101 protein-coding genes and 5 tRNA genes (2 of these 106 only partly in view) are annotated in these 113,305 nt (G+C 71.4%); 75 read left to right on the top strand and 31 right to left on the bottom strand.

Translation table 11 applies throughout. The annotated features are described in order from the left end of the window. Together ACFYMM_RS22975 and ACFYMM_RS22970 are read right to left on the bottom strand one after the other, a co-directional pair. On the bottom strand, positions 1-964 hold the 5' portion of the coding sequence (locus ACFYMM_RS22975; RefSeq protein WP_388389422.1) for a PQQ-dependent sugar dehydrogenase. It extends 131 nt beyond the left edge of the window; the window shows 964 of its 1,095 coding nt (coding positions 1-964); the start codon lies at positions 962-964; its stop codon lies beyond the left edge, outside the window. A 78-nt stretch (positions 965-1,042) separates the two neighbouring features. Then, the gene (locus ACFYMM_RS22970; protein ID WP_388389421.1) at positions 1,043-2,041 is read right to left on the bottom strand and encodes an aldo/keto reductase; all 999 of its coding nucleotides are present in this window, start codon (positions 2,039-2,041) and stop codon (positions 1,043-1,045) included. A 76-nt stretch (positions 2,042-2,117) separates the two neighbouring features. Between ACFYMM_RS22970 and ACFYMM_RS22965 the strand changes: the two genes are divergently transcribed. The 6 genes from ACFYMM_RS22965 (at position 2,118) to serA (ending at position 12,130) form a co-directional block, all read left to right on the top strand. Next, positions 2,118-3,083 carry a 2-hydroxyacid dehydrogenase gene (locus ACFYMM_RS22965; RefSeq protein ID WP_388389420.1) on the top strand — a complete coding sequence of 322 codons (966 nt, stop codon included), beginning with the start codon at positions 2,118-2,120 and terminating at the stop codon, positions 3,081-3,083. Between the two features lie 401 nt (positions 3,084-3,484). After that, on the top strand, positions 3,485-6,505 hold the full coding sequence (locus ACFYMM_RS22960; RefSeq protein WP_388389419.1) for a putative bifunctional diguanylate cyclase/phosphodiesterase: 3,021 nt from the start codon (positions 3,485-3,487) through the stop codon (positions 6,503-6,505). 254 nt (positions 6,506-6,759) lie between these two features. Continuing rightward, positions 6,760-8,610 carry an acetolactate synthase large subunit gene (locus ACFYMM_RS22955; RefSeq protein ID WP_388389418.1) on the top strand — a complete coding sequence of 617 codons (1,851 nt, stop codon included), beginning with the start codon at positions 6,760-6,762 and terminating at the stop codon, positions 8,608-8,610. A gap of 22 nt (positions 8,611-8,632) precedes the next feature. Next, positions 8,633-9,157: an acetolactate synthase small subunit gene (gene ilvN, locus ACFYMM_RS22950; protein ID WP_388389417.1), complete on the top strand. Its 525-nt coding sequence runs from the start codon at positions 8,633-8,635 to the stop codon at positions 9,155-9,157. A 111-nt stretch (positions 9,158-9,268) separates the two neighbouring features. After that, entirely contained in the window at positions 9,269-10,267 is a 999-nt protein-coding gene (gene ilvC / locus ACFYMM_RS22945) for a ketol-acid reductoisomerase (protein WP_388389416.1), read from the top strand. 273 nt (positions 10,268-10,540) lie between these two features. Continuing rightward, on the top strand, positions 10,541-12,130 hold the full coding sequence (gene serA, locus ACFYMM_RS22940; protein ID WP_388389414.1) for a phosphoglycerate dehydrogenase: 1,590 nt from the start codon (positions 10,541-10,543) through the stop codon (positions 12,128-12,130). 66 nt (positions 12,131-12,196) lie between these two features. On the opposite strand, the gene ACFYMM_RS22935 is transcribed toward serA, so the two are convergent. After that, positions 12,197-13,729 (bottom strand): MFS transporter, encoded by a 1,533-nt coding sequence (locus ACFYMM_RS22935; RefSeq protein WP_388389412.1) that lies wholly within the window; start codon positions 13,727-13,729, stop codon positions 12,197-12,199. A gap of 96 nt (positions 13,730-13,825) precedes the next feature. Between ACFYMM_RS22935 and ACFYMM_RS22930 the strand changes: the two genes are divergently transcribed. Continuing rightward, positions 13,826-14,404 (top strand): TetR/AcrR family transcriptional regulator, encoded by a 579-nt coding sequence (locus ACFYMM_RS22930; protein WP_388389409.1) that lies wholly within the window; start codon positions 13,826-13,828, stop codon positions 14,402-14,404. 23 nt (positions 14,405-14,427) lie between these two features. Here the strand turns inward: ACFYMM_RS22930 and ACFYMM_RS22925 are convergent, their stop codons facing one another. After that, entirely contained in the window at positions 14,428-15,624 is a 1,197-nt protein-coding gene (locus tag ACFYMM_RS22925) for a PucR family transcriptional regulator (protein WP_388389407.1), read from the bottom strand. A 128-nt stretch (positions 15,625-15,752) separates the two neighbouring features. Between ACFYMM_RS22925 and ACFYMM_RS22920 the strand changes: the two genes are divergently transcribed. Together ACFYMM_RS22920 and pruA are read left to right on the top strand one after the other, a co-directional pair. Then, on the top strand, positions 15,753-16,679 hold the full coding sequence (locus tag ACFYMM_RS22920) for a proline dehydrogenase family protein (RefSeq protein ID WP_388389406.1): 927 nt from the start codon (positions 15,753-15,755) through the stop codon (positions 16,677-16,679). 37 nt (positions 16,680-16,716) lie between these two features. Further along, positions 16,717-18,348, top strand: coding sequence for an L-glutamate gamma-semialdehyde dehydrogenase (pruA, locus tag ACFYMM_RS22915; RefSeq protein ID WP_388389404.1), 1,632 nt, complete (start codon positions 16,717-16,719; stop codon positions 18,346-18,348). A 99-nt stretch (positions 18,349-18,447) separates the two neighbouring features. On the opposite strand, the gene ACFYMM_RS22910 is transcribed toward pruA, so the two are convergent. Next, positions 18,448-20,403 (bottom strand): RICIN domain-containing protein, encoded by a 1,956-nt coding sequence (locus ACFYMM_RS22910; RefSeq protein ID WP_388389402.1) that lies wholly within the window; start codon positions 20,401-20,403, stop codon positions 18,448-18,450. Positions 20,404-20,806: 403 nt separating this feature from the next. Between ACFYMM_RS22910 and ACFYMM_RS22905 the strand changes: the two genes are divergently transcribed. The 8 genes from ACFYMM_RS22905 to cimA all read left to right on the top strand — a co-directional run bounded on the left by ACFYMM_RS22905 (position 20,807) and on the right by cimA (position 29,624). Beyond that, a complete protein-coding gene (locus ACFYMM_RS22905) occupies positions 20,807-20,935 on the top strand; it encodes a hypothetical protein (RefSeq protein ID WP_097286358.1) in 129 nt (42 codons plus the stop codon). A 110-nt stretch (positions 20,936-21,045) separates the two neighbouring features. Then, the gene (locus ACFYMM_RS22900) at positions 21,046-22,089 is read left to right on the top strand and encodes a 3-isopropylmalate dehydrogenase (RefSeq protein WP_388389400.1); all 1,044 of its coding nucleotides are present in this window, start codon (positions 21,046-21,048) and stop codon (positions 22,087-22,089) included. A 261-nt stretch (positions 22,090-22,350) separates the two neighbouring features. Then, a complete protein-coding gene (locus tag ACFYMM_RS22895) occupies positions 22,351-23,439 on the top strand; it encodes a branched-chain amino acid aminotransferase (protein ID WP_388389397.1) in 1,089 nt (362 codons plus the stop codon). 160 nt (positions 23,440-23,599) lie between these two features. Further along, positions 23,600-24,280 carry an urease subunit gamma gene (gene ureA, locus ACFYMM_RS22890; RefSeq protein ID WP_388389395.1) on the top strand — a complete coding sequence of 227 codons (681 nt, stop codon included), beginning with the start codon at positions 23,600-23,602 and terminating at the stop codon, positions 24,278-24,280. Continuing rightward, the gene (locus ACFYMM_RS22885) at positions 24,277-25,953 is read left to right on the top strand and encodes an urease subunit alpha (protein WP_388389392.1); all 1,677 of its coding nucleotides are present in this window, start codon (positions 24,277-24,279) and stop codon (positions 25,951-25,953) included. The genes ureA and ACFYMM_RS22885 overlap by 4 nt, the downstream gene beginning before the upstream one ends. Positions 25,954-25,961: 8 nt before the next feature. Next, on the top strand, positions 25,962-27,029 hold the full coding sequence (locus tag ACFYMM_RS22880) for an agmatine/peptidylarginine deiminase (protein ID WP_388389390.1): 1,068 nt from the start codon (positions 25,962-25,964) through the stop codon (positions 27,027-27,029). Between the two features lie 9 nt (positions 27,030-27,038). Continuing rightward, a complete protein-coding gene (locus ACFYMM_RS22875) occupies positions 27,039-27,638 on the top strand; it encodes a TetR/AcrR family transcriptional regulator (protein WP_388389388.1) in 600 nt (199 codons plus the stop codon). A gap of 381 nt (positions 27,639-28,019) precedes the next feature. After that, a complete protein-coding gene (cimA, locus tag ACFYMM_RS22870) occupies positions 28,020-29,624 on the top strand; it encodes a citramalate synthase (protein WP_388389386.1) in 1,605 nt (534 codons plus the stop codon). Between the two features lie 17 nt (positions 29,625-29,641). Here the strand turns inward: cimA and ACFYMM_RS22865 are convergent, their stop codons facing one another. Beyond that, positions 29,642-30,250 (bottom strand): GPP34 family phosphoprotein, encoded by a 609-nt coding sequence (locus ACFYMM_RS22865; RefSeq protein WP_388389384.1) that lies wholly within the window; start codon positions 30,248-30,250, stop codon positions 29,642-29,644. A 128-nt stretch (positions 30,251-30,378) separates the two neighbouring features. On the opposite strand from ACFYMM_RS22865, the gene ACFYMM_RS22860 reads away from it, so the two are divergent. Next, on the top strand, positions 30,379-31,827 hold the full coding sequence (locus ACFYMM_RS22860) for a hypothetical protein (RefSeq protein ID WP_388389382.1): 1,449 nt from the start codon (positions 30,379-30,381) through the stop codon (positions 31,825-31,827). A gap of 46 nt (positions 31,828-31,873) precedes the next feature. Here the strand turns inward: ACFYMM_RS22860 and ACFYMM_RS22855 are convergent, their stop codons facing one another. Both ACFYMM_RS22855 and ACFYMM_RS22850 read right to left on the bottom strand, forming a co-directional pair. Next, positions 31,874-32,503 carry a class I SAM-dependent methyltransferase gene (locus ACFYMM_RS22855; RefSeq protein WP_388389381.1) on the bottom strand — a complete coding sequence of 210 codons (630 nt, stop codon included), beginning with the start codon at positions 32,501-32,503 and terminating at the stop codon, positions 31,874-31,876. Further along, complete coding sequence (locus ACFYMM_RS22850) at positions 32,500-33,111, bottom strand: YceI family protein (RefSeq protein ID WP_388389379.1); 612 nt, start codon at positions 33,109-33,111, stop codon at positions 32,500-32,502. Before ACFYMM_RS22850 ends, ACFYMM_RS22855 begins: the two co-directional genes overlap by 4 nt. A gap of 191 nt (positions 33,112-33,302) precedes the next feature. Between ACFYMM_RS22850 and ACFYMM_RS22845 the strand changes: the two genes are divergently transcribed. From ACFYMM_RS22845 to ACFYMM_RS22835, 3 genes are all read left to right on the top strand, one after another. After that, complete coding sequence (locus ACFYMM_RS22845) at positions 33,303-35,630, top strand: polysaccharide lyase 8 family protein (protein WP_388389377.1); 2,328 nt, start codon at positions 33,303-33,305, stop codon at positions 35,628-35,630. A 154-nt stretch (positions 35,631-35,784) separates the two neighbouring features. Then, complete coding sequence (locus ACFYMM_RS22840) at positions 35,785-37,380, top strand: acyl-CoA carboxylase subunit beta (protein ID WP_388389375.1); 1,596 nt, start codon at positions 35,785-35,787, stop codon at positions 37,378-37,380. Between the two features lie 35 nt (positions 37,381-37,415). Beyond that, a complete protein-coding gene (locus tag ACFYMM_RS22835; protein WP_388389373.1) occupies positions 37,416-37,604 on the top strand; it encodes an acyl-CoA carboxylase subunit epsilon in 189 nt (62 codons plus the stop codon). A 143-nt stretch (positions 37,605-37,747) separates the two neighbouring features. On the opposite strand, the gene ACFYMM_RS22830 is transcribed toward ACFYMM_RS22835, so the two are convergent. From ACFYMM_RS22830 to ACFYMM_RS22795, 8 genes are all read right to left on the bottom strand, one after another. Then, positions 37,748-38,329, bottom strand: a complete 582-nt coding sequence (locus ACFYMM_RS22830; RefSeq protein ID WP_026248371.1) for an ATP/GTP-binding protein — start codon at positions 38,327-38,329, stop codon at positions 37,748-37,750. Beyond that, positions 38,310-38,879 (bottom strand): DUF742 domain-containing protein, encoded by a 570-nt coding sequence (locus ACFYMM_RS22825; RefSeq protein WP_388389371.1) that lies wholly within the window; start codon positions 38,877-38,879, stop codon positions 38,310-38,312. The genes ACFYMM_RS22830 and ACFYMM_RS22825 overlap by 20 nt, the downstream gene beginning before the upstream one ends. A gap of 96 nt (positions 38,880-38,975) precedes the next feature. After that, entirely contained in the window at positions 38,976-39,389 is a 414-nt protein-coding gene (locus ACFYMM_RS22820; RefSeq protein WP_054219305.1) for a roadblock/LC7 domain-containing protein, read from the bottom strand. Positions 39,390-39,399: 10 nt separating this feature from the next. Further along, positions 39,400-42,657 (bottom strand): nitrate- and nitrite sensing domain-containing protein, encoded by a 3,258-nt coding sequence (locus tag ACFYMM_RS22815; RefSeq protein ID WP_388389369.1) that lies wholly within the window; start codon positions 42,655-42,657, stop codon positions 39,400-39,402. Between the two features lie 393 nt (positions 42,658-43,050). Continuing rightward, complete coding sequence (locus ACFYMM_RS22810; RefSeq protein ID WP_388389365.1) at positions 43,051-43,626, bottom strand: ATP/GTP-binding protein; 576 nt, start codon at positions 43,624-43,626, stop codon at positions 43,051-43,053. Then, the gene (locus tag ACFYMM_RS22805; RefSeq protein ID WP_009190816.1) at positions 43,607-44,005 is read right to left on the bottom strand and encodes a DUF742 domain-containing protein; all 399 of its coding nucleotides are present in this window, start codon (positions 44,003-44,005) and stop codon (positions 43,607-43,609) included. The genes ACFYMM_RS22810 and ACFYMM_RS22805 overlap by 20 nt, the downstream gene beginning before the upstream one ends. Before the next feature lie 111 nt (positions 44,006-44,116). Continuing rightward, positions 44,117-44,530 carry a roadblock/LC7 domain-containing protein gene (locus tag ACFYMM_RS22800; protein WP_005479910.1) on the bottom strand — a complete coding sequence of 138 codons (414 nt, stop codon included), beginning with the start codon at positions 44,528-44,530 and terminating at the stop codon, positions 44,117-44,119. A gap of 9 nt (positions 44,531-44,539) precedes the next feature. Next, the gene (locus ACFYMM_RS22795; RefSeq protein ID WP_388389363.1) at positions 44,540-48,382 is read right to left on the bottom strand and encodes a nitrate- and nitrite sensing domain-containing protein; all 3,843 of its coding nucleotides are present in this window, start codon (positions 48,380-48,382) and stop codon (positions 44,540-44,542) included. A gap of 548 nt (positions 48,383-48,930) precedes the next feature. On the opposite strand from ACFYMM_RS22795, the gene ACFYMM_RS22790 reads away from it, so the two are divergent. The 3 genes from ACFYMM_RS22790 to gltX all read left to right on the top strand — a co-directional run bounded on the left by ACFYMM_RS22790 (position 48,931) and on the right by gltX (position 51,562). Next, entirely contained in the window at positions 48,931-49,104 is a 174-nt protein-coding gene (locus ACFYMM_RS22790; protein ID WP_388389361.1) for a hypothetical protein, read from the top strand. Between the two features lie 195 nt (positions 49,105-49,299). Further along, complete coding sequence (locus tag ACFYMM_RS22785; protein WP_388389359.1) at positions 49,300-50,085, top strand: fumarylacetoacetate hydrolase family protein; 786 nt, start codon at positions 49,300-49,302, stop codon at positions 50,083-50,085. After that, complete coding sequence (gltX, locus tag ACFYMM_RS22780; protein ID WP_388389357.1) at positions 50,078-51,562, top strand: glutamate--tRNA ligase; 1,485 nt, start codon at positions 50,078-50,080, stop codon at positions 51,560-51,562. The genes ACFYMM_RS22785 and gltX overlap by 8 nt, the downstream gene beginning before the upstream one ends. A 62-nt stretch (positions 51,563-51,624) precedes the next feature. Here gltX and ACFYMM_RS22775 read toward each other — a convergent pair whose 3' ends face one another. Further along, positions 51,625-51,909, bottom strand: a complete 285-nt coding sequence (locus tag ACFYMM_RS22775; RefSeq protein ID WP_388389355.1) for a type II toxin-antitoxin system RelE/ParE family toxin — start codon at positions 51,907-51,909, stop codon at positions 51,625-51,627. Between the two features lie 41 nt (positions 51,910-51,950). Here ACFYMM_RS22775 and ACFYMM_RS22770 point away from each other — a divergent pair, with 41 nt between their 5' ends. The 6 genes from ACFYMM_RS22770 (at position 51,951) to ACFYMM_RS22745 (ending at position 53,272) form a co-directional block, all read left to right on the top strand. Then, positions 51,951-52,682: an HAD family hydrolase gene (locus tag ACFYMM_RS22770; RefSeq protein ID WP_388389353.1), complete on the top strand. Its 732-nt coding sequence runs from the start codon at positions 51,951-51,953 to the stop codon at positions 52,680-52,682. A 90-nt stretch (positions 52,683-52,772) separates the two neighbouring features. After that, a tRNA-Gln gene (locus ACFYMM_RS22765) sits at positions 52,773-52,844 on the top strand. A gap of 41 nt (positions 52,845-52,885) precedes the next feature. Next, a tRNA-Glu gene (locus tag ACFYMM_RS22760) sits at positions 52,886-52,958 on the top strand. Between the two features lie 29 nt (positions 52,959-52,987). Continuing rightward, positions 52,988-53,060, top strand: a tRNA-Glu gene (locus ACFYMM_RS22755). A 20-nt stretch (positions 53,061-53,080) separates the two neighbouring features. Beyond that, positions 53,081-53,152, top strand: a tRNA-Gln gene (locus ACFYMM_RS22750). A 44-nt stretch (positions 53,153-53,196) separates the two neighbouring features. Beyond that, positions 53,197-53,272, top strand: a tRNA-Glu gene (locus ACFYMM_RS22745). A 47-nt stretch (positions 53,273-53,319) separates the two neighbouring features. Here ACFYMM_RS22745 and ACFYMM_RS22740 read toward each other — a convergent pair. Further along, positions 53,320-53,964, bottom strand: coding sequence for a MerR family transcriptional regulator (locus tag ACFYMM_RS22740; RefSeq protein ID WP_388389351.1), 645 nt, complete (start codon positions 53,962-53,964; stop codon positions 53,320-53,322). An 83-nt stretch (positions 53,965-54,047) separates the two neighbouring features. Here ACFYMM_RS22740 and ACFYMM_RS22735 point away from each other — a divergent pair, with 83 nt between their 5' ends. Then, positions 54,048-54,557 (top strand): DUF4188 domain-containing protein, encoded by a 510-nt coding sequence (locus ACFYMM_RS22735; RefSeq protein WP_388389349.1) that lies wholly within the window; start codon positions 54,048-54,050, stop codon positions 54,555-54,557. A gap of 103 nt (positions 54,558-54,660) precedes the next feature. Here ACFYMM_RS22735 and ndgR read toward each other — a convergent pair whose 3' ends face one another. Next, the gene (gene ndgR / locus ACFYMM_RS22730) at positions 54,661-55,377 is read right to left on the bottom strand and encodes an IclR family transcriptional regulator NdgR (RefSeq protein ID WP_046590279.1); all 717 of its coding nucleotides are present in this window, start codon (positions 55,375-55,377) and stop codon (positions 54,661-54,663) included. A gap of 187 nt (positions 55,378-55,564) precedes the next feature. On the opposite strand from ndgR, the gene leuC reads away from it, so the two are divergent. The 4 genes from leuC (at position 55,565) to ACFYMM_RS22710 (ending at position 58,872) form a co-directional block, all read left to right on the top strand. Beyond that, positions 55,565-56,995 carry a 3-isopropylmalate dehydratase large subunit gene (gene leuC, locus ACFYMM_RS22725; RefSeq protein ID WP_388389347.1) on the top strand — a complete coding sequence of 477 codons (1,431 nt, stop codon included), beginning with the start codon at positions 55,565-55,567 and terminating at the stop codon, positions 56,993-56,995. 5 nt (positions 56,996-57,000) lie between these two features. Then, entirely contained in the window at positions 57,001-57,594 is a 594-nt protein-coding gene (leuD, locus tag ACFYMM_RS22720; protein WP_388389345.1) for a 3-isopropylmalate dehydratase small subunit, read from the top strand. Positions 57,595-57,855: 261 nt separating this feature from the next. After that, positions 57,856-58,086, top strand: a complete 231-nt coding sequence (locus ACFYMM_RS22715; RefSeq protein WP_388389343.1) for a hypothetical protein — start codon at positions 57,856-57,858, stop codon at positions 58,084-58,086. 138 nt (positions 58,087-58,224) lie between these two features. Then, positions 58,225-58,872: an HU family DNA-binding protein gene (locus ACFYMM_RS22710; protein ID WP_388389340.1), complete on the top strand. Its 648-nt coding sequence runs from the start codon at positions 58,225-58,227 to the stop codon at positions 58,870-58,872. A gap of 117 nt (positions 58,873-58,989) precedes the next feature. Here ACFYMM_RS22710 and ACFYMM_RS22705 read toward each other — a convergent pair whose 3' ends face one another. Together ACFYMM_RS22705 and cofC are read right to left on the bottom strand one after the other, a co-directional pair. Beyond that, positions 58,990-59,223: a hypothetical protein gene (locus ACFYMM_RS22705; protein WP_388389338.1), complete on the bottom strand. Its 234-nt coding sequence runs from the start codon at positions 59,221-59,223 to the stop codon at positions 58,990-58,992. Positions 59,224-59,232: 9 nt separating this feature from the next. Next, positions 59,233-59,871, bottom strand: coding sequence for a 2-phospho-L-lactate guanylyltransferase (cofC, locus tag ACFYMM_RS22700; protein ID WP_388389336.1), 639 nt, complete (start codon positions 59,869-59,871; stop codon positions 59,233-59,235). A gap of 146 nt (positions 59,872-60,017) precedes the next feature. Here cofC and ACFYMM_RS22695 point away from each other — a divergent pair, with 146 nt between their 5' ends. From ACFYMM_RS22695 to ACFYMM_RS22685, 3 genes are read left to right on the top strand one after another with little or no spacing between them, the layout of a single operon-like run. Then, positions 60,018-60,782 (top strand): lysophospholipid acyltransferase family protein, encoded by a 765-nt coding sequence (locus ACFYMM_RS22695; RefSeq protein ID WP_388389334.1) that lies wholly within the window; start codon positions 60,018-60,020, stop codon positions 60,780-60,782. Further along, entirely contained in the window at positions 60,779-61,789 is a 1,011-nt protein-coding gene (locus tag ACFYMM_RS22690; RefSeq protein WP_388389331.1) for an NAD(P)H-dependent glycerol-3-phosphate dehydrogenase, read from the top strand. Before ACFYMM_RS22695 ends, ACFYMM_RS22690 begins: the two co-directional genes overlap by 4 nt. Positions 61,790-61,848: 59 nt before the next feature. Beyond that, positions 61,849-63,006, top strand: a complete 1,158-nt coding sequence (locus tag ACFYMM_RS22685; RefSeq protein ID WP_388389329.1) for a D-alanine--D-alanine ligase family protein — start codon at positions 61,849-61,851, stop codon at positions 63,004-63,006. 31 nt (positions 63,007-63,037) lie between these two features. On the opposite strand, the gene ACFYMM_RS22680 is transcribed toward ACFYMM_RS22685, so the two are convergent. After that, positions 63,038-63,556 (bottom strand): DUF3515 domain-containing protein, encoded by a 519-nt coding sequence (locus ACFYMM_RS22680; RefSeq protein ID WP_388389327.1) that lies wholly within the window; start codon positions 63,554-63,556, stop codon positions 63,038-63,040. 20 nt (positions 63,557-63,576) lie between these two features. Continuing rightward, complete coding sequence (locus ACFYMM_RS22675) at positions 63,577-63,810, bottom strand: Lrp/AsnC family transcriptional regulator (protein ID WP_003997603.1); 234 nt, start codon at positions 63,808-63,810, stop codon at positions 63,577-63,579. A gap of 206 nt (positions 63,811-64,016) precedes the next feature. Here ACFYMM_RS22675 and ACFYMM_RS22670 point away from each other — a divergent pair, with 206 nt between their 5' ends. Next, positions 64,017-64,982: a thiamine-phosphate kinase gene (locus ACFYMM_RS22670; RefSeq protein ID WP_388389323.1), complete on the top strand. Its 966-nt coding sequence runs from the start codon at positions 64,017-64,019 to the stop codon at positions 64,980-64,982. Beyond that, positions 64,979-65,773 carry a bifunctional hydroxymethylpyrimidine kinase/phosphomethylpyrimidine kinase gene (thiD, locus tag ACFYMM_RS22665; RefSeq protein WP_388389321.1) on the top strand — a complete coding sequence of 265 codons (795 nt, stop codon included), beginning with the start codon at positions 64,979-64,981 and terminating at the stop codon, positions 65,771-65,773. Before ACFYMM_RS22670 ends, thiD begins: the two co-directional genes overlap by 4 nt. Before the next feature lie 125 nt (positions 65,774-65,898). Here thiD and rpmB read toward each other — a convergent pair whose 3' ends face one another. Next, the gene (rpmB, locus tag ACFYMM_RS22660; RefSeq protein WP_003993230.1) at positions 65,899-66,084 is read right to left on the bottom strand and encodes a 50S ribosomal protein L28; all 186 of its coding nucleotides are present in this window, start codon (positions 66,082-66,084) and stop codon (positions 65,899-65,901) included. Positions 66,085-66,344: 260 nt separating this feature from the next. Here rpmB and ACFYMM_RS22655 point away from each other — a divergent pair, with 260 nt between their 5' ends. Then, positions 66,345-68,078: a DAK2 domain-containing protein gene (locus ACFYMM_RS22655; RefSeq protein ID WP_388389318.1), complete on the top strand. Its 1,734-nt coding sequence runs from the start codon at positions 66,345-66,347 to the stop codon at positions 68,076-68,078. Positions 68,079-68,124: 46 nt separating this feature from the next. Here ACFYMM_RS22655 and ACFYMM_RS22650 read toward each other — a convergent pair whose 3' ends face one another. Both ACFYMM_RS22650 and ACFYMM_RS22645 read right to left on the bottom strand, forming a co-directional pair. Then, positions 68,125-71,118 (bottom strand): tetratricopeptide repeat protein, encoded by a 2,994-nt coding sequence (locus ACFYMM_RS22650; RefSeq protein ID WP_388389316.1) that lies wholly within the window; start codon positions 71,116-71,118, stop codon positions 68,125-68,127. After that, the gene (locus ACFYMM_RS22645) at positions 71,118-72,944 is read right to left on the bottom strand and encodes an HSP90 family protein (protein WP_388389314.1); all 1,827 of its coding nucleotides are present in this window, start codon (positions 72,942-72,944) and stop codon (positions 71,118-71,120) included. Before ACFYMM_RS22645 ends, ACFYMM_RS22650 begins: the two co-directional genes overlap by 1 nt. A 197-nt stretch (positions 72,945-73,141) precedes the next feature. Between ACFYMM_RS22645 and recG the strand changes: the two genes are divergently transcribed. The 8 genes from recG to mutM all read left to right on the top strand — a co-directional run bounded on the left by recG (position 73,142) and on the right by mutM (position 80,439). Beyond that, positions 73,142-75,361, top strand: a complete 2,220-nt coding sequence (gene recG, locus ACFYMM_RS22640; protein WP_388389312.1) for an ATP-dependent DNA helicase RecG — start codon at positions 73,142-73,144, stop codon at positions 75,359-75,361. 105 nt (positions 75,362-75,466) lie between these two features. Beyond that, entirely contained in the window at positions 75,467-76,051 is a 585-nt protein-coding gene (gene rsmD, locus ACFYMM_RS22635; RefSeq protein ID WP_388389309.1) for a 16S rRNA (guanine(966)-N(2))-methyltransferase RsmD, read from the top strand. Between the two features lie 26 nt (positions 76,052-76,077). Beyond that, a complete protein-coding gene (coaD, locus tag ACFYMM_RS22630; protein ID WP_388389566.1) occupies positions 76,078-76,557 on the top strand; it encodes a pantetheine-phosphate adenylyltransferase in 480 nt (159 codons plus the stop codon). Between the two features lie 73 nt (positions 76,558-76,630). Then, positions 76,631-77,701 carry an ATP synthase F0 subunit B gene (locus tag ACFYMM_RS22625; RefSeq protein ID WP_388389307.1) on the top strand — a complete coding sequence of 357 codons (1,071 nt, stop codon included), beginning with the start codon at positions 76,631-76,633 and terminating at the stop codon, positions 77,699-77,701. Between the two features lie 131 nt (positions 77,702-77,832). Beyond that, the gene (locus tag ACFYMM_RS22620) at positions 77,833-78,486 is read left to right on the top strand and encodes a YceD family protein (RefSeq protein WP_388389304.1); all 654 of its coding nucleotides are present in this window, start codon (positions 77,833-77,835) and stop codon (positions 78,484-78,486) included. A gap of 2 nt (positions 78,487-78,488) precedes the next feature. Then, positions 78,489-78,662 (top strand): 50S ribosomal protein L32, encoded by a 174-nt coding sequence (gene rpmF / locus ACFYMM_RS22615; RefSeq protein ID WP_003951102.1) that lies wholly within the window; start codon positions 78,489-78,491, stop codon positions 78,660-78,662. Positions 78,663-78,669: 7 nt separating this feature from the next. Beyond that, a complete protein-coding gene (rnc, locus tag ACFYMM_RS22610) occupies positions 78,670-79,479 on the top strand; it encodes a ribonuclease III (RefSeq protein WP_388389301.1) in 810 nt (269 codons plus the stop codon). Positions 79,480-79,554: 75 nt separating this feature from the next. Beyond that, positions 79,555-80,439 carry a bifunctional DNA-formamidopyrimidine glycosylase/DNA-(apurinic or apyrimidinic site) lyase gene (mutM, locus tag ACFYMM_RS22605; RefSeq protein ID WP_388389299.1) on the top strand — a complete coding sequence of 295 codons (885 nt, stop codon included), beginning with the start codon at positions 79,555-79,557 and terminating at the stop codon, positions 80,437-80,439. Here mutM and ACFYMM_RS22600 read toward each other — a convergent pair. Then, positions 80,412-80,813: a winged helix-turn-helix transcriptional regulator gene (locus tag ACFYMM_RS22600; RefSeq protein ID WP_388389297.1), complete on the bottom strand. Its 402-nt coding sequence runs from the start codon at positions 80,811-80,813 to the stop codon at positions 80,412-80,414. The two genes, mutM and ACFYMM_RS22600, sit on opposite strands and share 28 nt — an antisense overlap. Positions 80,814-80,894: 81 nt before the next feature. After that, positions 80,895-82,079: a CAP domain-containing protein gene (locus ACFYMM_RS22595; protein ID WP_388389294.1), complete on the bottom strand. Its 1,185-nt coding sequence runs from the start codon at positions 82,077-82,079 to the stop codon at positions 80,895-80,897. 187 nt (positions 82,080-82,266) lie between these two features. On the opposite strand from ACFYMM_RS22595, the gene ACFYMM_RS22590 reads away from it, so the two are divergent. The 4 genes from ACFYMM_RS22590 (at position 82,267) to ACFYMM_RS22575 (ending at position 88,626) form a co-directional block, all read left to right on the top strand. After that, positions 82,267-82,548 (top strand): acylphosphatase, encoded by a 282-nt coding sequence (locus ACFYMM_RS22590; protein ID WP_388389292.1) that lies wholly within the window; start codon positions 82,267-82,269, stop codon positions 82,546-82,548. A gap of 383 nt (positions 82,549-82,931) precedes the next feature. Next, complete coding sequence (locus ACFYMM_RS22585; RefSeq protein WP_055623302.1) at positions 82,932-83,135, top strand: hypothetical protein; 204 nt, start codon at positions 82,932-82,934, stop codon at positions 83,133-83,135. A gap of 221 nt (positions 83,136-83,356) precedes the next feature. Next, positions 83,357-87,007 (top strand): AAA family ATPase, encoded by a 3,651-nt coding sequence (locus ACFYMM_RS22580; RefSeq protein ID WP_388389290.1) that lies wholly within the window; start codon positions 83,357-83,359, stop codon positions 87,005-87,007. Between the two features lie 200 nt (positions 87,008-87,207). After that, on the top strand, positions 87,208-88,626 hold the full coding sequence (locus tag ACFYMM_RS22575; RefSeq protein ID WP_388389288.1) for a sugar porter family MFS transporter: 1,419 nt from the start codon (positions 87,208-87,210) through the stop codon (positions 88,624-88,626). Positions 88,627-88,777: 151 nt separating this feature from the next. On the opposite strand, the gene ACFYMM_RS22570 is transcribed toward ACFYMM_RS22575, so the two are convergent. Beyond that, on the bottom strand, positions 88,778-89,749 hold the full coding sequence (locus ACFYMM_RS22570; protein ID WP_388389286.1) for an LLM class flavin-dependent oxidoreductase: 972 nt from the start codon (positions 89,747-89,749) through the stop codon (positions 88,778-88,780). A gap of 179 nt (positions 89,750-89,928) precedes the next feature. Between ACFYMM_RS22570 and ftsY the strand changes: the two genes are divergently transcribed. Beyond that, on the top strand, positions 89,929-91,137 hold the full coding sequence (gene ftsY / locus ACFYMM_RS22565) for a signal recognition particle-docking protein FtsY (RefSeq protein ID WP_388389284.1): 1,209 nt from the start codon (positions 89,929-89,931) through the stop codon (positions 91,135-91,137). A 319-nt stretch (positions 91,138-91,456) separates the two neighbouring features. Here the strand turns inward: ftsY and ACFYMM_RS22560 are convergent, their stop codons facing one another. After that, on the bottom strand, positions 91,457-92,119 hold the full coding sequence (locus ACFYMM_RS22560; protein ID WP_388389282.1) for a bifunctional DNA primase/polymerase: 663 nt from the start codon (positions 92,117-92,119) through the stop codon (positions 91,457-91,459). Positions 92,120-92,574: 455 nt separating this feature from the next. On the opposite strand from ACFYMM_RS22560, the gene ACFYMM_RS22555 reads away from it, so the two are divergent. From ACFYMM_RS22555 to ffh, 5 genes are all read left to right on the top strand, one after another. After that, on the top strand, positions 92,575-94,053 hold the full coding sequence (locus tag ACFYMM_RS22555) for a hypothetical protein (RefSeq protein WP_388389280.1): 1,479 nt from the start codon (positions 92,575-92,577) through the stop codon (positions 94,051-94,053). A 324-nt stretch (positions 94,054-94,377) separates the two neighbouring features. Next, positions 94,378-95,721, top strand: coding sequence for an ammonium transporter (locus ACFYMM_RS22550; protein ID WP_388389278.1), 1,344 nt, complete (start codon positions 94,378-94,380; stop codon positions 95,719-95,721). Next, a complete protein-coding gene (locus tag ACFYMM_RS22545) occupies positions 95,718-96,056 on the top strand; it encodes a P-II family nitrogen regulator (RefSeq protein WP_030750857.1) in 339 nt (112 codons plus the stop codon). The genes ACFYMM_RS22550 and ACFYMM_RS22545 overlap by 4 nt, the downstream gene beginning before the upstream one ends. 35 nt (positions 96,057-96,091) lie before the next feature. Then, positions 96,092-98,539, top strand: a complete 2,448-nt coding sequence (locus ACFYMM_RS22540) for a [protein-PII] uridylyltransferase (protein ID WP_388389276.1) — start codon at positions 96,092-96,094, stop codon at positions 98,537-98,539. 78 nt (positions 98,540-98,617) lie between these two features. Then, positions 98,618-100,168 carry a signal recognition particle protein gene (gene ffh / locus ACFYMM_RS22535; RefSeq protein WP_388389274.1) on the top strand — a complete coding sequence of 517 codons (1,551 nt, stop codon included), beginning with the start codon at positions 98,618-98,620 and terminating at the stop codon, positions 100,166-100,168. 57 nt (positions 100,169-100,225) lie between these two features. Here the strand turns inward: ffh and ACFYMM_RS22530 are convergent, their stop codons facing one another. Continuing rightward, complete coding sequence (locus ACFYMM_RS22530; protein WP_388389272.1) at positions 100,226-101,134, bottom strand: class I SAM-dependent methyltransferase; 909 nt, start codon at positions 101,132-101,134, stop codon at positions 100,226-100,228. 196 nt (positions 101,135-101,330) lie between these two features. On the opposite strand from ACFYMM_RS22530, the gene proS reads away from it, so the two are divergent. From proS to dprA, 16 genes are all read left to right on the top strand, one after another. Further along, positions 101,331-102,746, top strand: coding sequence for a proline--tRNA ligase (proS, locus tag ACFYMM_RS22525; protein ID WP_388389269.1), 1,416 nt, complete (start codon positions 101,331-101,333; stop codon positions 102,744-102,746). Positions 102,747-103,006: 260 nt separating this feature from the next. Further along, on the top strand, positions 103,007-103,627 hold the full coding sequence (locus ACFYMM_RS22520) for a hypothetical protein (RefSeq protein WP_388389267.1): 621 nt from the start codon (positions 103,007-103,009) through the stop codon (positions 103,625-103,627). A 286-nt stretch (positions 103,628-103,913) separates the two neighbouring features. Next, positions 103,914-104,333, top strand: coding sequence for a 30S ribosomal protein S16 (gene rpsP / locus ACFYMM_RS22515; protein ID WP_388389265.1), 420 nt, complete (start codon positions 103,914-103,916; stop codon positions 104,331-104,333). Positions 104,334-104,338: 5 nt separating this feature from the next. Next, on the top strand, positions 104,339-104,578 hold the full coding sequence (locus ACFYMM_RS22510; protein ID WP_003973401.1) for an RNA-binding protein: 240 nt from the start codon (positions 104,339-104,341) through the stop codon (positions 104,576-104,578). An 81-nt stretch (positions 104,579-104,659) separates the two neighbouring features. Next, the gene (rimM, locus tag ACFYMM_RS22505; protein WP_388389263.1) at positions 104,660-105,202 is read left to right on the top strand and encodes a ribosome maturation factor RimM; all 543 of its coding nucleotides are present in this window, start codon (positions 104,660-104,662) and stop codon (positions 105,200-105,202) included. Continuing rightward, positions 105,202-106,035 carry a tRNA (guanosine(37)-N1)-methyltransferase TrmD gene (trmD, locus tag ACFYMM_RS22500; protein ID WP_388389261.1) on the top strand — a complete coding sequence of 278 codons (834 nt, stop codon included), beginning with the start codon at positions 105,202-105,204 and terminating at the stop codon, positions 106,033-106,035. The genes rimM and trmD overlap by 1 nt, the downstream gene beginning before the upstream one ends. Positions 106,036-106,172: 137 nt before the next feature. Then, a complete protein-coding gene (gene rplS, locus ACFYMM_RS22495) occupies positions 106,173-106,523 on the top strand; it encodes a 50S ribosomal protein L19 (RefSeq protein WP_046590185.1) in 351 nt (116 codons plus the stop codon). Between the two features lie 45 nt (positions 106,524-106,568). After that, a complete protein-coding gene (lepB, locus tag ACFYMM_RS22490) occupies positions 106,569-107,267 on the top strand; it encodes a signal peptidase I (protein WP_388389258.1) in 699 nt (232 codons plus the stop codon). Further along, the gene (gene lepB / locus ACFYMM_RS22485) at positions 107,260-108,351 is read left to right on the top strand and encodes a signal peptidase I (RefSeq protein ID WP_388389257.1); all 1,092 of its coding nucleotides are present in this window, start codon (positions 107,260-107,262) and stop codon (positions 108,349-108,351) included. Before lepB (ACFYMM_RS22490) ends, lepB (ACFYMM_RS22485) begins: the two co-directional genes overlap by 8 nt. Further along, positions 108,239-109,249, top strand: a complete 1,011-nt coding sequence (gene lepB, locus ACFYMM_RS22480; RefSeq protein WP_388389255.1) for a signal peptidase I — start codon at positions 108,239-108,241, stop codon at positions 109,247-109,249. The genes lepB (ACFYMM_RS22485) and lepB (ACFYMM_RS22480) overlap by 113 nt, the downstream gene beginning before the upstream one ends. An 80-nt stretch (positions 109,250-109,329) precedes the next feature. After that, the gene (lepB, locus tag ACFYMM_RS22475) at positions 109,330-110,112 is read left to right on the top strand and encodes a signal peptidase I (RefSeq protein ID WP_388389253.1); all 783 of its coding nucleotides are present in this window, start codon (positions 109,330-109,332) and stop codon (positions 110,110-110,112) included. Beyond that, complete coding sequence (locus tag ACFYMM_RS22470) at positions 110,102-110,695, top strand: NUDIX hydrolase (protein ID WP_388389251.1); 594 nt, start codon at positions 110,102-110,104, stop codon at positions 110,693-110,695. The genes lepB (ACFYMM_RS22475) and ACFYMM_RS22470 overlap by 11 nt, the downstream gene beginning before the upstream one ends. Positions 110,696-110,788: 93 nt before the next feature. Further along, positions 110,789-111,097 (top strand): DUF2469 domain-containing protein, encoded by a 309-nt coding sequence (locus ACFYMM_RS22465; RefSeq protein ID WP_003965949.1) that lies wholly within the window; start codon positions 110,789-110,791, stop codon positions 111,095-111,097. A 107-nt stretch (positions 111,098-111,204) separates the two neighbouring features. Further along, positions 111,205-111,579, top strand: coding sequence for a YraN family protein (locus ACFYMM_RS22460; RefSeq protein WP_388389249.1), 375 nt, complete (start codon positions 111,205-111,207; stop codon positions 111,577-111,579). Continuing rightward, positions 111,579-113,204, top strand: coding sequence for a YifB family Mg chelatase-like AAA ATPase (locus tag ACFYMM_RS22455; protein ID WP_388389247.1), 1,626 nt, complete (start codon positions 111,579-111,581; stop codon positions 113,202-113,204). Before ACFYMM_RS22460 ends, ACFYMM_RS22455 begins: the two co-directional genes overlap by 1 nt. Then, a protein-coding gene (gene dprA / locus ACFYMM_RS22450) for a DNA-processing protein DprA (RefSeq protein ID WP_388389246.1) crosses the window boundary here: on the top strand, positions 113,201-113,305 show its 5' portion. Its footprint extends 1,116 nt past the window's final position; 105 of the gene's 1,221 nt are visible here — the first part of the coding sequence; it begins with the start codon at positions 113,201-113,203; its stop codon lies off the right edge, out of view. Before ACFYMM_RS22455 ends, dprA begins: the two co-directional genes overlap by 4 nt.

Raw genomic sequence — 113,305 nt, 5'->3', positions numbered from 1 at the left:
CGGTGAGGAAGGACTGGGGGGCCGCCGAGGCCCTGGTGCCGGCGAGGGGGACGCGCCACAGGCGCTCGCCCTTCAGGGCCGCCATCCAGATCACGCCGTGGACGTAGGCGATGCCGCTCGGGGAGGCCTCGTCGGTGGGCCACTGGGCGACCGGGTTGTGGAAGCGGGAGTCGGAGGAGGCGCCCTCGGCGACCGGCCACCCGTAGTTGTCGCCGGGCTCGATCGCGTTCAGCTCGTCCCAGGTGTCCTGGCCGAACTCCGAGGCGAACAGGCGCTGTTCGTCGTCCCAGGCCAGCCCCTGCACATTGCGGTGGCCGTAGGTGTAGACGGGGGAGCCGGGGAAGGGGTTGCCGGGAACCGGTGCGCCCTGCGGGGTCAGCCGCAGGATCTTGCCGCCCAGGGATCTCCTGTCCTGGGCGAGTCCCCGCCGGCCGCTCTCGCCCGTACCGGCGTAGAGCATGCCGTCCGGGCCGAACGCGATCCGGCCGCCGTTGTGGACGAACCCCTTGGGGATGCCCCTGAACACCGTGTGCGGGGCGCCCAGTTGCTCACCGGGCGGCTTCTTCGCGTCGTACCGCACGCGGACGACGCGGTTGTCCGAGGCGGAGGTGAGGTAGGCGTAGATCATGCGGTCCGAGGCGTAGCCGGGGGAGAGCGCGATGCCCAGCAGGCCGCCCTCGCCCGCCGGGGAGACCCCGGCGACGGCGCCCAGCTCGGTCTCGCGGCCCGTCTTCTCGTCGACCCGGGTGATCGTCGCGTCGTCCCGGGAGGAGACGAGCAGGCCGCCGCCCGGCAGCGGGGCCAGGCCCCACGGGGTCCGCAGGCCCTCGGCCACCGTGCGCAGCACCGTCACCGAACCCCTCGGGGGCGGCACGGACGCGGACGACCCGGCCGAGGAGGAGCAGCCGGCCGTCAGCAGAAGCGCGGCGGCGGCCAGCACGGCCGTCACAGCCCGACGTCGCACGAGTCGCTCCCTTCGAGGCGGCGATCCACCGGCGGGGCTCCTGTCGGCCCCGGGATCACCCTCGGTCCCCGGGCCCCCTCAGTCCCAGGATCCCCGCCCGCCCGGCAGCTCCGCCACCTCCGTCAGGTCCCGGGCGGTCAACCGCAGCGCGGCCGCCCCGGCGTTCTCCGCCGCCCAGCGCTCCCGCTTGGTGCCCGGCACCGGGACCACATGGCGCCCCTGGGCCAGCAGCCAGGCCAGGGCCACCTGCCCCGGGGTCACCTCCTCGCCGTGCCGCCGGGCCACCCGGCGCAGACCGGCGACGATCGGCTGGTTCGCGGCCATCATCTCGGCGGTGAAACGGGGATGGCGGGCGCGCACGTCGTCCGGTTCGAAGCCCTCGCCGGGGGTCAGGGTCCCGGTGAGGAAACCGTTCCCCAGAGGCATCGCCGCGAGCAGGCCCACGCCCCGCGCCTCGCACCACGGCAGCAGCGCGTCCAGGGCCTCCGGCGACCACACGGACAGCTCCGCCTCCACCGCGCTCACCGGGAACACCTGCTGCACCCTCTGGAGCTGCCGCAGCGTCGCGTCGTGCGGCCGCGAGCCCGAGCGGCGCCCGCCCCGCGCACCCACCGCGCACAGACCCAGCGCCCGCACCTTCCCGGCCCGGACCAGGTCCGCCATCGCGCCCCACGTCTCCTCGACGGGGACCTCCGGGTCGGCCCGGTGCAGCTGGTAGAGGTCGATCACGTCCGTCTGCAGACGGCGCAGGGAGGCGTCGCAGGCCCGCTTCACATACCCCGGCCTGCCGTTCGCCACGATGTGCTGCTCGCCCACCAGCAGCCCCACCTTCGTCGACACGAAGGCGTCCGCCCGGCGCTCCTTCAGCACCCGCCCGAGCAACAGCTCATTGGTGAACGGGCCGTACATGTCCGCCGTGTCCAGGAGCGTCGAGCCCAGATCCAGCGCCCGGTGCACCGCCCTGACCGACTCCTCCCCCCGCTGCCGCGAGGTGCTGTACCCCCAGCTCATCGGCATGCACCCGAGTCCGACGGCCCCCACCGCGAGCGCCCCCGCGCCGATCGTCCTGCGCTCCACCTGCCCGTGAACCTCCCTCTGCCCGACCCCCAACCTAACCTGGGCGCCCGTCCGGCCCTGAACTAGCCTCCTGACCATGACTGCAGACGTTTGGCTTCCCATCCCGCCGGAGGAGATCGAGGGACTCCCCGAGGGGCTCGGTTACCTGTTCTGGGACGGGGGCGAGGACGGTGAGCAGGAGTTCCCCGGGGATCCCGCGAACTGCGCCGTGTACGTCGTCCCCTACATGAAGCGCTGGCCGGTCAAGGTGCGGCCCCTCGAGCACCTGCGGAACCTCGAGGTGGTCCAGACGCTCACGGCGGGCGTCGACGACGTCACCGCGCGGCTGTCGGACATCGTCCCGGGGGTGCGGTTGTGCAACGCGCGGGGTGTGCACGAGGCGAGCACCGCGGAACTCGCGCTCACCCTGACCCTCGCCTCCCTGCGCGGCATCCCCGGTTTCGTCCGGGCCCAGCAGCAGGAGCGCTGGCAGGGCGGCTTCTTCCCGGCCCTCGCCGACAAGTCCGTCCTCATCGTCGGCTACGGCGCCATCGGCGCCGCCATCGAGGACCGGCTCGCGCCCTTCGAGCTCGCGCGGGTGGCGCGCGTTGCGCGCTCCGGGCGGACCACGGCGCGCGGTCCCGTGCATCCGCTCACCGAACTTCCCTCGCTGCTCCCGGAAGCGGACGTCGTCATCCTCTCCACCCCCCTCACGGACACCAGCCGAGGGCTGGTCGACCAGAACTTCCTCACCCGGATGAAGGACGGAGCGCTGTTGGTGAACGTCGCCCGCGGCCCCGTCGTCGACACCAAGGCGCTGCTCGCGGAGCTGGAAAGCGGCCGGATCACCGCGGCCCTCGACGTGACCGACCCGGAGCCGCTGCCCCCGGGGCATCCCCTGTGGCAGGCGCCAGGCGTGCTGATCAGCCCGCATGTCGGCGGCCCCACCTCGGCCTTCCTGCCGCGCGCCAAGCGGCTCCTGACGGACCAGCTGACCCGGTTCGTGAACCACGAGCCGCTGCGCAACGTGATCCTGACGACGGGCGGCGACGCGGGCGCCTGACGGCGGGCGCAACGCGCCCGTCATCCGCTTCCGGTACGCTCCGCGATCCCTCGGACGCGAGGCGTACCCGCATCGCCGCTGGTCGTCACTGAGCGTAGAGAAGCTATGTCCCTGAGTGACGAGACTGGTGTATCGTCCCGACAGGGGCTGCGCCGCTGACATTCGGCGCCGGGGATGGACATTTCAGATCTGTGAGGGGGGCGACGGGCGATGCACGGCCTATGGACGAACGATCCGACGCGGCGGAGCCGCCGACGGCGACCCTGGCGGACGGTGGCGCGCAGACGCGGCCACCACACCGGCCATCTTCACCACCGCAGGCACAGTGCCCGCAGGAGGCACACGCAACCGGCACACCGGGACCCGCGGGACCCGGGAGTCAAGCGCATCGGGAGGCCCCGGTGAGTGCGCCGCCCACGGTCACGACCCGCATCGGCGGGGCGCTGCGGGTGCAGCCCTCGCCGGGGGCGCCGCTGCCCCGTCCGCCGGCCGCAGGCGGCCGGCCCGTCCTCATCCGCCAACTCGTCCTCGCCCTGGTCTGCGCGGGATACGTCGTCGGTTCCGCATTCGACTGGGGGTCGAACGAAGTCGCTTTGATCATGGGGGACTTCGGCCTGAGCGCCGCGGCCGGCACCGCCGCCGTCTCCTGCTTCCTCTACGCCCGTAGCCCGCGGGTCCGCTTTCGACCGGCCTGGCTGCTGTTCGCCCTCTCCTCGGCGATGGCGGCCCTCGGCAACGCGGTCTGGGGGTGGTACGAGGTCGTCCTGCAGCGGCCCGTGCCCAGCCCCAGCTGCGCCGACCTGTTCTTCCTGTGCTTCGCGCCGCCCGCCATCGTCGGCCTGCTGGTCCTCGCCAAGCGGCCGGTGTCGAAGGCGGGCTGGATCTGCCTGATGCTGGACGCCTGGCTGATCGGCGGCTCGCTGCTCACCCTGTCGTGGAGCCTCGCGCTCGCCCAGGCGGCCAGGTTCGACGGGCCGAGCGTGGCGCACACCGCGCTGTCACTGGCGTATCCGCTGCTGGACATCGCGCTGGTCAGCATGGTGCTCGCGCTGCACTTCCGGCGCTCGCCGGGCAACCGCACCGCGGTGAACACCGCCATCGGGGCGCTCGCACTGACCGTGATGTGCGACGCGCTGTTCACCTCGCCGCTGCTGCACAGCAGTTACCGCTCCGGGCAGCTGCTGGACGCGGGCTGGTTCGCCGGCTCCCTGCTGCTGGCCTACGCCCCCTGGGCCGCTCCCCGGCGCCAGGGCGCGCAGGACGGCGAGCGGCACGTGCCGGACGGGCACACGCGCGTGGTCCACGAGCACGTACCCGGACAGCCCGGCCAGCGTGCCGCCGGCCACCCACCCGCGCCCGCCCCGGGAGGCGATCACAGCCGGTACCCGGCCGGCCGGCCGATCACCGGCTCCCTGGCCGCACTCACCCCGTACCTGGCCGCGGCCGTGTGCACGCTGGGCGTCCTGTACAACGTCCTCAACGGCCGCAGGCCCGACCACGTGGTACTGATCACCGCGGGCGGCGTCGTACTGGCGCTCGTCAGCCGCCAGGGCATCATGCTCCTCGACAACATCACCCTCACCCAGGAACTGGCCCAGAAGGAGAGCCACTTCCGCTCCCTGGTGCAGGGCTCCAGCGACGTCATCATGATCGCCGCGCCCAACGGCATCCTCCGCTACGTCTCCCCGGCCGCCGCCGGGGTCTACGGACGGCCCGCCGAGGACCTGGTGGGCAGCGAGCTGGCCAGTCTCATCCACCCGGAGGACCTGGGCTGCGTGGTGCACGAGGTGCGCCGCTTCCTGGCCGCGAGCCCCCTGGAGGAAGCCACCACCCGCATCGAGTGCCGCTTCCGGTCCGGCGACGGCGGCTGGCTCAACGTGGAGTCCACCGTCAACCGTCACCACGGCGGCCTCATCTTCAACAGCCGGGACGTGACCGAAAGAGTGCGCCTGCAGGCCCAGCTGCAGCACAACGCCGAGCACGACCCGCTCACCGACCTGCCCAACCGCGCCCTGTTCACCCGGCGCGTGCAGCAGGCCCTGTCCGGCCGGCGGGCCTCCGACCGGGGCGCCCACCTGCGGGGCACGGCCGTGCTCTTCATCGACCTGGACGGCTTCAAGGCCGTCAACGACACCATCGGCCACCAGGCCGGGGACGAACTGCTCGTCCAGGCCGCCCGCAGACTCCAGGACGCCGTCCGGCACGGGGACACCGCCTCCCGCCTCGGCGGCGACGAGTTCGCGGCCCTGATCATCGGCGACGGCACCCGCGACCGCGCCGCCCGGGAACGCAACATCGTGGAGCTGGCCGACCGCCTCAGGCTCACCCTCTCCCAGCCGTACCTCATCGACGGCAACGATGTCCGGGTCAACGCCTCCATCGGCGTGGCCTTCGCCGAACAGGGCCTGGGCGCGGGCGAGTTGCTGCGCAACGCCGACCTCGCCATGTACCGCGCGAAGTCGGCCGGCAAGGGCCGGGTCGAGCTGTACAAGCCACAGATGCAGCAGGACGTCGTACGCAAGGCGGAGCTGGCCACGCGGCTGCGCGCCGCCCTGCACGACGGCGAGTTCGCGCTGCTGCACCAGCCGGTGGTGTGCCTGGCGGACGGCCGGATCACCTCGGTCTCCGCGCAGGCGCGATGGCGCTCCTCCCAGGGCGTGCTGTTCACCCCCGCCGAGTTCCTGCGGGTGGCCGAGGACAACGACAAGACCTCCGAGCTGGACCGCTGGGTCCTCCAGGAGGCCGTGGAGCAGGCGGCCGAGCGCGCCGCGACCGGGCTCGTCGTACCGGTGGCGGTACGGATGAGCGCCCGGCGGCTGCTGGACCGCTCCATGCCGCTCGGCTCCGTGGAGGCGCTGCTGACCCGGCACGGGCTGCCGCCCGGCGCGCTGGTCGTCGAGCTGTCCGACACCGACCCGAGGGTCTCCCTGGACGAGCTGGAGCGGCGCCTGACCGCGCTCAGCCGGCTCGGCGTCAGGATCGCCCTCGACGGCTTCGGCAGCGGGTACGCGGCGATCACCGCCCTGCGAAAGCTGCCCGTGGACGTGCTGAAGCTCGATCGAAGCCTGGTCGAGGGCGTGGTGGAGTCCCCGCGGCTGCACAAGATCACCAGTGGGCTGCTGCGCATCGCCGGCGACCTCGGGCTGCAGTCCGTGGCCGAGGGCGTGGACCTCCCGGAGCAGGTCGTCGCGCTGCGCGCGATGGGCTGCACGCATGGACAGGGCATGGCCTTCGCCGGGGCGCTGGAGGAGTACCGGCTGCGCCGGGTGCTCGGATCCGGCCATTTTCCGGTCCCGCACGGACCGGCCGAACCGGCGTTCGCGGGCGGTGGCGCGGGGGTGTACACAGGTGGGGTAGCCGCTGTCCTCGGAGGCGGAAGTGCCCTTCGTTCACATAATGAGACTCCCGTCCCACCCACTTGACACGTGGTGCGTGCCGGGGGGAGGGTCAGTCCCATGCGCACCCGAATTCTCGTACTTGGACAGCGCGTCGGCTGAGCTGGGACCCACCGGAGGACGATCCGGAATCCCCAGCGACCTCACCGGCGCGCTCCCCTCGCTTGCCTTTTGGCACGAGGGGTTTTTTGTTGCACAGGCGCCTACCGAACAGCTGCCGAACACCCGCTGTACACCGCACAAACCTCGCAAAAACCCTCAGCATCGAGAAGAGAATGCCGATGACCGAGCAGGCCACCGGGGCCCACCATCCGCAGCCGCGGCCCCGATCCGGAGGACACAACTCCGCCCCCGTCGAGCACGTGACGGGCGCGCAGTCCCTCATCCGCTCCCTTGAGGAGGTCGGCGCTGACACGGTATTCGGCATCCCCGGCGGCACGATCCTCCCGGCGTACGACCCGCTGATGGACTCCACCAAGGTCCGCCATGTGCTGGTCCGGCACGAGCAGGGCGCCGGCCACGCGGCCACCGGCTACGCGCAGGCCACCGGCAAGGTGGGCGTCTGCATGGCCACCTCGGGCCCGGGTGCCACCAACCTGGTCACGCCGATCGCCGACGCCAACATGGACTCGGTGCCGCTGGTCGCGATCACCGGTCAGGTGAACTCCTCCGCGATCGGCACGGACGCCTTCCAGGAGGCGGACATCGTCGGCATCACCATGCCGATCACCAAGCACAGCTTCCTGGTCACCAAGGGCGAGGACATCCCGCGGGTGATCGCGCAGGCGTTCCACATCGCCTCGACCGGCCGCCCCGGACCGGTCCTGGTCGACATCCCCAAGGACATCCTGCAGAAGAAGACCGTCTTCTCCTGGCCGCCCGCCATGGACCTGCCCGGCTACCGTCCGGTGACCAAGCCGCACGCCAAGCAGATCCGCGAGGCCGCCAAGCTCATCGCCTCCGCCCGCAGGCCCGTCCTCTACGTCGGCGGCGGCGTGCTCAAGGCCGGCGCCACCGCCGAGCTGAAGGTCCTCGCCGAACTCACCGGAGCGCCCGTCACCACCACCCTGATGGCGCTCGGCGCGTTCCCCGACAGCCACCCGCTGCACGTGGGAATGCCGGGCATGCACGGTGCGGTCACCGCCGTCACCGCGCTGCAGAAGGCCGACCTGATCGTCGCCCTCGGAGCCCGCTTCGACGACCGCGTCACCGGCAAGCTGGACAGCTTCGCCCCGCACGCCAAGATCGTCCACGCCGACATCGACCCGGCGGAGATCGGCAAGAACCGCGCCGCCGACGTGCCGATCGTCGGCGACGCCCGCGAGGTCATCGCCGACCTGGTGCAGGCCGTGCAGAAGGAGCACAGCGAGGGCCACAGGGGCGACTACACCGCCTGGTGGAAGGACCTCGACCGCTGGCGCGAGACCTACCCGCTCGGCTACGACCAGCCCGAGGACGGCTCCCTGTCCCCGCAGCAGGTCATCGAGCGCATCGGCCAACTCGCCCCGGAGGACACGATCTTCGCGGCGGGCGTCGGCCAGCACCAGATGTGGGCCGCGCACTTCATCCAGTACGACAAGCCCGCCACCTGGCTCAACTCCGGCGGCGCGGGCACCATGGGCTACGCGGTCCCCGCCGCCATGGGCGCCAAGGCCGGAGCGCCGGGCCGGACCGTGTGGGCGATCGACGGCGACGGCTGCTTCCAGATGACCAATCAGGAGCTGACCACCTGCGCCCTGAACAACATCCCGATCAAGGTCGCCATCATCAACAACGGCGCTCTCGGGATGGTCCGCCAGTGGCAGACCCTGTTCTACAACCAGCGCTACTCCAACACCGTGCTGCACTCCGGCCCCGAGGACATCAACCCCGAGGCCAGGGGCACGCGCGTGCCGGACTTCGTGAAGCTGTCCGAGGCCATGGGCTGTGTGGGGCTGCGCTGCGAGTCCCCGGACGACCTCGACAAGGTCATCGCGGAGGCGAACTCCATCAACGACCGGCCGGTCGTCGTCGACTTCATCGTCCACGAGGACGCGATGGTCTGGCCGATGGTCGCCGCCGGCACCTCCAACGACGAGATCATGGCCGCCCGGGACGTCCGCCCCGACTTCGGCGACAACGAAGACGACTGAGCGAGAGAGACGTAAACCGATCATGTCCAAGCACACGCTCTCCGTCCTGGTGGAGAACACGCCGGGCATCCTGGCCCGGATCGCCGCCCTGTTCTCCCGCCGCGGCTTCAACATCGACTCGCTCGCGGTCGGTGTCACCGAGCACTCCGACATCTCCCGCATCACCATCGTGGTGAGCGTCGACGACCTGCCGCTGGAGCAGGTGACCAAGCAGCTCAACAAGCTGGTCAACGTCCTGAAGATCGTCGAGCTGGAGCCGGGTTCGGCCGTTCAGCGGGAACTCGTTCTGGTGAAGGTGCGCGCCGACAACGAGACGCGCTCCCAGATCGTCGAGATCGTCCAGCTGTTCCGCGCCAAGACCGTCGACGTCTCCCCGGAGGCCGTGACGATCGAGGCCACCGGCAGCAGCGACAAGCTGACCGCCATGCTCAAGATGCTGGAGCCGTTCGGCATCAAGGAGCTGGTCCAGTCCGGCACCATCGCGATCGGCCGCGGCGCCCGTTCCATCACGGACCGCTCGCTGCGCGCCCTCGACCGCTCGGCATAAGGCTGAATACGGGCGGCGCCGGCCGCCCGTATGCCGAGACCCCGCGACTTTCCGTCCGCCCCCCGTCATACGGTGGGACGCATCATCTGCACACCAAGGAGAGAACCCAAAGTGGCCGAGCTGTTCTACGACGCTGACGCCGACCTGTCCATCATCCAGGGCCGCAAGGTCGCGGTCATCGGTTACGGCAGCCAGGGCCACGCCCACGCCCTGTCCCTGCGTGACTCGGGTGTCGACGTCCGGGTCGGTCTGCACGAGGGCTCGAAGTCCAAGGCGAAGGCCGAGGAGCAGGGCCTGCGCGTGGTGAGCCCGTCCGAGGCCGCCGCCGAGGCCGACGTCATCATGATCCTGGTGCCGGACCCGATCCAGGCCCAGGTCTACGAGGAGCACATCGCCCCGAACCTGAACGACGGCGACGCGCTGTTCTTCGGTCACGGCCTGAACATCCGCTACGGCTTCATCAAGCCCCCGGCGGGCATCGACGTCTGCATGGTCGCCCCCAAGGGCCCGGGCCACCTGGTGCGCCGCCAGTACGAGGAGGGCCGCGGCGTTCCCTGCATCGCCGCCGTCGAGCAGGACGCGACCGGAGGCGCCTTCGCGCTCGCCCTGTCGTACGCCAAGGGCATCGGCGGCACCCGGGCCGGCGTCATCAAGACGACGTTCACCGAGGAGACCGAGACCGACCTGTTCGGTGAGCAGGCCGTCCTGTGCGGTGGTACGGCCGCGCTGGTCAAGGCGGGCTTCGAGACGCTGACCGAGGCCGGCTACCAGCCGGAGATCGCGTACTTCGAGTGCCTGCACGAGCTGAAGCTGATCGTGGACCTCATGTACGAGGGCGGCCTGGAGAAGATGCGCTGGTCCGTCTCCGAGACCGCCGAGTGGGGCGACTACGTCACCGGCCCGCGGATCATCACGGACGCCACCAAGGCCGAGATGAAGAAGGTCCTCGCCGAGATCCAGGACGGCACGTTCGCCCAGCAGTGGATGGACGAGTACCACGGCGGTCTGAAGAAGTACAACGAGTACAAGCAGCAGGACTCCGAGCACCTGCTGGAGACCACCGGCAAGCAGCTGCGCAAGCTGATGAGCTGGGTGAACGAGGAGGCGTAAGCCTCACGTCAGGGGGCCGGAGCATGCTGCTTCGGCCCCCTCCGCCCATCCGGGGCCGCCTCGTGTCAAGGAGGACTCAAGGCGTTGTCCACCCCGTCCAGCCCCGGACGGGTGATACTTCCGCAGCGGCGTAAAACGACAACCGCGGCGCCACTAGACTGCTGCACACAAACGCGTCAGGCCCACAGCGTCGTGCGTCTTCCACGCGGCTAGCACCCTCCACCGCCAGCGGCCGTCGGGACGGCCGTCCGCATTGGACTTGTGAGGACTCACGTGAGCTCGAAACCTGTCGTACTCATCGCTGAAGAGCTTTCGCCCGCGACCGTCGACGCCCTCGGCCCGGACTTCGAGATCCGGCAGTGCAACGGAGCAGACCGAGCCGAACTGCTCCCGGCCATCGCCGACGTCGACGCCATCCTGATCCGTTCCGCCACCAAGGTCGACGCCGAGGCCGTCGCCGCGGCGAAGAAGCTGAAGGTCGTCGCGCGCGCCGGCGTCGGCCTGGACAACGTGGACGTCTCCGCCGCCACCAAGGCCGGCGTGATGGTCGTCAACGCCCCCACCTCCAACATCGTGACCGCCGCCGAGCTGGCCTGCGGTCTGCTCCTGGCCACCGCGCGCCACATCCCGCAGGCCAACACCGCGCTGAAGAACGGCGAGTGGAAGCGCAGCAAGTACACGGGCGTGGAGCTGGCCGAGAAGACCCTCGGCGTGGTCGGCCTCGGCCGCATCGGCGCCCTGGTCGCCCAGCGCATGTCCGCCTTCGGCATGAAGGTCGTCGCCTACGACCCCTACGTGCAGCCCGCGCGGGCCGCGCAGATGGGCGTCAAGGTGCTGTCGCTGGACGAGCTGCTGGAGGTCTCCGACTTCATCACCGTCCACCTGCCCAAGACCCCCGAGACCCTCGGCCTGATCGGTGACGAGGCGCTGCGCAAGGTCAAGCCCGGCGTGCGCATCGTCAACGCCGCGCGCGGCGGCATCGTCGACGAGGAGGCGCTGTACTCGGCGCTGAAGGAGGGCCGGGTCGCCGGCGCCGGCCTCGACGTGTACGCGAAGGAGCCCTGCACGGACTCCCCGCTGTTCGAGCTGGACCAGGTCGTGTGCACCCCGCACCTCGGCGCGTCCACCGACGAGGCCCAGGAGAAGGCCGGTATCGCCGTCGCCAGGTCGGTGCGTCTCGCGCTCGCCGGTGAGCTGGTCCCGGACGCGGTGAACGTCCAGGGCGGCGTCATCGCCGAGGACGTCAAGCCGGGCCTGCCCCTCGCCGAGCGTCTCGGCCGCATCTTCACCGCCCTCGCGGGCGAGGTCGCGGTCCGCCTGGACGTCGAGGTGTACGGCGAGATCACCCAGCACGATGTGAAGGTGCTGGAGCTGTCCGCCCTCAAGGGCGTCTTCGAGGACGTCGTGGACGAGACGGTGTCGTATGTCAACGCCCCGCTGTTCGCGCAGGAGCGCGGTGTCGAGGTGCGCCTGACGACCAGCTCGGAGTCCGCCGACCACCGCAACGTCGTCACCGTGCGCGGCACGCTCGGCAGCGGCGAGGAGGTGTCGGTCTCCGGCACGCTGGCCGGTCCGAAGAACCTGCAGAAGATCGTCGCCGTCGGTGACTACGACGTCGACCTCGCCCTCGCCGACCACATGGTCGTCCTGCGCTACGAGGACCGTCCCGGTGTCGTCGGCACCGTCGGCCGTATCTTCGGCGAGGCGGGCATCAACATCGCCGGCATGCAGGTCGCCCGCGCGGCGGCGGGCGGTGAGGCGCTGGCCGTCCTCACGGTCGACGACACGGTGGGTACCGCCGTGCTCGCCGAGGTGAGCGAGGAGATCGGGGCCACCTCGGCCCGGTCCGTCAACCTGGCCTGAAGGCTTCCCGAGAAGCGCCGGGCGGGCTGAGGTTTCTCAGCCCGCCCGGCGCTTCTCGCATGCGCCCTACTTGTCGCCGGCGCGGATCCCGCGCAGGGTCACCGCCGACGCCACCGCCGCCCCCGCCAGCAGGACCGCCCCCGCGACGGCCGCCCCCTGCATCCCGCTGGTGAACGCCTCCCGGGCCGCGGTGACCAGGGTGTCGCCGGTGTGACCGGGAAGGCGACGGGCGACGGCGAGGGCCCCGCCCAGGGTCTCGTGGGCCGCGGCGGGCGCCGAGGAGGGCATGTCATGGCGGTAGACGGCGGTGCCGACGGAGCCGAGGACCGCCATCCCGAGGGCGCCCCCGAACTCCGTGCCGGTCTCCAGCAGCGAGGACGCCGTGCCCGCCCGCTCCACCGGGGCGGTGCTCATGGCGAGGTCGGTCAGCTGGGACATCACCATGACGACTCCGGAGGCGAGGACACCGGCGGCGGCGAGCACCAGCCACAGGGAGTCGGTGCCGGCGAGGGCGAGCATGGCGTAGCCGGCCGCGGTGACGGCGAATCCGGCGGACACCACGGACCCCCGGTCGGCGCCGCGCTGGACGAGCCGCGCGGTGACCGGTCCCGCGACGCCGATGAGCACCGACGGGAGCAGGCTCCACAGCGCGGCCGACAGCGGGCTCTTGCCGAGGACCGACTGCAGGTACTGGGTGGTGAAGATCGCCGAGCCCATCATCCCGAACGCCGAGACGAGGTTCAGGACCAGTGACGGGGTGAAGCCGTGCCCCCGCAGCAGGGTCAGGGGGACGAGCGGGGAGGCCGTGGTGCGCTGCCGGTGGACGAACAGGGCGGCGAAGAGCAGGCCGACGGTGACCGAGACGACGTACTGCGGGTGCCAGCCCTCGGAGGGGATCTCCTTGAGGCCGTAGATCACGGGGAGTACGGCGGCCATCGACAGGGGCACGCTCGGCCAGTCGAAGCGGCCGGGCTCGGGGTTGCGGGACTCGGGCAGCAGGAACGGGCCGAGGATCAGCAGCAGGGCCATCGCGGGCAGGTTGACCAGGAACACCGAGCCCCACCAGAAGTGCTCGACGAGGATGCCGCTCATCACCGAGCCGAGGGCGATGCCGCCGGTCATCACGCCGGACCACAGACCGATCGCCTTCGCCCGCTGCCCCGGGTCGGTGAACATCGTGCGCAGCAGGGCCATGGTGGAGGGCATCAGGGTCGCGCCGCCGACGCCGAGCACCGCGCGGGCCGCGATCAGGGTTCCGGCGCTGTCGGCGTAGGCCGCGAGGACCGAGGCGGCGGAGAAGGCGGCGGCGCCCATGAGGAGGAGCCTGCGGCGGCCGATGCGGTCGCCGAGCGAGCCCATCGTCATCAGCAGGCCGGCCAGGACGAAGCCGTAGACGTCGAAGATCCACAGCTGCTGGGTGCCGCTGGGCCTGAGGTCGGCGGTGATCGCGGGGACCGCGAAGTAGAGGACCGAGACGTCCATGGAGACCAGCAGCAGCGGGAGCATCAGCACGCCGAGAGCGGTCCACTCGCGGCGTCCGGCGCGGGGACCCTCCGGGTTCGGTGGTGCGGTCGGGGTGGTGCTCGTCGGGTTCGTCATGCCGAGGAATGTACGCACGTTTTAAACGCTTGTCTAGAACGCTTGTATAGTTCATGCGTCTAGGACGTCCGTATGGATCGCGGGTAGGGTGGCCGCATGGGACACCGTGAGGATCTGCTCGAAGGCGCCAAGCGCTGCCTGCTGGAGAAGGGCTTCGCGCGGACCACCGCGCGCGACATCGTGAAGGAGTCCGGGACCAACCTGGCCTCGATCGGCTACCACTACGGCTCGAAGGACGCCCTGCTGGCACAGGCGTACGTCGCGCTGGTGGAGACCATGTCCGACGGCTTCGACGGTGCCGCGGACCTGGCGACCGAGGGCGCGCCCGGCTCCCTGGAGCGGTTTCGCCGGGTGTGGTCGGACATCGTCGCCACCATGCGGGAGCCCGGCTCGATCTGGCGGCTGAGCATGGAGGTCATGACCAGCGACCTCCCCGAGGTCCGCGACCATCTGTCCCGCGCCCAGCGGGAGGGCGGGCGCGGGCTGGTCTCGCTGCTCATGGGCGTGCCGGAGGAGGAGGTCTCGGACGAGACGGCGGACACGCTCGGCCGGTTCTATCTGACGCTGATGACCGGGCTCATCGCCCAGTGGACGTTCGACGCGAAGACCGCGCCGGACGGGGACGCGCTGGCCGAGGGGCTCCGGCAGGTCATCGAGGCGGCCGGACGCGCCTGATCCGGCCGGACCGGCCGGGAGGCCTACAGTCGCGCCCCCTTCAACGCCATGTGCAGCAGCAGCCGGTCCTCCCCGTCGTCCAGGTCGAGGCCGGTCAGCTGCTCGACCCGGGACAGCCGGTAGTACAGGGTCTGACGGTGGATGCCCAGCTCCGCCGCGGTGCGGCCCGCCTGGCCCGCGCGGTCGAGGTACACCTCGGCGGTGCGGGCGAGTTCGCGGTGCGCGGGCAGGAGGAGGGCGTGCACGGCGGGGTCGTCGGCCGCCCCCCGGGACAGCGAGGTCAGCAGGCGGTACGGACCGATCCGCGCCCACTCGGCGACCGGAGCGAACCGCGGTTCCGCGAGCGCCGCCCGGGCGGCGGCGGACGCCTCCCCCCACGCCGTGCCCAGTTCGGCGAGACCGGTCCGTGCCGTGGCGATCCCCGCGGCGGCGGCCCGGCCCGACGGCCCGGCCCGCTCCAGCAGCCGCCCCGCCGCCGAGGCCGCCGGAGCCAGGACGTCCGCCGAACGCAGCCGCACCAGCAGGGCGAGGCACTGGTCCGTCGTCCCCCACGCCACCGTGCACAGCGCCGTCGCCCCCGGCACCGTACGCACCGAAGGCGCGTCCTCCGGATCGGCCGAGGGCCAGGGCGCCACGCACACCACCGTGTGCGGGCCCCGCGCGCGGGAGCCGAGGGCCGTGCGCAGCTCGGCCACCGCCATGTCCCGCTGCCAGTCCCGCTCGGCGACCAGCACCGCCCGCAGTTCCCGGCTCAGATCCGCCCCGTGCTGGGCCTCGTCCGCGAGCAGCGCGCCGATACGGACCGTCACCTCCATGGCCGCCGCCAGCTGCCGCTCGGTGGGCCCCGGTTCCGAGTCCAGCAGCCAGACGTAGCCCAGGACGACACCCCGGTGGCGTACGGGCAGACAGATCCGTCCCCGGTACACGCCCGCCTCCGGAGTGGGCGGGATGCGGACCGGGCCCGTCGCCCTGGTGATGCCGAAGCCCTCGAACCACGTCCGGACGGCCGCCGTGGACCGCCGGGTCAGGATCGAGCGGGTGCGCACCGGGTCCAGCGCCGAGGCGTCGAGGTCGCCCTCGCTGTCGTAGGCACCGAAGGCGATCAGCTCGAAGTCACGGTTCTCCAGCGTCGCCGGCAACCCGAGCAGCTCCGAGATCTCGTCGACCAGCTCCTGGTAGTCACCTCTGTTGTCGGGTGTCACCCGGGCATTCTCCCGCATGACCGCAGGCGCTTCATACATCTGTCTGAGATCTGCGGCACGGATGCGTGACAGCTGTCGATGGCTGAGGATCGGAGGGATCCTTAGGTTTCACGGTGGTTCTGTCTGCTGGTTTGTGGAGGTGCCCCGTGCTGGGTCCCGTGATTCTCGCCGCGTCGCGCAGCGACCGGATGCGACGCCTGATCTCGGCGGCCCCGGTGACCAAACAGGTCGTGGACCGGTTCATAGCCGGCGAGAGCGTCGACGACGTCGTGCCGATCGTCGAGGAGCTGACCGGCCGGGGCCTGGAGCTGACGATGGACGTCGTCGGCGAGGACATCACCAGCCCCGAGCAGGCCACCGCCGCCCAGGACGCCTACCTCGCGCTGGTCGACCGGCTGCGCGGCCTCGGCCTCGGCACGAAGGTCGAGATGTCCGTCAAGCTGTCCATGTTCGGACAGGCGCTGGACGGCGGTCACGAACTCGCGCTGCGCAACGTCCGCCCGGTCGTCGAGGCCGCCGCCGCCATCGGCACGACGGTCACCCTCGACGCCGAGGACCACACCACCCTCGACTCGATGTTCGCCATCCACGAGGAACTGCGGAAGGACTTCCCGCAGACCGGCTGTGTCATCCAGGCCTACCTCTTCCGCACCGAGTCCGACGCCCGCCGTCTCGCCGCGAGCGGCAGCCGGGTGCGGCTGGTCAAGGGCGCGTACGACGAGCCCGCCGAGGTCGCCCACCAGAACAGGCACGAGACGGACAAGGCGTACGTGCGCGTCCTGAGGACCCTGATGGAGGGCGAGGGGTATCCGATGATCGGGTCCCACGACCCGCGCCTCATCTCCATCGGCCAGGAACTGGCCCGCAAGGCGGGCCGCAAGCTCGACGAGTACGAGTTCCAGATGCTGTACGGCATCCGCAGCGAGGAGCACCTGCGACTCGCCGCCGAGGGCCACCGCATGCGCGTCTACACCGCCTACGGCACCGACTGGTACGGCTACTTCATGCGCCGCCTCGCGGAGAAGCCGGCCAACCTGCGGTTCTTCGTCCGCAGCATGATCAGCAAGGGCTGAGCCCAACCCACCCGCTCAGTAAGGAGTTACGGAACCCATGGACGCTGTGACCCAGGTCCCCACCCCCGTCAACGAGCCGGTGCACGGCTACGCCCCCGGTTCGCCCGAGCGCGCCCGGCTGGAGGCCAAGCTGAAGGAGCTGGCCGAGAATCCGATCGACCTGCCGATGACCATCGGCGGCGAGAAGCGGATGGGCGGCGGTGAGCCCTTCCAGGTCGTGCAGCCGCACAACCACAAGGCCGTCATCGGCACCCTGCGCAACGCCACCCGGCAGGACGCCCGGGACGCCATCGACGCGGCCCTCGCCGCCGCGCCCGCCTGGCGCGCGATGGCCTTCGACGACCGCGCCGCGATCATCCTGCGCGCGGCCGAGCTGCTGGCCGGACCGTGGCGCGAGACCATCGCCGCCTCCACCATGCTCGGCCAGTCCAAGACCGCCCAGCAGGCCGAGATCGACACACCCTGCGAGCTGGTCGACTTCTGGCGTTTCAACGTCCACTACGCCCGCCAGATCCTGGCCGAGCAGCCCCCGGCCAACTCCCCGGGCGTCTGGAACCGGCTCGACCACCGCCCGCTCGAGGGCTTCGTCTACGCGATCACGCCCTTCAACTTCAGCGCGATCGCGGGCAACCTGCCCACCGCGCCCGCGCTCATGGGCAACGTCGTCGTCTGGAAGCCTTCGCCGACCCAGACCCATGCGGCCGTACTGCTCATGCGGCTGCTGGAGGAGGCGGGCCTGCCCAAGGGCGTCATCAACCTCGTCACCGGCGACGGCATCGAGGTCTCCGAGGTCGCCCTGGTCCACCGCGACCTGGCCGGCATCCACTTCACCGGATCGACCAAGACCTTCCAGTACCTGTGGAAGACGGTCGGCAACAACATCGAGAAGTACCGCTCCTACCCGCGCCTGGTCGGCGAGACCGGCGGCAAGGACTTCCTGGTCGCCCACCCGAGCGCGGACCGCGCGATCCTGAAGACCGCCCTGACCCGTGGTGCCTTCGAGTACCAGGGCCAGAAGTGCAGCGCGACCTCCCGCGCCTACATCCCGGCGTCGATCTGGAACTCCGGCTTCAAGGAGGAGTTCGCCGCCGAGGTCGACTACCTGACCATGGGCGACGTGACCGACCTGTCCAACTTCGTCGGCGCCGTCATCGACGACCGCTCCTTCGCCAAGAACAAGGCCGCGATCGACCGCGCCAAGCAGGACCCGGCCTGCACGATCGTCGCGGGCGGCAGCTACGACGACTCGGTCGGCTACTTCGTCCGCCCGACCGTCGTCGAGTGCTCCGACCCGGACAACGAGGTCTTCCGCACCGAGTACTTCGGCCCGTTCCTCGCCGTGCACGTCTACGAGGACGACACGTACGACGAGATGCTGACGCAGATGGAGTCGGTGTCCGACTACGCGCTGACCGGTTCGGTCATCGCGGGCGACCGCGCGGCGGCGGCCCGCACGATGGAGAAGCTGCGCTACGCGGCCGGCAACTTCTACATCAACGACAAGTCGACCGGCGCGGTCGTCGGCCAGCAGCCCTTCGGCGGCGGCCGGGCCTCCGGCACCAACGACAAGGCCGGCGCCCCGCAGAACCTGCTGCGCTGGACCCTGACCCGCGCCATCAAGGAGACGCTGGTCCCGCCGACCGACTACACCTACCCGCACATGGGCTGACCGTCCGGGTACCGGCGACGACGCCCGCGGCCGCGACGAGCCGGTCGCGGGCGTCGTCGCCGGGCGACGCCGTATCCGGCCCGCTCCCTACCCGGTCGGCTACAGGGCGACGATCTGCCACTGCTGCCGCGTGTCCCGGGTGCAGGTGTACTGGTTGACGGCGGCTCCGTCGGCGGTGGAGGCTCCGTCGACGTTGAGGGCCAGGCCGCTGAGCCGGTCGGTGAGGTAGAAGTAGCCGTCGCCGGTGGGCGTCACGGCCCACTGCTGCTGCGGCACGTCGCTGTCGGACCAGATGCCCACGGTGCCGCCGTCCACCCGGGAGAGGGCGGCCACCTGCAGGAGGGTGCCGCTGTGGACGTTGCGGATCTTGTAGTAGCCGTCGCCGGTGGAGGCGAAGGTCCACTGCTGGTTGGTGTGGTTCTGCCAAGGCCACTGAATGACGGCGGTTCCGTTGGCGGTGGCGGCTCCCTCGACGTCGGCGACCTTGCCGCTGTTGCGGTTGACGAGCCGGTAGACGGTGCCGTCACCGGGCAGGACGCTTGACACCAGAGCGGGTCTGGCGGTGCGGCCGCCCATGTGCAGCCCGCCGACGTTGGCGTAGTCGCCGGTGGCGGCGTTGACCTGCAGTCGTACGTAGCCCACGTCACGGGCGGTCCACTCGGCCACCTTGGTGGCCCGGGTGCCGGCCCAGGTACCGGTGGCGACCTGGGTGAAGTGGGTGCCGTCGACGCTGGTGAAGATCGTGTACGAGGTGATGTCGCCGTCGGTGGATTCGTTGCGGTTCCACTGCTTGGGCAGGTACTCCAGCGTGGAGACGTCGCTCCACACCCCACCGAGGTCGACGGTGATCGACTGGGGGAGTGCCAGGCTGCCGGTGCCCGGTGTGCTGCTCCAGGTCGACCAGCACGTCTCGAAGCCCTTGTCGCTGAGGCCGTCGATCGCGTTCATCGGGCCCTCGCCGGGGTTGAACCCGGTGGCATACGCGCTGACCGGCGTCACCGGGTGCTCGGCCCGCGGCATCTGTGCCGGCAGCGGCGCCCGCGAGGTGTCCGGTCTCCACGCGGCACCGACCTCGCCCAGTCGCGTCACGATGTTGGTGTCGAGGACGCCGTTCCGGTTGGGCGGGCAGTTCAGGATGAACGAGGTGTACTTCGGTTCGAGATCGGCCAGGTGACCGAGGATCGACGCCTTGCTCATCGGGTCCGTCGTCGGTGTCGCCGGGTGCCAGAACCAGCCGTTGCTGATCGTCTGCCCCTGCAGGCTCGCGTAGGTGTTGCCAGCCGGGGAGGTGACCCCGAGCGGCTCCTCGAAGTAGATGGCGTCACCCAGGAACGGCACCGACAGGCCGCCGTGGTCGATCATGACGATGTCGGGCTGGAGCGACTTCACGTGCTCGCGGACGCGCTGGTAGGAAACGGCCTGCTGGCCCATCTGCCAGGCGTATCCGTCGGTGACGAACATGTCGATGGTGCCGTAGTTCGTCAGCAGTTCGGTGATCTGGCCGAGGACGAAGGTGATGTCCCCGGGCACGATCTCCTGGTCCGCGGGCACATGGTGACGAGCGTCGTAGGCCTGCACGTTGTAGGTGCGGTCCCAGATCGAGAAGTAGAGACCCACCTTCAGGCCCTCGGCGCGGAACGCGTCCACGTACTGCCGCACGACGTCGTGCTTGTAGGAGCTGTTCGCGACGTTCTGGGTGCCGTGGGCGCTGGGCCACAGGGCGAAGCCGTCGTGGTGCTTGGTGGTGAGCACGCCATAGCTCATCCCCGCCGACTTGGCCGCGGCCGCCCACTGCGCGCAGTCGACCGCGGTGGGTGCGAACAGCGTCGGGCTCTGGTTCGGGGCCGCCCACTCCTGGTTGGTGAACGTCCCCAGGTTGAAGTGGTTGAACATGCCGAACCGCAGTTCCGCGAGTCTGGCGAGATTGGTCTGGAGGTCCGCGGCGGCGGCCTGGGCGAGCACGCGGGGGGCGGGAAGCACGGGCAGTGCGCCGGCGGCCGCGGCGCCACCGGCGGCGCCCAGCAGGGTACGACGGGACAGTCTTCCTGACGGCATGGGTGTACTCCCGGTCTCGGGTGGCTGTCGGAGTCCACGCATGAAATTCGATGACGTGAGTGCCGTGCGTCAAGGGGTATGCGGGATGAAAGTGCCCAGTCATGGAGGGGAAATATCGGTTCTGTCCCTCTGTCTGACTGTTTGTGAAGCCGCAGACATACCATGTTTCCCGGACCCGCCCGTCCTCCCGTCTCAGATAGTAGGAAGTCCGAGTAATTGTGGAGACAGAAGCGCGCTCCTCCCTTAGTTTTGTAGGAGCCGAACGTCTCGCTCGATCAAGCGAATGACGGTCGTGAGCCGGGCCCCGTGCAGGCGACCCCTGCGGCACCGCTCCCCGTCCCATCCGGCGTCTCGTAACCCCCCTGTCTCTCCGCACCCCCGTGTGTCGAAGGAGTCGATTTCCATGGCCGAGACGACCGTCCGCCGAGTCCGCCACGTGTCCCGCACGAGCGAGTCCGACCGCAAGAACGCCGCCGCCGCCCTCCAGCGCGCCCTCGACCGCCGCGACAACGGCGGCGAGACCGGCCACTGAGTCGCACCAGACCACCCCGCCACGCGGTCGTACTGTCGCACCGTCAGCCCTCCTCGTCCGTATCGCGGACAGCGCATGTCATCCCATGGGACGAGGAGTAGGGTGCCGACATGTCTCGCAGCATCAATCTCGCAGTGATCCCCGGTGACGGCATCGGCCAGGAGGTCGTGGCCGAGGGTCTGAAGGTCCTCTCCGCCGTCCTGCCGCAGGATGTGAAGCTGGAGACCAGGGACTACGACTTCGGCGCCAAGCGCTACCGGGCCACCGGAGAGACCCTCACCGACGCCGACCTCGCCGCGCTCAGGCAGCACGACGCGATCCTGCTCGGCGCCATCGGCGACCCGAGCGTCCCCTCCGGCGTCCTGGAGCGCGGCTTCCTGCTCAAGCTCCGCTTCGCCTTCGACCACCACGTCAACCTGCGCCCCTCCAAGCTCCTGCCCGGCGTCGCCACCCCGCTCGCCGGTGAGCCGCAGATCGACTTCATCGTGGTCCGCGAGGGCACCGAGGGCCCCTACACGGGCAACGGCGGCACCATCCGCAAGGGCACCGAGCACGAGGTCGCCACCGAGGTCTCCGTCAACACGGCCTACGGTGTCGAGCGCGTGGTCCGCGACGCCTTCGCCCGCGCCCAGGCCCGCCCGCGCAAGAAGCTCACCCTGGTCCACAAGAACAACGTGCTGACCTTCGCCGGTCACCTGTGGACGAACGTCTTCGACCGGGTGGCCAAGGAGTTCCCCGAGGTCGCCACCGACTACATCCACGTCGACGCGGCCACCATCTACCTGGTCACCGACCCGGCCCGGTTCGACGTGATCGTCACCGACAACCTCTTCGGCGACATCATCACCGACCTCGCCGCGGCCGTCTCCGGCGGCATCGGCGTCGCCGCGAGCGGGAACATCAACCCGTCCGGCGAGTTCCCGTCCATGTTCGAGCCGGTCCACGGCTCGGCCCCGGACATCGCCGGCCAGGGCAAGGCCGACCCCACCGCCACGGTCCTGTCCGTCGCCCTGCTGCTGCGCCACCTCGGCTACGACGCCGAGGCCGCCCGGATCGAGGACGCGGTCTCCGCCGACCTCACCGAGCGCGGTGCGCTGCCCGCGCGCTCCACCTCCGGGATCGGCGACGCGCTCGCCGCCCGAGTAGCCGGCTGACCCGCCGGCACGAAGAGCACTCGAAGCACCACTCGAAGCCGCCGGGTCACCCTCGCACCCGGCGGCTTCCGCATGTCCCCGCCGGGTGCCACCATCATCCCCTGGGCCGCATTCCCCCCGATTCCTTCCGCCGCAGCCCCCGCGCGATAATCGAACGCGGAGCCGCGGTATGAGGCAATGCTCGGACGTCCTAGCACTGGCCGGAAGGCCGTACGGGCGTGAGCGCGGCCCGTCACTACAACCGGTGAAGGACAACCACTCATGACGACGCCCACGATCGAGCTCAAGCCCTCCGCCAACCCGCTGTCCGCCGCGGAGCGCGAGGCGATCCTGGCCAACCCCGGATTCGGCCGCCACTTCACCGACCACATGGTGACGATCAAGTGGACGGAGGGCCGCGGCTGGCACGACGCCCAGCTCGTTCCCTACGGGCCGATCTCCCTCGACCCCTCCACCCACGTCCTCCACTACGGCCAGGAGATCTTCGAAGGGCTCAAGGCGTACCGCCAGCCCGACGGCTCGGTCGCGTTGTTCCGCCCGGAGGCCAACGCCCGCCGCTTCCGCAACTCCGCCCGCCGCATGGCCATGGCCGAACTGCCCGAGGAACTGTTCATCGCCGCGCTGGACGCGCTGCTCGGCCAGGACACCGACTGGGTTCCGCCGCACGGCGGCGAGTCCTCCCTCTACCTGCGGCCGTTCATGTTCGCCACCGAGGCCGCGCTCGGCGTGCACCCGGCCAACGAGTACCTGTTCATGCTGATCGCCTCCCCCTCCGGCGCCTACTTCGCCGGCGGTGTCAAGCCGGTCACCATCTGGGTCTCCGAGGACCACGTCCGCGCCGTCCCCGGCGGTACCGGCGACGCCAAGACCGGCGGCAACTACGCGGCCTCCCTGCTGCCCCAGGCCGAGGCCGCCGCGCACGGCTGCGACCAGGTCGTCTACCTCGACGCGGTCACCCGCACCAAGGTCGAGGAGAGCGGCAGCATGAACGTCGCCTTCGTCTACGGCGACCGGATCGTCACCCCGGAGCTGACCGGCTCGATCCTGGAGGGCATCACCCGCGACTCCCTCCTCCAGGTCGCCCGCGACCTGGGCCTCGCCGCCGAGGAGGGCGTGATCACTCTGGAGCGGTGGCGTGAGGACGCCGCGTCCGGCGCCCTCACCGAGGTCTTCGCCTGCGGCACCGCCGCCGTGGTCACGCCGATCGGCCACGTCAAGACCAGGACCGACGCCTGGACCCACGGTGACGGCACGCCGGGCCCGGTGACCCTGCGCCTGCGCGAGGCCCTGCTGGGCATCCAGCGCGGCCTGACCGAGGACAAGCACGGCTGGATGCACCGCCTGGGCTGAGACCTCGGCGGGAGGGCGGCCGAGACGTTCCCCGCGACCACCTCGCCGGCGAACCCCAGGGCCGCCCCGGACTTCGTGTCCGGGGCGGCCCGCCGTGTTTTAGAGTGGTGCTCTAAACTTTGAACGCCGCTCTAAAGTCAGCGGCGAGGAGGTGCCCGGCATGCGACTGACCCCGACCGAACGCGACCGCCTGCTGCTGTTCTCGGCCGCCGAACTGGCCCGCGCCCGCAGGGCGCGCGGCCTGCGGCTCAACGTGCCGGAGGCCACCGCCCTGATCGCGGACACCGTCTGCGAGGCGGCCCGGGACGGCAGACGGCTCGCCGAGGCCGTCGAGGCCGCCAGGTCGGTGCTGGGACCCGCCGACGTGCTGCCGGGCGTCGCCGACATCGTGACCGAGGTGCACGTCGAGGCCGTCTTCGACGACGGCTCCCGGCTGGCGGTGGTCTCCGACCCGATCGGCACGGGCCTCGGGGAGCGGGCACCGGGCGCACTCCTGCCGGGGCCGGAGCACGCCGACCCCGAGCCGGTGATCCGGCTCACGGTCACCAACACCGCTAGCGTGCCGGTCTCCGTCACCTCCCACTTCCACTTCTTCGAGGCCAACCCGCGGCTGGACTTCGTACGCGAGCGGGCCTACGGGATGCGCCTGGCCGTACCGGCCGGGTCGTCGGTCCGCTTCGGGCCGGGCGAGAGCGTGGAGGTCGGGCTGCTCCCGATCGGCGGCGAGCGGATCGCGATCGGCTTCGCCGGGCTGGTCGACGGGGCGCTGGACGCGCCGGGAGCACGTGAGGAGGCCCTGCGCAGGGCCGCCGCCTGCGGATATCTGGGAGTGGAACGATGACCGTCGACCCCTACGCGTACGCCGCCACCCACGGCCCCCGCGCCGGTGACCGTATCCGGCTGGGCGACTCCGGTCTGGTCGTCCGCGTCGAGTCCGACGCGCAGCGCTACGGCGACGAGTTCCTGGCCGGCTTCGGCAAGACCGCCCGCGACGGCCTGCACCTCAAGGCCGCCGCCGTCCGCGAGACCTGTGACGTGGTCATCAGCAACGTCGTCGTGATCGACGCGGTCCAGGGCATCCGCAAGGTGTCCATCGGGATCCGCGAGGGCCGGATCCACGCGATCGGCCGCGCCGGGAACCCCGACACCCTCGACGGGGTGGACGTCGTCGTCGGCACGGGCACGTCCATCGTCTCCGGCGAGGGACTGATCGCCACCGCCGGTGCCGTGGACACCCATGTCCACCTGCTGTCCCCACGCATCATGGAGGCCTCGCTGGCCTCCGGCGTGACCACGATCATCGGACAGGAGTTCGGGCCCGTCTGGGGAGTCGGCGTCAACTCGCCCTGGGCGCTGCGGCACGCCTTCAACGCCTTCGACGCCTGGCCGGTCAACATCGGCTTCCTGGGCCGGGGTTCCTCCTCGCACGGCGCGCCCCTGATCGAGGCCCTGGCCGAGGGCGGCGCGTCCGGCTTCAAGGTGCACGAGGACATGGGCGCCCACACCCGCGCCCTGGACACCGCCCTGCGCGTCGCCGAGGAGTACGACGTCCAGGTCGCCCTGCACAGCGACGGCCTGAACGAGTGCCTGTCGGTCGAGGACACCCTGCGCGTCCTGGAGGGCCGGACCATCCACGCCTTCCACATCGAGGGCTGCGGCGGCGGACACGTCCCCAACGTGCTGAAGATGGCCGGCGTCCCGAACGTCATCGGCTCCTCCACCAACCCGACCCTGCCCTTCGGCCGGGACGCGGTCGCCGAGCACTACGGCATGATCGTCTCCGTCCACGACCTGAAGACCGACCTGCCCGGCGACGCGGCCATGGCCCGCGACCGCATCCGGGCGGGCACGATGGGCGCCGAGGACGTGCTGCACGACCTGGGCGCGATCGGCATCACCTCGTCCGACGCACAGGGCATGGGCCGGGCGGGGGAGACCGTCCGCCGCACCCTCGCCATGGCCGGCAAGATGAAGGCCGAGTTCGGCGCCCCGGACGAGCACGACAACGAGCGCGTCCTGCGCTACCTGGCCAAGCTCACCATCAACCCGGCCATCGCCCACGGCCTCTCCCACGAGGTGGGCTCCCTGGAGGCCGGCAAGCTCGCCGACATCGTGCTGTGGCGCCCCGAGTACTTCGGCGCCAAGCCGCAACTGGTCCTCAAGTCCGGCTTCCCCGCGTACGGCGTGGTCGGCGACCCCAACGCGGCCACCGACACCTGCGAACCCCTGGTGCTGGGCCCGCAGTTCGGCGCGCACGGCGCGACCCCGGCCGACATCTCGGTGGCCTTCGTGGCCAGGGCGGCCCTCGACCAGGGCAACGACTCGATGCCCACCCGCCGCCGCCGGGTCGCGGTACGCGGCACCCGCGGCATCGGACCGGCCGACCTGCGCCTCAACTCCCGTACCGGAGCCGTCGACGTGGACCGGCACACCGGACTGGTCACCCTCGACGGCGAACCGCTCAGCTCCCGGCCCGCCGACTCCGTCTCCCTCAACCGCCTCTACTTCCTCTGAGGATCACCATGTCCGCAGCCTCCGACGGCTTCCGCATGCCCGCCGAATGGACCCCGCACGAGCGCACCTGGATGGCGTGGCCGGGCCCCAACCCCACCTTCGACACCCCCGACGACCTCGCGGCCGCGCGTCTCGCCTGGGCCTCGGTCGCCCGCGCCGTGCGCCGCTTCGAACCGGTGACCGTGGTGTGCGGACCCGGCCAGTCCGCCGAGGCCCGGGCCCTGCTCGGCCCCGGCGTCGACACCGTCGAGCGCGAACTCGACGACGCCTGGATGCGCGACATCGGCCCCACCTTCCTCACCGACGGACACGGCCAACTGGCCGCCGTGGACTGGACGTTCAACGGCTGGGGCGCACAGCACTGGGCCCGCTGGGAGCACGACGCCAAGATCGCCGCGCACGTCTCGGACCTCGCGGGGGCGAAGACGTACACCTCGAAGCTGGTGAACGAGGGCGGGGCCCTGCACGTCGACGGCGAGGGCACCGTGCTGCTCACCGAGACCGTCCAGCTGGGCCCCGAGCGCAATCCGCACTGGACGAAGGAGCAGGTCGAGGCGGAGATCCACGCCCACCTCGGCACCCGCAAGGCCATCTGGCTGCCGCGCGGCCTCACCGGTGACTACCCTGCCCCGCCGCCGGAAGGGCGCCGGGGTGCCGCCGACGGCTACGGCACCCTCGGCCACGTCGACATCGTCGCCGCCTTCGCCCGCCCCGGCGTGGTGGTCGCGCACCACCAGCCCGACCCGGCGCACCCCGACCACGAGGTGACCAAGGAGGTCATCGGCCTGCTGAAGGCGCAGACGGACGCCCGCGGCCGGACCCTGGAGGTCGTCGAGGTGCCCGCCCCCACCGTGCTGGAGGCGGACGGCCGCTGGGCCGACTACTCCTACATCAACCACTACCTGTGCAACGGCGGTGTCGTGCTCTGCGCCTTCGACGACCCGCGCGACGAACTGGCGGCCGGGATCTTCCGCCGCCTCTTCCCCGGGCGGACGGTGACGCTGGTGGACGCCCGTACGATCTTCTCCGGCGGCGGTGGCATCCACTGCGTCACCCAGCAGCAGCCCAGGATCTAGGAGTCACGGATGGCCGGTGCGCGGAAGAACGCGCCACCGCGCGAGGAGGTCCTCGCCGCCGCCATGGGCATGATCGCCGAGCGCGGTCTGGAGAAGCTCACCATGGCGGCGCTCGGCCGCGAGGTCGGCATGAGCAGCGGCCACCTGCTGTACTACTTCCACTCCAAGGACGAACTGCTGCTGCGGACGCTGGAGTGGAGCGAGGGCCGGCTGGGCACCGCGCGCGGCCGGCTGCTCACCCGCCCGGCGAGCGCCCGCGACCGCCTCGACGCCTACGTGGACCTGTACCTGCCGGACGGGCCCCGCGATCCGCACTGGATCCTGTGGCTGGAGGTCTGGAACCGCTCGCAGAACGCCGACGACCGGGCCCGCGAGCGCCAGGCCGCCATCGAGGGCGCCTGGCACCGGGATCTCGTCGCCCTGCTCGCCGAGGGCATCGCGCGCGGTGAGTTCCGCCCGGTCGACGCCGACCGCTTCGCCACCCGGCTGAGGTGTCTGGTCGACGGCTTCTCCATCCACCTCGCCATCGGCCCGCGCGGCACGGACCGGGACCAGGTCGTCGGACACGTCCGGGAGTTCCTCGCGGACTCCCTCCTGGCTCCCCGCTGACTCCTCCTGGCTCCCTCCTGACTCCGGCCGGGCGGAGGAACCGGACCCGGCCCGGGGCGCGGGCCCCGGAGTCGTCCGCCGTGGCGACCGCATCCTGAGACGGGCGGTGAGCCGGGGCCGGGGCTGTGCCACACTGCCCTCGTGCTCTCGTTCGCCACGATTATTGGCAGCAGGCGCGCCGGTCCGCAGTGACCACCACGTACGACCAGGTACGGGTGGCCATCGTCGTCCTCGACCCGCGCGCAGACCTCTCGCACCCGCGAGAGGTTTTTTCGTTTTCCGGCCCACCTTCAGCCGGGAACGGAGCGCGAGGGACCATGAGGGGACGGTGGAGCCGGTCATTCCGGTAAGACCGAGATTGAACACAGGAGCCTTGAGACCATGACGGAAACCAGCCGGCCGGACGATTCGTTCCACGTCTTCGACACCACCCTGCGCGACGGCGCCCAGCGCGAGGGCATCAACCTCACCGTCGCCGACAAGCTGGCCATCGCTCGGCACCTGGACGACTTCGGCGTGGGCTTCATCGAGGGCGGCTGGCCCGGCGCCAACCCGCGCGACACCGAGTTCTTCGCCCGCGCCCAGCAGGAGATCGACTTCCAGAACGCCCAGCTGGTCGCCTTCGGCGCCACCCGCCGGGCCGGGGCGAAGGCGTCGGAGGACCCCCAGGTCAAGGCCCTGCTCGACTCCGGCGCCCCGGTGATCACACTGGTCGCCAAGTCGCACGACCGGCATGTGGAACTGGCGCTGCGCACCACGCTGGAGGAGAACCTGGAGATGGTCCGCGACACGGTGTCCTACCTCCGTGAGCAGGGCCGCCGGGTCTTCGTCGACTGCGAGCACTTCTTCGACGGCTACCGGGCCGACCCCGAGTACGCGAAGTCGGTGGTCCGGGCCGCCTCCGAGGCGGGCGCCGACGTGGTCGTCCTGTGCGACACCAACGGCGGCATGCTCCCCGCCCAGATCAACGCGGTCGTCTCCACGGTCCTCGCCGACACCGGCGCCCGGCTCGGCATCCACGCCCAGGACGACACCGGCTGCGCGGTCGCCAACACGCTGGCCGCCGTCGACGCGGGCGCGACCCACGTCCAGTGCACGGCCAACGGCTACGGCGAGCGCGTCGGCAACGCCAACCTCTTCCCGGTCGTCGCGGCCCTGGAACTGAAGTACGGCAAGAAGGTCCTGCCCGACGGCCACCTGCGCGAGATGACCCGGATCTCCCACGCCATCGCCGAGGTCGTCAACCTCACCCCCTCCACCCACCAGCCCTACGTGGGCGTCTCGGCGTTCGCCCACAAGGCGGGCCTGCACGCCTCGGCGATCAAGGTCGACCCGGACCTCTACCAGCACATCGACCCCGAGCAGGTCGGCAACACCATGCGCATGCTGGTCTCCGACATGGCCGGCCGCGCCTCGGTGGAGCTGAAGGGCAAGGAACTCGGCATCGACCTGGGCGGCGACCGCGAGGTGGTCGGCCGGGTGGTGGAGCGCGTCAAGGAACGCGAGCTCCAGGGCTACACCTACGAGGCGGCCGACGCCAGCTTCGAACTCCTGCTGCGCTCCGAGGTCGAGGGCAGGCCGCTGAAGTACTTCGACGTCGAGTCCTGGCGCGCCATCGTCGAGGACCGCCCCGACGGCACCCACGCCAACGAGGCCACCGTCAAGCTGTGGGCCAAGAGCGAGCGCATCGTCGCCACCGCCGAGGGCAACGGCCCGGTCAACGCACTGGACCGCGCCCTGCGCGTGGCCCTGGAGAAGATCTACCCCCAGCTCGCCGCCCTCGACCTGGTCGACTACAAGGTCCGCATCCTGGAGGGCAAGCACGGCACCCAGTCCACCACCCGCGTCCTCATCTCCACCTCGGACGGCAAGGGCGAGTGGTCCACGGTCGGTGTCGCCGAGAACGTGATCGCCGCGTCCTGGCAGGCGCTGGAGGACGCCTACACCTACGGCCTGCTGCGGGCGGGCGTCGACCCGGCCGAGTAGCCCGGGGCCGAACTGCCTCAGTGCCCCCGCCAGATGTTGTCGAACGCGGCCTGTTCGATCTGACGGCGCTGCCGTACCGCCTCCAGTTCCGTCACCGCGTCGCCCACGGCGGCCAGCACGCTCACCACCGCGTCGTCGACCGGCGCCCCGCCCGCCTCCTCGTCCGGCGCCTCGCGCAGCCCGAGCGCCGCGCCGAGCCCGGCGAGGACGGGCTCGCCCGAGGCCCAGCGGTCGGCGGCCCGGCGGCGGGCGGGGGAGTCCGCCGGCACGACCTTGTCCGTCGCCGGGAACGCCCAGCGGTGCCGCTCCCGCCGGACCTCCCCCTCCGCCTCCAGCACGTCGACATAGGCGGAGGACAGGCCGCGCCCCCGGCGCCACAGCCAGTCCTCCACCGACTCGTACGGCGCCTGACGCACCAGCGCGGACACCGCCTGGTCCAGCAGCCGGTCCTCCAGGGCCCACCGCGCACCGGGCACGATCCGCTCCCCGTGCAGGCTGAGCGCCTGCACCCCGAGGAGATCGACCAGCTCGGCTCCCGCGAGGGCCAGGGACAGGTCTCCCTGCGGGACGGAGCGGTCGGCGTCGGTGTCGAGCGAGACGATCAGCAGGTCGCGCGGTGTGGTCATGCGAAACGCCTTTCCCGGGTCGTTCGACGTGGCGGGCCCTGTCCTCATCGTCTGCCCTCGATCCGCCGACCGCCCACCGCGCCCCGCTGAAATGACCGGTTTCGACAGCCTTCGGGTAGCTTCGAACCATGACGGCTGCCCCGCGGACCCGAAGCCTCCCGGCCCTGCTGCTGGCGGCCCTGGCGCTGCTGTTCGTGAGCGTGCTGACGCCGGGACCCGCGACGGCGGCCGCGAACGGCGCCGTCAGCGGGTCCACGACCGGCTCCACCACCGGCTCCACGAGCGTCTCCACCGTCGCCGAGGCCCTGCGCGGCAGCCCGGTCTACGTCGACCCGGCGGCCTACGGCCAGTTCTCCGCCGCAGGCGCCCACGCGCTGGCCAAGCGGATCAGGGACGCGGACAAGCCGCTGTTCGTCGCGGTGCTGCCGGCCGGGTACCCGACGGCCCAGCTCTTCTCCAAGCTGCGCACGGCCACCGGCATCACCGGTCTGTACGCCATCCGCCTGGGTGACCGCTTCGACGCCCGCGCCGACCCGGTCGTCCTGTCGAGCGGCGCCGTGCACAACCTCGTCACCAGCGTGCAGGGCGAGGCGGCCGGGGCCCAGCTCACCGACTTCACCCGAGGCGCGCTCGCCAACATGGGCGGACGGGCCCCGGCGAGCTGGGGCGGCTCCTCGGGCGGCGGGCCCTCCAGTACGGCGGTGATCGCCGCCGGAGCCGTGGTGGTGGCCGTCGGCGCGGGCGCGTACGCCCTGGTCCGGCGCAACCGCAGGCGCCGCGAGGAGGAGCGGCAGGCCGCGCTGCGACGCCTGCGGGTGGTCGTCGACGAGGACATCACCGCCTTCGGCGAGGAGCTGGACCGCCTGGACTTCCACCCCGCCGAGGCGGGCGCCGACGACGCCATGCGCGCGGACTACGAACGCGCGCTGGACGCCTACGAGAACGCCAAGCAGTACATGGCGGAGGCCCGCCGGCCCGAGGACGTGCACGCCGTGACCCAGGCCCTGGAGGACGGCCGTTTCTCCCTCACCCAGCTGGCCGCCCGCCGCGAGGGCCGCCCGCTGCCCGAACGCCGGCCGCCCTGCTTCTTCGACCCCCGCCACGGCCCCTCGGTCACCGACGCCACCTGGAACCCGCCCGGCGGCACCTCCCGCGAGGTCCCGGTCTGCGCCGCCGACGCCACCCGGCTGGCCGACGGCCGCGACCCGGTCGTCCGCGAGGTGGACACCGACCACGGCCGCCGCCCCTACTGGGACGCGGGACCGGCGTACGGGCCGTGGGCGGGGGGCTACTTCGGGGGCGGGATCCTGCCCGGGCTGCTGGTGGGGACGGTGCTGGGAAGCGTGATGGCGGGCCCGTCGTACGCGGCGGACTACGGCGCCGGGTACGGGGGCTTCGGCGGTGACGACCAGGGCGGTGGTTACCAGGGCGACGGTTACCAGGGTGGTGACGTGTCGGGCGCGGACTTCGATCCGGGGGCCTTCGGGGGCGGGTTCGGGGACGGCCCGGGGGGCGGTGGGGGTTTCGGGGACGACGGGGGAGGAGGGGACTTCGGCGGGGGCGGCGGGGACTTCTGAGACCCGGACGCCTTCGCCCCGCCGCCCCGGGCCGCACCAGCCCGGCTCACGCCACCCGCGGCTTCTCCCAGGTGAGCGAGTAGCGCCGCAGCACATGGCGGCGGTACCGCACGCCCGGCAGCAGGCGTCGCGCGGTGGAACGCACCTGGGCGTAGCTCATCGCGGCGGCGGCGACCGGCATGCCCTCCGGGGCGCTCGCGCGGCGCAGCACCTTGGTGACGCGCACGATCGGCGCCGCCGCGAGGAACGCCGCCCAGTCCGCCGCGCTCGCCTCCCTCGCCAGGCCGACCACCACCAACCTGCCCCCGGGCCGCAGCAGCTCCCGCATCCGCACGAGGGCCGCCTCGAAGTCCATGTGGTGGACCGTCGTCACCGAGCAGACGAAGTCGAACCCGGCGCGGGGCAGACCGGCCTCCAGGAAGTCGCCCTCCAGGACGGTGACGTTCGGGCGGTCCGCCGCCGACTCCCGCGCGCGGGAGGCCATTTCGGGCGACCGGTCGATCCCGGTGACCCGCTTCACCCCTCCCGCCGCCAGCTTCCGGAGCAGCAGGCCGTCCCCGCAGCCCACGTCCAGGGCGTCGTCGCAGCCCTCGGGTAGGGCGCGGAGGATGCCCGGGTGCCGGGCCACGTTGGTGTTCCAGTAGGGGTCCGGACCGGACCGGTGCGGCGGGGTCACGCCTGCTTGATGGCCGAGATGTCGAAGTTCAGCTTGATCTTGTCGGAGACCAGGACGCCGCCGGTCTCCAGTGCGGCGTTCCAGGTCAGGCCCCACTCCGAGCGCAGGATCTCCGCCTTGCCCTCGAAGCCGACGCGCTCGTTGCCGAACGGGTCCTTCGCGGCTCCGTTGAACTCCAGCTCGATGGTGAGCGGCTTGGTGACGCCGAGGATGGAGAGGTCGCCGGTGATGCGGTAGTCGTCGCCGCCCAGGGCCTCCGCCTTGGTGGAGCGGAACGTCATCGTCGGGAACTCGTCCGTCTTGAAGAAGTCCGACGACTTCAGGTGGCCGTCGCGGTCGGCGTTGCCCGTGTCGATGCTCTCCATCGTGACGTCGAGGGAGGCGGTGGAACCGGCCGGGTCCTCGCCGTCCAGGTGCAGCGAGCCCGTGAAGTCGAGGAAGCTGCCCTTGACGTTGGTGACCATGGCGTGGCGGGCGACGAAGCCGAGGGTGGAGTGTGCCGGGTCGATCGTGTAGTCACCGGTGAGTGCGGCCAGTTCGGGGTTCACGGCGGCGGGGGTGGTGGAGGCGGCGGTGTCTGCGGTGTCCTTGCGGCCGAAGATGCTCATGGCGGGCTCCTGTGGGATGCTGTTGAATGTTCAACGAGTCCAACGGGATCGACCGTAGACCTATTCCATCCCGGTTTCAACGTCATCCGCGGGCGAGTCCCTGTCGTGTTCCGGCCGTGTTCCCCCCGGCCCCCGGCGCATACCCGTCGGCGTCGTTTCGCCTCCCCCGGCCCGGTGGTAACGGGAGGACCATGACCGCCAGCCCCACCCGGCGCGCCCTCCTCACCGCCGCCCTCCTCGCCCCGGTCCCGACGGCACGGGCGGGAACCGCCAGGGCCGTCACGGCAGACCCGTACGACAGCCTCCGCCACCGCTGGCTCGACCTCGCCCTCGGCACCGGCTACGACCCCGCCGCCGAGCCCTACGCCTCCCGGCTGGCCCGGACCGGCGACCTCGCCCGCGCCCTGCAGGCCGCCATGGCCCCCGCCCCCGCCTCCCTCTGGCCCGACAGCCCCTTCGACCCGCCCTCCGGCATCACCCGGAGCTACGGCCGGCTGTGGACCATGACCCAGGCCTACGCCCAGGACGGCACCGGCCGCACCGGCGACGAAGGCCTCCTCGCCGACATCCTGCGCGGTCTCGACCATCTCTCCGCCACCGTCTACCGCCCCTCCACCACCCCCTACGGCAACTGGTGGGAATGGCAGATCGGCAGCCCCCGGCTCCTCCTCGACACCGGCCTCACCCTCCACGACCACCTCGGCGCCGGCCGGATCGCGGCCGTCTGCGCGGCCGTCGACCACTTCCTCCCCGACACCCTGCTCACCGGCTACTCGGGCACCTCCACCGGCGCCAACCGCGTCGACCTGTGCCGCTGTGTCGCCCTGCGCGGGATCCTCGGCCGGGCCGGCGACCGGATCGCCCTCGCCCGTGACGCCCTCTCGCCCGTCTTCCCGTACGCCACCCGGGGCGACGGTCTCTACGCCGACGGCTCCTTCGTACAGCACACCTGGGTCGCCTACTCCGGAACCTACGGGCAGGTCCTCCTCGACGGACTGGGGCGGCTGTTCACGCTGCTGGCGGGGTCGCGGTGGGAGGTCACCGACCCGGACCGGCAGAACGTCCTCGACAGCGTCGAGCACGCCTACGCCCCCCTCGTCCACCACGGGCTGGTCATGGACTGCGTCAACGGGCGTGCCATCAGCCGGGGTTGCCTGAAGGACGACGACCAGCACGTCATGCGCGGCGACCGCTTCCACGGGCAGGCGCTCGTCGCCGCCATGGTGCTGCTCGCGGGCGGCGCGAGCCCGGGCGAGCGGGAGCGCTGGTACGGCCGGGTCAAGGGGTGGATCGCACGGGACGGCTCCGCCGGTCTGCTGACGGCACCGCAGTTCGGGGTCGCCGACCTCGCCCGGCTGCGCGTCGTCGCCGACTCCGCCGTACCCGCCGTGCCCGAGAGCGTGGAGCACCGGCTGTTCCCGGCCATGGACCGTGCCGTCCACCGCCGGCCCCGGTTCGTCGCCGCCCTCTCCATGGCCAGCGACCGCATCGCCCACTACGAGTGCGGCAACGGGGAGAACCCGCGCGGCTGGCACACCGGGTCCGGGATGGTGTCCTGGTGGGCCGAAGGGGGCGACGACCAGTACACGGACTGGTTCTGGCCGACCGTGGACTGGTACCGGCTGCCCGGCACGACCGTCTCCACCCGGCGCCTCGCCGACCGGGCCGGCGGCGAGTGGGGCGCGCCCAAGCCGGACGTGCGCTGGGTCGGTGGCGCGACGGACGGGGAGTACGCGGCGATCGGACAGCATCTGAAGGGGCTCGGCTCGACCCTGGAGGCCCGCAAGGCGTGGTTCTGCCTCGACGACGCGGTGGTCTGCCTCGGCGCCGGGATCACCTGCTCCGACGGCGTGCCCGTCGAGACCGTCGTCGACAACCGCAACCTCGGCGAGCGCGGCGCCCAGGCCTTCGTCCGCGGCCGGGACTGGGCGCATCTGGAGGGTCACGGCGGCTGGATCCTGCCCTGGGGCGGCGATCTGTGCACCCTGCGCGAGGACCGCACCGGAGCCTGGTCCGACATCAACGCCGACAGCACGGACGAGCGGCGCACCCGGCGCTGGCAGACCCTGTGGCTCGACCACGGCACCGACCCGGCCGGCGCCCACTACCTGTACGTCCTGATGCCCGGCGCCTCCCGCACCCAGGTCGCCGAACGCGCCGCCGACCGGCGCTGGCTGTCCGTCCTCGCCAACGACTCCCGCCGTCAGGCCGTCGCCGTGCCCGCGCTCGGACTGACCGGCGCTCTCTTCTGGCGGGCCGGCCAGGTCGGGGCGCTGGCCGCGTCCGGTGGCGCGAGCGTGCTGGTGCGGCACCGGGACCGGGGAGGTACGGCTACGCTCTGCGTGAGCGAGCCACCCCGTTCGGGCGAGCCGCTGAAGATCGTCTGGGACCGCCCGGTGCGCTCGGTCGTACGGGCGGACGACAGCGTGCGGGTGCTGTCGGCGGGCCGCCGTCTGAGGCTGCTCGTCACTCCGGGGATGGCATGCGCCACGCACGTTTGTGAGGTCGTTCCGGGCTGACGGCTTTGTGGCACTCCAACAACGCCGACGGCCTCTGAGCAGTCGGAACGGCTGCATGCCGGTGAGGTTCTGTTCAGTGCTACCAGGAAAATGGGCCGGAGACTGTACGGAGTCGACGGCTCGCTTTCCTTGGTGTCCTTCGTAAGGTCGCTACATGACCGTTTTGGAAGAGACGACGGGTGAGCCGACCGGCGAGCCGACGGACGCGCGCGGGCGGGTCGCCGAGCTGCACGAGATCCGTGCCGCCGCCGTGGCGGGCCCCAGTGAGCAGGCGACCGAGGCACAGCACGCCAAGGGCAAGCTGACCGCCCGGGAGCGGATCGAACTGCTCCTGGACCCGGGTTCCTTCCAGGAGGTCGAGCAGCTGCGCCGGCACCGCGCGGTGGGCTTCGGCCTGGAGGCCAAGAAGCCGTACACCGACGGTGTCATCACCGGCTGGGGCACGGTCGAGGGCCGTACGGTCTTCGTGTACGCGCACGACTTCCGGATCTTCGGCGGCGCGCTGGGCGAGGCCCACGCCACCAAGATCCACAAGATCATGGACATGGCCATCGCGGCCGGTGCCCCGCTGGTCTCGCTCAACGACGGTGCCGGCGCCCGCATCCAGGAGGGCGTCTCCGCGCTCGCCGGGTACGGCGGCATCTTCCAGCGCAACACCAAGGCCTCCGGTGTCATCCCGCAGATCTCGGTGATGCTCGGCCCGTGCGCGGGCGGCGCGGCCTACAGCCCCGCCCTCACCGACTTCGTCTTCATGGTCCGCGAGACCTCGCAGATGTTCATCACCGGCCCGGACGTCGTCAAGGCGGTCACCGGCGAGGAGATCACCCAGAACGGGCTCGGCGGCGCCGACGTCCACGCGGAGACCTCCGGCGTCTGCCACTTCGCCTACGACGACGAGGAGACCTGCATCGCGGAGGTGCGGTACCTGCTGTCGCTGCTGCCGCAGAACAACCGCGAGAACCCGCCCCGGGTCGACTCCGGCGACCCGGTGGACCGCCGCTCGGACGTCCTGCTGGACCTGGTCCCGGCGGACGGCAACCGGCCGTACGACATGGCCAAGGTCATCGAGGAGATCGTCGACGACGGCGACTACCTGGAGGTCCACGAGCGCTGGGCGCGGAACATCATCTGCGCGCTGGGCCGTCTGGACGGTCAGGTCGTGGGCATCATCGCCAACCAGCCGCAGGTGCTGGCGGGCGTCCTGGACATCGAGGCGAGTGAAAAAGCTGCGCGCTTTGTCCAGATGTGTGACGCTTTCAATATCCCGATCGTCACCTTCCTGGACGTCCCCGGGTTCCTGCCCGGTGTCGACCAGGAGCACGGCGGAATCATCCGGCACGGCGCGAAGCTCCTCTACGCCTACTGCAACGCGACCGTGCCGAGGATCTCGCTGATCCTGCGCAAGGCGTACGGAGGTGCCTACATCGTCATGGACTCCCAGTCGATCGGCGCCGACCTGACCTATGCCTGGCCGACCAACGAGATCGCCGTGATGGGCGCGGAAGGCGCGGCCAACGTGATCTTCCGGCGACAGATCGCCCAGGCCGAGGACCCCGAGGCCACGCGTCAGAAGATGGTCAAGGAGTACAAGGCCGAGCTGATGCACCCCTACTACGCCGCCGAGCGCGGTCTGGTCGACGACGTCATCGACCCGGCCGAGACCCGCGAGGTACTCGTGAAGTCCCTGGCGATGCTGCACACCAAGCACGCCGACCTGCCGTCCCGCAAACACGGCAACCCCCCGCAGTAACCCTGCGGAAACCTCTTCCACGGAGACTGACACCCATGGACAACGCTGAGATCCGCGTCGAGAAGGGCCACGCCGAGCCCGAGGAGGTCGCCGCCATCACGGCCGTGCTCCTGGCCCGCGCGGCGGCCGCCCCGTCCGCCCCCGCGCGCCGCGCCCGCCCGAAGGCCGGCTGGCGCCGCCTGGAGCGCGAGCCCGGCTTCCGCGCCCCGCACAGCTGGCACTGACCCGTACGACGCGCAAGGGGCCCCTCTCCCGCGAGAGGGGCCCCTTGCGCGTGCGCGCGGCACGGACGCCGCCGACGACGCGACAGGAGAGGGGCCCCTCCGACGGAGGGGCCCCTCTCCTGGACCTACCGACCTACCACTGCCTACCGCAGGCGGGCCATCAGCGCGTGCTCCACGAGCGTGATGAGCGCCGACTTGGCGTCCGCCCGGTGCCGGGCGTCGGTGGTGATGATCGGGGTGTCGGGGCCGATCTGCAGGGCCTCGCGCACCTCGTCCGGGTTGTACGGCTGGTTGCCGTCGAAGCCGTTGAGGGCGATGACGAAGGGGAGACCCGAGTTCTCGAAGTAGTCGACCGCCGGGAAGCAGTCGGCCAGCCGCCGGGTGTCCACCAGCACGATCGCGCCGATCGCGCCGCGCACCAGGTCGTCCCACATGAACCAGAAGCGGTCCTGGCCCGGCGTACCGAAGAGGTACAGGATCAGGTCCTGGTCCAGGGTGATGCGGCCGAAGTCCATGGCCACCGTGGTGGTCGTCTTGTCTCCGGTGTGGGTGAGGTCGTCGATGCCCGCCGAAGCGGATGTCATCACGGCCTCTGTGCGCAGCGGGTTGATCTCCGAAACGGCCCCGACGAACGTGGTCTTGCCCACGCCGAAGCCACCCGCCACCACGATCTTCGCCGAGGTGGTGGAGCGGGAAGGACCGCCGCTAGAGCTTGCGAAGTCCACTGAGCACCCTTTCGAGCAGTGTCACGTCTGGCTGGCCGCCGGCGTTCTCGTCGCCGCCGGGCTGATGAATGGCGACCAGTCCCGCCTCCGCCAAGTCGGCGACGAGGATCCTGGCCACGCCGAGAGGGATCGTGAGGAGGGCCGAGATCTCGGCCACCGACTTGATCTCACGGCAGAGGTTGCAGATCCGCTGATGCTCGGGCAGCTGGCCCTGCATCTGGTGCGGCTGCGCGGTGGTGTGCACCAGCGCCTCGATGGCGAGCTGGTAGCGCGGGCGGGTCCGGCCGCCGGTCATGGCGTACGGACGCACCAGGGGGTTGTTCGACGCTCCGGCGGGCGACGGCTCGGGGCGGCGGTGCGGCTGCACCGGCTGGATGCGCGGCGCCGGCGGCTGGTCGTACGGCGACGGGCCGGGACCCTGCGGCGCGTACGGCTGCCGGTGGCTGGGGGCGGAGGGGAAGTTGTACCGGTTCGCCGAACCGTCGCCCTGACCCTGGCCAGGGCCGTACGACCAGTTGCCCGAAGACGGACCGCCTGGGGGTGTTGCCACTTTCTCTCCTCCTCCGACCGTGCCGGGCACCGATCCCTGTGGAGCCGCGTCCCGAAACCTTACGGCCCCGGGACGCTTAAACGCACCGTCTGATAGTTAGTTGAGAAGGCTTCCCTGGAGTTCCGCACGCAGATCCGGGGTAAGGACCGTGCCCGCCCGGTCCACCAGAAGGGCCATCTCGTACCCAATGAGGCCGATGTCCGCCTCGGGGTGGGCCAGCACCGCCAGCGACGAACCGTCGGATACGGACATGATGAACAGGAATCCCCGCTCCATCTCCACAACCGTCTGGTTCACGTGACCCCCTTCGAAGATCCGGGAGGCACCTGCCGTCAGCGACGTCAGACCGGAGGCGACGGCCGCGAGCTGGTCGGCACGGTCGCGGGGGAAGCCTTCGGACATCGCCAGAAGGAGTCCGTCGGCGGAGACCACCACCGTGTGGGACACCCCCGGGGTGTTGTCCACGAAGTTGGTGATCAACCAGTTCAGGTTCTGTGCCGCCTGGCTCATCGGGCTCACACTAACGCTCCTGGTTGTAGGTGCTGTCAGAACCGAAGCCCTGACCGTTCGTTTCACTGCTGCCTGCGTTGCGCCCGCGCTGGACGCCGCGACGCAGGTTGCTCAGCCTGCCCCGGACGTCCTCCGGGGCGCGGGAGACCTGAGGGCCGCCCTGCGGCGTGCTCTCGGCGGTGCCCTCGACCAGGTTGGCCTTCGGTACCCGCCGCGGCAGGCCGGAGGAGGTGACCCCGCCCGCCTTGGGCTTGCGGAGCTGCGCGGCCTGCTGCCAGCGCGCGTCGTTCGCCGAACGCCAGCTGCTGTCGCCGCCTGCCTCCGGTGCGGAAGCCGACGCCTCCTGCTGCCCGCGGCCCGCTCCGCCCGAGCCGTTGGAGGATGATCCACGGCGGGGCAGTCCGGCGTCGGTCAGCGCGTGAGCGGCCGGGGAGGCCGGTCCCGGACGGTCGAAGCCTACGCCGCCCAGCTCGCCGGCGTCAGCGGCCTGCGCGGACTCCGCTTCGGGAGCGTAGTGGGCCGGGTAGCCGTTCTGGTAGGTGTCCTGCTGCGGCTGCTGCGGCCAGTCGTCCTGGTAGGGCCGCTCCTCGTAGGACCCGAAGGCCTCGGGGGCCGCGGCCCGCGCGGACGTGTGCTCCTCCTGAGCGGGCTCCGCATACGGGGGCTCCGCATACGGGGGCTCGGGGTAGCCGCCGGTCGACGAGAAGGCGTCGTCGCGCGGCAGACCGCCGTTCGGCGCGTAGTACTGCTCGTCGTACGACGGCTGCCGGGGCTCCTCGAAACCGGTCTGCTGCTCCGGGTACGCGGTCTGCGCCTGGTAGGCGGCCGGCTGCTCCTGGTAGCCGGTACGGCTGCCGTCGTAGCCCTGCTGGGCGTCGAACTCGTCGGTGTACCCGGGCGTCTCCGGAGCGGACTCCTGCTGCGCGGGCTGCCCGTGGGACTGCGCCTCCAGCGCGGCCCGGCGCTCCTCGCGCATCAGCGAGCGGCCCACCGGGTCCAGTTCGCGGATGTCGTCGGGGACGTCGGCGTATCGGCTGTCGTCGAAGCCCAGCTCGGCAGCGGTGCGCATCGGCTGGAGCTGCGGCTGGTTGAAGCTCTCGCCCTGGAACTGCTGCTCCGGGATGATCTGCGAGACCGTGAACTCGTCGCGGTCCAGCGGCTGTTCGCCGCCACCGCCGTGGGTGATCGCGTCGGGGAGCATGACCAGCGAGGTCGTGCCGGCCTGCTCGCCGGAGGGGCGCAGCTGGACGCGGATGCCGTGCCGGTCGGACAGCCGGCCGACCACGAACAGGCCCATGCGCTGCGAGATGGCGGCGTCCACGGTCGGCGGGTTGGCCAGCTTGTGGTTGATGTCCGCGAAGTCCTCGGCGGTCAGACCGATGCCCTTGTCGTGGATCTCGATCATGATCCGGCCGTCCGGGAGACGGGTGGCGGTCACCCGGACCTTGGTCTGCGGGGAGGAGAACGTGGTGGCGTTCTCCAGCAGCTCGGCGAGCAGGTGCACGAGGTCGGTCACTGCACGGCCGTGGATCTCGGCCTCCGGGACACCGGACAGCTCGACGCGCTCGTACTGCTCCACCTCGGAGGAGGCGGCCCGCAGCACGTCGACCAGCGGCACCGGCTGGTCCCAGCGGCGGCCGGGCTCCTCGCCGGCGAGGACCAGGAGGTTCTCGCCGTTGCGGCGCATACGGGTGGCGAGGTGGTCCAGGCGGAAGAGGTTCTCCAGCTGGTCCGGGTCGGCCTCGTTGTTCTCCAGCTCGGTGATCAGGGTCAGCTGGCCCTCGATCAGCGACTGGTTGCGACGCGAGAGGTTGGTGAAGATCGCGTTGATGTTGCCCCGCAGCAGCGCCTGCTCGGCGGCGAGCCGGACGGCCTCGCGGTGGACCTGGTCGAAGGCGCGGGCGACCTCGCCGATCTCGTCGGTCGAGTTGATCGGGATCGGCGCCACCCGGGTGTCGACCCGGCCGGGGTCGGTGCGCGAGAGCTGGTCGACCAGCATCGGCAGACGCTGCTCGGCGATGCCGAAGGCGGCGTTGCGCAGCTGGCGCATCGAGCGGGACATCTGCCGGGCCACCATGCCGGCCAGGATGAACGCGGCGAGCAGGGCGACCACGACCGCGGCACCGGTGATGAACGCGGAGGTCTTGGCGTCGTCGGCGATGCCGGAGGCCTCGTTCACCGCCTTGTCGGCGAGGTCCGACTCCAGCTGGCGGTAGGCGTTGTACTTGAGCGTGTTGACCGCCCACCAGTTGTCGGCGGTGATGCCCTTCTGGGCGAGCGCCTGCCGGGTCAGGGGGCTGGTGTCCTTCAGCGTGGCCAGCGCGGTGACCATCGTGGTCGGGCTGGACGGCGGGGGCACGTAGGTCGGGTCCTTGGCCTTGGCCTGCGCGGCCATCGCGGCGCCGTCGGTCTTGATCTTGTTCTCGGCGTCGGTCAGCTTCTGCGCGTCGGCCTCGGTGCCACCGCCGACGTACTCCTCGACGGCGATGCCCTCCAGGTAGGCGTAGGAGGACAGGGCCACGCGCTGGGACGCGAGGTTCGGGGCGTCCGGGCCGGGCTTGACCAGCAGGTGCATGCCGATCGAGCGCTCCAGCGAGAGCGCGGCCTTGGTCAGCGAGATGGCGTAGACGGTACGGCCGTAGGAGGTGATGTTGCCGGTGCCCAGGCCCAGCTCGTTGGCGAACTCCATGAGGGGGTGGGCGATGCCGACGTATCCCTCTTCGGTTTGCACGCCGGTCAGCCTGGTCGTGTAGGCCGCCGCGCGCAGGTTCTGGAGCTTGGGCTCCTCCACCCGGAACAGCTTCAGTCGGCGCTCCAGGCCGGATTTCTTCGGCATGTTCTGCGCGGCCTGGTCGAAGGCGTCCGCGGCCTTGTCGGTGGCCTGGCGGGCCGCGGTGACGACCGCCTTGTTCTTGTTCAGCAGCAACGGTGCCGCGGTGACGTCCCGCTCGTTGTAGAGGGCGTCGGCGTAGGAGAGGGAGGCGCGTACCAGGCGGGCGGTGTTCTCGGCGTCACGGGCCTGCTGCCAGGTGTCGATCGAGCTCTTCACCTGGAAGCCGCCCATGACGAGGCCGACCACCACGGGTATGAGCAGGATCGCGTTCAGCCGGGTCGGTACCCGCCAGTTGCGCGGGGAGAGACGGCCGCCGCTCTTGGCGGGCGCGGCCGTCGGCTCCGCACCGGGCGCGGGGGTGGGCGCCGCAGCGCGCGGCGGCGGGGTGAAGTTGCCCCGCGCCGACGGCTCGGGACCGTTCTTGCTTCGCCTCACTCGACCAACAACCTCTCGGCGGTCGGCACCTACGTCGTGCCGCAGTCTCTCAGAGCCCGGTTCGCCATCGACCACTGTTGAGTACGTCTTTGACTATTGGGCAGTTCAGGCATTCCAGCACGGGGACCAGTGCACTTCCAAACAGCGGAACCCCCCGAAGTGGTGTGATGTAAGCCCCAGATAAAACGGTCATAAAGAACGAGCCCCGCCAAAATGCGGGGCCTTCGTGGACGCAGCGGTACCGGATGACCGCGACGCGTGGCGATACCACGCGATTCCTCTGCCGAAACGTTATGAACACCGGAGCCGGCCATGTCAAAGGCCACAGCCGGCTCCGGTGTGGTGTACGACAACCGCACGACAACTGCCGTACGTCACGAGCGGTTTGCGGGGCTACCGCAGACGTGCCATCAGAGCGTGCTCCACCAGCGTGATCAGGGCACTCTTGGCATCGGCGCGGTGCCGGGCGTCGGTGGTGATGATCGGGGTGTCGGGGCCGATCTGCAGGGCCTCGCGCACCTCGTCCGGGTTGTACGGCTGGTTGCCGTCGAAGCCGTTGAGGGCGATGACGAACGGCAGACCGCTGTTCTCGAAGTAGTCGACCGCCGGGAAGCAGTCGGCCAGCCGCCGGGTGTCCACCAGCACCACCGCGCCGATCGCGCCGCGCACCAGGTCGTCCCACATGAACCAGAAGCGGTCCTGGCCCGGCGTACCGAAGAGGTACAGGATCAGGTCCTGGTCCAGGGTGATGCGGCCGAAGTCCATGGCCACCGTGGTGGTCGTCTTGTCCCCGGTGTGGGTGAGGTCGTCGATGCCGGCGCTCGCGGACGTCATGACGGCCTCGGTGCGCAGCGGGTTGATCTCCGAGACGGCACCGACGAACGTGGTCTTGCCCACGCCGAAGCCACCGGCCACCACGATCTTCGCCGAGGTGGTGGCCCGGCCCCCGTCAGAGCTTGCGAAGTCCACTGAGCACCCTTTCGAGCAGCGTCACATCGGGAGCGCCGCCGTTGTTCTCGTCGCCACCCGGCTGGTGGATGGCGACCAGGCCGGCCTCGGCGAGGTCGGCCACCAGGATCCGGGCCACGCCCAGCGGCATCGCCAGCAGGGCCGAGACCTCGGCCACCGACTTCACCTCGCGGCACAGATGGCAGATCCGCTGGTGCTCGGGCAGCAGTCCCATCAGTGCCGCCGGATCGGCCGTGGTGCTGATCAGGGCCTCGATGGCGAGCTGGTAGCGCGGCCGGGTCCGGCCGCCGGTCATCGCATAGGGACGGACCAGCGGCTGGTCGCCCTCGTCCCCGTACGGCTCCGCGTACGGATCATGATGGGCGGTGGGCGGGGTCATGAATCCTCCGGGCGGGACAGCAAGTCGGTCAGTCGTGCCGTCTGACGGGGCCGGTGGGGGGATTGTGGCGGCCGGACGGTGATTTGGTGAGGTGGGTGGTGCCGGGGTCGGTCAGTGGAGCAGACTGCCCTGGAGTTCGGCGCGCAGGTCGGGCGTGAGTACGGCGCCCGCGCGGTCGACGAGCAGAGCCATCTCGTAGCCGACCAGGCCGATGTCGCACTCGGGGTGGGCCAGGACCGCGAGGGACGAACCGTCCGAGACGGACATCAGGAAGAGGAACCCGCGCTCCATCTCGACGACCGTCTGCGCCACGTCGCCGCCCTCGAAGATCCGGGATGCCCCGGCGGTCAGCGAGGTGAGCCCGGACGCGACGGCCGCCAGCTGGTCGGCGCGGTCGCGCGGAAAGCCTTCGGACATCGCCAGAAGGAGACCGTCGGCGGACACGACGACGGTGTGGGACACCCCGGGGGTGTTGTCCACGAAGTTGGTGATCAACCAGTTGAGGTTCTGTGCCGCCTGGCTCATCGGACTCAACTAACGCTCCTGCTGGTGAGTGGGGCTCGGGAAGCTGCCGGTCTGGCCGTTGCCGGCCTGTCGACCCTGCGCGATACCCCGACGGAGATTGGTCAGCCGGCCGCGTACGTCATCAGGCGCACGCGAGACCGCCGGACCCGCTTGGTGCTGTTGCTGCTGAGCCGTGCCCGGCACGAGGTTCGCCCGGGGGACACGACGCGGCAGACCGGAGGTGGTGACACCGCCCGCGGCCGGCTGCCGTACGCGCTCCGCCTGCCGGACGAGTTCGTCGTTCGGAGACGTGCGCCAGGCACCCGGGGCGGGACGCTGGGGGGCCGCCGGATTGGCGGCGGTGGGGGCGGGGGCCTGCGGCTGCTGCGGAGCCGGAGCCGGAGTGCTGTCCGGCTGCCGTTCCGGCCGGCCGCCGCCCTGGGAGCCGTGGAACCAGTTGGTCTCGAGCGTGTCGTACAGCGGCGTACGTCCGTCACCGGGGCCGGTGGCGGGCGGCAGTGCCTCGGGCTCCTGCCGGACCGGACGCTGCTGCGGGGCCGGCGGACGCGGCGCGCCGAAGTCGGCGCCCCGGCCGTTGACCTGCGGCCGCTCGAACTGGCCGGTGTACTGCGGGCCGCCCGCCCGCCCGGGCAGCGGGTGCTGCCCGGTGGAGCCGGCGTCGAAGCCGTTGTCGTAACCGCGGTCGTAACCGCCGTCGTAGGCCTGCGGGGCGGCGAACTGGCCGGTGGAGGAGCTGTCCTGCTGCCCGTTCTGGCCGTTCGGCGTGCCGAAGACGTCGGAGCGGACGAACGGGCCCGAGCCCTGCTGGTTGCCGGGGCGCTCGAACTGGCCGGTGGACTGCCCGTTCTGCTGCCCGTTGTACTGGCCCTGCCGGCCGGTGTACTGACCGTTGTTCTGGGAGCCGTTCAGGCCGTCGAAGTCCGCCCGCGGGAACTCGCCCGTGGCGGGGATCGCCGGTATCTCGGCGGTGGCACCCGGGCCCTGGCGGTCGTCGACGCGCGGCATCCGCGCGGTCTGCGCCGCGTCCGGCTCGTCGTGGCCGCGCGGGGTGTCCAGCGAGGCACGCGACAGGGCCGCGCGGTCGTTGCCGTCGCTCCAGCTCGGCGTGCGCTGCTGCGGGTCGTTGCCGCCGGGCAGCTCGGCCCGGGGGGCGCCGCGCGGCGGCAGCTTGGGCTGGCGGCCCTGGTCGGGGGCGTTGTCACCGCGGTTGCCGCGCGGCGGGGCGGCCGGACCGCGGTTGCCACCGCCGAAGGCGTCCTGCTGGGGTCCGCCGGTGCCCGCGGCCTGCAGGCCCTGCGGGGCGCCCGGCGCCTGGCCGCCGAACCCGCCGGCACCCGAGCCGGCCGGCACCGGCCGGCCCTGCGGCGGCGCCGAGGGACCCTGCGGTCCACGCGCTCCGCCCGGCGCACCGGGACGGCCGCCCTGGCCCGCGCCGGGCAGCGCGGCCCGGGGGCCCTGGCCGGAGCCGACCTGGCCACGCTGACCCGGACCGGTGCCGAGCCGGCCACCACCGGAGGGCGCGCCGGCCCCGAGGGCGCCGGGGGCACCCGCACCGCCGCCGAGGGCGGCGCCGAGCGGGCCGCCGCCCTGGCCGTTGCCGCGCCGGGCGGCAGCCGCACCGGCCGCGGCCTGCGCGGCGGCGGGACCGCCGGTCGGGGCGGGGGCGCCGGGCTTGCCCGGGGCGGGCTTCTTGTTGCCCTGGGCGACGTCCACCGGGAGCATGACCAGCGCGGTCGTACCACCGGAGTCGGACGGGCGCAGCTGGATGCGGATGCCGTGCCGCTGGGACAGCCGGCCGACCACGAACAGACCCATGCGGCGGGAGACGGAGACGTCCACGGTGGGCGGCGAGGCGAGCCGCTCGTTGATCGCCGCGAGGTCCTCGGGGGAGAGGCCGATACCGGTGTCGTGGATCTCGATCAGCACCCGGCCGTCGGGCAGGGCGTGACCGGTGACCTTGACCTTGGTCTGCGGCGAGGAGAACGAGGTGGCGTTCTCCAGCAGCTCGGCGAGCAGGTGCACGAGGTCGTTGACCACGCGGCCGGCGACCTCGGTCGTCGGCACGGAGGCCAGCTCGATCCGCTCGTACTGCTCCACCTCGGAGGCGGCGGCGCGCAGCACGTCGACCAGCGGGACCGGGCGGGTCCAGCGACGGCCGGGCTCCTCACCCGCGAGGACCAGGAGGTTTTCGCCGTTACGGCGCATACGCGTGGCGAGGTGGTCCAGCTTGAACAGCGAGGAGAGCTGGTCCGGGTCGGCCTCGCGGGACTCCAGTTCGGAGATGAGCGACAGCTGGCGCTGGATCAGACCCTGGGAGCGGCGCGAGAGGTTGGTGAACATCGCGTTGACGTTGCCCCGCAGCAGGGCCTGCTCGGCGGCGAGGCGGACCGCCTCGCGGTGCACGTCGTCGAAGGCCGCGGCCACCTGGCCGATCTCGTCCTTGGAGTGCACACCGACCGACTCGACGGAGGTGTCGACGTCCTGCGGGTCCGACTCGGACAGCTGCTTGACCAGCTCGGGCAGCCGGTCCTGGGCGACCTTGGTGGCGGTCTCCTGCAGCCGGCGCAGCGAGCGGATCATGGAGCGGGCCACGACGAAGGCGCCGACCAGCGAGATGCCGAGGACCAGCAGGATCAGCGCACCGGAGATGATCGCGTCGCGCTCGGAGGAGCTGCGCAGCTCGCGCGCCTTCTGCTCCATGTCCTCGAGCAGCGTGTGCTCGATCTTCTTCATCTGCTCGATCTTGGTCGAGCTGTCGTCCACCCAGTCGCGGTAGGAGCGCTCCGGCAGACCGTCGAGGCCGTCGCGGGAGCCGAGGGCGCGCTTGGCGTAGGTGTCGGCGGCCTCGATCGTCGGGTTGCCCTCGTCGATCGGCTTGAGGAGTTCCTCGGCGTTCTGGCTCGCGTAGACCTTGCGGAAGATCGTCAGTTCCGAGCCCTCGCTCTCGTACGCCGACTCGGCGTACAGGCGGTCGTTCTCGGAGAGGGTGCCCTTGCTCGTGTTGTTGTCGGGCAGGGCCGCGGCGATGACGGCGCGCTGCACGGACGCGTACTCCTTGGCGGTGGAGAACGCCGCCAGGGCGCGGGTGCGCGAGATCATCTCCGGGTTGCTGGACGCCTCTGCCATGTCCTGGGAGAGGCTGATCAGCTGGGTGATCAGGCGGTGGTACGACTCGACCGTCTGCGTCGAGTTGTCCTTCGACTGGTAGGCGGTCCGGCGGATCTTGGCCAGGTTGTCCAGCTGGTTGGCGAGACCCACGAGGCTGTCGCGGACGCCCTGGAGGCTGCTGGTCTTGCTCGCGGAGCCGATCTGCTCGGCCGCGTCGAGGAAGTTCGTACGGGCGCGGTCGGTCTTGTCCTGGTAGCCCTTGACCGTGTAGTCGGTCGCCTGCAGACCGTGGGCCAGCGGGCCGGCCGACTGGTCGCGCTCCTCCTGGAGGGCCGCGGCCAGCTCGGTGGCCTGCTTGGTCATGTCCGTCAGCAGCTTCATGTTGTCGAGCTGCTGGATGTCGTTGATGTTCTGGTCGATGCGCAGGGCGCCCAGGGAGGTCGCCGCGACCACGGGGAGCGCGAGCAGCGACACCAGACGGGTGGAGATACGCCAGTTGCGCAGGGCCATGCGCGAGCCGGGGCCGGCGGGGCCCTTGGCGGGCTTCACGGGCGGAGCGGGGCTCGACGACGCCGACGGTCCGGACGCGCCGGGGCGCCCGGGGCGCTCACCGCCGTCGCCGGACGGTGCCGGGCCCGGGTTCTGGGCGTGCTGGGGCGAGGAACTGCCTTTTACGGGGCCAGTCCCGCCGTGCGGCTCCGGCTCCGCCGGAGCACTGCCATCCCTCTTGAAACGTCCCTGCACTAGCGTCGCAACCTCTGGACCAGGCACCCCTCCGCGTGAACGGAGGGACACGGTGTCGGCGTTGTAGGGAGCGCCCTGAATACGCGCCCTGGGTGGTCGTTGGATGACCGGCGCTGGCTCCCCCTGTCTAGCCGCCGCTCGGCGCCGCGTCGCGCCCTTGTGAGCGCCGGTTCGATCCCGCGGCGGTCCGTGGAATTCCAGCACAGTGCCGGATCCGCAACAAGGCCCGTGGGTCGAGCTGTGACCTCCGTGACAGCGCGTGAGTGGCAGGTCACCAGCGGTGGAAGTCGATTCCCTGCATACCGGACGTATCCCTGCGAGTCGCCGGGCCCGGGTGCGTGTCCCAGTCGACATGATCAGGAGCGGAATGGGGGCTTCACGTGCCCAATGTCCGTTTCGGCAGGGTCAATTGTCGGCCGGAATTGACCGATTTGCCCCTGGATTCGTGAGCAAACTCACATGCTGATCATGGGGAGTTGGCGTCTTCGGCGGGCAAACGGATGTTTAGCCTGCTGCTTTACAAGAGACGCCGAAATGTAAGGACGCCGATGTTCCGCAAGATAGCCAACCCGCGTCGCACGACTCTGGCGCACCTCGAGGACGCCGACGAACTGCAGACCCCGGAGCAGCCGGAGCACCCCGTCGACCTGCCGGCCCAGACTGCCAACCCCAGGCGCACCATCCTCACCGAGGTCCCGGTCGGGGCCTTCGTCGGGGACTAGTACGCGCTCGGGCCGCCGGATGCTCACGGTGGCCGTAAGAAGTGTACGAAGACAGGGCGCCCCGCCGTCGGGGGCGCCCTTCGTCATGCGCGGGGCCGCGGCGGAATGCGCGAGGTCCCGGGGGTCATCCGCGTTAGCCTGGAGCGTCAGACTCCAGCCGGCTCGGTCACTTCAGTTAAGGGGCGCAAGGATCCCGTGCGCATCGCCAGGTTCTCCATCGACGGGAACGTCGCCTTCGGCGCGGTCGAGGGCGACAAGCAGGACGAACTCGTCCTCGACATCATCAAGGGCATCCCGTTCGCGGACTTCGCGCTCTCCGGTACGAAGGTGCCGGTCAGCAAGGTCAGGCTGCTGCCGCCGGTGCTCCCCAACAAGGTGGTGGCCTTCGGCCGCAACTACGCCGAACACGCCCGCGAGCTGGGCAACGAGGTGCCCGACGCGCCGTTCGCCTTCTTCAAGCCCTCCACCTCGGTGATCGGCCCCGGCGACGACATCCAGTACCCCTCCTTCTCCGAGGAACTGCACCACGAGGCCGAGCTGGCCGTGGTGATCGGCCGGATGTGCCGCGAGGTCCCGCGCGACCGGGTCAAGGACGTGATCTTCGGCTACACCTGCGCCAACGACGTCACCGCCCGCGATGTGCAGCGGCGCGAGAAGCAGTGGGCGCGGGCCAAGGGCTTCGACACCTCCTGCCCGCTGGGCCCCTGGGTGGAGACCGGCCTGGACCTCGGCGCCGCCTCCGACCTGACCGTGCAGCTCACGGTCAACGGCGAACAGCGCCAGCTGGGCCGCACCAGCGAGATGATCCACTCCATCGAGGACCTGATCGTCAACATCTCCGAGGCCATGACGCTGCTCCCCGGCGACGTGATCCTCACCGGCACCCCGGCAGGGGTCGGCCCCCTCAACGTCGGCGACGAGGTCGCCGTCACCATCGAAGGCATCGGCACTCTCACCAACAAGGTTGTCAAGCGTGGCTAGCGCATCCGGCTCCCCCGTACGCGTCCGTTTCTGCCCCTCGCCCACCGGTAACCCCCATGTGGGCCTGGTCCGCACCGCCCTGTTCAACTGGGCGTTCGCCCGGCACCACGAGGGCACCCTGGTCTTCCGCATCGAGGACACCGACGCGGCCCGCGACTCCGAGGAGTCCTACCACCAGCTGCTCGACTCGATGCGCTGGCTGGGCTTCGACTGGGACGAGGGCCCCGAGGTCGGCGGCCCGCACGCGCCGTACCGCCAGTCGCAGCGCATGGACCTCTACAAGGACGTCGCCGCGCGGCTCCTGGACGCCGGTCACGCCTACCACTGCTACTGCTCCCAGGAGGAGCTGGACACCCGCCGCGAGGCCGCCCGCGCGGCCGGCAGGCCGTCCGGCTACGACGGCCACTGCCGCGACCTGAGCGCCGAGCAGGTCGAGGAGTACCGGGCCCAGGGCCGTACGCCGATCGTCCGCTTCCGCATGCCCGACGAGACGATCACGTTCACGGACCTGGTCCGCGGCGAGCTGACCTTCACGCCGGAGAACGTGCCCGACTACGGCATCGTCCGCGCCAACGGCGCCCCGCTGTACACGCTGGTCAACCCGGTCGACGACGCCCTGATGGAGATCACGCACGTCCTGCGCGGCGAGGATCTGCTCTCCTCCACCCCCCGCCAGATCGCCCTCTACAAGGCGCTGACCGAGCTGGGCGTCGCGAAGTCCGTGCCGCGGTTCGGCCACCTGCCGTACGTGATGGGCGAGGGCAACAAGAAGCTGTCCAAGCGCGACCCGCAGGCGTCCCTCAACCTCTACCGGGAGCGCGGCTTCCTGCCCGAGGGCCTGCTCAACTACCTCTCCCTGCTCGGCTGGTCGCTCTCGGCCGACCGGGACATCTTCACGGTCGACGAGCTGGTCGCGGCCTTCGACCTGGCCGACGTGAACCCCAACCCGGCCCGCTTCGACCTGAAGAAGTGCGAGGCGATCAACGCCGACCACATCCGGATGCTCGACGTGAAGGACTTCACCGAGCGCTGCCGCCCCTGGCTCCAGGCTCCGTTCGCCCCCTGGGCCCCGGAGGAGTTCGACGAGGCGAAGTGGCAGGCGATCGCCCCGCACGCGCAGACCCGGCTCAAGGTCCTGTCGGAGATCACCGACAACGTCGACTTCCTGTTCCTCAGTGAGCCGGTCTTCGACGAGGCGAGCTGGACGAAGGCGATGAAGGAGGGCAGCGACGCGCTGCTCACCACGGCCCGCGAGAAGCTGGAGTCGGCCGACTGGACCTCGGCGGAGTCGTTGAAGGAGGCCGTCCTGGCCGCCGGTGAGACCCACGGTCTCAAGCTCGGCAAGGCCCAGGCCCCGGTCCGCGTCGCCGTCACCGGCCGCACGGTCGGCCTGCCGCTCTTCGAGTCCCTGGAGATCCTGGGCAAGGAGAGGACACTGGCCCGCATCGACGCGGCGCTGGCGAAGCTGAGCGCGTAACCGGCCCGAGCGTGCGTGAGGGGCGGCGACCGGGGTTCCGGGTGCCGCCCCTCACGCTCGGGTCACCGTGCGTCGGCTTCGTCGATCAGGTACTGGCTTTCGTCGAAGATCCAGACCACGACGACGACCATGATCGCGCCGGCCACCACGTACTCCAGCAGCACACCAGGCGCAACATACGCCTTGCGCAGATTGTCGTCCGGTCCCAGTGGCGCGGTCGAGATCTTCCGGAACGGGTCACGGGCCAGTATGCGCACGGCACTGTCCAGCTGGGCCCGGCGCTCTGCGGGGAGGGTGTCGTAGGTCGTACGGGCCTCGACGGTGAACTGGACGCGGTACTCGCTCATGTTCCTCAGTGTGCCAGCCGTTCGGCGGTACCGTCGGTGCCATGACGATCAGAGCCGTGGTCTGGGACGTCGACGACACCCTCTTCGACTACACGACGGCGGATCGCGTCGGGATGGGCGCGCATCTGGCCGCCGAGGGACTGCTCGACCGGTACGCAGGCGTGACCGAGGCCCTCGCGCGCTGGCGGGAGATCACCGACGCCCAGTGGGCGCGGTTCTCGGCGGGGGAGGTGTCCTTCGAGCAGCAGCGCCGCGACCGCGTACGGGTGTTCCTGGGCGAGCGGCTGACCGACGCCGAGGCCGACGACTGGTTCGGTCGCTACCTGCGGCACTACGAGACCGCCTGGGCCCTCTTCCCGGACGTGCTGCCCGCACTCGACGCCCTCGCAGCGAGTCACCGCCACGCGGTGCTGTCCAACTCCAGCCTCACCGTCCAGGAGTACAAGCTGCGCGCACTCGGTCTGCGCGACCGCTTCGAGACGGTCCTGTGCGCCGCCGAACTGGGCGTGTCCAAGCCGGCCGCCGGTGCGTTCCTGGCGGTCTGCGAGGCCCTGGAACTGCCCCCGCACGAGGTGGCGTACGTCGGCGACCACCCCGAGATCGACGGCCGGGGCGCGGCCGAGGCCGGTCTGCTGTCCGTGTGGATCGACCGTTGCGGGGTGTACGCCCGGGACGCCGCCGGCGTCGTACGGCACCGGATCACCACCCTCGCCGAACTCCCGGCGATCGTCCGCGCCGATACCCGTTTTGGAGCCCCGTCCACCTTCGGGTAATGTTCTTCCTGCGCCGAGGGAGCGGGCCGGAAGGCCAGGACCCCGAGCGCATCGACTAGAACAAGATCCCCTCCGGGGCTTGCGTTCCAGTGGCCTATGGTGTAATTGGCAGCACGACTGATTCTGGTTCAGTTAGTCTTGGTTCGAGTCCAGGTAGGCCAGCTTTGCAGAGCTTCATCTGCAGATGCGGATCACTCCGCAGAGCCCCCGTTGTGTAGCGGCCTAGCACGCTGCCCTCTCAAGGCAGTAGCGCCGGTTCGAATCCGGTCGGGGGTACTGGTCCTGACGTAGTCGGGATCGCTAGGGCCCCCGTTGTGTAGCGGCCTAGCACGCCGCCCTCTCAAGGCGGTAGCGCCGGTTCGAATCCGGTCGGGGGTACAAACTGGTCTAAACCACATTGGTCTATGGTGTAATTGGCAGCACGACTGATTCTGGTTCAGTTAGTCTTGGTTCGAGTCCAGGTAGACCAGCTCGGATCTGCGGCGGTGCAGTTTTAAACGCTCGTAAGATCCTCGCCCCCGTTGTGTAGCGGCCTAGCACGCCGCCCTCTCAAGGCGGTAGCGCCGGTTCGAATCCGGTCGGGGGTACCACACGAAGGCCCTTCGCTCCGGCGGAGGGCCTTCGCCGTGTCCGCGGCTCATCCGAAGCCGTACCGCCGCGTCGACTCCTCCTCCTGGGCCAGCCGGTGCAGCGCCCGCAGCAGCGGCTCGTTGAGGATCGCCCCCAGCAGCGCGAACTCCACCCGCTCCGCGTCCGACGGATACGCCTCCATGAAGTCCAGGTCGAGGGCGGCCGTCCGGTGCATCAACTCCGCGTACGGCGCGAGCTGTTCGGCCCCCCAGCCGTAGCCGAGCCGGCGGAACGCGGCCACCGCCACCACCAGCGAGCGGTACGACGGGGAGATGCTCGCGAGCTGCTTGGCGTTCTCCCAGCCGAGCCGGTCCAGGAGCGCGGCGACCTCCCGGTGCGCGTCCTGGACGTACTCGTCGTCCTCGTCCGGCTCCGGCACCTGCGGCAGCGTCCACAGCGCCGCGCCGAGGCGGATCGAGCGGCCCAGTGAGTCGTCGTCCACGTGCCCGAGCACCTCGCGCACCTTCGCCACCGGCAGCCGGCCCACCTGGATCATCGCCCGTACCAGCCGCAGCCGGCGCACGTGCTCCTCGTCGTACTCGGCCGTCGTCGCGTTGACCCGGCGGCCCGGCGGCAACAGCCCTTCGCGCAGGTAGTACTTGATCGTCGCGGTGGACACTCCGCCGCGTCTGCTCAGTTCGGCGAGCCGCATGTCTTGCGCCCCTTCTCGGATAACGGCACTATCCAACCACCACCACTCGGATAGCGCAGCTCGCCAATGAGGGGGAATCGGTCATGGTGTCCCGTACGACCGCGGATGCGAAGGGCGACGTCGTCGTCCTGCTGATCGGCATGCGCATCAACCGCTTCTGGGCCGTCCACCTGTGGCTGCCGGTGATGTTCGGGATGTTCCGCATGCTGCGGGAGCTGACGAAGGACCCCGCGCGGGGCCTGCTGGAGCGGGTCCTGCTGACGGCCTCGCCCCGCACGTACTACGTCGTGCAGTACTGGGAGTCCAAGGAGAAGCTGTACGCCTACGCGACCGCGCCGGACGCGTTCCACCACAAGGCGTGGGCCGCGCTCAACCGCAAGGAACGCAAGGGAACGCTGCGGGGCGAGGTCGGCATCTGGCACGAGGCGTACGTCGTGCCGGAGGGGTCGTACGAGGCGGTCTACGGGGACATGCCGGCCTTCGGCCTCGCGGCCGCGCACGGGCAGGTGCCGCTGGAGAGGCGGGGACGGTATGCGCGGGACCGGTTCTCCTACCGCTCGCAGCCGGACGCGGAGGCCGAGAAGACCGGCTGAACCGGGGGAGCGGGAGCGCCGGGGCGGGGAAGCGGGGGACGGGGAGGCCGGGAGGGGCCTGCCGCGGCGTTGAGGCCGGCCCTCTCCGGTCACACCCGAACGCTCAGCCCGAGCGGCGCAGCGCCTCGGAGAGGCGGCCGGCGGCGTCGATGACCGCCTGGGCGTGCATCCGGCCCGGGTGCCGCGTCAGCCGCTCGATGGGACCGGAGACGGACACCGCGGCCACCACACGGTTGGAGGGACCGCGCACGGGCGCGGAGACGGACGCGACGCCGGGCTCGCGCTCGCCGATGGACTGGGCCCAGCCGCGCCGTCGTACGCCCGACAGGGCCGTCGCCGTGAAGCGGGCGCCCTGCAGACCCCGGTGCAGCCGCTCAGGCTCCTCCCAGGCCATCAGGATCTGCGCCGACGAGCCGGCCTTCATGGTCAGCGTGGAGCCGACCGGGACGGTGTCCCGCAGGCCGGACAGCCGTTCCGCCGCCGCGACGCAGATGCGCATGTCACCCTGGCGACGGTAGAGCTGCGCGCTCTCCCCGGTGATGTCCCGCAGGTGCGTGAGCACCGGGCCCGCCGTGGCCAGCAGGCGGTCCTCGCCCGCCGCCGCGGCCAGCTCGGCCAGGCGCGGGCCGAGGATGAACCGGCCCTGCATGTCGCGTGCCACCATGCGGTGGTGTTCCAGGGCCACGGCCAGCCGGTGGGCCGTGGGTCGTGCCAGTCCGGTGGCCCCGACCAGACCCGCGAGGGTGGCCGGACCGGACTCCAGGGCGCTCAGGACAAGGGCCGCCTTGTCCAGAACGCCGACGCCGCTACTGTTGTCCATGCAACGATACTCACGTCTCACTCTGTGAAACGCAAGTTCATTTTTCCGTGAGACGCGCAACCCTGGTAGACACAGCGGCCCGCGGACCAACGGGCCCGGCGGCGGACGCCCGTATCTGGGGCGCGGGCGCCGCTTCCCCAAGATCTCTAGTTGGGCCGGCGCACCTTTGCCGGCCGGAGGGAAAGCGATGGGTAGGACACTCGCGGAGAAGGTCTGGGACGACCACGTCGTCCGGCGCGCCGAGGGCGAGCCCGACCTCCTCTTCATCGATCTGCACCTGCTGCACGAGGTGACCAGCCCGCAGGCCTTCGACGGTCTGCGCCAGAACGGTCGGCCGGTGCGCCGCCTCGACCTCACCATCGCCACCGAGGACCACAACACCCCGACCCTCGACATCGACAAGCCGATCGCGGACCCCGTCTCCCGGGCCCAGCTGGAGACGCTGCGCAAGAACTGCGCCGAGTTCGGCGTGCGCCTGCACCCGCTGGGCGATGTCGAGCAGGGTGTCGTGCACGTCGTCGGCCCGCAGCTGGGTCTGACCCAGCCGGGCACCACGGTCGTCTGCGGCGACTCGCACACCTCCACGCACGGTGCCTTCGGCGCGCTGGCGTTCGGCATCGGCACCTCGCAGGTCGAGCACGTGCTGGCCACCCAGACGCTGCCGCTGGCCCGCCCCAGGACCATGGCGATCACGGTCGACGGCGAGCTGCCCGAGGGCGTCACCGCCAAGGACCTGATCCTGGCGATCATCGCGAAGATCGGTACCGGCGGTGGCCAGGGCTACATCCTGGAGTACCGCGGCTCCGCCATCGAGAAGCTCTCGATGGAGGCCCGGATGACCATCTGCAACATGTCGATCGAGGCCGGCGCCCGCGCGGGCATGATCGCCCCCGACGAGACCACCTTCGCGTACATCAAGGGCCGTGCCCACGCCCCCGAGGGCGAGGACTGGGACGCCGCCGTCGCGTACTGGAAGACGCTGCGCACGGACGAGGACGCGGTCTTCGACGCCGAGGTGGTCATCGACGCCGCGTCGCTGTCGCCGTTCGTCACCTGGGGCACCAACCCGGGCCAGGGCGCGCCGCTTTCGGCGTCGGTCCCCGACCCGGCTTCGTACGAAGACGCTTCGGAGCGCCTGGCCGCCGAAAAGGCCCTGGAGTACATGGGGTTGGCGGCCGGCCAGCCGCTGCGCTCCATCAACGTGGACACCGTCTTCGTAGGCTCCTGCACCAACGGCCGGATCGAGGACCTGCGCGCCGCCGCCGAGATCCTCAAGGACCGCAAAGTCGCCGACGGCGTACGGATGCTGGTCGTCCCCGGCTCCGCGCGGGTGGGTCTGCAGGCCGTCTCCGAGGGCCTGGACGTGGTCTTCAAGGAGGCCGGGGCCGAATGGCGGCACGCGGGCTGCTCGATGTGCCTGGGCATGAACCCCGACCAGCTGGCCCCGGGGGAGCGCTCCGCCTCCACCTCCAACCGCAACTTCGAGGGCCGACAGGGCAAGGGCGGTCGTACGCACCTGGTGTCGCCGCAGGTCGCGGCGGCCACCGCGGTCCTGGGCCACCTGGCCTCCCCGGCCGACCTGTCCGACGCCGACGTTCGTACGCCCGCTGGAGTCTGAGAGTCATGGAAGCATTCACCACGCACACCGGCCGGGCCGTTCCGCTGCGCCGCAGCAACGTCGACACCGACCAGATCATCCCTGCTCACTGGCTCAAGAAGGTCACCCGGGACGGGTTCGAGGACGGGCTGTTCGAGGCCTGGCGCAAGGACGAGGACTTCATCCTCAACCGGCCCGAACGGCAGGGCGCCACGGTCCTGGTCGCCGGCCCCGACTTCGGCACCGGCTCCTCCCGTGAGCACGCCGTGTGGGCGCTGCAGAACTACGGCTTCAAGACCGTGATCTCCTCCCGCTTCGCCGACATCTTCCGCGGCAACTCGCTGAAGAACGGCCTGCTCACGGTCGTTCTGGAGCAGAGGACGGTGGAAGCGCTGCAGGAGCTGACCGAGCGGGACCCGCAGGCCGAGATCACCGTCGACCTGGAGAAGCGCGAGGTGCGCGCCGAGGGCGTCACGGCCTCCTTCGAGCTGGACGAGAACTCCCGCTGGCGGCTGCTGAACGGGCTGGACGACATCTCCATCACGCTCCAGAACGAGGCCGACATCGCGGCCTACGAGGCCAAGCGCCCCTCGTACAAGCCGAGGACGCTCCCGGTCTGATTTCGGCCACCGCCGGCCCGCGCCGGCCTCCCGTCGGTCCCCTCCGTACCCCCGATCGCCACGATCGGGGGTACGGCCATGTCTGCACCCGAACGGTTCCGCCCGGCTCATCCGCGGCCTTCAACTTCCCACGTTAAGACGGTTGTTGCGCGGGTACGTGAGTGCTGCGGGCGCGGTCTTGGCAAGTGCCCCCAAGGCCATTCGAGGCGGCAGTTGCACCCTGGGCAGGCGACAACTCGCCCCAGATGGCACAATCTGTGCATGGAACGCGACGGCCAACTCGAGCTCTACGCGGCGGTCGCGCACCAGCTCAAGGAAGCGCACACAACAGTGCGCGCACTGCAAGTCCCGGAGGGCGTACGGATGGCGCTGACCCGGAAGCTGCTGGTCATTACGGCCGCGGCCAAGCACGATCTCGCCGATGCGGCAAGGCGGCTCGAACGGTTCATGGCGGACCTCGACGAGGGTCGATTCCCCGAAGAGGACCGCTGATCAGGATCCGAGCCGGCCGAGTCCGTTGCGGCACAAGGGTGATTAGCCCGTTTCGTGTTTGATTTGCGGTATATATCTGCCTAACGTGCGAAAAAGCTTGAACACTTTCGTTCTGGCGATGTCTCCGAAGGGGAAGACGTGAACAAGGCGCAGCTCGTAGAAGCGATTGCCGACAAGATGGGCGGCCGCCAGCAGGCCGCCGATGCTGTCGACCACGTACTGGACGCCATCGTCCGCGCTGTCGTCGCGGGTGAGCGGGTCTCGGTCACCGGCTTCGGGTCCTTCGAGAAGGTGGACCGCCCCGCTCGCTACGCCCGTAACCCCCAGACGGGCGAGCGGGTTCGGGTCAAGAAGACCTCCGTCCCGCGTTTCCGCGCGGGCCAGGGCTTCAAGGACCTGGTCAGCGGCTCGAAGAAGCTCCCGCGTGGCGGCGAGGTCGCCGTGAAGAAGGCGCCCAAGGGCAGCCTGACCGGCGGAGCTTCGGCGACGGTGAAGAAGGCCGCGGCGAAGAAGACCACCGCCAAGAAGGCGACGCCGACGGCGAAGAAGACCACCGCGAAGAAGACCACCGCCAAGACCACCGCGGCCGCCAAGAAGACCACCGCGAAGAAGACGACCGCCAAGACCACCGCGGCCGCCAAGAAGACCACGGCGACGAAGGCCACCGCCAAGAAGACGACGGCCAAGAAGGCCCCGGCGAAGAAGGTCACGGCCAAGAAGGCCCCGGCCAAGAAGTCCTCGGCCCGCAAGACCGCCGCCGCCAAGAAGACCGCCACCGCCCGCTAGGCGCAACGGCACGGGAAGACTCACGCGCCGGGCCGGACTCCCCTGGGGAGCCCGGCCCGCGGTGTGTCCGGGGCCGGTCCGGGCGGGATGGTTCGGGCGGGCCGGCGGGGCGCCGGTTCAGAAGGTCTGCAAGGTCACCAGCGTGATCCGCAGCCCGCCCGCCGCGGTTTCCCCGGTGGCCTGCGGGGCCTGCGCGGGTTCCGTCTCGATCCGCACCCGCTGACCGGGCCGCAGCAGCCGCAGACCGCCCGCGTCGAACGCCGGCGCGTCGAAGGGCACCGCGGTGCCGTCGTCCAGCAGCACCTGCCCGCTGCGGGTCTCGGGGTCGTACGTGTATGCGGTCGCCTGCATGACGGCAGCCTACTGCCCGGGGATCAACAGGCGCGCGGCGGCGGCGGCCGTGCGCGGACCGACCCCGAGCGCCAGCGCCGCGCGCAGATCGTCACCGGTGTCCACGTCCTGCCGTACCGAATCCACCGCGCCCAGGGTGAGTTCGACCGCGCCCGAGGCACGATGACGGGCCCGGGAATCGGTGCCGAAAGCCGGGGACAATTCCCGGCCCTCACCCGCGGCCAGCAGAGTGGTGCCGATCGCCGCCGCGTCCGCGAGAAATGCCCGCGGCAATGTGGCCGCCGCGTCCAGCACCCGGGACAATTCCAGCGGGCGCAGCGCCGGCAGATCGGCGTTCAGGGCCGCCACCGGCGTTTCCGGTCGCGCAGCCCGCACGACCTCCGCGCCGTGCGCGAGGGCGGCGTTCAGGCCGCCGGCCGGCGTGTCCGGGACGATCCGCGCGCCCAGCGCCGCCAGCTCCCGGCCCGCCAGCTGATCGTCCGTGACGACCACCACATCCCGCACCGCCGGACAGGCAAGCACCGCGGCCACCGTGTCCTGCGCGAACGCCAGCGCCAGCCCCGGGCGCAGCCCGTCGGCGGCGGTGTCCGACAGTCTGCTCTTGGCCCGCGCCAAGGGCTTGAGGGGTATGACCAAGGTCCACTGCACCGACGTACCGTCCCTCTCTCGTAGCGCCTCATTGTCACCCTGGCCTACCGGTGGCCGGTGCGGCGGGGCGTACGGTGTTCTCGACAGACCGGCGGCCTGGGGACACACTTGTCCGGCCCCCCAAGGCCCTAGAGGAAGGTGTCCGAGTGCCCCGCCGCAGAATCGGCTTCTGGTACCGCTTCGCCGCAGTGATCTGCAAACCGCCGCTGGTGGTTCTGATCAAGCGGGACTGGCGTGGAATGGAGCACATTCCGGCCGAGGGCGGATTTATCACCGCGGTCAACCACAATTCCCACGTGGATCCCTTCGCGTACGCGCACTATCAGTACAACACCGGGCGGGTTCCACGATTCCTGGCGAAGAGCGGCCTTTTCCGGAAGGGATTCGTCGGCGCCGCCATGCGCGGCACCGGTCAGATCCCCGTCTACCGGGAGAGCACCGACGCGCTCAGCGCCTTCCGGGCCGCCATCGACGCCGTGGAACGCGGTGAGTGCGTCGCCTTCTACCCCGAGGGCACTCTGACCCGCGACCCGGACGGCTGGCCCATGACCGGCAAGACCGGGGCCGCGCGCGTGGCCCTGCAGACGAAGTGCCCGGTCATCCCGGTCGCCCAGTGGGGCGCCAACGAACTGCTGCCGCCCTACGCCACGAAGCCGAAACTCTTCCCGCGCAAGACCCACCACGTCCTCGCCGGCCCGCCGGTGGACCTCACGCGCTTCTACGACCGGGAGATGACCCCGGACCTCCTCAAGGAGGCCACCGAGGTCATCATGGCGGCCGTCACCCGCCAGCTGGAGCACATCCGGGGCGAGAAGGCCCCGGCGATGCCGTACGACCCGCGCCGTGAGCGCATCGAGCAGCGGCGCCGGACGCGTGCGCAGTCCGGTCAGGAAGGGGAGACCGCCAAGTGAGTGAGTCGGTCAAGGCGGCGGTCTTCAGCGCCGGTTCATGGGGCACGGCCTTCGGGATGGTGCTCGCCGACGCCGGTTGCGAGGTCACCCTGTGGGCCCGCCGTCCCGAGGTCGCGGAGGCGATCAACTCCACCCGCACCAACCCCGACTACCTGGCGGGGGTGGAACTGCCGGAGAACCTGCGGGCCACCACGGACGCGGCCGAGGCCCTCGCGGGCGCGGACTTCACGGTCCTGTCGGTGCCCTCCCAGACCCTGCGCGCCAACCTCGCCGAGTGGACGCCCCTGCTCGCCCCCGACACCGTCCTGGTCTCCCTGATGAAGGGCGTCGAACTCGGCTCCGCCATGCGGATGAGCGAGGTCATCGAGGACGTCGCCAAGGTGGGCCAGGACCGTATCGCCGTGGTCACCGGCCCCAACCTCGCCCGCGAGATCGCCGCCCGGATGCCCGCCGCGGCCGTGGTGGCCTGCACCGACGAGGCGGTCGCCCGGCGGCTCCAGTCCGCCTGCCACACGCCGTACTTCCGGCCGTACACGAACACGGACGTGGTCGGCTGCGAACTGGGCGGCGCGGTCAAGAACGTCATCGGGCTCGCCGTCGGCATCGCGGACGGCATGGGGCTCGGCGACAACGCCAAGGGCTCGCTCATCACGCGCGGCCTCGCCGAGACCACCCGGCTCGGCGTGGCGCTCGGCGCCGACCCGCTGACCTTCGCCGGACTGGCCGGCCTGGGCGACCTGGTGGCCACCTGTTCCTCGCCGCTGTCCCGCAACCACACCTTCGGCACCAACCTCGGCAAGGGCATGACCCTGGACGAGACCATCGCCGTCACCCGGCAGACCGCCGAGGGTGTCAAGTCCTGCGAGTCCGTGCTGGATCTGGCCCGCCGGCACGGTGTCGACATGCCCCTGACCGAGACGGTCGTCGGGATCGTCCACGAGGGCAAGCCCCCGGTGGTCGCCCTCAAGGAGCTGATGTCGCGCAGCGCGAAGCCCGAACGACGCTGAGCCACGCCGCCCACCGGACGCTGTCTCCGGGCCCTACCACCGGGTACTCTCGACGCGATATGAGCACCGAGAACCTCCCCCAGAGCCCTGAGCAGTCGCCCCGCAAGCCGCGCGTGGCCGTGGTGTTCGGCGGACGCAGCTCCGAACACGGGATCTCCATGGTCACGGCGGGCGCCGTCCTGAGCGCCATCGACCGGACGAAGTACGACGTCCTGCCGATCGGCATCACCCGGGAAGGCCGTTGGGTGCTCACCGCCGACGAGCCCGAGCGGATGGCGATCACCGACCGGCGTACGCCCGAGGTCCTGGACCTCGCGGAGGCGACCGAGGGCGGCGTGCTGCTGCCGGTGGACCCCGCCAGCCGCGAGGTGGTCTACACCGAGCCCGGTTCCGTGCCCAAGGCGCTGGGCGACGTCGACGTGGTCTTCCCGGTCCTGCACGGGCCGTACGGCGAGGACGGCACCCTGCAGGGCCTTCTGGAGCTGTCCGGGGTGCCGTACGTGGGCTCGGGCGTGCTCGCCTCGGCCGTCGGCCAGGACAAGGAGTACATGAAGCGGGTGTTCACCTCCTTCGGTCTCAGGGTGGGCCCGTACGTGGTGATCCGGCCGCGCGAGTGGGAGCGGGACGAGCCGGCCGCCCGTAAGAAGATCGTCGACTTCGCCGGGGAGCACGGCTGGCCGCTGTTCGTGAAGCCCGCGCGGGCGGGCTCGTCGATCGGCATCACCAAGGTCGACGACCTCTCCGGCCTCGACGAGGCCATCGCCGAGGCCCAGCGGCACGACCCGAAGATCCTGGTGGAGGCGGCGCTGCGGGGCCGCGAGATCGAGTGCGGGGTGCTCGAGTTCGAGGACGGCCCGCGGGCGAGCGTGCCCTCGGAGATCCCGCCGGCGGGCAGCCACGCGTACTACGACTTCGAGGCGAAGTACATCGACTCCACGCCCGGCATCGTCCCCGCCCCGCTCACCGACGAGGAGACCGCCGAGGTACGGCGGCTCGCGGTGGAGGCCTTCGAGGCCGCGTCCTGCGAGGGTCTGGTCCGCGCGGACTTCTTCCTCACCGAGGACGGCGAGTTCGTGATCAACGAGATCAACACGATGCCCGGCATGACCCCGATCTCGATGTACCCCCAGATGTGGCGGGCGACCGGGATCGACTACCCGGAGCTGGTGGACCGCCTGGTGCGGGCCGCCCTGCGGCGCTCGACCGGGCTGCGGTAGCCCACGGGCCCCGTCGCACGGGGCCCCGCCCTCACGTCATGGAGGCGATCCCCTGGGGGATCGCCTTCTTGACGGCCGGGGCCAGACCGGTGAGGACGCCGGCGCCGTCGTCCTGCGCGGAGAGGCCCTTCGGCAGGGTCACCTGCACATAGGCCACGCGGTTGGCCGTCGTGAAACGCCAGCGGCCGTCGCCCTGCTTCTCCATGAGCCAGTCGACGCCGTCGACCCCGCCGGCGATGGCGTTCGGGTCGTCGCCCTCGGCCACCTTGGGGTCGGTCATCCTCGGCGGCCGGACGATCCCGCAGCGCAGTATGATCGCCGGGCTTCCCCAGCCCGCCGTGTAGGCGGACCGGGGCTCGGGGTCCTCGCGGCGTCGTCCGTCCAGTTCCTCCGGCAGCACCTTGTGCAGATCCCGGCAGACCGCGGCCGTTTTCGCGTCGGGGGCGGGAACCGCGACCGTGGCACTGTCGTCTGCTGAGGAGCAGCCCGCGACCGAGATCAGCAGGGCGAGCGCGGGCAGACCGGGCGGCCGGTGACGGAAGATGTTCACCGGGCAAGGTTAGACGGGGGCTACAGATGCACGACCGGGCAGGTCAGGGTGCGCGTGATGCCGTCCACTTGCTGGACCTTCGCGACCACCATGCGGCCCAGGTCGTCGACTGTGTCGGCCTGGGCGCGCACGATGACGTCGTACGGTCCCGTCACGTCCTCGGCCTGGATCACTCCAGGGATCTTGCTGATCGTCTCGGCGACGGTCGACGCCTTGCCGACCTCCGTCTGGATCAGGATGTACGCCTGTACCACGGAACCTCCAGGGCGGCCACGAGGATCATGTGGGGAAAAGGAACGCCACGGTATCGCGTCGCCGCTCGCCGCGGGGAGACCCGCGGGGACCGGTACTTGCGTGCCGGGGTGCGGGCACGGCAGAAGGTGACGGTCACCTCGACCGTATCGGGGACGACGGACACGCGCGAGCGGGCACGGACAGGCACAGAAGGGGCTTGAGGGCAATGAAGGGCACTGTGGGTGAGCTAGGTGAGTTCGGGCTCATCAGGGAGCTGACCTCCCGTCTCACCACCACCCCGGCGGTCCGGGTCGGCCCCGGCGACGACGCCGCGGTGGTGTCGGCGCCCGACCGCCGGGTGGTGGCGAGCACCGACATCCTGCTGGAGGGGCGGCACTTCCGCCGCGACTGGTCCACGGCGTACGACGTGGGCCGCAAGGCGGCGGCCCAGAACCTCGCGGACATCGCCGCGATGGGCGCCGTACCGACCGCGCTGCTGCTCGGCCTGGTGGTGCCCGCCGAACTCCCGGTCACCTGGCCCAGCGAGATGATGGACGGCCTGCGCGACGAGTGCCAGGTCGCGGGCGCCTCGGTGGTCGGCGGCGACGTGGTGCGCGGCGACACGATCATGGTGTCGATCACGGCGCTGGGCGATCTGCGCAACCAGGAGCCGGTGACCCGGGCCGGGGCCCAGCCCGGTGACCTCGTCGCCGTGACCGGCTGGCTCGGGTGGTCCGCGGCCGGTTACGCGGTGCTCTCGCGGGGCTTCCGCTCGCCGCGCGCCTTCGTGGAGGCCCACCGGCGTCCCGAGCCGCCGTACCACGCGGGTCCTGCGGCGGCGGGTCTGGGCGCCACCGCCATGTGCGACGTCAGCGACGGCCTCATCGCCGACCTGGGGCACATCGCGGAGGCCAGCAAGGTCCGCATCGACATCCGCTCCGGCGCGATCGACATCCCCACCCAGATGAACGACATCGGGCAGGCCGTCGGCGTCGACCCGCTGCAGTGGGTGCTGACCGGGGGAGAGGACCACGCGATCGTGGCGACCTTCCCGCCCGACGTGAAGCTGCCCGCCCGCTGGAAGGTGATCGGCGAGGTGCTCAACCCCTCGGCGCTGCCCCAGGTGACGGTCGACGGGGCACCGTGGACCAGCAAGGGCGGCTGGGACCACTTCGGGGACATCGAGTCATGATCCCCGGGGTCCTCACGGTGGCCGGCTCGGACTCCGGCGGGGGCGCCGGCGTCCAGGCCGACCTGAAGACGATGCTGGCGCTCGGGGTGCACGGCATGAGCGTGCTCACGGCGGTCACCGCGCAGAACTCCCTGGGCGTCCAGGGCGCCTGGGAGCTGCCGGTGGAGGCGGTGCGGGCGCAGTACCGCAGCGTGGTCGACGACATCGGCGTACGGGCCGTGAAGACCGGGATGCTCGCCTCGGCGGAACTGGTCGAGGCGGTGGCCGAGTTGATCGCCGGCACGGACGCGCCGTCCGTGGTGGACCCGGTGGGCGTCTCCAAGCACGGGGACGCGCTGCTGGCCGCCTCCGCGCTGGACTCGGTGCGCGCGAGGCTGCTGCCGGTGGCGACCGTGGCGACGCCGAACCTGGACGAGGTGGCGCAACTCACCGGGGTCCGGGTCGAGTCGGAGGCCGATCTGCGGCGGGCCGCCGCGGCGGTGCTGGAGTACGGGCCGCGCTGGGCGCTGATCAAGGGCGGTCATCTGCCCGGAGCCGCCGTGGACGCCGTGGACCTGCTGACCGACGGCTCCGAGGAGCACTGGCTGCGAGCGCCCCGGCACGACAACCGGCACACGCACGGGACCGGGTGCACGCTGGCCTCGGCGATCGCGGCGGGTCTGGCGAAGGGGCTGACCGTGCCGGAGGCGGCGCGGGCGGCCAAGGAGTACGTCACCGGGGCGATCGCCGCCGGGTTCGCGCTGGGCGCGGGGATCGGGCCGGTGGACCACGGGTGGCGGTTCCGGGCCTGATCCCCGCCGGCCACGGCGTGTACCGGCGGTACGAACGAGTGGTGGGTACGGCAAAAAGCCGGCCCACCCGGAGGCGGACCGGCTTTTTGAGGCGAACCGGCGATGGCCGCGCGCTTAGCTGTGCGTCAGCGCGAGACCTTGCCGGCCTTGATGCACGAGGTGCAAGCGTTCACGCGCTTCGGCGTCCCGCCGACCACGGTACGGACGCGCTGGATGTTCGGGTTCCAGCGGCGGGACGTACGGCGGTGCGAGTGCGAGATGTTGTTGCCGAAGCCCGGCCCCTTGCCGCAGACGTCGCAGTTGGCAGCCACGGGTCACTCCAAAGACTTCAGATGCACTTACGGTTGAACCCGGCATGCCGGGATCGAGATCATAAGACCTGAGATCTTGAGTGGCGCTGCCAGGGGGAATGGCCCGATCAGGATCGGGCAACCGGAGCAGCATACAACGACTGCGTCCGTACAACGAAACTACCATGGCAGCTCAGGGGCCCGTCCCCGGCCCTCTTCCGGTCCGCACCGATCCGGGGTCTACGCTGCGTCCCAGGTCAGGGCAGCTCAGGGAGGCGCAGGTGGCGCAGGTGCCGCAGACATTCTTCGATGCTCTCGCGGTGCGCACCTGGTGCGGCCTCGCGCTGCGGGCGCTGGGGCGCGCGCGTGAGGAGATCGACGCGATCAACGTGTATCCGGTGGCGGACGGCGACACCGGGACCAACCTGTACCTGACCCTGGAGTCCGCCGCCACGGCCGTCGAGGCGGTGTTCGCCGGGCACGCGGCGGGCCCGCAGGCCCCCGGGGAGGGCGGCGAGGGCCCGGCGGACCGGGAGCCCTCGGTGGCCGACGCCGTGCGCGCGATGGCCCACGGGGCGCTCATCGGGGCGCGCGGCAACTCCGGGACGATCCTCGCCCAGCTGCTGCGCGGCATGGCCCAGGTGCTCGCCGAGGGCGACGGCGGCCGGCCTCCCGTCGACGGCACGGGCCTCCGGCTGGCGCTCCGGCACGCCGCCGACTCCGCCCGCCGGGCCGTGGCTCACCCCGTCGAGGGCACGGTGCTGTCGGTGGCCTCGGCCGCCGCCGATGCCGCCGAGGGGGCCGAGGGCGACTGCGGGACGGTCGCGCGGGCCGCCTACGAGGGGGCACGCGCGGCCCTGGCCGCCACCCCGGCACAACTTCCCGCCCTCAAGCGGGCGGGAGTGGTCGACGCCGGCGGACGGGGGCTGGTGGCGGTGCTGGGGGCGCTGGTGGAGGCGTTCACCGGCGAGGCGCCGTCGGAAGCGGTGCTGCCCGGGCCCTACGAGCGCGCGTCGGGGCCGTACGCGCGCGTGGCAGCCGTGGAGGAGTGGTCCCCGGAGGCTCCCGCCGGGGCGCACCGCGGCGCCGAGGGCGGTCCCGCCTTCGAGGTGATCTACCTCCTGGAGGCCGAGGACGACGCCGTGGTCCGGCTGCGGACCCGGCTCGACGCCCTCGGGGACTCCCTCGTCGTGGTCGGCGGGGACGGGCTGTGGAACGTCCACGTGCACGTCGACGACGCGGGCGCCGCCGTCGAGGCGGGCGTGGAGGCCGGGCGGCCGTACCGGATCCGGATCACCCACTTCGGCGCCGGTGACGTGCACACCGGCGGTGAGCGCCCGCCCCGCGAACCGGCCCAGCGCGCGGTCGTCGCGGTCGTACCCGGCGAGGGGCTGGCCGGGCTGTACACCGAGGCCGGCGCGACCACGGTGCTCGCGCGCCCCGGGGAGGCGCCCGCCAGCGGGGAACTGGTCGAGGCCGTACGACGGGCCCACGCGCGCGAGGTCGTCCTGCTGCCCAACGACGCCGACCTGCGCCACACGGCGGCCGCGGCGGCCGAGCAGGCCCGCACGGAGGGCATCCGGGTCGCCCTCATCCCGACCCGCTCGGCGGTCCAGGGGATCGCCGCGCTCGCCGTGCACGCCCCCGAGCGCCGGTTCGACGAGGACGTGGTCCAGATGACCTCGGCGGCGGGCGCCACCCGGTACGCCGAGGTCGTCGTCGCCGAACACCAGTCCTGGACGATGGCCGGCATCTGCCAGGCCGGGGACATCCTCGGTCTGATCGACGGCGACGTCGTGGTGATCGGCGCGGACGTCACCGCCACCGCCGAGAGCGTCCTGGACCGCATGCTCCAGGCCGGCGGCGAACTGGTCACCCTGGTCCTCGGCGACGAGGCCCCCGAGACGGCCGCCGAGCGCCTGGAGGCACGCGTGCGCGAGTCGTACCTCGCCGTCGACACGGTGGTGTACCGGGGCGGCCGGCAAGGGGCGCTGATGCTCATCGGGGTGGAGTGAGCCTTCGGGAGCCCGTGAGCAGGGGTTCAGCGCTTCCCGTCGCGGCTCAGCCCCTCTCGTCGGCCCCGCCGGCCCCGTCGGTCCCGTCCGGCTCCGCCAACTCCAGCATCTGGGCCGCCTCCGCCCGGCGCGCCCGTACGGTGTCGTCCCCGTCCCCGACCGCCCCGTAGGCCGCCAGCACGCCACGCGCGCGTGCCGCCGCCCGGTCGGGGCGGCCCAGGTCGGCCTCCAGCCAGCCGGCCGCGAGTTCGGCGCCGGTACGGCTGTGCAGGGCGCCCTCGCCCAGCGTGGCGTACACCGCGATCGCCCGGTTCATCTGGACCAGGGCCGCCTCGAAGGCGTCCCGGATCCCCGTGTCCTCGGCCTCCTCCGGCACCGAGCGGGCCAGGAGGTCGCCGAACTGCCGGTGGGTGTTCGCCAGTTCGGCGACGAGCCGCTCTTCCGCCGCAGGGTCCTCGGCCGCCTCCACGGCGGCCTCGCACGCGCCCACCGCCTCCGCCATCAGCGCCCGCGCCCCCTGAAGCCCCGGCTCCCCGCGCAGCGCCAGCCAGGCGCGGGCGCGCAGCGCGCGGACCAGGAAGTGGACGTTGCCGAGCGAGCGCCACAGCTCGCCCGCGCGCGTGTAGGCCCGGTCCGCCTCGGCCGGCAGCCCGGCGTTGCCGAGGGACTCGGCGGCGAGGTGCGCGAGCGTGGCGTGATCCTGCTGGTCGGGCCAGTGCCGGGCGGTCTCGGCGGCCTGGAGCCGGCGTTCGGCGGCCGCGCGGTGCTCGCCCAGCTCGTTCAGACAGTCCCCGAGCCACCACTGCGTCTGCACGATCGCGCCGTCGCCGTGCGTCTCGGCGTTCAGGTCGGGCAGCGCCGACTCCAGCACCTCGGCCGCCTCGGCCCAGCGCCCCTGCCGCAGCAGGAAGCCGCCCAGCTGGTGCCGCGCCCAGGCGCCCAGCGTGGCCCCCTCGCCCGCCTCGTCGGACCAGTGCGCCGCCTCCAGGGCGTGCTCCGCCGCCTCCCCGGCGTCCCCCCGGCCGCCGACCACCTCGGCGAGCTGGAGGTGCAGTTGCGCCCGCCCGATCGGCTCCACCTGGTCCCCGTGCTCCAGGGCCGCCCGCAGCGCCCGCTCGGCCGCCGCCAGGTCGCCGAGGTGATGGGCGAGTGCGGCCACCCGCACCTCGTACTCCACCGCGAACCACGGCAGGCCCGCCCCCACGAACTCGGCCGCGGCCCGCGCGAACAGCTCCACCGCCCGCTCGACGTCCCCGGTGAGGTCGGCCAGCTCCGCGAGCATCGCGCGCGCCTCGGCGGTCCGGGCCACCAGCCGCACATCGCCTCCGTCGCGCCCGTCGACGAGCGCCAGCAGCTCGCGTACGGCCCGCTCGGCGCCCACGACGGCCTCCGCCGCGTCCCCGGTGCCCTCGGACCCGCCCCGCTCCCCGGCGTCCCCCACGGCCTCGTGCACCCGCCGCATCAGGATCCGCGCCCGGCTCATCAGCACCGACGCCGTCTGCCGCACACCGGTGCCGTCCCCGGCGTACAGCGCGAGGACGCCGTCGTACAGCCTGCCGACCGCAGCCAGCGCCTCCTCGACCTCGCCCGCCAGGGCACGTACGTACGCCCCACGCGCGCGTGCCGCCAGCGCCTCCCCGAGGTCGCCCGCCCGCGCGTACCACTCGGCGGCACGCTCGAACAGGGCGGCGCCCTCCGGGCCGCGTCCCATCGCCTCATGGTCGACGATCTCCGCACGGTCGCGGGCGTCCAGCTCCACGCCCTCGGCGGCCCGTGAGACCGCCGCCCACGCCTCCAGGGCGTGCGGTCGCAGACCGTCCGACAGCCGGCGCGCGCCGGCCAGCAGCGCGGCCAGGTCCGCGGACTCCTCCGCGGCCGCCGGGGCCGGGGCCGCCACGACCGGGGCCGTCACGGGCCGCGCCGTGCGCACACCGAGCGGCAGCCGCTCCACCAGCGGGCCCTGCGCCATCCGCGCGCGGACCCGCTCGCCGACGTACGTCGTACCGTTGCGCCGGTCGAACCGCGCCGCCAGCTCCAGGGCCTCCCCGCGCGCGTGGGCGGCCAGCTCACCCGCCGTCCAGTCCTGCCCGGCTGGTCCGGTCACCCGCTGCCCGCCCAGCCCCAGCCCGGTCAGCCGGTCCATCAGCAGCGTCACCGCGGCCATGAAGTCCAGCCGGCTGCGCGGATGGCCGGCGTCCGTGAAGTACGCCGGCCGCTCGGCGAGCAGTTCCAGCCCGCGCGCCTCGTTCCCGGTCAGCGCACAGAACTCCACGTGGTCCGCGTACGCGCCCCGCATGCTCTCCATGGGCCGCACCAGCCGGAAACCGCGCAGATGGTGGGCCCGGGCCTCCTCCAGGCGCCCCAGGCGCAGCAGCGGCGCCAGCGAGGAGGCGAGGACGGTGTGCGGCTCGTGGGCGCAGCTGTACTCGCCCTCCAGCACCGGCCGCCACAGCTCCAGCGCCTCGGAGTCCCGGCCCCGCTTCACCTGCCACATGCCCTGCCCGTGCAGCTCACAGGCGTGGCAGTCGGCCATCCGGTCCCGGTCGGCGGCCAGCCAGGCCGCGTACGCCCGCTCGGCCCGCGCCAGGTCCCCGATGTGCGCGGCCACGCTCAACTCGGCCCCGCGCACCGCCCGTTCGGTGTGTCCGGCCAGCCGGTAGCGGTGCTCCATCTCGGCGAGCCACTTCTCGATGGAGGCCAGCGGGATGTGCGGCTGGTCCAGCATGCCGGCCGACATCCACTTGAAGACCCAGTGCAGCGAATGCGCCTCGTACTCGTCGAAGTCCTCGGGCCGCTCGTCCCACATGCGCAGCAGCCGCGCGAACGGGACGAACATCTTGTCCTTCTCGGAGCTGTAGTTGTAGACCTTCAGCTGGTGCCCGAGCGCCTCGATGACGGCCAGGGGTATGTTCAGCCGCTCGGCCTGCGCCAGCAGCTGTTCCGCGCGCGCGTTGCGGGCCGGGCCCTCCGGCTGCTCGGAGTTCTCCGCCATGGCCCGGCGCAGCGCGTCGAGGTCGGTGATCTCGGCGAACCCGCTCATCAGCGGTCTTCCTCCCCGTGTGTGGCCCACTCCAGGAGGCCGATGAACGCCCGGTTGAGCAGCGCGGAGTCCGCGGGCCGCAGCGGCCGCTGCGCCATCAGCAGCGCCTGCCCGTACAGCGACTCCGTCGCGGTGCCGATCAGCTCGGGGTCCTTCAGGGAGCTGATCCGCCGGACGAGCGGGTTGAGGTGGTTGAGCACCAGACGCGCGCGCGGGGCGCTGCCGCGCAGCGATCCGAGGATCCCCGACCACAGGTCGTCGGCCTGCTCCTCGGCCTGCGCGCGGGCCTGCTCGTGCCGGGCCGCCCGGTCGTCCAGGTGCAGCGCGGGCACCGAGAGGGGATGGAAGGCACGCAGGACGACGTCACAGCCCAGGGGATCGAGTTTCGCCCGCGCGGCCGCCAGGAAGCCGGACAGCGCCAGCTCCTCGGCCGCGTCGACCGCGTCCAGATGGGCGGTCACGGTGTCCGCGTCCAGCTCGGCGACCACCGTCCCCGGGCGTACCGCCGGCAGCGCCTCGACCAGCTCGCTGTCGTAGGTGTAGCCGCCGTTGACGACGCCGACGCCCTGCGCGGAGGCGATCGGCGCGACCTGCCGGTACTCCTCGACCGTCCGGGTGAAGTGCACCACCGGGTGCCGCTGCGCGAACTCCTCCAGGGACAGCTGCCCGTCGCTCGTCTCGAACGGGAGCCACGGCAGCATCGTGCGCAGCATCTCCTTGTCGTGCCGCGCCAGGGACTTCACGCCCAGGTGGTGCACCGACAGGAAGGCCGCGAGCCGCTCCGGGTCCCCGGCGGCGAGCCCGGTCAGCCACGACCGGATCCGCTCGCCGAGCGCCTCGCGCACGGCGGCCAGCGTCTCGTCCTCGTACAGCGACTCGCGTGAGGCCGTGGGCCGCAGGCTGTCGGTGTCCAGCACACAGCGCACGAAGAACGCCCAGTCCGGCAGCAGCTGTTCGGCCCGCTCGGTCAGCAGCATGCCCTTGAGGTGCACCCGGTGGGTGGCGCGCTGGGCCGGGCTGACCGCCGAGGGCAGCACGTAGGCCACCCCGCGGATGCCGGCCAGCGGCACGTTCAGCTCGATCGAGTCCAGCGGCGTGAACCCGAACAGCTCGTGGCAGTGCCGGGCCAGCGCGACCCGGCGGGTGGCGGGCGAGGGGTAGGGCCGGTCCCAGGGCGCCGGCAGGTCGGTGACGGCCTCGTCGCCCACCCGGACGTCGTACGGCAGCAGCGAGCCGAAGTCCCGCGCCAGCGCCAGCACCCGCGCCCCGGCGAGCCACTCGGCCGCGCCGGCCCGGGCCACCAGGTGCACGGTGGTGCCCGGTTCGGGCCGCGCCTCGTCAGGCAGGACGCGCACGGTGTACGAGCCGTCGTCGCGCGCCGTCCACTCCACGGGCGGCGCACCCGGCGTACGGGCGCTGCGGCTGACCACCCGGATCCGCTCGGCGACGACGAAACAGGCCAGCAGCCCGATGCCGAACTGGCCGAGGAAGTCGGAGCGGGCCTCCTGCAGCCCCTCCGCCCGTTTGGAGCTGCGGCCGATGGTCGCCAGCAGGTCGTGCACGTCCGACTCGGTGAGCCCGACGCCGCTGTCCTCCACGCGCAGGGTGCCGTCGGCCGCGTACAGCCGCACCTTCGCGGGGGCGCCCGGATCCTCCGCCCGCCGGGCGGTGATCGCGTCCACGGCGTTCTGCAGCAGCTCCCGCAGGTAGACCTTCGGGCTGGAGTAGAGGTGATGGGAGAGCAGGTCCACCAGACCGCGCAGGTCGACCTGGAACGTATGAGGTGTCTGGGGTGCCTGGGATGACTGTGAGGTCTGGAAGTCCATCGTCGCAGCGCCGCCGGTGGGGGGGACTTCGCGACAGCGCGGGGTCGGGCGGTCCCTTGATGGGGAGGTGACCGCGGAAGGATCAGCCGGAGCGCGCCATCCTAGGCCCGGAACAGCGCGCCTGACCAGGGGCTTCGAGAGACCCGATACGCCGGGTCCGGTGGAGGTCTACGGCATTGTCAGTGCCGTGGTGTGCAATGGATCTCGTGCCCGCACTGGAAGAACCACTGAAACAGCCGCTGAAGTCAGTGCTCGGCCCCGCCACCGCGAAGGTGATGGCCGAGCACCTCGGCCTGCACACCGTCGGCGACCTGCTGCACCACTATCCGCGCAGATACGAGGAGCGCGGCCAGCTCACCCACCTGGCCGACCTCCCGATGGACGAGCACGTCACGGTGGTCGCCCAGGTGGCCGACGCCCGGCTGCACTCCTTCGCCTCCGCCAAGGCCCCGCGCGGCAAGGGCCAGCGGCTGGAAGTCACCATCACCGACGGCAGCGGCCGCCTCCAACTGGTCTTCTTCGGCAACGGCGTGCACAAGCCCCACAAGGATCTGCTGCCGGGCACCCGCGCGATGTTCTCCGGCAAGGTCTCGCTGTTCAACCGCCGTCTGCAACTCGCCCATCCGGCGTACGAGTTGCTGCGCGGCGACAGCGAGGAGTCGGTCGAGACCTGGGCCGGCGCCCTGATCCCGATCTACCCCGCGACCGCCAAGCTGGAGTCCTGGAAGATCGGCAAGGCCGTCCAGACCGTGCTGCCCAGCGCCCAGGAGGCCCTGGACCCCCTTCCGGACTCCCTGCGCGAGGGCCGCGGCCTGGTCCCCCTGCCCGAGGCCCTCCTCAAGATCCACCGCCCGCAGACCAAGGCCGACGTCGCCGGCGCCCGCGACCGCCTCAAGTGGGACGAGGCCTTCGTCCTCCAGGTCGCCCTGGCCCGCCGCCGCCACACCGACGCCCAGCTCCCGGCGGTCGCCCGCCGACCGAAGCCGGACGGCCTCCTCACCGCCTTCGACGACCGTCTCCCCTTCACCCTCACCGAGGGCCAGCGGAAGGTCTCCGGGGAGATCTTCGACGACCTGGCGACCGAGCACCCGATGCACCGGCTCCTCCAGGGAGAGGTCGGCTCCGGCAAGACCCTGGTGGCCCTGCGCGCCATGCTCGCCACCGTCGACGCCGGCGGCCAGGCCGCGATGCTCGCGCCCACCGAGGTGCTCGCCCAGCAGCACCACCGCTCCATCGTCGAGATGATGGGCGAGCTGGCCGAGGGCGGGATGCTGGGCGGCACCGAGCACGCCACCAAGGTCGTGCTGCTCACCGGGTCGATGGGGGTCGCCGCACGCCGTCAGGCGATGCTCGACCTCGTCACCGGCGAGGCCGGCGTCGTGATCGGCACCCACGCCCTGATCGAGGACAAGGTCCAGTTCCACGATCTCGGCCTGGTCGTCGTCGACGAACAGCACCGCTTCGGCGTGGAACAGCGCGACGCCCTGCGCGGCAAGGGCAAGCAGCCCCCGCACCTGCTCGTCATGACCGCCACCCCCATTCCGCGCACGGTCGCCATGACCGTCTTCGGCGACCTGGAGACCTCGGTCCTCGACCAGCTCCCGGCCGGCCGCTCACCGATCGCCAGCCATGTCGTCCCGGCCGCCGACAAGCCGCACTTCCTGGCCCGCGCCTGGGAGCGGGTGCGTGAGGAGGTCCAGGGCGGCCATCAGGCGTACGTCGTCTGTCCCCGGATCGGCGACGAGGAGGACGACCCGAAGAAGTCCGGCAAGAAGAAGTCCCCGGAGGACGAGGCGGAGAAGCGCCCGCCGCTCGCGGTCCTGGACGTGGCCGACCACCTGGCGAATGGGCCCCTGCACGGCCTGCGCGTCGAGGTCCTGCACGGCCGGATGCATCCCGACGACAAGGACGCGGTCATGCGGCGTTTCGCCGCCGGCGACACCGACGTCCTGGTCGCCACGACCGTCATCGAGGTCGGCGTCAACGTCCCCAACGCCACCGCCATGGTGATCATGGACGCCGACCGCTTCGGCGTCTCCCAGCTCCACCAGCTGCGCGGCCGGGTGGGCCGAGGCTCGGCCCCCGGCCTCTGCCTCCTGGTCACCGAGATGCCGGAGGCCAGCGCGGCCCGTCAGCGCCTGGGCGCCGTGGCCTCCACCCTCGACGGCTTCGAACTCTCCCGCCTCGACCTCGAACAGCGCCGTGAGGGCGATGTCCTCGGCCAGGCCCAGTCCGGTGCCCGCACCAGTCTGCGGGTCCTGGCGGTCATCGAGGACGAGGAGATCATCGCCGAGGCGCGGGAGGAGGCGACGGCGGTGGTGGCGGCCGATCCGGAGCTGACCGGCCTCCCCGGCCTGCGGACGGCCCTGGACGCCCTCCTGGACGCGGAAAGGGAGCAGTACTTGGAAATGGGCTGAGTCGTACCCACCAGGGGCGCGGGGCCGCATCGATGTGCGGCTACCGCCGCGCGGGCGCGACCAGCCAAACTGGACCTGTAGCCGCCCACAACCGAGGAACCGAAGATGACCCGCGTGATCGCCGGCGCAGCCGGCGGACGTCGACTCGCCGTCCCGCCAGGCAACGGCACCCGCCCCACCTCAGACCGCGCACGCGAGGGCCTCCTCTCCACCTGGCAGTCCCTCCTCGGCGGCCCCCTCGACGGCGAACGAGTCCTCGACCTGTACGCCGGTTCGGGCGCGGTCGGCCTGGAAGCCCTCTCCCGTGGCGCGAGCCACACCCTCCTCGTCGAGGCGGACGCCCGCGCCGCGCGCACGGTCCGGGAGAACGTCAGAACCCTCGGCCTCCCCGGCGCCGAGGTGAGGTCAGGCAAAGCCGAACAGATCATCCAGTCGGCGCCCACAGCCCCGTACGACCTCGTCTTCCTGGATCCCCCGTACCGAGTCACAGATCACGATCTTCGCGAGATTCTCCTCACACTCCGCTCGGGGGGCTGGCTCGCGCCCCAGGCCCTCGTCACCGTGGAGCGCAGCACCAGAGGCGGCGAATTCCACTGGCCGGACGGCTTCGAGGCGATCCGGTCCCGTCGCTACGGCGAGGGAACGTTTTGGTACGGTCGCGCCGCCTCTACGTGCGAAGACGCACGATGACCGGACCGGAGAGCGAGGGACCACTAGTGCGCCGCGCCGTCTGTCCCGGGTCGTTCGACCCGATCACCAACGGACACCTCGACATCATTGCCCGAGCATCCCGTCTGTACGACGAGGTCTATGTCGCGGTGATGATCAACAAGGCCAAGAAGGGCCTGTTCGAGATCGACGAGCGGATCGACCTGATCCGCCAGGTCACCGCCGACTACGCCAACGTCCGGGTCGAGGCCTTCCACGGCCTCCTCGTCGACTTCTGCAAGCAGCGCGAGATCCCCGCCATCGTCAAGGGACTGCGCGCGGTCAGCGACTTCGACTACGAACTGCAGATGGCCCAGATGAACAACGGCCTGACCGGCGTCGAAACGCTGTTCGTGCCCACCAACCCCACCTACAGCTTCCTCTCCTCCTCCCTGGTCAAGGAGGTCGCGACCTGGGGCGGCGACGTCTCGCACCTGGTGCCGCCGCAGGTCCTGGAGGCCCTCGGCAAGCGCCTGCGCGGGGACTGACTCCCCAGGGACCGACAAGGACTACAGTCGTCCCGTCCGTCTCCAACACAGCTGTAGAGAGTGGCGAGCACAGGTGGACGTGCAGAAGAAGCTCGACGACATCGTCGCCGCGGTCTCCGGGGCCCGGTCGATGCCCATGTCGGCGTCGTGCGTGGTCAACCGCGCCGACCTGCTCGCGATGCTCGAAGAGGTGCGCCAGGCCCTGCCCGGCTCCCTCGCGCAGGCCCAGGAAGTGATCGGCGACCGCGAACAGATGGTCGAGCAGGCCCGCCAGGAGGCCGAGCAGATCATCCAGAGCGCGCACGCCGAGCGAGGGTCGCTGATCTCCGGCACCGAGGTCGCCCGCCGCTCCCAGGCCGAGGCCGACCGGATCCTCGCCGAGGCCCGCCAGGAGGCCGAGGAGATCCGCGCCGAGGCCGACGACTACGTCGACTCCAAGCTCGCCAACTTCGAGGTCGTCCTCACCAAGACCCTCGGCTCCGTCGGCCGGGGCCGCGAGAAGCTCCTCGGCACCGGCCCCGGACTGGACGAGAACGGCTACGAGGACGAGGACGCCCCCGAGCGCAGCCACGACCCGGAGACCCTGCGCCGCGACGCCGACTCCTACGTCGACGTCAAGCTGGGCGCCTTCGAGGCGGTCCTCGCCAAGACCCTGGAGGCCGTCGGCCGGGGCCGGCAGAAGCTGCACGGCCGGATCGCCTCCGACGACCTCGGCGCCCTCGCCGACGACACCACGACCTTCCAGCACTCCAGCGACGCCGACTACCTCGCCGACCTCGCGGCCCTGGCCGAGAAGGACACCGCGGCCGAGCAGGCGGCCCAGAACCAGGACTACGGCCAGCCGCAGCCGGCGTACGGGTACCAGCAGCAGCCCGACCCGTACTCCGGCGGCTACCAGCAGCAGCCCTACGGCCAGCAGGACGCCTACGGCTACCAGCAGGCCGATCCGTACGCCTACCAGGGCTACGACGCCCAGCAGCAGGCGTACGACCAGAACCAGGGGCACCACGGGCATCAGGACCAGCAGCAGCACCAAGCGCACCAGGCGCACCAGTCGTACGCCCTCGACGAGACCAGCCTCTTCGACACCGGCATGATCACGCCCGAGCAGCTGCGGGCCTACGAGCAGGGCCGCGGCCAGTAGAACCACCGGATTGGGCCGACAGCGAAAGGTCCAGTATCCTGGCTCTTCGGTCGCGAGTACGTCCGCGATCAGCGCTGCCCGGTGATACCTCCGAAGCGGCGTCCCTCTGAGCTAGAAGATCGAAAGCAGGAATGGCCTCCAACGCCCGCCTCGACCACCGCGACCCCTTCGTGTTCGACACACACGAGCTGGGTCGGCGTCCTGGTGCGTTGCAGCGCCTGACCCGCACGGTCGACGCCCCCCGGGACTTCGGTATCCAGGGAGTCATCGGAGTGCCGGAAGGCGCCCCGGTGGAGCTCGAACTCCGACTCGAGTCGGTCATGGAAGGGGTGCTCGTCACAGGCACCGCCCGTGCACAGGCCGAGGGGGAGTGCGTAAGGTGTCTGGAGCCGCTGGAGCAGGAGCTCGAAGCGGACTTCCAGGAGATGTTCTCGTACCCTGACGCCGACGACCGGGGCCGTGTGAAAGCGGAACCGGCCGACGACGCCGAGGAAGACGAGGACAGGCTCTTCATCGAGGACGGACTCTTCGACCTCGAACCAGTGCTGCGCGATGCGGTGGTGCTCGCACTGCCGATGCAGCCGGTGTGCCAGGAAGACTGCCCAGGTCTGTGCTCCGAGTGCGGGGCCCGGCTGGCGGACGACCCGGACCACCACCACGACGCCGTCGACATCCGTTGGGCGGCTTTGCAGGGACTCGCCGGCACCATGCAGGACGGCGAGAAGGACGAGATGAGCGGCGACGCGCCTCGATCAGCACGCGCCGCCGAGAAGCAGGAGAAGTAGCCGTGGCTGTTCCGAAGCGGAAGATGTCGCGCAGCAACACGCGCCACCGCCGGTCGCAGTGGAAGGCTGCGGTCCCCACCCTGGTTGCGTGCGAGCGCTGCCACGAGCCCAAGCAGCAGCACATCGCGTGCCCGTCTTGCGGCACCTACAACAAGCGCCAGGTCCTCGAGGTCTGAGCGGCTGGTGAGAGGCACTGTGTCCACGCCGAAGAAGAACTCAGCGGACAACACGGCCTCGTCCCACACGCTTCTGGAAGGGCGGCTCGGCTACCGGCTCGAGTCCGCCCTTCTGGTGCGCGCACTGACCCACCGTTCCTACGCGTACGAGAACGGCGGTCTGCCGACGAACGAGCGGCTGGAGTTCCTGGGGGACTCCGTGCTCGGCCTCGTCGTCACGGACACGCTGTACCGCACCCACCCCGACCTGCCCGAAGGCCAGCTGGCAAAGCTGCGGGCCGCGGTGGTCAACTCGCGTGCGCTCGCGGAGGTGGGCCGTGGGCTCGAACTGGGCTCCTTCATCCGGCTGGGCCGTGGTGAAGAGGGAACGGGCGGCCGGGACAAGGCGTCCATCCTCGCCGACACCCTGGAAGCGGTGATCGGCGCGGTCTATCTCGACCAGGGCCTCGACTCGGCGTCCGAGCTGGTGCACCGGCTCTTCGACCCGCTGATCGAGAAGTCCTCCAACCTGGGCGCCGGCCTGGACTGGAAGACATCCCTGCAGGAGCTGACCGCGACCGAGGGACTCGGTGTACCCGAGTACCTGGTCACGGAGACCGGCCCCGACCACGAGAAGACCTTCACTGCTGCCGCCCGCGTCGGAGGCGTCTCGTACGGCACCGGCACCGGCCGCAGCAAGAAGGAGGCGGAACAGCAGGCCGCCGAGTCCGCCTGGCGGTCCATCCGGGCCGCGGCGGACGAGCGAGCCAAGGTGGCGGCCGAGAAGGCCGCGCAGGACGGCGACCCGTCCTCCACCTCCACCTCCGCCTCCGCCTGACGAACAGCACACCCGAGCGCCCGTCCCCGTCCGGGGGCGGGCGCTCGGCTCATCCAGCGTCCTTACGGGGGTCAGATGCCCGAGTTGCCCGAGGTCGAGGTCGTACGACGCGGTCTGGAGCGGTGGGTCGCCCACCGTGCCGTCGCCGAGGTCGAGGTGCTGCACCCGCGCGCCGTACGCCGACACCTGGCCGGCGCCGACGACTTCGCGCACCGTCTCAAGGGCCACCGCGTCGGTGTGCCCAGCCGCCGGGGCAAGTACCTGTGGCTGCCGCTGGAGGACACCGACCAGTCGGTCCTCGCCCATCTCGGCATGAGCGGCCAGCTGCTGGTCCAGCCGCACGAGGCACCCGACGAGAAGCACCTGAGGATCCGTGTCCGGTTCGGCGACACGCTGACATCAGCCGCTGCCGCGGCGGGCGGCACCGAACTCCGTTTCGTCGACCAACGCACCTTCGGCGGGCTGTCCTTGCACGACAACACCCCCGACGGCCTGCCGGACGTCATCGCGCACATCGCCCGCGACCCGCTCGACCCGCTGTTCGACGAGGAGGCCTTCCACCAGGCCCTGCGCCGCAAGCGGACCACCATCAAACGGGCCCTGCTGGATCAGTCGTTGATCAGCGGAGTCGGCAACATCTACGCGGACGAGGCCCTTTGGCGCGCCCGCGTCCACTACGAGCGCCCCACGGCCGGTTTCACCCGGCCGCACACCGCCGAACTGCTGGGCCATGTGAGGGACGTGATGAACGAGGCGCTCGCGGTGGGCGGCACCAGCTTCGACAGCCTGTACGTCAACGTCAACGGCGAGTCCGGCTACTTCGACCGGTCGCTCGACGCGTACGGACGCGAGGGCCTGCCGTGCAAGCGGTGCGCCACTCCGATGCGCCGGCGCCCCTGGATGAACCGGTCCAGCTACTTCTGCCCGAAGTGTCAGAGGGCGCCGCGGCTGCTGTCGTAGCGCTCGCGGGCCGCCAGCACGTCGTCCATGGATCCCTCCACGAAGTGGATCAGGGCCAGCAGGCGCCGGGCCACCTCGCGGCCGAGGGGGGTCAGTTCGTAGTCCACGCGGGGCGGGTTCGTCGGCTGCGCCTCGCGGTGCACCAGACCGTCGCGCTCCAGCGCGTGCAGGGTCTGGGACAGCATCTTCTCGCTCACCCCGGCGACCCGGCGGCGCAGTTCGTTGAAGCGCAGCGTGCCCTCGTACAGCGCGCCGAGCGTCAGCCCGCCCCAGCGGCCGGTGACGTGCTCCAGCGTGCCCCGCGAGGGACAGGCCCTGGCGAACACGTTGTACGGGAGGTCCTGGTCCTCCACGCAGTCCTGGATGGGGTTCATCCCTCCACCGTACTTGAGCTCAGCGCTAACCGACAGATCGCGCTAACCGAAGGTTAGCGCGCGGAGGGTCCGGGAGAGGGCTCAGTAGCCGAAGTCCTGCGTCCACCAGGGGCCGCCCGAGCCGAAGTGGACACCGACGCCGAGGGTCTTGAAGTCGCAGTTGAGGATGTTGGCGCGGTGGCCGGGGCTGTTCATCCAGGCGTCCATCACGGCGGCGGCGTCGGCCTGGCCGCGGGCTATGTTCTCGCCGCCCAGGTCGGTGATGCCCGCCTTGGCGGCCCGGTCCCACGGTGTGTGGCCGTCCGGGTCGGTGTGGTCGAAGAAGCCCCGCGCGGCCATGTCGTCGCTGAAGGACTCCGCCAGCGAGGTCAGCGAGGAGTTCGCCGACAGCGCGCTGCAGCCGACCTTCGCCCGCTGCTCGTTCACCAGTTTGAGCACCTCGGCCTCGGCGGCGGCCGCCGAGGACACCGTCGCCGGCGCGGAGGTCTTCACCGGAGCCTTCGGGAGGGTGCGCGACGGCGTGCTCGCCGCGCTCGTCGGCTTCCCGGACGGCGTGAGCGTGGTCGCGGGCCCGGTGGACGGCGTCTTCGTCGGGGTGGCGGACGAGGCGGGGGAGGTGGAGGTGGAGGGCGCGGCGGACGGCGTCGGGGAGGCCGGGCGGTCGCTGTTGCGGCTGGTGGAGGACGAGCCGGTGCGGCTGTCGGCGTTGCCGGAGGTGCCGCCCTGCTCGGTGGCCGTGTTGCTGGGCGAGCCCGCGGCCTGTATTCGGTCACCGCCACTGGTGCTGGCCCCGCCGCCCAGCTTGTAGTTCTGCAGGCCCGGCACCACGCCCGCGGCCACCGCGACGGTGCCGATGGCCACGGCGGCGGAGACCCCCAGCAGCCCCGTGCGGACGGGCTTGGCGACCCGCTTCTTGCGCCGGCGGCCGCCATCGGGCCCGGAAGGACCAGGGAAGCCTCCCGGGGAACCGCCCCAGGATGCGCCCCCGGACCCGCCCGCCGGAGCGAACTCATCCGCGGCGAAGACGGCCGTGTCCCAGTCCCGGGCGCGGTCGCCGCCGTCCTGGGTCGCGTACAGATAGGCCGAACTCCGGGCGTTGGCCTCCGCGTACGCCTCCGGGTTCAGGTACGGGGCGATGCCCATGGTCGGCCGGCCGCCCGCGTGCGGGTCCCGCGCATGGCTCTCCGTGATGGAGTGCTGCCCCGGCGTGACGCCTGTGGCGCGGTCCGTGGCGGCGCGGCCGGCGGAGCGTCGGTGGCGTCCCATGTCCTTGCCCTCTTCCTCGTCTCGCGGTCGACCCGGGGCCCGTGCCCTGGTGGCCGATGGCTCCTCATGGTCAACCAGACTCACCCGATCGAGTGAGTTTCATATGAGATTCGTTGGGTGGGGACGGTACCGCATGCCGCTGGGGGAGGAAGTGGGCTGAGTGACTTCGGCCGGTTAGGTTGCACCCATGAGCGAGGATGTTCGACTGGTCGCCTGGGTGCGGGGACGCGTCCAAGGTGTGGGTTTCCGCTGGTTCACGCGCGCCAAGGCGCTGGAGATCGGCGGGCTGAGTGGTTTTGCTCTCAATCTGGGCGACGGCCGGGTGCAGGTCGTCGCGGAGGGGGCCCGCGAGGGGTGCGAGGGCCTGCTCGACTGGCTGCAGGGCGGCGACACGCCCGGGCAGGTCGACGGTGTCACCGAGATCTGGGACACACCTCGAGGCGGCTACGACGGCTTCGCCATCCGCTGAGTCCGCCCGCCGGATCCCCGCCCGCCGGAGCGGAGAGACCTGCCACCGGCAGCTGCCCGGAGCAGAAATGCCCTGGTGGTTGCCAAGAACCCCTTGCCGTGGCAGGCTCCGCGGGTAAATGATGATCGCCTCGCCCTGAGGGCCCCGCAGGAGCCGCAGCGTCGCCGTCCACCGGCCGCGCGCCCCCGGTTTGCCCGCCAATACAGGGCGTGATCGTGTTGACCGTCAAACTTTTTGGTGAGACGCTGAAAGCCCCGCGCACCTTAGCTGTTTGGCATGTAGCAATAGCAGAGCAACACTCGAGTGTGCCAAGCACCGCGGGTGCGAATCCCTCACGACCCACACCGCTTCGGTCGGTCACTCAGTGTGGAGGACCATCCATCATGGCAAAGGCGCTTCTCGGTTACGTCGGCGGCTCCGACCCTCGACTCCTCGCCGAGATGCGACGGCTCCAGCAGCGCGTCCAGGACCTGGAATCCGAGCTGGTACGGATCCAGGCGGAGAACGAAGCGCTGACGGCTGCCGCTTCTCACGACAGGATCATGGAGAGCATCGACGCACACCAGGCGGAGCCTGCGCTCACCTGATCACTGCATCGCTCCACGACAGCACAAGCAGTGGTTGGGCTGCCCGTAACAACCGCTCAGTTGTCAGATTTGCAAGGGACGCTTCGGCGTCCCTTCTTTCTTTCCCCCCGCATCCTTTCACCGTCTTTAACGTGTGGTGTGCCCTGCATGTTCAATGGCGAAACCGCGCGGTTGCGAGCGTTCATGGAGTGAGATAGCGGCGGACGGTAGAGTCCAGCGGCGTGCACCTCAAGGCCCTGACCCTCCGTGGGTTCAAGTCGTTCGCCTCGGCGACCACGCTCCGGTTCGAACCGGGGATCACGTGCGTCGTCGGACCGAACGGCTCGGGCAAGTCCAACGTCGTGGACGCGCTCAGCTGGGTCATGGGCGAACAGGGCGCCAAGTCGCTGCGCGGCGGCAAGATGGAGGACGTCATCTTCGCCGGCACCACCGGCCGCCCGCCGCTCGGCCGCGCCGAGGTGTCCCTGACCATCGACAACTCCGACGGCGCGCTGCCCATCGAGTACGCCGAGGTCACCATCACGCGGATCATGTTCCGCAACGGCGGCAGCGAGTACCAGATCAACGGCGACACCTGCCGGCTGCTGGACATCCAGGAACTCCTCTCCGACTCCGGCATCGGCCGTGAGATGCACGTCATCGTCGGCCAGGGCCAGCTCGACTCCGTCCTGCACGCCGACCCGATGGGCCGCCGCGCCTTCATCGAGGAGGCGGCCGGCGTCCTCAAGCACCGCAAGCGCAAGGAGAAGGCGCTGCGCAAACTGGACGCGATGCGGGCCAACCTCGCGCGCGTGCAGGACCTGACGGACGAGCTGCGCCGCCAGCTCAAGCCGCTCGGCCGCCAGGCGGCGGTCGCCCGCCGGGCCGCCGTGATCCAGGCCGACCTCCGCGACGCCCGGCTGCGCCTCCTCGCCGACGACCTGGTACGGCTGCGCGAGGCGCTGCGCACGGAGATCGCCGACGAGGCCGCGCTGAAGGAACGCAAGGAGGCGGCGGAGCAGGAGCTGAGGAAGGCGCTCCAGCGCGAGGCACTCCTGGAGGACGAGGTACGGCAGCTCGCACCGCGCCTGCAGCGGGCCCAGCAGACCTGGTACGAGCTGTCCCAGCTGGCCGAACGCGTGCGCGGCACGATCTCCCTGGCCGAGGCCCGGGTCAAGAGCGCCACCTCGGCGCCCCCCGAGGAGCGGCGCGGCCGCGACCCCGAGGACATGGAGCGCGAGGCCGCCCGGATCCGCGAGCAGGAGGCCGAGCTGGAAGCGGCCCTGGAGGCGGCCCAGCACGCCCTCGACGACACCGTCGCCCACCGGGCCGACCTGGAGCGTGAGCTGGCCGTCGAGGAGCGGCGTCTGAAGGACGTCGCCCGGGCCATCGCCGACCGCCGGGAGGGCCTGGCCCGGCTGAACGGCCAGGTCAACGCTGCCCGCTCGCGGGCCGGCTCCGCCCAGGCCGAGATCGACCGGCTGGCCGCCGCCCGGGACGAGGCCCAGGAGCGGGCCGTCACCGCCCAGGAGGAGTACGAGGCCCTCAAGGCCGAGGTGGACGGCCTGGACGCCGACGACGAGGAACTGGCCGGACGGCACGAGGGGGCCAGGCGGCAGCTGGCCGAGGCCGAGGCCGAGCTGTCCGCCGCCCGCGAGGCGGCCACCACGACCGAACGCCGCCGCGCCGCCACCCAGGCCCGCCACGAGACCCTCGCCCTCGGCCTGCGCCGCAAGGACGGCACCGGAATACTGCTCGGCGCCCGCGACAGCCTCACCGGAGTCCTCGGCCCGGCGGCGGAACTGCTGACGGTCACACCCGGCCACGAGGTCGCGCTGGCCGCGGCGTTCGGCGCGGCGGCGGACGCGATCGCCGTGTCGACCCCGGCCTCGGCGGCGGAGGCGATCAGACTCCTGCGCAAACAGGACGGGGGCAGGGCGGCCCTGATCCTGGCGGGGGCGCCCGAGCGGCCGGCGCCGCAGGACGGGCCGCCCGGCAGCGCGGGACCGTATCCGGTCGAGGCCCGGCAGCGGGGCGCGAGCGGCCACGACGAACCCGCGGGCACCGGATCGTCCGACACCCTCCGCGCGGCGCCGCGCCCCGCCGCCGAATTCGTCCGCGGCCCCGCCGAGCTGCTTCCGGCGGTCCGCCGCCTCCTGGAGGGCATCGCGGTCGTCGCCACCCTGGAGGACGCCGAGGCCCTGGTCCACGCCCACCCGGAGCTGACCGCCGTCACCGCCGAGGGCGATCTGCTCGGGGCCCACTTCGCGCACGGCGGATCGGCCGGCGCGCCGAGCCTGCTGGAGGTGCAGGCCTCGGTCGACGAGGCCGCCGCCGAGCTGGCCGAGCTGGCGGTGCGCTGTGCGGAGCTGGCCGAGGAGCAGCGGGCGGCGGCGCAGCGGCGTGCCGAGGCCGCCGCCCTCGTGGACGACCTCGCCGAGCGCCGCCGGGCCGCCGACCGGGAGAAGTCGGCCGTGGCCCAGCAGCTCGGACGGCTGGCCGGACAGGCCCGCGGTGCCGCAGGTGAGGCCGAGCGGTCCGCCGCGGCGGCGGCACGGGCTCAGGATGCGCTCGACAAGGCCGTACTGGAGGCCGAGGAGCTGGCCGAACGGCTGGCGGTGGCCGAGGAGATGCCGGTCGAGGAGGAGCCGGACACCTCGGTGCGCGACCGGCTCGCCGCCGACGGGGCCAACGCGCGCCAGACCGAGATGGAGGCGCGGCTCCAGGTCCGTACGCACGAGGAGCGGGTCAAGGGGCTCGCCGGGCGGGCCGACTCGCTGGACCGGGCGGCCCGCGCCGAACGCGAGGCACGCGCGCGTGCCGAACAGCGCCGTGCCCGGCTGCGGCACGAGGCGGCCGTGGCCGAAGCCGTCGCCTCCGGTGCCCGGCAGCTGCTCGCGCACGTCGACGTCTCCCTGGGCCGGGCCGAGCGCGAGCGGTCCGCCGCCGAGGCCGCCAAGGCGCTCCGCGAACGGGAACTGTCCGCCGCCCGCGGGACGGGACGCGAACTCAAGGCGGAACTCGACAAGTTGACGGATTCAGTCCATCGAGGCGAGGTACTCGGCGCCGAGAAGCGGCTGCGGATCGAGCAGCTGGAGACCAAGGCGCTGGAGGAACTCGGTGTGGAACCGGAGGGGCTCGTGGCCGAGTACGGCCCGCAGCAGCCGGTGCCGCCCTCGCTCCCCGCCGACGGCGAGGAGCTGCCCGAGGACCCGGACCATCCGCGCAACCGGCCGAAGGCGTTCGTGCGGGCCGAGCAGGAGAAGCGGCTCAAGGCCGCCGAGCGTGCCTACCAGCAGCTCGGCAAGGTCAACCCGCTCGCCCTGGAGGAGTTCGCCGCGCTGGAGGAACGGCACAAGTTCCTCAGCGAGCAGCTGGAGGACCTGAAGAAGACCCGTGCCGACCTGCTCCAGGTGGTCAAGGAGGTCGACGAACGGGTCGAGCAGGTCTTCACCGAGGCCTACCGGGACACGGCCCGTGAGTTCGAGGGCGTATTCGGACGGCTGTTCCCGGGCGGTGAGGGACGGCTGGTGCTGACCGACCCCGACAACATGCTCACCACGGGCGTGGACGTCGAGGCCCGGCCGCCGGGCAAGAAGGTCAAGCGGCTCTCCCTGCTGTCGGGTGGCGAGCGGTCGCTGACCGCCGTGGCGCTGCTGGTGTCGATCTTCAAGGCCCGGCCGAGCCCCTTCTACGTCATGGACGAGGTCGAGGCCGCGCTCGACGACACCAACCTTCAGCGGCTGATCCGGATCATGCAGGAGCTGCAGGAAGCCTCGCAGCTCATCGTGATCACGCATCAGAAGCGGACGATGGAGGTCGCCGACGCGCTGTACGGCGTCTCCATGCAGGGCGACGGTGTGTCGAAGGTCATCTCGCAGCGACTTCGGTAGCCGGCAGCTCCGGTAGCTCCCCGGTTTCTTCAAGAAATGAACACAACCTACCTCCGCGTATCTCCAAGCTCACATCACCACGCCCATTGACTTCGAAACTTGAAGGCATAGTCTCGGTAACGTTGCTTTTACCTTCAGGTCTCACCTGTAGGGCGTACCCCACGTCGGCAGCGTTGCCGGTGGCCCGAGGAGTTGTACACGTGACCAGCACAGCGCAGGCACCTCAGTCAGGAGCCAGGACGGCTCACCCCGAGCATCTCGGGCACGTCATCTTCATCGCGGCGGCGGCCGCGATGGGCGGCTTCCTGTTCGGCTACGACAGCTCCGTGATCAACGGCGCCGTCGAGGCGATCCGGCACCGCTACGACATCGGCTCCGCGGCCCTGGCCCAGGTCATCGCCGTCGCCCTGATCGGCTGCGCGATCGGCGCCGCCACCGCCGGCCGGATCGCCGACCGCATCGGCCGTATCCGGGTCATGCAGATCGCCGCCGTGCTGTTCACCGTCAGCGCCGTCGGCTCGGCGCTGCCCTTCTCCCTGTGGGACTTCGCCCTCTGGCGCGTCGTCGGCGGCTTCGCCATCGGCATGGCCTCCGTCATCGGCCCCGCCTACATCGCCGAGGTCGCCCCGCCCGCGTACCGCGGCCGCCTCGGCTCCTTCCAGCAGGCCGCGATCGTCATCGGCATCGCCATTTCCCAGCTGGTCAACTGGGGCCTGCTCAACGCCGCCGGCGGCGACCAGCGCGGCAAGCTGATGGGCCTGGAGGCCTGGCAGGTCATGCTGGGTGTCATGGTCGTCCCGGCCGTCCTGTACGGCCTGCTCTCCTTCGCGATCCCGGAGTCCCCGCGCTTCCTGATCTCCGTCGGCAAGCGCGAGCGCGCCCGTGAGATCCTCGCCGAGGTCGAGGGCGAGGCCCGCGACCTGGACGCCCGCGTCGCCGAGATCGAGCACGCCATGAAGAGCGAGCACAAGTCCTCCTTCAAGGACCTGCTCGGCGGCGGCTTCTTCTTCAAGCCGATCGTCTGGATCGGCATCGGCCTGTCGGTCTTCCAGCAGTTCGTCGGCATCAACGTCGCGTTCTACTACTCCTCGACGCTGTGGCAGTCGGTCGGTGTCGATCCGACGGACTCGTTCTTCTACTCCTTCACGACGTCGATCATCAACATCCTCGGCACCGTGATCGCGATGATCTTCGTGGACCGCATCGGCCGCAAGCCGCTCGCGCTGATCGGCTCGGCAGGTATGACCGTCGGCCTCGCGCTGGAGGCCTGGGCGTTCTCCTCCCACCTGGTGGACGGCAAGCTGCCCGCCACCCAGGGCTGGATCGCCCTGATCGCCGCACACGTCTTCGTCCTCTTCTTCGCCCTCTCCTGGGGTGTGGTCGTCTGGGTCATGCTCGGTGAGATGTTCCCGAACAAGCTCCGCGCCGCCGCCCTGGGCGTGGCCGCCGCCGCGCAGTGGATCGCCAACTGGGCCATCACCGCGAGCTTCCCGTCGCTGGCCGACTGGAACCTGTCCGGCACCTACATCATCTACACGGCCTTCGCCGCGCTCTCCATCCCGTTCGTCCTCAGGTTCGTCAAGGAGACGAAGGGCAAGGCGCTGGAGGAGATGGGCTGAGCCTCCCCGAGGCCCCCGGACCGAGGAGAAGGGCCAAGTCCCCGCTGCCCCTCTCCTCGCACCACCCGCCGCCCCCGGCTCGGCCGCTGTCCGAGCCGGGGGCGGCGGTCTCGCGCCATGCGAGGCAGCCCTCGCAGGCAGCCCTCGCAGGTCAGCCGCCCAGCGCCGGAACCACCCGCTCCGCGAACAGCCGCAGGCTGCGCCACCCCTCCGCCACCGGCATCCCGCCCGCCAGCGGATGCAGGACGAGGCTGTCCAGACCCTGGGCCAGGCAGTCCCGCGGGGTGAGGATCCGGTAGACGCCCTCCGCGCGCAGCTCCTGAACCGTCGTCGCCGCCGACTTCACGGCCGAGCGGATGTCGCCGGACTGCCAGGAGGCATAGGTCCGCGCCTCGTGCAGGAAGTGCTCGCCGTACTCGGCCCACGCCCGGTCCGGGTCCTCGGCCAGGTGCAGCAGCGGGGTCTCGGCGGCCGGCATCATGGTCCAGCCCTCGGTGCCGTACTCCGCGAGCCGCTCCTTGTAGTACGCCTCCAGCTCCGGCAGGTGCGCGCTGGGGAAGAACGGCAGGCCGAGCCGGGCGGCCCGGCGGGCGGCGGCCCTGGAGGAGCCGCCCACCAGCAGCAGGGGGTGCGGTTCGGTGTACGGGCGCGGGGTGAGCCGTACCGTACGGCCCCGGTACTCGAACGCCTCGCCGGTCCACGCCTTCAGGACCGTCTCCAGCAGTTCGTCCTGCAGCCGGCCGCGCCGCTTCCAGTCCACGTCGAACAGCGCGTACTCCTCGGGCCGGTACCCGATCCCGGCCACCGTCACCAGCCGGCCGCCGCTGAGCAGGTCAAGCACGGCGATGTCCTCGGCCAGCCGAAGCGGGTCGTGCAGCGGGCCGATGACCGCCGACACGGTGACCGCGATCCGCCGGGTGGCCCCGAACACAGCGCCCGCGAAGGCGAACGGCGACGGCAGCCAGTTGTCCGCGACCCCGTGGTGCTCCTCGGTCTGCACGGTGGTGATGCCGTGCTCGTCGGCGTACGCGGCCATCTCCAGCGCGGCCCGGTAGCGGGCGGAGAGGGAGGCGGGGGAGGCGCCGGGTTCGACGAGGTTGAAGCGTACGACCGTGACGGGCATGGGAGTCCCCCTGGGCCGGGTGAGTGGGGTTCGGGCGGAGTCCGGGCGGGGCGCCGGGGTTCCGGTGCCCGGGGGACGGTAGCTGACGGCACGTCAGATCGCCAGGGTTCCGGCACGCCGCCGTTCGGCCCCGCCGACCACCCCTCGGGCCGGGAGGGGTCACGCATACTGGACCCGTTATGGAAACCGTCATCCTTGCTGTAGTCATCGCCGTGGTCGTGCTGGCCGTGCTCGGCGGGCTCGTGGTCGGCTCCCGGCGCAAGAAGCCGCTGCCCCCGCCGCCCCCGGCAGCGCCCGACATCACCGCGCCCCCGGCCGAGCCGCACGTCGGCGACGAGGCCGAGACACCGCGCGACGAACCGCGCCGGACGATCGAGGAGGTGGACCTCCCCGGCGGCCCTCCGGTCACCGTCGAGGAACCTCCCGTCGCGGAGGCCGTGACGGCCCCCGAGATCGAGATCCCGGAGCCCACCGCCGGGCGGCTGATCCGCCTGCGCGCCCGACTGTCCCGCTCGCAGAACGCCCTCGGCAAGGGCCTGCTCACCCTGCTGTCGCGCGAGCACCTCGACGAGGACACCTGGGAGGAGGTCGAGGACACGCTGCTCACCGCCGATGTCGGCGTGCGGCCAACCCAGGAGCTGGTCGAACGGCTGCGCGAGCGCGTCAAGGTCCTCGGCACCCGAACCCCCGCGGAGCTGCGCGGTCTGCTCCGCGAGGAGCTGCTCAAGCTGGTCGGCACCGAGGTCGACCGCACCGTCAGGACCGAGCCCGCCGACCGCACGCCGGGCATCGTGATGGTCGTCGGCGTCAACGGCACCGGCAAGACCACCACCACCGGCAAGCTCGCCCGCGTCCTGGTCGCCGACGGCCGCAGCGTCGTCCTCGGCGCCGCCGACACCTTCCGGGCCGCCGCCGCCGACCAGCTGCAGACCTGGGGCGAGCGGGTCGGCGCCCACACCGTGCGCGGGCCGGAGGCGGGCGACCCCGCCTCCGTCGCCTTCGACGCGGTCAAGGAGGGCAAGGAGATGGGGGTCGACGTCGTCCTCATCGACACCGCCGGCCGGCTGCACACCAAGACCGGCCTCATGGACGAGCTGGGCAAGGTCAAGCGGGTCGTGGAGAAGCACGCGCCGATCGACGAGGTGCTGCTCGTCCTGGACGCCACCACCGGTCAGAACGGCCTGGTGCAGGCCCGGGTGTTCGCCGAGGTCGTCGACATCACCGGCATCGTGCTGACCAAGCTGGACGGTACGGCCAAGGGCGGCATCGTCGTCGCCGTCCAGCGCGAGCTGGGCGTACCGGTCAAGCTGATCGGCCTCGGCGAGGGCGCGGACGACCTGGCGCCGTTCGAGCCGGAGGCGTTCGTCGATGCGCTCATCGGTGACTAGTGCCGCGGCAGGCGACGTTCGCCCCGTCGCTACGCCCGGCACGCGCCCCCGCCCTCGAACCGGCTTCGCCGCCTCGGGCAGGGCCTCCTTCGCCGCACCGGGTACAGGCCCAAGTACGTCCAGTACGAGGGCCCGTACCCGGCACTCCCCCCAGCCTTCGGCCGGGGGGACCCCCAGAGCACGCAACGGACGCCGCTCCTTGACGGGCAGACGTTGCCTGCCACGGCACTGGTGGGGGAGTGCGTTTACCCCCTCACGCCCACGAGGCGCCCGCCCCGGAGTCCACTCGGGGGCGGGCGCCTCGCCGTGTGGGGGAGGCCTACTCCTGTGCCCGTGACCGGTGCGCCACGTACGCCAGCGTGCCCAGCAGCAGCCGGGCCGCCGGGGGACGGCTCACCGCGTCCAGCGCGGGCGGGCGCAGCCAGCGCACCGGGCCGAGGCCGCCCCGGTCGCAGGGCGGCGCGGTGATGTACGTACCCGGGCCGAGGCCGCGCAGGTCCAGGGCGGACGGGTCGTCCCAGCCCATCCGGTAGAGCAGGGCGGGAAGCTCGGCGGCGGCGCCGGGGGCGACGAGGAAGTGGGCCCGGCCGTCGGGGGTCGCGGTGACCGGGCCGAGGGGGAGCCCCATGCGCTCCAGCCGGGCCAGGGCGCGGCGCCCGGCGGGCTCGGCGACCTCGATGACGTCGAACGCGCGGCCGACGGGGAGCATCACCGCGGCGCCCGGGAACTCGGACCAGGCCCGGGTCACCTCGTCGAGCGTGGCCCCGGCCGGCACCCGGGGCGCGAAGTCGAGCGGATGCGCGCCCGGCGCGGGGCAGTCGGCGTGCCCGCAGGAGCAGGCGCCCGCCGCGGCCCGAGCGCCCGGCACGACGTCCCAGCCCCACAGCCCGGTGAACTCGGCGACGTCGGTGCACTCCGACGAACGGCCGCGCCGGCGTGCGCCGGAGCGGATCTCGCGAATGCCGCCGATCGTGAAGCCCATACCCCCTCCAACGGGTCCGGCGCGCCGGTGGTTACGGCGCGGAACAGGACGGAAGCGGAACGTGACGACATCGTCCGCCTTCCCCCGCTCGAGCGATATCACGGCGGCGCTTCGGAGCATCCCGGGTGGTGCGCTCCGTCATGCGCGCCCTTGAGTGCGTCCTTCCGCCCACTTCCGGCCGTCCTGTGTCAAGTGAATCGCGCCTGGCGGATCGTGAGTTCATTCGAAGGGGTGGCGAATGGTGGCGTTTCAGGGATCGCCGTGGCTGGACGGGTGATCGTAGGATTACTGTGTGTGCACGAGGCCTGGGGGCACATCCACTCGTGGGTATGCCGGAGGCAAGTCGTCAGTCCTTTCGAAGGGTGAGAACGGGCGGACGGGAGCCGTATTTACCGGCATTCTGATAGGGCTTGGCGCAGTCGGCGACAAGTGGTCTCAGGGATGGGGGCGTTCCAGTGGGCGGCAACGGCGGTAACGGAACGAACGCTGACAAACGCCCCAACGAGCTGCTCGGCTCGTGGTTCGTGCGCAGCGGCTGGTCCAAGGGTGAGCTGGCCCGCCAAGTCAACCGCCGGGCACGCCAGTTGGGTGCCAACCACATCTCCACGGACACCTCCCGGGTGCGCCGCTGGCTCGATGGGGAGAACCCGCGCGAGCCGATCCCGAGGATCCTGTCCGAGCTGTTCTCCGAGCGGTTCGGCTGTGTCGTCTCCGTCGAGGACCTCGGGCTGCGCGCCGCCCGCCAGTCACCCTCCGCGTCCGGCGTGGACCTGCCCTGGACGGGCCCGCAGGCGGTGGCCCTGCTGAGCGAGTTCTCGCGCAGCGACCTCATGCTCGCGCGGCGCGGCTTCCTCGGAACCTCGCTCGCCCTGTCCGCGGGCCCGTCCCTCATCGAGCCCATGCAGCGCTGGCTCGTCCCCAACCCCGGCGCCCCGGTCCCGCACCAGCCGGAGAGCGCCGCCGACTCCCGCCGCCCGGGCCGGCTGTCCAAGCCCGAACTGGACCTGCTGGAATCGACCACGGTGATGTTCCGCCAGTGGGACGCCCAGTGCGGCGGCGGTCTGCGCCGCAAGGCCGTCGTCGGCCAGCTGCACGAGGTCACCGACCTCCTCCAGGAACCCCAGCCCGAGGCCACCACCCGCAAGCTGTTCAAGGTCGCCGCCGAGCTGGCCGAGCTGGCCGGCTGGATGTCGTACGACGTGGGACTCCAGCCCACCGCGCAGAAGTACTTCGTCCTCGCCCTGCACGCCGCCAAGGAGGCGGGCGACAAGCCGCTCGGCTCGTACGTCCTGTCCAGCATGAGCCGTCAGATGATCCACCTCGGCCGGCCCGACGACGCCCTGGAACTGATCCACCTCGCCCAGTACGGCAGCCGTGACTGCGCGAGCCCGCGCACCCAGTCCATGCTGTATGCGATGGAGGCCCGCGCCTACGCCAACATGGGACAGCCCGGCAAGTGCAAGCGGGCCGTCCGGATGGCCGAGGACACCTTCGCCGAGGCCGACGACTGGGACGAGCCGGACCCCGACTGGATCCGCTTCTTCTCCGAGGCCGAGCTGTACGGCGAGAACTCCCACTCGTTCCGCGACCTCGCCTACGTCGCCGGCCGCAGCCCCGCCTACGCCTCCCTCGCCGAACCCCTGATGCAGCGCGCCGTGGAGCTTTTCGCCAAGGACACCGAGCACCAGCGGTCGTACGCACTCAACCTGATCGGCATGGCCACCGTGCACCTGCTGCGCCGCGAGCCCGGGCAGAGCACCGACTACGCCTCGCAGGCCATGCGGATCGCCAAGAAGGTCCGCTCCGAGCGCGTCAACACTCGTATTCGAAAGACGGTGTACACGGCCGCGCGCGACTTCGGTGACCTCAGTGAGGTCGTCGACCTCACCGAACAGCTCTCCGTCGACCTCCCCGAGACCGCCGAAGCGGTCTGAACCCCGGACCCCGGCCGCGGCCGGCCCTCCCGAACTGCCCGACTCGGCTCCCCCGTGCCAGGTCATCGGAAGGCCGCCCGCGGCCGGCCTGTCTTCTCTCCGAGAAGGTTGCGCCACGATAACGATCCCGCGGCCGGAGATCCGGCACTTCATCGAGGCGTAACACACAGGGCGTCTTCGTCACCCCGGCGAAACAACGAGGGGCTTCGACCGAAACCGCGCTGCGCCAATCTCATGGCGCATAACCGGCCCACCCCTCACTGACCGGATCGCTCGCTCAGGCTTCGCCCGCACGGGGCCGTACCAACCGACGAGGAGACGCCGATGGCATCAGCCGCCATCACGCTTGCCGCGGAGGCACCCAAGCTGTCCTCCGCGAACACGGGCTTCATGCTCATCGCATCCGCCCTTGTACTGATCATGACGCCCGGTCTGGCCTTCTTCTACGGAGGCATGGTCCGCGTCAAGAGCACCCTGAACATGCTGATGATGAGCTTCATCAGCATGGGCATCGTCACCATCCTGTGGGTGCTCTACGGCTTCTCCCTCGCCTTCGGCACCCACAACGGCCTGATCGGCTGGGATTCCGACTGGTTCGGACTGCGCAAGATCGGTCTGACGGAGCTCTGGCCCGGCTACACCATCCCGATCTTCGTCTTCATGGTCTTCCAGATGATGTTCGCCATCATCACGCCGGCCCTGATAAGCGGCGCCCTCGCGGACCGCGTGAAGTTCTCGGCCTGGTCGCTCTTCATCGCCCTGTGGCTCACGCTCGTCTACGTCCCGGTCGCCCACTGGGTCTGGGGCGCCGACGGCTGGGCCTTCAAGCTCGGCGTGATCGACTTCGCCGGTGGTACGGCGGTGCACATCAACGCCGGTGCCGCGGCCCTCGGCGTGATCCTGGTCATCGGCAAGCGCGTCGGCTTCAAGAAGGACCCGATGCGCCCGCACAGCCTCCCGCTGGTCATGCTCGGCGCCGGTCTGCTGTGGTTCGGCTGGTTCGGCTTCAACGCCGGCTCCTGGCTCGGCAACGACGACGGCGTCGGCGCGCTGATGTTCGTCAACACGCAGGTCGCCACCGCCGCCGCCATGCTGGCCTGGCTCGCCTACGAGAAGATCCGGCACGGCGCGTTCACCACGCTGGGCGCCGCCTCCGGAGCGGTCGCCGGTCTGGTCGCGATCACCCCGTCCGGTGGCGCGGTCTCCCCGCTCGGCGCGATCGCCGTCGGTGTCATCGCCGGTGTCGCCTGCGCCGCCGCCGTGGGCCTGAAGTTCAAGTTCGGCTTCGACGACTCGCTCGACGTCGTCGGCGTCCACATGGTCGGCGGCATCATCGGCTCCCTGCTGATCGGCTTCTTCGCCACCGGCAAGGGCCAGTCCACCGCGACGGGCGTCTTCTACGGCGACCACTCCTTCACCCAGCTGTGGAAGCAGTGCGCCGGTGTCGGCGCGGTCCTCGCCTACTCCCTCGTCGTCTCGGCGGTCCTCGCCTTCCTGCTCGACAAGACCATCGGTATGCGGGTCACCGAGGACGAGGAGGTCTCCGGCATCGACCAGGCCGAGCACGCCGAGACCGCATACGACTTCAGCGGCGCCGGCGGTGGCGTCGTCGGAACCGTCTCCGCCGCGGCGCTGGCCGGGACGCAGAACAAGAAGGTGGACGCATGAGGCTCATCACCGCCGTCGTCAAGCCCCACCGGCTCGACGAGATCAAGGAGGCACTTCAGGCCTTCGGCGTCCACGGACTGACGGTCACCGAAGCGAGCGGTTACGGTCGTCAGAGGGGGCACACCGAGGTCTACCGGGGCGCCGAGTACACGGTCGACCTGGTCCCCAAGATCCGCATCGAGGTGCTGGCCGAGGACGACGACGCCGAACAGCTGATCGAGGTCATCGTCAAGGCCGCCCGCACCGGCAAGATCGGCGACGGCAAGGTCTGGTCCCTGCCGGTCGAGACGGCCGTACGGGTGCGCACCGGCGAGCGCGGTCCGGACGCGCTGTAGAACAGAACCATCTGCATACAGGCAGGAGCTGCTGGGTGACGAGTACAGATGTTCGGAACGACGCGGATGACTCGGGACCCGGCGGCTACGCGGCGGCCCGGCTGCGCCTCCTCACCGAGGGGGCGCGGTCCGGGCCGCCGCGCCGTGCCGCCCTCGCCGAACTGACCGACGAGTGGCTGTCGGGCCTGTTCACCGCGGCGGCCGAGGGCCTCAAGGGTGTCTCGCTCGTGGCCGTCGGCGGCTACGGCCGCGGGGAACTGTCCCCGCGCAGCGACCTCGACCTCCTGCTGCTGCACGACGGCGCCGACCCGAAGGCGGTCGCCGCGCTCGCCGACCGCCTCTGGTACCCCGTCTGGGACCTCGGCCTCGCCCTCGACCACTCGGTGCGCACCTCGGCGGAGGCCCGCAAGACGGCGGGGGAGGACCTGAAGGTCCAGCTCGGCCTCCTGGACGCCCGCCACCTCGCCGGCGATCTCGGCCTGACCGCCGGCCTGCGCACGGCCGTGCTCGCGGACTGGCGCAACCAGGCGCCGAAACGTCTCCCCGAGCTGCAGGAGCTGTGCGCCGAGCGCGCCGAACGCCAGGGTGAGCTGCAGTACCTCCTGGAACCCGACCTCAAGGAGGCCCGGGGCGGTCTGCGGGACGCCACCGCCCTGCGCGCCGTGGCCGCCTCCTGGATGGCCGACGCGCCGCGCGAGGGCCTGGACGACGCCCGGCGCCGCCTGCTCGACGTACGCGACGCACTGCACCTGACCACCGGCCGGGCCACCGACCGGCTCGCTCTCCAGGAACAGGACCAGGTCGCCGCCGAACTGGGCCTGCTCGACGCCGACACCCTGCTGCGCCAGGTGTACGAGGCCGCACGGGTGATCTCCTACGCCAGCGATGTCACATGGCGCGAAGTGGGGCGCGTGCTGCGATCGCGCGCCGTGCGGCCCCGGCTGCGCGCCATGCTGGGCGGCAACAAGCCCGTCACCGAGAGGTCGCCGCTGGCCGAGGGCGTGGTCGAGCAGGACGGCGAGGTGGTGCTCGCCCGCGCCGCGCGCCCCGAACGCGACCCCGTGCTGCCCCTGCGTGCCGCGGCCGCCGCCGCCCAGGCCGGCCTCCCGCTCTCCCTGCACGCCGTACGGCGCATGGCCGCCACCGCGCGCCCCCTGCCCACGCCCTGGCCCGCCGAGGCACGCGAGCAACTGGTGACCCTGCTCGGCTCCGGCCGGCCCACGGTGGACGTCTGGGAGGCGCTGGAGGCGGAGGGACTCATCACCCAGCTCCTCCCCGACTGGGAGCGGGTCCGCTGCCGACCGCAGCGCAACGCCGTCCACATCTGGACGGTCGACCGCCACCTGATCGAAACGGCCGTCCGCGCCTCCGAGCTGACCCGCCACGTCAGCCGCCCCGACCTGCTGCTCGTCTCCGCCCTGCTGCACGACATCGGCAAGGGCTGGCCCGGCGACCACTCCGTGGCCGGCGAGATCATCGCCAAGGACGTCGCCGCCCGGATCGGCTTCGACCGCTCGGACGTCGCCGTCCTGTCCACCCTCGTACGCCACCACCTCCTCCTCGTCGAGACCGCCACCCGGCGCGACCTGGAGGACCCGGCCACCGTCCGCTCGGTCGCCGACGCCGTCGGCACCCAGGGCACGCTGGAACTGCTGCACGCCCTCACCGAGGCGGACGCGCTGGCCACCGGCCCGGCCGCCTGGTCCTCCTGGCGCGGCTCCCTCGTCGCCGACCTGGTCAAACGGGTCTCCGCCGTCCTCGCCGGCGACGCCCCCGAGGAGCCCGAGCCCGGCGCGCCCACCGCCGAGCAGGAGCGGCTGGCCGTCGAGGCGATCCGCACCGGCGGCCCCGTCCTGTCCCTGCGGGCCCAGACCGAGCCGCCCGCGGACGAGCCCGCCGCCGACCCCGAGCCCCTCGGCGTGGAACTGCTCATCGCCGTACCCGACCAGCCGGGCGTGCTGCCCGCCGTCGCCGGTGTCCTCGCCATGCACCGCCTGACCGTGCGCACGGCGGAACTGCGCACCCAGGACCTGCCGGACGGGGTCGAGGGCGGCTCGGTCCTGCTCCTCGACTGGCGGGTCGCCGCCGAGTACGGCTCCCTGCCCCAGGCGGCCCGGCTGCGCGCCGACCTGGTCCGCGCCCTGGACGGCACCCTGGACATCGCGGGACGCCTGGCGGAACGGGACGCGGCCTATCCGCGCCGCCGGGGCTGGGTGGCCCCGCCGCCGCGCGTGACGGTGGCCTCGGCGGCCTCCCGGCACGCGACGGTGATCGAGGTACGGGCCCAGGACGCGCCGGGGCTGCTGTTCCGGATCGGGGCGGCACTGGAGAAGGCGGGGGTACGGGTGCGCAGCGCGCACGTCAGCACCCTGGGAGCCAACGCCGTCGACGCCTTCTACGTCACCGGCGCGGCGGGCACCCCGCTGCCCGGCCAGGAGGCGGCATCGCTGGCGCGCGCACTGGAGGAGACCCTGAGGGCGTGACCCCGTCCGCTCGGCTTGTGCGGCCGGATACTCTGGAAGACGCTCAGACTGCCCCCGACTCCGAGGACCGACGCCGCCGTGTTCGATACTCTCTCCGACCGCCTCTCAGCGACTTTCAAGAACCTGCGCGGCAAGGGGCGCTTGAGCGAGGAGGACATCGACGCCACCGCCCGCGAGATCCGCATCGCGCTGCTCGAAGCGGACGTGGCCCTGCCGGTCGTGCGGGCGTTCATCAAGAACGTCAAGGAACGCGCCCTCGGCCTCCAGGGTTCGCGTTCGATGAACCCTGCCCAGCAGGTCCTGCTGATCGTGAAGGACGAACTGGTCACGATCCTCGGCGGCGAGACCCGGCGGCTGCGCTTCGCCAAGCAGCCGCCGACCGTGATCATGCTGGCGGGTCTGCAGGGTGCTGGTAAGACCACGCTCGCCGGCAAGCTCGGCCGCTGGCTGAAGGAGCAGGGCCACTCGCCGCTGCTGGTCGCCGCCGACCTGCAGCGCCCCAACGCCGTGAACCAGCTGAGCGTCGTCGCCGAGCGCGCGGGCGTCGCGGTCTACGCGCCCGAGCCGGGCAACGGCGTCGGCGACCCGGTCAAGGTCGCCAAGGACTCCATCGACTTCGCGCGGTCCAAGGTCCACGACATCGTGATCGTGGACACCGCCGGCCGCCTCGGCATCGACCAGGACATGATGCGGCAGGCCGCCGACATCCGGGACGCGGTCTCGCCGGACGAGATCCTCTTCGTCGTCGACGCGATGATCGGTCAGGACGCGGTCACCACCGCCGAGGCCTTCCGCGACGGCGTCGGCTTCGACGGTGTGGTGCTCTCCAAGCTCGACGGCGACGCCCGCGGTGGTGCCGCCCTGTCGATCCGCCAGGTCACCGGCAAGCCGATCATGTTCGCGTCGAGCGGCGAGAAGCTCGAGGACTTCGACGCCTTCCACCCGGACCGGATGGCCTCCCGCATCCTCGACATGGGTGACCTGCTCACCCTGATCGAGCAGGCGGGGAAGGTGTTCGACCAGGAAGAGGCCGAGAAAATGGCCTCCAAGCTGGCGTCCAAGAAGGGCCAGGACTTCACCCTGGACGACTTCCTGGCCCAGATGGAGCAGGTCAGGAAGATGGGCAGCATCAGCAAGCTGCTCGGGATGCTGCCCGGCATGGGGCAGATCAAGGACCAGATCAACAACCTCGACGAGCGGGACGTCGACCGCACCGCCGCGATCATCAAGTCGATGACCCCGGGCGAGCGCCAGGACCCGACGATCATCAACGGCTCGCGCAGGGCCCGTATCGCCAAGGGCTCCGGTGTCGAGGTCAGCGCGGTGAAGAACCTGGTCGAGCGGTTCTTCGAGGCCCGCAAGATGATGTCCCGCATGGCCCAGGGCGGCGGCATGCCGGGTATGCCGGGGGTGCCGGGCATGGGTGGCGGTCCCGGCCGGACGAAGAAGCAGCCGAAGAAGGCCAAGGGCAAGCAGCGTTCCGGCAACCCGATGAAGCGCCGGCAGCAGGAGCTGGAGGAGGCGCAGCGCCGCGAGGCGGCCGCCCAGGGCGGTAACGCCTTCGGGTTGCCGGAGCAGGGCGGCCAGGACTTCGAACTGCCGGACGAGTTCAAGAAGTTCATGGGCTGACCTCGTCGGCGGCAGCGCGCTCTTTCGGCCAATGCTGCCGCCCGGTCGCCGGCGGGGTCAGGGCACGCGGGCGATCAGATAGCGGAACACGTTCGGCATCCACACCGTGCCGTCCGGCCGCCGGTGCGGGTGCAGTGCCTCCGTCAGTTCCTTGTCGACCTGCTCCTGGTCGGTCGCCGCGACGGCCGCGTCGAACAGCCCCGTCGACAGCAGGCCCCGTACGGCGCTGTCGACGTCGGCGTAACCGAACGGGCAGGCCACCCGCCCGGAGCCGTCCGGCCGCAGCCCGGCCCGCTGGGCGACCTCCTCCAGGTCGTCCCGCAGGGACGGGCGCCAGCCGTGCGTACGGCGCAGCGGGTCGGCGAGCTTGGCCGCCACCCGGAACACGGTCGAGGTGGCGCAGCGCTCGGGCGGGCCCCAGCCGGCCAGGACGACGGCGGCTCCCCGCGCCGCGAGCGGGCCCGCGGAGGCGAGCAGGTCACCGAGGCCCTCCGCGTCGCCCGCCAGGCAGCCGATCGGGTCGAACGCGGTCACCAGGGTGTACTCGGGCGGCCCCCCGGCGGCCGCGGTGGCCGAGGTGACCGCGCCGGCCACGTCCCGGGGCGAGCCCTCGACCAGCCGGGGCCGGCCGTTCCCGGGGGCGTCGCCGCCCGCACGCGCGCGTGCGCCCGGCGCGGAGTCGGGCTGCAGGCGTTCGCGGGCGAGGGCGAGCCGTTCGGGACAGGAGTCGACACCGGTCACCGAGGCTCCTCTGGAGGCCGCCATCAGCAGGGCCAGTCCGGAGCCGCAGCGCAGGCCCAGCAGGAGGGTCGCGGGGCCCACTTCGAGCCGCTCGAAGACGGTCTCGTAGAGCGGGACCAGCATCCGCTCCTGGATCTCGGACCAGTCACGCGCGCGTGCGCCCGGGTTCACGCGGGGTGCGGAGTCCGCGCGAGACAGGCGTTGCCGCACGAGCGTAGGTGTCATAGGTAAGCGCCCCAATCCGCCGAGGTTTCCGCTGCGCCGGTTCCGTGCCCCCGTGCCGCGCGCTCGCGCTTTCCACCTATGTCAGGTAACTCCCGGCTCGCGACGGCGTCCAGAGGGCGTGGGGCCCCGCTTGCGGGTTGCCGGTGCCTGTGGCGAGATTTCACATCCCGGCAACTTGGGCCCCTACCATCTGGCCATGGCAAAGGCACCCGTTCTCACACCACGCGCGGAGGACTTCCCGCGCTGGTACCAGGATGTGATCGCCAAGGCGGAGCCGGCCGACAACGGCCCGGTGCGCGGCACCATGGTGATCCGACCGTACGGGTACGGGCTGTGGGAGCGGATGCAGGCGGAGATGGACGCCCGCATCAAGGAGACCGGCGCCCGCAACGCGTACTTCCCGCTGCTGATCCCGCAGTCGTACCTGACCCGCGAGGCCGACCACGTCGAGGGCTTCGCGCCCGAGCTGGCGGTGGTCACGCACGGCGGCGGCAAGGAGCTGGAGGAGCCGGCGGTCGTCCGCCCCACCTCCGAGATGATCATCAACGACTACTTCTCGAAGTGGGTGCAGAGCTACCGTGACCTGCCCCTGCTGATCAACCAGTGGGCCAATGTTGTCCGTTGGGAGCTGCGGCCCCGTCTCTTCCTGCGCACCACGGAGTTCCTGTGGCAGGAGGGGCACACGGCGCACGCGACCCACGAGGAGGCGCGGGACTTCGCCGCGCGCATCCACCGCGAGGTGTACGAGGACTTCATGGTCGAAGTCCTCGCGATGGACGTCGTACCGGGGCGCAAGACGGTCAGGGAGCGGTTCGCCGGCGCACTCAACACCCTCACCCTGGAGGGCATGATGGGCGACGGCAAGGCGCTGCAGATGGCCACCAGTCATGAACTCGGCCAGAACTTCGCCAAGGCGTTCAACACCCGGTACCTGTCGAAGGACGGCCGGCGGGAACTCGTCTGGCAGACCTCCTGGGGCTCCACGACCCGCATGATCGGCGCCCTGGTGATGACGCACGGCGACGACAGCGGCCTGCGGGTCCCGCCGCGGCTGGCACAGGTCCAGGTCGTCGTCCTTGCGGTCAAGGACGACGACGCGGTTCTGGCCAGGGTCCGGGAGATCGGCGACCGGCTGAGGGCGGCGGGCCTGCGGGTCCAGGTGGACGACCGTACCGACATCCCCTTCGGCCGCCGCGCCGTCGACTGGGAGCTGAAGGGCGTGCCCGCCCGCGTCGAGGTCGGCCCCCGCGACCTGGAGAACGGCACCGCGATGCTGGCCCGCCGCATCCCCGGCGGCAAGGAGCCGGTGGCCCTCGGCGCGCTGGCGGACCTGCTCCCGGGAATGCTGGAGGAGGACCAGGCGCTGCTGCTCCGGCAGTCCCGCGAGCGCCGGGAGTCCCGCACCACGGACGTGTCGACGATCGACGAGGCCGTCGAGGCAGTCGGCGCCGGCGGCTGGGCGCGCGTCCCGTGGGGCGTGCTCGGCGAGGACGGCGAGGCCACGCTGGCCGAGCACGCGGTGACCGTACGGTGTCTGGTCGCCGAGGACGGGTCGGTGCCCGAGGACGGCGACGCCCCGGGTAACGTCGCGATCGTCGCGCGCGCTTACTGAGGTAGCGGCTTCCGCTGCGGGCGCGACCGAAACGTGTCTTGCGCATCCGCCGGCCACAGTGGCCCCGGCGCGCGGACAGGGTCTACACGCCGGACCGTATCGCGGGCTACGCACCAGCTTGGTACGAGCTGTGAGGCTTCTCCGCAGATCAGCGCACCCGCCCTCGTCAGGACGCATCAGTCGCAACTGACGGGTACGTGCAAATTATTTGGGATGGCCCGGAATAGGAACACAGCGGCACCCCCGCTCGTTGTCATTACGTGAGCACGACACAGACACCACCTGTCCTCGCCGCAGAGCTGGCGCAGGCGTGGGCCGACATTCAGCGGTACCACCCCGAGCTGCCGGACCTTGCCGCGCCGGAGTCCCTGATCGGAGAGTCGTCGTCCGCGTGCGGTCACGAACTCTCCTTCGAACGACTGCTCCATGAGGCAGTCCATGGCATCGCCGCCGCCCGAGGAGTCCGCGACACCTCCCGGGCCGGCCGCTACCACAACCGCCGTTTCCTCGCGATCGCCGAGGAACTGGGCCTGGACCACCCCGACGAGCCGCATCCCAGCAGCGGCTTCTCGCTGGTCACGCTCAACCCCGAGGCCAAGCGGCGTTACCGGCCGACCATCGATCGCCTCCAGCGGGCCCTCAAGGCCCACACGGTGGCGACCTCCGCCGACACCTCCCGCACCTTCCGCGGCCCGGCCGCCCGGCACGGCTCCTCGGGCGGCGGTGTCCGCGTCAAGGCCGTCTGCGACTGCGGCCGCAACGTCCGGGTGGTCCCCTCGGTCCTGGCCCAGGCCCCGATCGTGTGCGGCGGCTGCGGGAAGCCGTTCCGCATCCCGGAGATGCCCGAGCTCCCCGAGGTCGTGGGAGCGGCGGCGGGCTAGGGCCACGGCTGCTCGTGGCAGCCGTGGCCCCGCGCGCCGAGCCGGGGCAGCGCACCCGACGTACCTCACCTCCGCGCCGGGTGCCGCACCGGCATGCCCGAAGACGCCCCCACCCCCTCGGCCCGAACCGCCCCGCAGGGTGTGGCACAATGGCTAGCTGTACTCGACAGCCGCACAGGACCCCTCTCTCCTCCGGCTGACGCGTCCGTCGGGCACTCGGGTACCGCAACCCCACGCGGCCGTCTCGCCGTGCCCAACCACGTCAAATCCAGGAGAACCCACTCCCGTGGCAGTCAAGATCAAGCTGAAGCGTCTGGGCAAGATCCGTTCGCCTCACTACCGCATCGTCGTCGCCGACTCCCGTACCCGCCGTGACGGCCGGGCCATCGAGGAGATCGGCAAGTACCACCCGACCTACAACCCGTCGGTCATGGAGGTGGACGCCGAGCGCGTGGCGTACTGGCTCGGTGTCGGCGCGCAGCCGACCGAGCCCGTGCTCGCCATCCTGAAGAAGACCGGCGACTGGCAGAAGTTCAAGGGCGAGCCCGCCCCGGCGCCGCTGCTCGTCGCCGAGCCGAAGTCCACGCGTCCGTCGTTCGAGGCTCTCGGCGGCGACGACGAGGGCAAGGGTGAGGCCATCACCCAGAAGAAGAAGGCTGAGAAGAAGGACGAGGCCGCGGCTGAGTCCGAGTCGACCGAGGCCTGAGCACCATGCTCGAAGAGGCGCTTGAGCACCTCGTGAAGGGCATCGTCGACAACCCTGACGATGTGCAGGTCGCCTCGCGCAACCTGCGTCGCGGGCGCGTGCTGGAGGTCCGGGTGCACCCCGACGACCTCGGCAAGGTGATCGGTCGCAACGGCCGTACCGCGCGTGCTCTGCGCACCGTCGTGGGCGCCATCGGCGGCCGCGGTGTCCGGGTCGACCTCGTCGACGTGGACCACGTCCGCTGACGTTTCGCAGCACCGGCTCGGGCCGGGGAGGGCCTGAGGGCCGTCCCCGGCCCGCAGTCGTACGACAGGAGATCTTCGAAAGTGCAGCTCGTAGTCGCACGGATCGGCCGTGCCCATGGCATCAAGGGCGAGGTCACCGTCGAGGTCCGCACCGACGAGCCGGAACTCAGGCTCGCCCCGGGCGCCGTTCTGGCCACCGACCCCGCCTCCACCGGACCGCTGACCATCGAGACCGGCCGCGTCCACAGCGGCCGGCTCCTCCTGCGTTTCGAGGGCGTGAGCGACCGCACCGGCGCCGAGGCCCTGCGCAACACCCTCCTCATCGCCGAGATCGACCCCGACGAGCTGCCCGCGGAAGAGGACGAGTACTACGACCACCAGCTGATCGACCTGGACGTGGTCACGGAGGACGGCGTCGAGGTCGGCCGGATCACCGAGATCTCCCACCTGCCCTCGCAGGACCTGTTCATCGTCGAGCGCTCCGACGGCAGCGAGGTCATGATCCCGTTCGTCGGCGAGATCGTCACCGGGATCGACCTGGAGGAGCAGCGGGCCGTCATCGCCCCGCCGCCCGGCCTGATCGACGACCGCGCCGAGATCGCGTCCTCGCGGGACGACGCCTGATGCGCCTCGACATCGTCACGATCTTCCCCGAGTACCTCGACCCGCTGAACGTCTCCCTCGTCGGCAAGGCACGCGCGCGTGGCCGGCTCGACGTCCGCGTCCATGACCTGCGGGAGTGGACGTACGACCGCCACAACACGGTCGACGACACCCCCTACGGCGGCGGCCCCGGCATGGTCATGAAGACCGGCCCCTGGGGCGACGCGCTCGACTCCGCCCTCGCGGACGGCTACGAGACGGGCTCGCACGCCCCCGCCCTGATCGTGCCCACCCCCAGCGGCCGCCCCTTCACCCAGGAGCTGGCCGTGGAACTGTCCGAGCGGCCCTGGCTGATCTTCACCCCGGCCCGCTACGAGGGCATCGACCGGCGGGTCATGGACGAGTACGCGACCCGGATGCCGGTCTACGAGATCTCCATCGGCGACTACGTCCTGGCCGGCGGCGAGGCGGCCGTCCTGGTCATCACCGAGGCCGTGGCCCGGCTGCTGCCCGGCGTGCTCGGCAACGCCGAGTCCCACCGCGACGACTCCTTCGCACCCGGCGCCATGGCCGGCCTCCTGGAGGGCCCCGTCTACACCAAGCCGCCCGTCTGGCGCGGCCGGGAGATCCCGGAGGTGCTGCTCAGCGGCCACCACGGCAAGATCGCCCGCTGGCGCCGGGACGAGGCCCTCAGGCGTACGACGGACCACCGGCCCGACCTCATCGAGCGCTGCGACCCCAAGGCCTTCGACAAGAAGGACCGCGAGATGCTCTCCATCCTGGGCTGGCAGCCCGACCCGGCGGGCGAGCCCCACGGCCGATTTTGGCGCAGGACACCGGGCGTGGAAGAATAGACCGCTGTTGTGCGTCCGTCCGGCGTGCGCCCCTGCCACAGGGGGAGACGACGCCCGTCCCGACCCGCGCGACAGTCCTCTTGCGAACACCTAGTTGCCGTTGATGACCTGTGGCATCAGCGAAGAAAGCAGAAGAAATGGCTCACCTGCTCGACACCGTCGACTCCGCGTCGCTGCGCAGCGACATCCCGGCCTTCCGTCCGGGTGACACCGTCAACGTCCACGTCCGCGTCATCGAGGGCAACCGCTCCCGTGTGCAGCAGTTCAAGGGCGTTGTGATCCGCCGTCAGGGCTCCGGTGTCCGTGAGACCTTCACGGTCCGCAAGGTCTCCTTCTCCGTCGGCGTCGAGCGCACCTTCCCGGTGCACACCCCGATCGTGGAGAAGATCGAGCTGGTCACCCGCGGTGACGTGCGTCGCGCGAAGCTGTACTACCTGCGTGAGCTGCGCGGCAAGGCCGCGAAGATCAAGGAGAAGCGCGACAACTGAGCGCCTCTCGGAGGTCACAGCGAGGCCGGATAACATCTGGCCTCGATGGACACCGAAGCACAGCCGACGACGGAGCGCGACCGCTCCCCCCGACCCGACATGCCGGGTCCGGAGGGACGGTCGCGTTTCGCGTTGGTGTCGCGGATCACCGAGTGGCTGCCCGGCGGCCGGATCACCCTGACACTCCCCGTCTGCCTGGTCTTTTTGCTGCTCCTCAACGCGTTCGTGGTGCAACCCTTCCAGATTCCCAGCGGATCCATGGAACAGGGGTTGAGGATCGGGGACCGCGTTCTCGTAAATAAGTTGGCGTACCGTTTCGGTGCCCCGCCACGCCGGGGTGACGTCGTCGTGTTCGACGGCACCGGGTACTTCGGGCACGCCGACTACATCAAACGCGTTGTGGGTGTAGGAGGAGACCACGTGGTCTGCTGTGACCAGGAGGGGAGGATCGAGGTGAACGGCCGGTCGGTCGACGAGACGGCGTTCCTCCACCCCGGGGACACCCCGTCCTCCGTGCCCTTCGACGTCGTCGTACCCGACGGCCGCCTGTTCCTCCTCGGCGACCATCGCAGCGACTCCAGCGACTCCCGCGACCACCTCGGCTCGCCCGGCGGCGGCATGGTCCCCGTCTCCGACGTGATCGGCCGGGCCGACTGGATCGTGTGGCCCTCCGGCCACTGGAGGCGCCTCGACCGCCCCGCCGCCTACGCGCGCGTGCCCGCACCGGACGGTGTGCATGGGTAACCGGGGCAAGCCGCGCGGGGTGCCCGTCACCGCCGCCGACAACCTGCTGCCCACCGGCGCCCGGCGGGCCGCCAGCCCGGCCGGCGGGCGCAGCCGCGCGGAGCGGCGCAAACTGCAGCGCAAGGTCAAACGCAAGCGCAGGCGCGGCGCGGTCCGGGAGATCCCCCTCCTGGTCGGCGTGGCCGTGCTGATAGCGCTCGTCCTGAAGACCTTCCTCGTCCAGGCGTTCGTGATCCCCTCGGGCTCCATGGAGCAGACGATCCGGATCGGCGACCGCGTCCTGGTCGACAAGTTCACGCCGTGGTTCGGCTCCAAGCCGCAGCGCGGGGACGTGGTCGTCTTCCACGACCCCGGTGGCTGGCTGGCGGACGAGCAGACCACGAAGAAGAACGACCCCATCGTGGTCAAACAGGTCAAGGAGGGGCTCACCTTCATCGGTCTGCTGCCCTCGGACAACGAGAAGGACCTCATCAAACGGGTCATCGGCGTCGGTGGTGACCACGTCAAGTGCTGTGACGCACAGGGCCGGGTGACCGTCAACGGCGTACCGCTGAGCGAGAGCGACTACCTGTATCCCGGCAACGCGCCCTCCGTCACCCCGTTCGACATCACCGTCCCGCAGGGGCGGCTGTGGGTGATGGGCGACCACCGGGGCAACTCCGCGGACTCGCGCGCCCACCAGAACACCGACTACGGCGGAACGGTCTCGCTGAAGTCCGTGGTGGGCCGGGCCATGGTCATCGGCTGGCCCGTCGGTCACTGGACCAGCCTGAAGGAACCTAAAACCTTCGCAAGCGTGTCGAACTCGGTGCCGGGGTCGACCGCTGCTCCCCGGCTGTCGCATAGGGTTGCCTACGGCGATCCGAACGGATCGGTCCAACTCCCGACCCCTGCGGAACTCCCGCTCGTTATGGGAGTGGTGGGCCTGCGTCGTTTCCGGGGCAGGCGGCGGCAGAGAGTAAGGAGTTGGCGTGGGGGATGTGGCGGTTGGCGCACGGTCGGGACACGACGGCGAGGAGCACCGCGGGCACCCTGTGGAAGCGAACGTCTCCGCCGCGGACGGCGCCGTGACCTCCGGGAATGACTCCGCGGCGGACGAGGACGGCACGCAGGTGGACGAGCAGCGGCCCAGCGGCGAGGACGACGGATCGGGCGGCGCGACGCCCGGCCCGCGCAAGCCGCGCTCCTTCTGGAAGGAGCTGCCGATCCTGATCGGCATCGCGCTGGTGCTGGCGCTGCTGATCAAGACGTTCCTGGTGCAGGCGTTCTCGATCCCCTCCGACTCGATGCAGAACACCCTCCAGCAGGGTGACCGGGTCCTGGTCGACAAGCTCACGCCGTGGTTCGGCTCCAAGCCCGAGCGCGGCGAGGTCGTCGTCTTCCACGACCCGGACCAGTGGCTGGCCGGTGAGCCGACGCCGACCCCGAACGCCGTGCAGAAGGTCCTCAGCTGGATCGGCCTGATGCCGTCCGCCGAGGAGAAGGACCTGATCAAGCGGGTCATCGGCGTCGGCGGCGACACCATCCAGTGCACCGGCACCGGCCCGCTGATCGTCAACGGCCACGCGCTGAACGAGCCGTACGTGTACCCCGGCAACACGCCGTGCAGCGACGACGACCAGGGCGGCCGGTTCAAGGTGACGGTCCCCAAGGGCTTCATCTGGGTGATGGGCGACCACCGCCAGAACTCCCGTGACTCCCGTTACAACCAGTCCGACAAGAATCACGGCATGGTCCCCGTCGACAAGGTCGTCGGCCGTGCCATCGTCAAGGCCTGGCCGATCAACCGCTGGGGCACCCTGCCGATCCCGGACACCTTCGACCAGACGGGCCTGGACAAGCAGGCCTCCTCCGCCGCGTCCCTCCCGGTGGCCCCCGAGGGTGTCGCCCTCGTGGCGGTCCTGCCGGCCGCGGTGTGGCGCCGCCGCCGCTCGGACCGGCTGGAGACCAAGGTCGACAGGACGCCGGTCGCCGGGCGCTGACGCTCCCGTCGAGCCTGACTTCCGGATCTGCACAAAGAAGGGCTGCCCCTGCTCGGTACTGCCGGGTAGGGTGCGGGTCCATGGGTGGCGAGACGACACGTACGGCCCCGCGCAGCGCCGGCGCGGGCACGGGCACGGCACAGGCAGGCAGTCGGATGGGACAGCGGTTGTCCGGGCTGGCCGTCGGGCTGGGCCTGCTGCTGTTCCTCGGCGGATTCGCGTGGGGAGCGGTGATCTACCGGCCGTACACCGTGCCGACCGGCTCCATGACGCCGACGATCGACGCCGGTGACCGGGTCCTGGCCGAGCGGGTCGACGGCGCGGACATCCACCGCGGTGACGTCGTCGTCTTCCGGGACCAGAGCTGGGTGACGAACGCGAACGTGGTCAAGCGCGTGGTCGCGGTCGGCGGCGACACCGTCTCCTGCTGCACGAACGGCAAGCTGATCGTCAACGGCAAGCAGATCGACGAGCCGTACCTGCCCCAGGGCAGCCTGGCCGAGACCAAGAAGATCCCCACCATCACGGTCCCCCAGGGCCGTCTCTTCCTCCTCGGTGACGAACGCCAGGGCTCCCTGGACTCCACCGCCCACCTCACCGACGCCGCCAGCGGCACGGTGGCCCGCAGCGCGGTGTCCGCCCGGGTGGACGCCATCGCCTGGCCGGTCAAGGGCATGCTCAAGCGCCCCACCGGCTTCGAGGCCCTCGGCACGCTCTCGCAGCCGGGCCCGCTGCGTACGATCGTGATCCTGATCGGCGTCGGCGCCCTCCTGGTCCTGGCCGGCGGCGCGTACGGTCCCGTCGCCAAGCTTCTGGGCGGTTCCCGTTCCCGCACCCGCACGGAGCCCGCCGGTGCCCGCTGAGGCCACCGGCCCGGGCGGGACGGCGTACGGCGAGAGCGGCCGGCACGACGAGTACGGCGAGTGCGATCAGCAGGGCGGCCACGACCGGAGCGGTGGCCTGCGCAAGGTGGCCCGGGTCGTCCTGCTCGACCCCGAGGACCGCATCCTGCTGCTGCACGGCCATGAGCCGGACGATCCGGCCGACGACTGGTGGTTCACCCCGGGCGGCGGGCTGGAGGGCGAGGAGACGCGCGAGGAGGCCGCGCTGCGGGAACTCGCCGAGGAGACCGGGATCACCGAGGTCGAACTCGGCCCGGTGCTGTGGCGGCGGGTGTGCTCCTTCCCGTTCGCGGGCCGCCGCTGGGACCAGGACGAGTGGTACTACCTGGCCCGGACGGCCGGTACGACGCGGCCGGTGCCCCGGGCCGCGGGCCTGACGGAGCTGGAGCGGCGCAGCGTCGCCGGAGCACGCTGGTGGACGTGCCGGGAACTGACCCGGGCACATGAGACGGTGTATCCGACCAGACTCGCCGAGCTGCTGCGCACGCTGCTCGACGAAGGTCCCCCGGCCGCCCCCGTGACCCTCGACACCGAAATCGTCTAGCGACCCGAAATCGCCCAGCGAGCGGGAAATTGTCTGAGGGTCCGTCGGACTGGCGCACAATGGGGGGATCGCACGGCTGAAGGGGAACATGCCATGAGCGCCGAGGACCTCGAGAAGTACGAGACCGAGATGGAGCTGAAGCTCTACCGGGAGTACCGCGATGTCGTCGGTCTGTTCAAATACGTGATCGAGACCGAGCGGCGCTTCTATCTCACCAACGACTACGAAATGCAGGTCCATTCGGTCCAGGGTGAGGTGTTCTTCGAGGTGTCGATGGCGGATGCCTGGGTCTGGGACATGTACCGGCCGGCCCGTTTCGTGAAACAGGTCCGCGTGCTCACGTTCAAGGACGTGAACATCGAGGAGCTGAACAAGAGCGACCTGGAGCTGCCGGGCGGCTGAGTCTCGCTCGCGCGGGTGACGGAGTTGTCCACAGGCACCCACCTGTCCACCAAGATCCAATAGCTGGGTGGTCCGCCGTCATCGTTGGCGCCGGAGGTGGTGCCGACATGAACGCACGCAACGCACAGCGCAGCGCGATGGGCAGGTACGGAGAGGACCTGGCCGCCCGGCGGCTGGCCGGGGCCGGGATGACGGTCCTGGAGCGCAACTGGCGCGGAGGCCGGACCGGTGAGATCGACATCGTGGCCAGGGACGGTGACGTCCTGGTGGTCTGCGAGGTCAAGACCCGGCGCGCCGGTCCCTTCCAGCACCCGATGGCCGCGGTCACACCGGTCAAGGCACAGCGCCTGCGGGGCCTCGCGGAGCGGTGGGTCCAGGAACACGGAGGCGCGCCGCCGGGAGGCGTACGGATCGACCTGATCGGTGTCCTGCTCCCCGAGCGCGGCGCCCCGGTGGTCGAGCACGCCCGGGGGGTGGCCTGATGGGGTTCGCCCGGACCTGTTCGGTGGCGCTGGTCGGCGTCGAGGGAGTCGTGGTCGAGGTCCAGGCCGACCTGGAACCGGGGGTGGCGGCGTTCACGCTGGTGGGACTGCCCGACAAGAGCCTGACGGAGAGCCGCGACCGGGTGCGGGCCGCCGTGGTCAACTCCGGCGGCGAATGGCCGCAGAAGAAGCTCACCGTCGGCCTCAGCCCGGCCTCGGTGCCCAAGGCGGGCTCCGGCTTCGACCTCGCCGTCGCCTGCGCGGTGCTCGGCGCGGCCGAGCGGATCGACCCCCGGGTCCTCGCCGACATCGTGATGATCGGCGAGCTCGGACTGGACGGACGGGTGCGGCCGGTGCGGGGCATCCTGCCCGCCGTCCTGGCCGCCGCCGACGCGGGCTACGAGCAGGTGGTCGTGCCGGAGTGTGCCGCCGCCGAGGCCGCCCTGGTGCCCGGGGTGTCCGTGCTCGGCGTCCGCAGCCTGCGGCAGCTGATCGCCGTCCTCACCGACGAGCCCGTGCCCGAGGAGGAGCCGGACGACCTGGGACGCCCCGACCCCCTGCTGGCCGGTCTGCGCGTGCCCGGCACCGGAGCGGCCACCGGCATGCACAGCCTGGGCGCCGCTCAGCACGAGCACGACCACGACCTGGCCGACGTGGTGGGCCAGACGTCCGCGCGTACGGCTGTGGAGGTGGCCGCCGCCGGCGGACACCACCTCTTCCTCGAAGGACCGCCCGGCGCCGGCAAGACCATGCTCGCCGAGCGGCTGCCCGCCGTACTGCCCAGGCTCAGCCGGGAGGACTCCCTGGAGGTCACGGCGGTGCACTCGGTGGCCGGGCTGCTGCCACCGGGCAAACCGCTCATCGATGTCGCGCCCTACTGCTCCCCGCACCATTCGGCCACCATGCAGTCCCTCGTCGGCGGCGGCCCCGGCATCGCCCGCCCCGGCGCCGTCTCGCTGGCCCACCGCGGAGTGCTCTTCCTCGACGAGGCGCCGGAGTTCCGCAGCCAGACCCTCGACGCCCTGCGCCAGCCCCTGGAGGCCGGGCACGTGGTGATCGCCCGCAGCGCCGGCGTGGTGCGCTTCCCCGCGCGGTTCCTGATGGTGCTCGCGGCCAACCCGTGCCCCTGCGGACGCTTCTCGCAGCGCGACACCCTGTGCGAGTGCTCGCCCTCGACGATCCGCCGCTACCAGGCCCGGCTCTCCGGTCCCCTGCTCGACCGGGTGGACCTGCGCGTCGAGGTGGATCCGGTCACCCGGGCCCAGCTCACCGAGCCCGGCGCCCGCGGCGAGTCCACCGCGACCGTCGCCGACCGGGTGGGGGAAGCCAGGCGGCGGGCGGCCGTCCGGCTCGCCGGGACCCCCTGGCGGACCAACAGCGAGGTACCGGGACGCGAGCTGCGCAGCCGCTGGCAGGCCGCGCCGGGCGCGATGGAGGAGGCCGAGCGCAGCCTGGAGCGGGGCGTGCTCACCGCCCGTGGCCTCGACCGGGTGCTGCGAGTCGCCTGGACGGTCGCCGACCTCGTCGGCCACGCCCGGCCGGACGCCTCCGACGTCGGGCTGGCCCTGCAGCTGCGCACCGGCGTCCCGCGGGGCGTCCCCATGGCCATGGGGACGCTGACATGAGCGCGGGCGAGGCGCCCGACGGCGATCCTCGGGACCCGGCGGGGCGTGGAACGGGAGCCGAGACGCAGGGCGAGGCCGCGGACGAGGTGCTCTCCCGTGCC

Origin of the sequence: Streptomyces sp. NPDC006739 (genome assembly GCF_042869815.1) — a bacterium.
Taxonomy (GTDB): Bacteria; Actinomycetota; Actinomycetes; order Streptomycetales; family Streptomycetaceae; genus Streptomyces.
This window is presented reverse-complemented; position numbering and strand designations above follow the sequence as displayed.

Excerpts from the sequence above, each read along its gene's own strand:
- ACFYMM_RS22965 (WP_388389420.1), top strand. The coding sequence starts at position 2,118 with ATGACTGCAGACGTTTGGCTTCCCATCCCGCCGGAGGAGATCGAGGGA.
- ACFYMM_RS22955 (WP_388389418.1), top strand. The coding sequence starts at position 6,760 with ATGACCGAGCAGGCCACCGGGGCCCACCATCCGCAGCCGCGGCCCCGA.
- ilvN (WP_388389417.1), top strand. The coding sequence starts at position 8,633 with ATGTCCAAGCACACGCTCTCCGTCCTGGTGGAGAACACGCCGGGCATC.
- ACFYMM_RS22935 (WP_388389412.1), bottom strand. The coding sequence starts at position 13,729 with ATGACGAACCCGACGAGCACCACCCCGACCGCACCACCGAACCCGGAG.
- ACFYMM_RS22930 (WP_388389409.1), top strand. The coding sequence starts at position 13,826 with ATGGGACACCGTGAGGATCTGCTCGAAGGCGCCAAGCGCTGCCTGCTG.
- ACFYMM_RS22925 (WP_388389407.1), bottom strand. The coding sequence starts at position 15,624 with ATGCGGGAGAATGCCCGGGTGACACCCGACAACAGAGGTGACTACCAG.
- pruA (WP_388389404.1), top strand. The coding sequence starts at position 16,717 with ATGGACGCTGTGACCCAGGTCCCCACCCCCGTCAACGAGCCGGTGCAC.
- ACFYMM_RS22910 (WP_388389402.1), bottom strand. The coding sequence starts at position 20,403 with ATGCCGTCAGGAAGACTGTCCCGTCGTACCCTGCTGGGCGCCGCCGGT.
- ACFYMM_RS22905 (WP_097286358.1), top strand. The coding sequence starts at position 20,807 with ATGGCCGAGACGACCGTCCGCCGAGTCCGCCACGTGTCCCGCACGAGC.
- ACFYMM_RS22900 (WP_388389400.1), top strand. The coding sequence starts at position 21,046 with ATGTCTCGCAGCATCAATCTCGCAGTGATCCCCGGTGACGGCATCGGC.
- ACFYMM_RS22895 (WP_388389397.1), top strand. The coding sequence starts at position 22,351 with ATGACGACGCCCACGATCGAGCTCAAGCCCTCCGCCAACCCGCTGTCC.
- ureA (WP_388389395.1), top strand. The coding sequence starts at position 23,600 with ATGCGACTGACCCCGACCGAACGCGACCGCCTGCTGCTGTTCTCGGCC.
- ACFYMM_RS22885 (WP_388389392.1), top strand. The coding sequence starts at position 24,277 with ATGACCGTCGACCCCTACGCGTACGCCGCCACCCACGGCCCCCGCGCC.
- ACFYMM_RS22880 (WP_388389390.1), top strand. The coding sequence starts at position 25,962 with ATGTCCGCAGCCTCCGACGGCTTCCGCATGCCCGCCGAATGGACCCCG.
- ACFYMM_RS22875 (WP_388389388.1), top strand. The coding sequence starts at position 27,039 with ATGGCCGGTGCGCGGAAGAACGCGCCACCGCGCGAGGAGGTCCTCGCC.
- cimA (WP_388389386.1), top strand. The coding sequence starts at position 28,020 with ATGACGGAAACCAGCCGGCCGGACGATTCGTTCCACGTCTTCGACACC.
- ACFYMM_RS22865 (WP_388389384.1), bottom strand. The coding sequence starts at position 30,250 with ATGACCACACCGCGCGACCTGCTGATCGTCTCGCTCGACACCGACGCC.
- ACFYMM_RS22860 (WP_388389382.1), top strand. The coding sequence starts at position 30,379 with ATGACGGCTGCCCCGCGGACCCGAAGCCTCCCGGCCCTGCTGCTGGCG.
- ACFYMM_RS22850 (WP_388389379.1), bottom strand. The coding sequence starts at position 33,111 with ATGAGCATCTTCGGCCGCAAGGACACCGCAGACACCGCCGCCTCCACC.
- ACFYMM_RS22845 (WP_388389377.1), top strand. The coding sequence starts at position 33,303 with ATGACCGCCAGCCCCACCCGGCGCGCCCTCCTCACCGCCGCCCTCCTC.
- ACFYMM_RS22840 (WP_388389375.1), top strand. The coding sequence starts at position 35,785 with ATGACCGTTTTGGAAGAGACGACGGGTGAGCCGACCGGCGAGCCGACG.
- ACFYMM_RS22835 (WP_388389373.1), top strand. The coding sequence starts at position 37,416 with ATGGACAACGCTGAGATCCGCGTCGAGAAGGGCCACGCCGAGCCCGAG.
- ACFYMM_RS22820 (WP_054219305.1), bottom strand. The coding sequence starts at position 39,389 with ATGAGCCAGGCGGCACAGAACCTGAACTGGTTGATCACCAACTTCGTG.
- ACFYMM_RS22805 (WP_009190816.1), bottom strand. The coding sequence starts at position 44,005 with ATGACCCCGCCCACCGCCCATCATGATCCGTACGCGGAGCCGTACGGG.
- ACFYMM_RS22800 (WP_005479910.1), bottom strand. The coding sequence starts at position 44,530 with ATGAGCCAGGCGGCACAGAACCTCAACTGGTTGATCACCAACTTCGTG.
- ACFYMM_RS22790 (WP_388389361.1), top strand. The coding sequence starts at position 48,931 with ATGTTCCGCAAGATAGCCAACCCGCGTCGCACGACTCTGGCGCACCTC.
- ACFYMM_RS22775 (WP_388389355.1), bottom strand. The coding sequence starts at position 51,909 with ATGAGCGAGTACCGCGTCCAGTTCACCGTCGAGGCCCGTACGACCTAC.
- ACFYMM_RS22770 (WP_388389353.1), top strand. The coding sequence starts at position 51,951 with ATGACGATCAGAGCCGTGGTCTGGGACGTCGACGACACCCTCTTCGAC.
- ACFYMM_RS22740 (WP_388389351.1), bottom strand. The coding sequence starts at position 53,964 with ATGCGGCTCGCCGAACTGAGCAGACGCGGCGGAGTGTCCACCGCGACG.
- ACFYMM_RS22735 (WP_388389349.1), top strand. The coding sequence starts at position 54,048 with ATGGTGTCCCGTACGACCGCGGATGCGAAGGGCGACGTCGTCGTCCTG.
- ndgR (WP_046590279.1), bottom strand. The coding sequence starts at position 55,377 with ATGGACAACAGTAGCGGCGTCGGCGTTCTGGACAAGGCGGCCCTTGTC.
- leuC (WP_388389347.1), top strand. The coding sequence starts at position 55,565 with ATGGGTAGGACACTCGCGGAGAAGGTCTGGGACGACCACGTCGTCCGG.
- leuD (WP_388389345.1), top strand. The coding sequence starts at position 57,001 with ATGGAAGCATTCACCACGCACACCGGCCGGGCCGTTCCGCTGCGCCGC.
- ACFYMM_RS22715 (WP_388389343.1), top strand. The coding sequence starts at position 57,856 with ATGGAACGCGACGGCCAACTCGAGCTCTACGCGGCGGTCGCGCACCAG.
- ACFYMM_RS22705 (WP_388389338.1), bottom strand. The coding sequence starts at position 59,223 with ATGCAGGCGACCGCATACACGTACGACCCCGAGACCCGCAGCGGGCAG.
- ACFYMM_RS22685 (WP_388389329.1), top strand. The coding sequence starts at position 61,849 with ATGAGCACCGAGAACCTCCCCCAGAGCCCTGAGCAGTCGCCCCGCAAG.
- ACFYMM_RS22670 (WP_388389323.1), top strand. The coding sequence starts at position 64,017 with ATGAAGGGCACTGTGGGTGAGCTAGGTGAGTTCGGGCTCATCAGGGAG.
- thiD (WP_388389321.1), top strand. The coding sequence starts at position 64,979 with ATGATCCCCGGGGTCCTCACGGTGGCCGGCTCGGACTCCGGCGGGGGC.
- ACFYMM_RS22650 (WP_388389316.1), bottom strand. The coding sequence starts at position 71,118 with ATGAGCGGGTTCGCCGAGATCACCGACCTCGACGCGCTGCGCCGGGCC.
- ACFYMM_RS22645 (WP_388389314.1), bottom strand. The coding sequence starts at position 72,944 with ATGGACTTCCAGACCTCACAGTCATCCCAGGCACCCCAGACACCTCAT.
- recG (WP_388389312.1), top strand. The coding sequence starts at position 73,142 with ATGGATCTCGTGCCCGCACTGGAAGAACCACTGAAACAGCCGCTGAAG.
- rsmD (WP_388389309.1), top strand. The coding sequence starts at position 75,467 with ATGACCCGCGTGATCGCCGGCGCAGCCGGCGGACGTCGACTCGCCGTC.
- ACFYMM_RS22620 (WP_388389304.1), top strand. The coding sequence starts at position 77,833 with ATGGCCTCCAACGCCCGCCTCGACCACCGCGACCCCTTCGTGTTCGAC.
- mutM (WP_388389299.1), top strand. The coding sequence starts at position 79,555 with ATGCCCGAGTTGCCCGAGGTCGAGGTCGTACGACGCGGTCTGGAGCGG.
- ACFYMM_RS22600 (WP_388389297.1), bottom strand. The coding sequence starts at position 80,813 with ATGAACCCCATCCAGGACTGCGTGGAGGACCAGGACCTCCCGTACAAC.
- ACFYMM_RS22595 (WP_388389294.1), bottom strand. The coding sequence starts at position 82,079 with ATGGGACGCCACCGACGCTCCGCCGGCCGCGCCGCCACGGACCGCGCC.
- ACFYMM_RS22590 (WP_388389292.1), top strand. The coding sequence starts at position 82,267 with ATGAGCGAGGATGTTCGACTGGTCGCCTGGGTGCGGGGACGCGTCCAA.
- ACFYMM_RS22585 (WP_055623302.1), top strand. The coding sequence starts at position 82,932 with ATGGCAAAGGCGCTTCTCGGTTACGTCGGCGGCTCCGACCCTCGACTC.
- ACFYMM_RS22570 (WP_388389286.1), bottom strand. The coding sequence starts at position 89,749 with ATGCCCGTCACGGTCGTACGCTTCAACCTCGTCGAACCCGGCGCCTCC.
- ftsY (WP_388389284.1), top strand. The coding sequence starts at position 89,929 with ATGGAAACCGTCATCCTTGCTGTAGTCATCGCCGTGGTCGTGCTGGCC.
- ACFYMM_RS22560 (WP_388389282.1), bottom strand. The coding sequence starts at position 92,119 with ATGGGCTTCACGATCGGCGGCATTCGCGAGATCCGCTCCGGCGCACGC.
- ACFYMM_RS22550 (WP_388389278.1), top strand. The coding sequence starts at position 94,378 with ATGGCATCAGCCGCCATCACGCTTGCCGCGGAGGCACCCAAGCTGTCC.
- ACFYMM_RS22545 (WP_030750857.1), top strand. The coding sequence starts at position 95,718 with ATGAGGCTCATCACCGCCGTCGTCAAGCCCCACCGGCTCGACGAGATC.
- ACFYMM_RS22530 (WP_388389272.1), bottom strand. The coding sequence starts at position 101,134 with ATGACACCTACGCTCGTGCGGCAACGCCTGTCTCGCGCGGACTCCGCA.
- proS (WP_388389269.1), top strand. The coding sequence starts at position 101,331 with ATGGCAAAGGCACCCGTTCTCACACCACGCGCGGAGGACTTCCCGCGC.
- ACFYMM_RS22510 (WP_003973401.1), top strand. The coding sequence starts at position 104,339 with ATGCTCGAAGAGGCGCTTGAGCACCTCGTGAAGGGCATCGTCGACAAC.
- trmD (WP_388389261.1), top strand. The coding sequence starts at position 105,202 with ATGCGCCTCGACATCGTCACGATCTTCCCCGAGTACCTCGACCCGCTG.
- rplS (WP_046590185.1), top strand. The coding sequence starts at position 106,173 with ATGGCTCACCTGCTCGACACCGTCGACTCCGCGTCGCTGCGCAGCGAC.
- lepB (WP_388389258.1), top strand. The coding sequence starts at position 106,569 with ATGGACACCGAAGCACAGCCGACGACGGAGCGCGACCGCTCCCCCCGA.
- lepB (WP_388389257.1), top strand. The coding sequence starts at position 107,260 with ATGGGTAACCGGGGCAAGCCGCGCGGGGTGCCCGTCACCGCCGCCGAC.
- lepB (WP_388389253.1), top strand. The coding sequence starts at position 109,330 with ATGGGTGGCGAGACGACACGTACGGCCCCGCGCAGCGCCGGCGCGGGC.
- ACFYMM_RS22465 (WP_003965949.1), top strand. The coding sequence starts at position 110,789 with ATGAGCGCCGAGGACCTCGAGAAGTACGAGACCGAGATGGAGCTGAAG.
- ACFYMM_RS22460 (WP_388389249.1), top strand. The coding sequence starts at position 111,205 with ATGAACGCACGCAACGCACAGCGCAGCGCGATGGGCAGGTACGGAGAG.
- ACFYMM_RS22455 (WP_388389247.1), top strand. The coding sequence starts at position 111,579 with ATGGGGTTCGCCCGGACCTGTTCGGTGGCGCTGGTCGGCGTCGAGGGA.